We start from the raw sequence: 99,755 nt of genomic DNA on the forward strand, positions 1-99,755 counted from the left end.
GCAGGGTGCGATGGACGAGATGGTCGATCTCAGCCGCGAGGTCGCGGAGGATGACGGCCGCTTCATCCTGGAGGAGGGGCATTCGCCCGACGACCCGCGGCTCAGGCGGCTGGTCAGCCCGGTCACGCACCATCCCGAGTTCTGGGCCTTCGCCAGCGAGTCGGTCTCGGCCGACATCGCAGCGGACGTCTGCGGGCCGGACGTGAAATTCTATCACGCCAAGCTCAACTTCAAATGGCCCAGGGGCGGCCACAAGTTCGACTGGCACCAGGACGTACCGGCCTGGCCGCATACCGACTACAGCCCCATGACCGTCGGCATCTACCTGGAGGACTGCGGCGAGCCGCAGGGGCCGCTGCTGGCGATCCGCGGCAGCCACAAGCCGCCCATGCACTCGATGTACGACCGCGACGGCAACTGGGTGCTGCGCATTCCCGAGGAGGACCTGTACGAGGGCTGGCGGGACGACGTGGTCAGCCTCACCGGGCCGGCGGGCTCGGCGGTGCTGATCAACTGCCGCGTCATTCACGGCAGCCAGGCCAACCGTTCCGACCGCATGCGGCCGATGCTGCTCAACGTCTACAGCTCCGCCGATTCCATGCCCTATGTGACCAATCCGATCCCCAGCCCCTACGAGGGCGCCATCGTGCGCGGCAAGCCGGCCCGTTTCTCCTGCCACGATCCGCGTGGCTGCGAACTGCCGCCGGACTGGTCGGCGGGCTATGTCGGGCCCTGGAAACACCAGACGGGCGCAGAGGCCGGCTGAGTCCGCGAATACCGCATCTGCGAAATCGGCTGTTCCCTCGCCGGCATTGCGCGATAGGTTCCCCGCCTCTGACGAGAGGCGCGGATGAGCAAGTCGGCAAATGGCGGGACGGGACCGGGACGGACGGAGTTCGTGACGATGATGGCGCTGCTCACCTCCATGGTGGCGCTGTCGATCGACACGGTGCTGCCGGCATTGCCGGTCATGGGGCGCGATCTCGGCGTCGCCGACGTCACCGACAACCAGCTCATCGTCACCGTGCTGTTCGCCGGCCTGGGGCTGGGACAGCTGATCTACGGCCCGTTGTCGGACAGCATCGGCCGCAAGCCGGCCATCTACATCGGCATCGCCATCTTCCTGGCCGGCTGCCTCGCCTCCCTGTTCGCGCCGGATTTCGAAACCATGCTTGTGGGCCGCGCGCTTCAGGGTCTGGGGGCCGCGTCGGCGCGGATCGTCACCATCGCCGTGGTCCGCGACCGCTTCGCCGGCCGCGGCATGGCCCAGGTCATGAGCTTCATCATGGCGGTCTTCATCCTGGTGCCGATCCTGGCGCCCATGGTGGGGCAGGGAATCCTGTTCGCCGGCGACTGGCACCTGATTTTCGTCTTCTTCATCGGCCTGGCCGGCATCGCGGTGACGTGGTTCGGCCTGCGCCAGTTCGAAACCCTGCCGCCGGCGCGCCGGGCGCGGTTCTCTCTCTCCAACATCGCGCGCGGCTTCCGCACCGCCGCGACCAACCGGATCACGCTGGGCTACACCATCGCCACGGGCTTCACCTTCGGGCCGTTCCTCGCCTATCTCAGCTCGGCGCAGCAGATCTTCCAGTACCAGTACGGCACAGGTGACGCCTTCGCGCTGTACTTCGCCGGCGGCGCGGCGTCGCTGGGCGTCGCCTCCTTTCTCAACGGGCGGATCGTGATGCGCTATGGCATGCGCCGTCTGGTGCGCATTTCCCAGACCGCGTCCGCGGCAACATCCTTCGTCATGGCCGCCATCGCGCTGGCGATGGGCGTCGAGCCGAGTCTGTTCTGGCTGATGGTCTATTTCATGGCGATCTTCTTCGCCGTCGGGATGGTCTTCGGCAATCTGAACGCGCTCGCCATGGAACCCATGGGCGCCATCGCGGGCATCGCCTCGGCCTTCGTCGGCTTCGTGCCGACCGCGCTCGCCGTGCCCCAGGGCATCCTGATCGGCAGCCAGCTGGACGGCAGCGTCATTCCGCTGATGATCGGCTTCGGCATCTGCACGTCGGTATCGCTCGGCGTCGGCCTGTGGGCGGACCGGGACCATCCGCCCGGACCCATCGGGGAAGCCGGCGCGGCTTGACCGCAGGGCGGCGCGCGCCGCATCTATCATCTGACGGGCAGGGGAGGCTCGAAGGACATGACCGATGAAGCGGCGCACCAGCGCCTGGAGGAAATCGCGGCCAAGCGGCTCAGCGTCTCCGACGCGGGCCGGCCAGAGGCGGTCGGAAAGCAGCACGGCCGCGGACGGATGACGGTGCGCGAGCGGATCGCCGCGCTGCTCGACCCCGACAGTTTCCGGGAGATCGGCGGCCTGGTGGAGCCGGCGCGCGATACCGAACTGACCAGCACGCTGAATGCGCCCGCCGACGGCATCGTCACCGGCTGGGGCAGGATCGAGGGGCGGCCGGTCTATCTGCTGGGCGACGACTTTACCGTCCTCGGCGGTTCCGTCGGCGTCGTCGGGGCCGAGAAGACGCACCGCATCATGGACATGGCCGAGAAGAACGGCCATCCGCTGATCTGGCTGCTGGAAGGGGCGGGCCACCGTATCCAGGACGGGCTGGACAGCCGCCACTTCGCTTCCGCCGGCACGACCTTCTGGCACCTGGCGCGGCTCTCGGGCTGGGTACCGATCGTCACCGCGGTCCTCGGCCCGGGCTATGCCGGACCGACCAATATGGCCTCCTTCGCCGACTTCCGCGTCATGTGGCGCGGGCATTCGCAAATGGGCATCGGCGGGCCGGCGCTGGTCCGCGCCGCCACGGGCGAGGAGATCGAGACCGAGGCGCTGGGCGGCGCCGGGGTGCAGGCCGACCGTCAGGGGCTCGCCGACATGGCGCCGGAGACGGAGGAGGACTGTTTCCGGGCGATGCGCCGCTATCTCTCCTACCTGCCGTCCAATTCGGGCCAGCGGCCGCCGGTCGCGGCGCCGGACGACCCAATCGGCCGCCGGGAAGAGGCGCTGGCGGATATCGTGCCGGAGAGCTCGCGGCGCGCCTACGACATGCGCCGCATCCTCGAACTGGTCTTCGACCGGGACAGCGTCTTCGAGACCAAGCCGAGCCATGCGCGCAACATGGTCACCGCTTTCGCCCGGATCGGCGGCCATCCGGTCGCGGTCGTCGCCAACAACCCGATGTTCCTGGCCGGCATGCTGGATTCGAAGGCCGCCGAGAAGGCCGCGCGCCACATCGCCATCGCCGACGCCTTCGGCCTGCCGCTGATCTACTTCGTCGACATGCCGGGGATCTTCGTCGGCTCGGGCGCGGAAGCGACGACGCTGGGCCTGCGCTCGGCCAAGATGCTCTACGAACTGGGCGTGGCCAGCGTGCCGCGCTACTCGGTGATGGTCCGCAAGGGCTATGGCGCGGGCTACTACGCCATGAACGGCGGCCGCGGCTTCCACGCCGACGGCTGCTGGGTCTGGCCGACCTCCGAGCTCTGCGCCATGTCGATCGAGACGGCGCTGAACGTCGCCTACCGCCGCGACTGGCAGAACGCGCCCGATCCCGCGGCGCGCAAGGCCGAGCTGGAGGCCGACATCCGCAGGAACCTGACGGCGCTCCGGGCGGTCGAGCATTTCGGCGTCGACGACGTCATCGACCCGCGCGACACGCGCCGCGTGCTGGCCGAGGCCATCGCCATGGCCGCCCCGCGCCCGCACGATTCCGGTCCGCCCAAGAAGCGCGCGATCAGCCCGATCTGACGGCGGCCCGCTACTTGTTATGCCCGCCCCCCGTGCGGGCGCCCCGCTACTTGTTATGCCCGCCCCCCGTGCGGGCACCCGGGAAGTGGGGAGGTTGTTTCAGTACTGGCCGGCGTCAGCCAGGCAGGCATGTCCGACCGGACCCCCGCACAAGGCGGGAGTGACCCGATCGGTTCCCGAACGCTCTATTCCCGCCAGCTCGTGTCCTGGCGGTCGAGGCGGCGGATGAGGGCGGCGAACTCGCGCTGGCCGACGCCGGCGCCGAAGCCGCCCATGGCGGCTTGGCGGACATATTCCTGCACCTGCTTCGGCGGGGTCACCAGCTTGCCGCCGGCCTGGGCGGCGATCTGCATGCGGCAGGCCTGTTCCATGTAGTGCATGTACAGGAACGCCTCGGCCACGGTCTCGCCCACGGTCAGCAGACCGTGATTGCGCAGGATCATGACGTTCTTCTCGCCCAGGTCGGCCACCAGCCGCTCCTGTTCCTCCTCGCGCAGCGCGATGCCTTCGTAGTCGTGATAGGCGACGTTGCCGGTGAACAGCATGGACGTCTGGCTGAGCGGCAGCAGACCGCCTTCCTGCGCCGAGACGCCTGTGCCGGCGACGGTGTGGGTGTGCAGCACGCAGCCGACGCCCGGGCGTTCGCGATGGATGCAGCTGTGGATGACGTAGCCGGCGGGGTTGATGCCGTATTCGCTCTCCGAGACCACGTTGCCGTCCAGGTCGACCTTGACCAGGTTCGAGGCCGTGATTTCCTCGTAGAGCAGGCCGAAGCCGTTGATCAGGAAGTGCTCTTCCGGTCCTGGCACGCGGGCGGAGATGTGGGTGTAGATCAGGTCGTCCATGCCGAACATGTGCACCAGCCGGTAGCAGGCGGCGAGGTCGAGACGCGCCTGCCATTCCTCGGCGGTGATGCCGTCGGGACGGGCGCTGGGATGACGGGCCACGTTCGCTGACATTGTCGTTCTCCCCGTTCGGTGGCTTGGTCGATGGCCGCCAGTCTATCCGATCGCAGCCGGCGCGTCAGCGGCCGCGCCACTGCCGCCGCGATATCAGGAACAGCGTCAGGGTGAGCAGCGCGCCGGCGAGGGCGAACCACTGCAGCGCGTAGAGGTCCATGCCGCGCAGCACCTGGGCGCCGACGAGGGCGCCGAGAGCCTGGCCGAGATACATCGAGGAGGCGTGCAGGGACAGCGCGGTGCTGCTCTGCTCGGGCGCGAGGCCGACCAGCCGGGCCTGCTGGGCGACCGCGAAGCTGAACCCCGCCGCGCCCCAGACCGAGAGCATGATGCAGGCGGCGATCACCCCGGTGTCCAGCAGGTCGAAGGCTGCGAAGATGACGGGCAGGGTGAAGAGCCCGCCCAGAATCGTGACGGTCGTGCCGAAGCGGTCGGTGATCCGCCCGCCGACGATATTGCCGATGAAGCTGAACAGGCCGAACAGCAGCAGCACGACCGTGATGTCGTTGGTGTCCGCGTTCGAGCGCTGGCTCAGGATCAGGGCGATGAAGGTATAGGGGATGAACTGGCAGGCCATGTGGCCGACACCGACCGACAGCGCCAGCACCATCCGGTGGTTTTTCAGCACGGCGAACAGCGGCCGGAAGCCCGCGCCCCGCGCCTTGAGACCCTTCGGCACCGTGACCAGGGCCGAGATCGTGGCCCCGGCGGCCAGCGCGGCCACGAACCAGAAGGTCACGGGCCAGCCGAAATTGCCGCCCAGCCAGGTGCCCAGCGGCACGCCGAGGACCGTGGCGACGACGAACCCGCCGAAGACCAGCGAGAGCGCGCGGGCGACGCGTTCGGGCGGGACCAGCGTGCTGGCCACCGCGGCGCCGATCGGCGAGAAGATCGCCGCGCCCAGCGCCGAGGCGATGCGCGCGAACAGCAACAGATCGAAGCTCGCCGCCAGCGCAGCCACAATGTTGGCGACGGCGATCAGCGCCGCCGCGCCGACCAGCAGCCGCCGGCGGTCGAACCCGCCGGTCAGGGAGCCGAGCAGCGGCGCGCCCAGCGCATAGGCGATGGCGTAGAGCGAGATGAGATGGCCGGAGCGGGCGTCCGGGACGCCCAGGTCGCGGGCGATGTCGGGCAGCACGCCGGCCACGACCAGCGCCCCGGTGCCGACCGCGAAATTGCCCAGCGCCAGCCCCCAGAGAGCTTTCATTCCGTCATCACCGATCCGTTGATTTCATATCCCGGGCCTGACCCGGGATCCATGCCGGAGCCTGACCGCCAGCGCAGCGTGCCCCGACGGTTCAGGCGTGGCCCCCGGCGCCCGGGCCGGGGCGCGCCGTTGTACTAGATGCCCATTGCGTCGCGGTAAAGCGCCTCGAAGCCGGCGGCGTCGACCGGCCGCGCGTTGGTCGGCGTGGTGGGGTCGGCCAGGGCGTGTTCGATCAGGCCGGGCATCATGGCCTCGGTGACGCCCATCTCCGAGAGGTTCGCGGGCAGGCCGAGCTTCGCGTTCAGCGCCTCGACGGCCCGGTCCAGCGGCTCGCCCGCCTTCAGGCCCATGGCGTGGCGCAGCCTGTCGCGTTTGTCCCCCAGCACCTCGTCGTTGTAGCGCAGGCAGGCCGGCAGGCAGACGGCGTTCAGCGTGCCGTGGTGCAGGTTGAGCGCGGCGATGCGGCCGATGGCGTGGCTCATGGCGTGGACCGCGCCGAGGCCCTTCTGGAAGGCCAGCGCGCCTTCGGCGGCGGCGATCATCATCTCCTTGCGCGCCGCCCTGTCCCGGCCGTTCTCCGTCGCGCGGATCAGATTGCCCTGGCCCACGGCCCGCCACAGCCCGTCCAGGCCGATGGCCTCGGCGGGCGGGTTCTCGACCGGGCTCATCACCGCCTCCATCAGATGGGTGACCGCGTCCATGCCGGTCGCCGCTGTCAGCCGCGCCGGCAGGCCGAGCGTCAGATCCGGGTCGCAGAGCGCGATCTTCGGCAGCATGTGCGGGCTGCCGAAGACCAGCTTGCGTCCGTCCTCGGTGATGATCACCGCGCCGCGGCTGACCTCGGAGCCGGTCCCGGCGGTGGTCGGGATCACGATCATCGGCGCGCAGGGGCCGATCTTCGCGCCGCCGCCGGTGGCGGCGTTGTACCCGGCCAGGGGCTCGTCATGGGTGGCCAGCAGGGCCACGCCCTTGGCCAGGTCCATGGACGATCCGCCGCCCAGCGCCACGATGCCGTCGCAGTCGTTTTCGCGGAACAGCCGGAGCGCGTCCTTCACCGCCCGCTCGGTCGGATTTTCGGGCGTGCCGTCATAGAGCGTCGCCTGCACGTCGTTGGGGATGCGGCGGCGCAGTTCGTCGGCCATGCCGAGATCAACCAGCCCCCGGTCTGTGCAGATCAGCGGCCGGCGCATCCCGAGTTGCGCCAGGCTGTCGGCCAGCATGTCGATGGCGCCATGCTCGATATGGCACTGGTTGACGTAGGTGATGATGGCCATGGCCGCTGCTCCCTCCCCGAGTTCCGGAGGCCGACTGTAGCGCCGCCCGACGGCGACGCAACGCTGCCCGCCTTCGCGCCCGCTTGACGCTTCCGGCGGTGCTGTCACGATGGGCGCAGCTTTGTGAACGTTCGATCGGGGAGGATCCGGACCATGATGACGGGCGAGCAGTACCTGGCGTCGCTTGACGACGGGCGCGCGACCTATTTCGAAGGCCGCAAGATCGAGAACATTCTCGACGACAAGATCATGGGCGAGGCGGCCCGGCTGATCGCCGCGGGCTATGACAAGCTCTACCGGCCCGGGCCGGACGCGACGAGCCCGCTGATGTCCATTCCGCGCTCGGCGGAGGACCTGAAGGCGCGCCTGCCCGTGGTCTCCGACGCCGACATCGTCGCCAACACGACGAACCAGTCGATCATGACCCTGATGACGGCCGCCGGCCGCATCGGCGACGAGCATCCCGAATACGCCCGGCGCATCCAGGCCTGGATCGAGGACGCCCAGCGCCGCGACATCCGCATCACCGAGTGCATCACCGACGGCAAGGGCGACCGTTCGCTCAGCCCCGGCAAACAGGCCGATCCGGACGCCTACACCCGCGTCGTCGAGCGCCGCCCCGACGGCGTCGTCATCCGCGGCGCCAAGCTGCACATCACCGGCGCCTCGCTGGGCCACGAGACCATGGTCATTCCCACCAAGGCGATGAAGCCGGGCGAGGAGGACTACGCCATCGCCTGCGCCGTGCCGGTCAACGCCCCGGGCGTGAAGATCGTCAACACCTCCTACGCGCCGCGCCACGAGGACGACCGCGTCTTTCCCGTCAGCCGCCAGAACCACATGCCCGAGGGATTCGTCATCTTCGACGACGTCTTCGTGCCGGAGGAGCGCATCTTCCTGAACGGCGAGACCAAACACGCCGGACAGTTCGCCCACTCGCTGGGCCTGTGGGAGCGTCTCGGCGGCCTGACCTTCATGGCCAACGAGGCCGACGAGCTGGTCGGATTCGCGCAGCTCATCGCCGAGGCCAATGGCCTGGCCAAGGTGCAGCACGTCCGCGAGAAGATCTCGGAAATGATCATCCACGCCACGCTGATCCGCGGCGCGCTGGAGGCGGCGATCGCCAACTGCGTCATCGGCGACAACGGCGCGGCCTTCCCCTCCGAGCTCTACACCAATGCCGGCAAGTACCAGGCGGCGACCCAGTACAACATGATGTGCCGCCATCTCCACGATATCGCCGGCGGCTCGGTGCTGACCGCGCCCTCGATCGCGGACCTGGAGAACAACGAGGTCGGCCCGCTGGTGCGCAAGTACATGACCGCCAATCCGGAGATCGACGGCGAGTGCCGCATTAAGCTGTTCCACGCCATCCGCGACCTCACTGCCGACGCCATGGGCGGCTGGCGCTACGTCACCAACATCCAGGCCGGCGGCGGGCTCTACGCCCAGCGCATCGTGACCCGCAAGCACTACGACATGGAGCACGCCAAGAAGAAGGCGCTCCACGCCGCGAAGATGCTGCCCGAGCACGCCGCGGAATAGCTCTGGGCCCGCTCTCGACCCCCTCCCGGTCTCGCGACGCTCGATCACCCTCCCCCTGACAGGGGGAGGGGCGGGGAGGGGGTGTCGTCACCGCACATATGTCTAAACAGCCGCCGCCCTGAGCGGGTCCGCCGGCGGGTCGAGTTCGAAGTCGCATTGCGGCTCGTAGCGCGCGCCGTCCGACGACAGGAAGCTGCGGTAGAGCGTGAAATCGACCACTTCGAAGGGCGGCGTGGAGAGGTCGCCGTTCTCGTGCAGAAACTGCTGGATCCTGGAGCGCGGCGCGTCTCTCAGCCGGGCGAGGGTCACGTGCGGATGGAACTTGCGCCGTTCCGGTTCGAAGCCGGCCCGCTGCGCGGCCTGCTCGACCTTCTTCTGCAGGTGGGTCAGCGCCGGCTGCGGCTCGACGCCGGCCCAGAGCATCCGCGTGCGCCTGCGGTCGCCGAACAGCCCGACGCCCGAGAGACGCAGGTCGAAGGCCGGCGCGCGCAGCGCCGACAGCTCGTCCACCAGATCCTCGGCCATGGGCGTTTCCGTGTCGCCCAGGAAGCGCAGGGTCAGGTGCAGGTTCTCGCGCGGGATCCACCGCGCGCCGGGGACGCCGCCAGCCGTCATCGCCAGGCGGTCGGCGATGGGGTCGGGCAGCCGGATGCCTATGAACAGGCGCATGGATCCGCTCCATGGTCGCAGAGGGGCAGGGCGGCGCTCAGACGATGTCGAGCGCCTTTTCCGGCGGCCGACCGAGGGCGGCCCTGGCGCCGGAGAGCACGATGGGACGCTCGATCAGCTTCGGCGTGCCCACCATCGCCTCGATGAGCTGGCCGTCGGAGAGTGCGGGGTCGTCCAGGCCCTGCTCCTTGTACTCGGGCTCCTTGCGGCGCATCAGATCACGCGGCGTCATGCCGAGCTTGGTCAGTATATCGGCCAGTTCGGCCGCAGTCGGCGGCGTCTTGAGATATTCGATGACCGTCGGTTCGACACCCCGCTCCTTCAGCAGGTTCAGGGTTTCGCGCGATTTCGAGCAACGGGGGTTGTGGTAGATCGTGACGCTCATGCTTGTCCTCCGTCGCTGCAGGAAATGCCGCTCTCACTATAACGCCGATTCGCCGCCGGCCCGCCGCCGGATCACGAACCTTTCAACGCCCGGGCGACCGGTTCGGCCATGCGTTCGGCGACAAGTCGGGCGCCTTCGGCGTTGGGATGGATGCCGTCGGGCTGGTTCAGCGCCGGGTCGGCGGCCACGCCTTCCAGCAGGAAGGGATAGAAAGCGGCGCCGTGCGCTTCCGCGACCTCCGGGAAGATGGCGTTGAACGCCCGGGCGTAGTCGCCACCCATGTTGGGCGGGGCCAGCATGCCGGCAACCAGGACGGGGATGCCGCGCTCCGTCAGCCGGCCGACGATCCGGTCCATGTTGCGCCGGGTGTCGGCCGGGTCGATGCCGCGCAGCCCGTCATTGCCGCCCAGCGCCACGATCACCAGATCCGGCGCGCCCTGCACCGCCCAGTCGAGGCGGGAGAGGCCGCCCGCCGTGGTGTCGCCGGAAACCCCGGCGTTCTCCACCGCGACGTCCAGACCTCGGTCGGTCAGTTCCTTCTCCAGGCGCACCGGCAGGGCATCACCTTGCGGCAGGCCGTAGCCTGCGGTGATGGAATCGCCCAGCATGACGACGCGCCGTTCCTCGGCAGCGCTGATCGGTTGTGCGATCGTGAGCGTAACCAAAAGCAACAGCATGTTGATCGCGGCGCGGGGCCAGCCATATCGGGTGCTGGCGGGAACGCGCGGGACTGAAGGAATTTGCATGGCCGAAAGTCAGATCACCCTGAAGGACGTGCATGTCACGCTCGACGGCGCCGCCGGTCCGGTCCGGATCCTGCGCGGCATCGACCTTGATATAGGGGCCGGGGAGACGGTTGCCATCCTCGGGCCTTCCGGTTCCGGCAAGTCGACCCTGCTTTCCATCGTCGGCGGACTGGAGGCCGTGACCTCCGGCGCGCTGTCGTTCCGCGGCCGCGACCTGACCGGCCTGAACGAGGATCGGCTGGCGCTGTTCCGCCGCGACCACGTTTCCATCGTCTTCCAGTCGTTCCACCTGCTGCCCACCATGACAGCGCTGGAGAACGTCGCGGCGCCGCTGGAGCTTGCCGGCCGCGCCGATCCCTTCGGCCGCGCCGCGCGGGAACTCGAGACCGTCGGCCTGGCCGAGCGCACCGGCCACTATCCCAGCCAGCTTTCCGGCGGCGAGCAGCAGCGCGTCGCCGTCGCCCGGGCGCTGGCCGCCGATCCGGAGGTCATCCTGGCCGACGAGCCGACGGGCAATCTGGACGGCGAAACCGGCGGGCGGATCGTCGACCTGCTGTTCCGGGCCAACAGCGAACGCGATACGACGCTGCTGCTGGTCACCCATGACGAGAAGCTGGCCAGGCGCTGCGGCCGCATCCTCAGGCTGAAGGATGGCGTGATCGCCTCCGAGGAGCCGGGTGTGGAGCGCGCCGCCTGATGGCCACCGCCGCATTCCGCATGGCCCTGCGCGATCTGCGCGGCGGTCTGGGCGGGTTCCGGGTCTTTTTGCTGTCGCTGGCGCTCGGCGTCGCCGCGATCGCGGGCGTCGGCTCGCTCACCGCATCCATCATCGGCGGCATCCAGGAGAACGGGCGCGAAATACTCGGCGCCGACATCGATCTAAGGATGCGCCAGATCGTGCCGCCCGACGCGGCGGTCGAGTGGCTGGAACGGGAAGCGGGCACGCTGCTCAGGACCATGGAGATGCGCACCATTGCCCGCGCCGCGGCCAGCGACCGCCGCGCCCTGGCGGAGCTCAAGTCGGTGGGCGACGCCTATCCGCTCTATGGCGCGGTCCGGCTGGAGGACGGTGGCGAACTGCACGACGCGCTGGCCCGGCGGGACGGCGTCTTCGGCGCGGTGGCGGAACCCGTGCTGGCGCAGCGCCTGGAACTCGCTGTCGGCGACCGCGTCCGGGTGGGCGACGTCAGTTTCGAACTGCGCGGGCTGATCGCTCACGAACCGGACCGCGGCACCGGCGGTGCGCTCACCCTGGCGCCGCGCATCATGATCCACGACGAGGCCATGGCCGCAACCGGCCTGGTCCAGCCGGGCAGCCTGATCAGCCGCCACTACAAGGTGAAGCTGGCGCCGGGCGACACGGTGGCCGAATTCCGCCAGCGCCTCGCCCGGGAGACGCCGGACGCCGGCTGGCGCATCCGCGACCACCGCAACGGCGCCCCGGGCATCGAGAGCTTCCTGGAGCGGCTGCGCATCTTCCTCACCCTGGTCGGGCTGACCGCGCTGCTGGTCGGCGGCGTGGGCGTCGGCAATGCGGTGAAGGCGCATCTGGACGCCAAGCGCAGCCAGATCGCGGTGCTCAAGGCGCTGGGCGCGACCGGCGGCGACATCACGCGCATCTACCTCTTCCAGATACTGGTTCTCGCCGCGGTCGGCATTGCCATCGGGCTGGTCATCGGTGCCGTCGTGCCGATGGTCGCCGTCGGCCTGCTGGCGGAGGCGTTGCCTACGCCGCCCAGCGTCGGCCTCTATGCCATGCCGCTCGTGCTTGCCGCGGCCTTCGGCGTGCTGGTGACGCTCACCTTCGCGCTCTGGCCGCTGGGCGTGGCGCGGCGCACCCGGGCTGCCGAGCTGTTCCGCGCTGCGATGGGCGAGAGCGGCGGCGTCCCCGGCCGCGGCTTTATCGCCGGCACGGCGCTGTCGCTGCTCGGCCTCGCCGGTCTTGCGATCTTCTCCGCCGACCGGCCGGTCTTCGCACTCTGGTTCGTGCTGGGGGCGGCCGGCGTGTTCATCGTGCTCCGGCTGGCCGCAGCGGGCATCGCCTGGGCGGCGAAGCGGGCCGGCGGGCCGAAGCGCACGGCCTTCCGCATGGCGCTGGCGAACCTGCACCGGCCCGGCGCGCCCACGGCCTCGGTGATGATCTCGCTCGGCCTGGGCGTCACCCTGCTGGCCGCCGTGGCCCAGATCGAAGGCAATGTGGCGGGACAGGTCGACCGCCGTGTCGCCGAGGAAGCGCCGTCGTTCTTCTTCGTCGACATCCAGCCCGACCAGATCGAGCCGTTTCTGGAGACCGCACGCTCGATTACCGGCGTCTCCGATGTCCGCAGCGTCCCCTCGCTCAGGGGCCGGATCAGCGCCGTCGACGGCGTGGCGTCCGAAGACGTCCAGATGGTCGACCCGGACGAGGCCTGGGTGCTGCGCGGCGACCGGGGCCTGACCTACGCCACGGAGCCGCCCTCCAACAGCCCCGTCGTTGCCGGTGAGTGGTGGCCGGCCGACTATGACGGACCGCCGCTGGTCAGCTTCGAGGACGAGGCGGCGGCCGGACTCGGCCTGGAGGTGGGCGACACGATCACCGTCAACGTGCTGGGCCGCGACATCACCGCGGAGATCGCCAGCCTGCGCCGGATCGACTGGTCGACCTTCCAGATCAACTACATCATGATTTTCAGCCCCAACACGCTGCGCGCCGCGCCGCACACCCACCTCGCCACAGCCGAGGCGGCCGGCGCGGCGGACAACGAACTGTTCCGCGCCATCACCGACCGCTTCCCCAACATCACCGTGATCCGGGTGAAGGAGGCGATGGAACTGTTCGACAAGCTGCTGGGCCAGGTGGCGACGGCAATCCGCGCCGCTTCCGCCGTGACGCTGCTGGCCGGCCTGATCGTGCTGGCCGGCGCCATCGCCGCGGGCCACCGCAGGCGCGTCCGGGAATCGGTGGTCCTCAAGGTGCTCGGCGCGACGCGCCGCCAGATCCTGAAGATTCACGCCGCCGAGTTTGCGGTGCTCGGACTGGCGACCGGTATCGTCGCCGCCATCGCCGGCAGCGTCGCCGCATGGGGCGTGATCGTCTTCGTCATGCAGGGCGAGTTCGAGCTGATGCCGGCCCGGCTGGCCGTGGTGGTGGTCGGCGCCATCGCCGCGACGACGGCGCTGGGTCTCGTCGGCGCGCACCGCGCGCTTCGCCGCCGGCCTGCGGTGGAACTGCGCGAGGCGTAGGATCGCTTGGCTGACCGGCGGGCTTGCTGCTCCCGGAACGCACAGGGAAGGACTGAGCCTAAGGCAGTGGCACGCCGGCATTCCCGAAGGCCGATTTCTGCCGCTCGGCCAAGGCGTCGACGTCGAAGTCCTCGATCAGTTCGTGGAACATCCGGTACCAGTTGATCTCCGACTTCAGGTGCAGGAAGACGCCGCCGAGACCGATCGCCGCGCGGTCCATGAACACGAACTCCCTGGGCGGGGTGACGCCGCCGCGCTCCTTCAGTTCCCGGTGCACGCGCTCGGCGGTTTCGCGGCCGTACATGCCGTCCTCGCCGAACTCCTGGATGCGCCGCGGCCGGTCCTCCAGCAGCGGCGCGTAGACGAAGCTGGCCCAGAGATTGAGCGTGTCCACCACTTCGGTGGTCAGACCCTCGAACCCCCAGCTTTCATAGGCGTGAACGGCGAGATCCCGGTCGTCGTCGCGGATCGCCCGGTAGAGGTCGATGACGCCCTTCACGAATTTCGGCTGGAAGGTGCGGATACAGCCATAGTCCAGCAGGTTGATCGCGTGATCGTCGCGGACCGAGTAGTTGCCCAGATGCGGGTCGCCGTGGATCACGCCATAACCATAGAAGGGCACGTACCAGGCGCGGAACATGTTGACCGCCAGTTCGTTGCGGACCTCGATCGGCGCCTCGCGGAATTCCAGCAGCCGCCGGCCCTCCAGCCAGCTCATGGTCAGGAGCCGGCCCGTGGAGAGCGCCGGATAGACTTCCGGCACGTGGACGCGGGGCTCGCCGGCCAGCATCTCCCGGTAGAGCGCGATGTGCCGCGCCTCGAGTTCGTAGTCGAGTTCCTCGCGCAGGCGCGCGGCGATCTCGTCGTGGATATGGCGGGTGTCGATGGAGCGGTCGTAGCGGCGGTAGATGGAGAAGATGAGCCTGAGCTGGCGCAGGTCGGCTTCCACCGCCGAGCGCATGTCCGGATACTGCAGCTTGCAGGCCAGTTCGTTGCCTTCGAGGTCGGTCGCCCGGTGCACCTGACCCAGTGAGGCCGCGGCGGCCGCCTCCCGCTCGAAGGCGCCGAACTTCTTCCGCCAGGCCGGTCCCAGTTCCGACGTCATGCGGCGCTTGACGAAGGCCGGGCCCATGGACGGCGCGTCGGCCTGGAGCTGCGCCAGTTCCTGCGCGTACTCCTTGGGCAGGGCCTCGGGGATGGTCGACAGGATCTGCGCGACCTTCATAAGCGGGCCCTTGAGCCCGCCCAGCGCCGCACGCAGTTCGCGGGCGTGGTCGTCGCGGTCGATCTTCACGCCCAGATAGCGCTCGCCGGCCAGCTTCGCCGCCAGGCCGCTCATCGAGCGGCCGACGCGCGCATAGCGTCTGACCTGAGAGCCGAAACCGTCTTCCCGATTGGCCATGGAACCCCTTCGCCTGTCCGTCTGCCCTTCATATAGGCAGGCGGCGCCGCGATGTCTCATGGGCAGATTACGGCGGCGGGCTCGCGGCGGATCAGCGGCCGCTGTCTTCCACGCCGTGGACCTTCAGGCCGATGCTCTTCAGCGCGTCGACCGGTTGCTGCTCGGCGGCGAGGCCCGCCTGGCGCATCAGCACGATGGAGATGCGGCGGTTGGCGTCGGCATAGGGGTCCTCGGCGACCAGTAGCTCCTGCGCCGCCTTGCCCGTCACCTGGTCGATGCGGTTCTGCGGCACGCCCAGTTCCAGCAGCGCCCGGCGGCTGGCGTTGGCGCGGTCCGCCGACAGCTCCCAGTTGCCGTAGCCATTGCCGGAGCGGTAGGGGGTGGCGTCGGTGTGGCCGGTGATCTTGATCTTGTTGGGCAGGCGGGTCATCACGTCGGTGACCAGCATCAGGATCTGCTTGGCGTGGCCTTCCAGGGCGGGACTGCCCTTCGGGAACATGGAGCGGCCGCCGGAGTCCACCAGCTGGATCCGCAATCCTTCCGGCGTCATGTCGACCATCAGGTTCTGCGCCAGTTCCTGCATTTCCGGCGCGGCCTGCTCGATCGCCTGCTCGATGGCGTCCATGGCCTCGTTGAAGGCTTCTTCCTCGCGCCGGGCCAGTTCCTCGGCGACGTCGTCCTCGCCGGGTCGGCCCTGCTTGCCGCGCTCGCTGTCCTCGACCTTCTCGTCGTTGCTGGAGATGCCTTCCTCGTCGATCTCGTCACCGGCGGGGTCGAACTTCTTGCCGTCCTCGTGGTTCTCTTCCTCGTCCTCGATATCGCCGATCGAGACCACGACCGTCGGCAGCCCGGCGTTGGAGATTCGCGCGCCGTCGCGGACCATCGTCTGACCGCCCATCGCGCCGCCGCTGCCCGACTGCTGCTGGGAAACGGCGGCCGGCGCGAAATAGTCGGCGATGCCGCGCTGCTGCTCGTCGGTGGTCACGTTGAGCAGCCAGAGCAGCAGGAAGAAGGCCATCATCGCGGTCACGAAGTCCGCATAGGCGACCTTCCATGCGCCGCCATGGTGGGCGTGACCGCCCTTGACGATCTTCTTGACGATGATTGGCTGCTGATTGCCGTCGGCCATGGCAGGGTCGCTCCGTCAGACCTTGGGCGCGCTCTCGACGGCGTCCTCGACTTCCTTGAAGGACGGGCGTTCGTGGCTGTAGAGGGTCTTGCGCGCGAACTCCACGGCCACTGCGGGGGCGTAGCCGTTCATGTAGGCCAGCAACCCCGCCTTGATGCACTGGTAGTACTTGGTTTCGGCTTCGGCATAGGCTTCCAGGCTCTTGCCCATCGGGCCGACGAAACCATAGGCCAGGAAGATGCCGAGGAAGGTGCCGACCAGCGCCGCGGCGATCTTGCCGCCCAGCACCTCGGGCGGCTCGGAAATGTACTGCATGGTGATGATGACGCCCAGCACCGCCGCCACGATGCCGAAGGCCGGCAGGCCGTCGCCGGCCGTGGTGACGGCCGCGGAGACCGCGTGCTGTTCGTGGTGATGGGTCTCGATGTCCTCGTCCATCAGCGCTTCCATCTCGTGGCTGTTCTCGGTGCCCATGGTCATCAGGCGCAGATAGTCGCAGACGAACTCGACGGCGTGATGGTTCTTCATGAAGCCCGGGAAGGCGGTGAAGATGGAGCTCTTCTCCGGGTCCTCGATGTGCGCCTCCAGCGCAAGCATGCCCTTGGCCTTGGCCAGCTTGAAGATGGTGTACTGAAGCGTCAGCAGTTCCTCGTAGGTGGCCTTGTTGTAGGGCTGGCCCTTGAGAATCTTTCCGATCGACTTGAAGACGCCGAAGATCACCGTCTTCGGGTTGGAGATGATGAACGCGCCGAAGGCGGATCCGCAGATGATCACCACCTCAAGGGGCTGGATCAGCACCGCGAAGGAGCCGTGCGGCAGGTACCCGCCGAGGACGGATCCGATGACGACCACGACGCCAATGATGAAGAACATGGAGCTATTCCGCTTCGGTTTGATCTCGATCGGCGCCGAGTGTCGCCCGCGCACGGTTAAGATGGCGTTAGCGCTGCGCGTTCCGCGGCCGGGGCTTTCGCCGCGGCGTTCGGCTGGTAAACTCCGCCCCCGAACCGACTTGTCGATGGGGAGGAACATGGCGGTCAGCCCGAGGGAACTGCGCGACGTGCTGGGCTCGTTCGCGACAGGCGTTACCATCATCACCGGCGTCGACGATCAGGACCGGCCCGTCGGCCTGACGGCGAATTCGTTCAATTCCGTGTCCCTGGACCCGCCGCTGATCCTCTTCAGCCTGGACCGCAACGCGAACTGCGCCAGCGCCTTCGCGGAGGGACGGCCCTTCGTCGTCAATGTGCTGCGCGACGACCAGCAGCCGCAGTCGAACCACTTCGCTTCCAAGACCGACGACAAGTTCGCGGAAATGGATTTCACCTGGACCACCGGGAACAATGGCTGCGCCGTGATCGAGGGCGCTCTGGCGCATCTGGAGTGCACCTGCGAATCGCTGCATGAAGGCGGCGACCACTGGATCGTCATCGGCCGCGTCAGCCGGATCGAGGCCGATCCGGAAGGCCGGCCGCTGGTCTTCTTCCGCGGCCGCTACGCCAATCTGAACGACTGAAACGGACCTACCGGTCCGCCGCCGCGCGTCCCTTCGGCGGCACCGCACAGACGGGCGGTTCCGCGGCGGGGCCGAGGCGGCGCGCCGTGGCGCCACTGGCGCCGATTTCCACGCGATGGTCCCCCAGACGCACGGCGAAACCGCCGTCGGCGTTCGTCTCGGGCGCGCCGATTTCCGCGCCGGTGCAGTCCAGGTCCACGGCGACCAGGAACCGCGCTTCCGTCGACTTCGCCGTGCTGGCCAGCGTCAGGTGCCACTGGTTCTTCCAGTCCGGCACGAAGAAGGGATCCGGATCCTCGGGGAACCTGTCCGTCTGGCGGGCGGCGTAGTCCGGCGCCGCGAGCACCCGGAAGCAGACCTTGCCCTTGCCCATGTCGATGGTGAAGCGCCCGTCGCCTTCCTCGGCGATTTCCGTCCAGGCGTGCAGGTTCCACTCCCATGTCCGCGCCTCGTCGGAGGCCAGATCGTCGTGGATCAGGGCGAGGTTCGGCCTGAGATAGGCGATGGTCCGCACCGCCTTCGACAGCGCGCCGCCATAGGCCCGGGTCGCGTCGCCGACGGCCATGTCGTAAAGGCCGCAGCGCGCGAAGTCGGCGATCCGGCCCTGGGCGCCGCGGTCCTGTTCCGGCTGGCCCTGCCCGCCGTCGAAGGTGATGGCGTTGTGCGCTTTCGTCTGCATCGTCCAGGCGAGGTGATGCTTCGACTTCCAGGTGTCGTAATAGCCCGAATCGAGCGCCAGCGACTGCTGCCGGCCGTTGATGATGAAGCTGTTCTGGTCGGCGTGGCTGTGGCTGAAGCTGCCATAGGGGCTGGACTTGAACAGGATGGAATAGCGGTCGGGGTCGTCCAGCTCGGAATGCATCGCCACCCAGCCGATGGACGGGAAGACCGCCGTGTCCGGCAGGTCGGGGTGCTTCACCGGGTCGAAGGGACGTTCCGGTTCCTCGTAGAGGGGGCCGTAGAGATGCAGGTAGTATTCGGGGCGCTGCGGCTCCCATTGGGCGGCGAAGCGGCGGCTGATCGGCGTGTCGATGCGTTGACGGTACATCATCGCCACCAGCGCCCAGACGTCGGGGAACCAGTTCTCGCCGCCGTCGCCGAAGCTGCTGTTGGGCGTGCCCGGCGGCACCAGGTACTGGAAGAAGACGCCGGCCTGCATGGGCCAGCCCATCCGCGTCGGGTTCACGTCGATCGCGTTCTCGATGATGTCCCAGTACTGCATGTTGTTGACGGCGTCCCAGATGCCGTAGTTCACGCCATTGCCGAAGCCGCCATCGGCCCCGCCCCAGGGATTGTTGACGGCCAGGTAGATCGGATAGGTGCGGAAGAACCAGTTCTGCGCCCGCGGTGTGTCCCTGGCCATCAGGGCGGCGATGGCGGTGACCGCCCCCGCCTGGCGGAAGCCGTGACTGTTGTACGGCTTGAGCTCCAGCGCCCGGCGCGGGTTGACGACATACTCGTCGAACGCCGCCTGGGTGCGGTATTCGGTCATGCGCCGGAGCGTGGTTTCCGTTTCCTCGTCCAGCTCGTTCCTGGTGATGTCGTAGACCAGCGCCAGCGCCAGGGCGATGCGCAGGTTGGAGAGGTCGCTGGAGCGCACGCCCGTCGAGTGCTCCGGATCCCACGACGCCAGGTCCATCGCGCGCCGCCAGGCTTCTTCCAGCATCTTCTCGTCGCGCGTGAGATACCAGGTATAGACCGTGGTGCCGAGCTGTACGGTCGCGCGATTGACCACCTGGGCGATGAAGCGGGCGACGCGGATGCGCTCGTAGAAATCTTCCACTTCGAAGGTCGCGGTCGGCGGTTCGGGGTCCAGCTCCGCGCCGATCATGTTCTCCTCGACGTTCTGTATCACCTCGCGGAAGACCAGCCGCCGTTCGCCCTGGTTCAGATCCCGGCGCAGCGTGTTGAAGCCTTCCTTGCCGGGAAAGCTGCGCGGACGCCGTCGCTCCCAGGCCCGGTCCCAGGCGTTCTGCACCGATGGCGCGACGAACTCGTGAGCCTTTTCGTGAATGCGGAAGGACCGCCACTCGCCCCAGTCGCCGGCGCCCTCGCGGTCGTGCCAGCGCCGGACCCGCCAGCGCCAGTCGCCGATGGCAAGCGGCGCATTCAGCATCAGGTGGTTGTATTCGGTGATGCGCCGGATCGGCTCCGCCTTGCCGCCTGCGGGCTCTATCACCACCTCGTAGGACAGATCCTCGCCTTCGTAGCGCCAGTGGAAGACCGGCGGGTTCTGCACCGCCACCGCCGCGTTGAACGGATAGACCGGCATTTCCAGTTCGGTCTGCGGCGACAGCCAATCGGTCACCTCCGCATCCTCGGGCAGTGTCTCGATGTAGTACTGCCAGGGGTCGACGCGGTCGGCCGCCGCGGTGGCCAGGCCGCAGAATGCAATCCCGACCGACGCGAAAAGACACAGGACGCGGTTCATGAAGGACCTCCTGAATTGACCTGCCGGCCGGGCATGCAAGAAACGGATCAGGCGGGGCGGCGGATGGCGATGATCGACTTGGTGAATCCGGCCACGCGCTCCTCGGCGATCTCGGCGTCGGGGAACAGCCGGCGCATGGACCGGTGCGTCAGAAGCTGGAAGTCCGGCCGCGTGCCCTTGGGCCAGAAGCGGTTGGTGAAGCGGATCGTCGGCACCATCAGGTTGCGCGGCAGCATGACGATGAAGACCGGCAGCCAGCTGTGGCTTTCCACCGGAAAATAGCGGTAGGGCGTCTGCACGAAATAGCCCCGCCCGACCCGCCGGATCTCGGCGGCGAAGGCCGACTGGTGGCGTTCCGCCATCTCCCGGAAGCGCCGGTCGTCGGTCATCCAGCGCATCTCCTCCTTCGGTCCGGTGACGTGCTCGATCACCGAGGAGCAGAAGACGATGTCGAAGGCCCCGTCCGCAAAGGGCAGGCGTTCGTCGTCGCCGTCGAGCCGGACCGTCGCGAAGCCGCGGCCCGCAGCCTCCGCCAGGTCGCTTTCGGAGATGTCGGCCACCGTCACCGCCGCCGGTCCGGTCAGGATGGAGGCGATATGGCCGCCGGTGCCGCCGCCCAGGTCCAGGATCCGGGTATCGGGGCCGATCGCGAAGCTCTCGCGGAACAGCCGTGCCCGCTTCTGCCGGGAATGGCGCGAGAACCGGCGGAACAGTTTCCAGAGCATGCCATCCCCTTCGATTGACAGGCGTCGGCCCCGACCCTAGACCGGATGCGAGAGCGACTCGCAACATCTATAGCGGCCGCGCCGCGCCGTGCCTATCCGCCCCGCCGGGAGCTGACGCCAGTGCCGGACCATGTGACCAAGCCGCGCATTCTCATGGTCGGGCCGTTTCCGCCGACCCGGGGCGGCGTCACCACGTTCATGCTGAACGTCATGGGCTCGCCGCTGGCGGATCGCTACGACTTCATCGCGCACACGACCTCCCGTCCGGCGAAGAAGAACGTTGTCGACAATTACGGCTACGCGGCCATGTTCAGGGGCGGCCCCGGCCGGCTGATCCGCGCCGCCTGGGCGACGTTCTGGCACCTCCTCGCCTTTCCCTTCGTGGTTTTCTTCCGCCGCGTCGACCTGGTGCAGATCCAGTCCTCGGATTTCCAGACCTTCTGGGAAAGCTGCCTCTACCTGGCGATGGCGAAGGCGCTTCGCCGGCCCACCATGCTTCGGCTCGGCGGCGTCTTCGACAAGTTCTACGAAGGCTCGTCCCCGCGCGTGCAGGCGTTGATCCGCCGTGGCGTCGCCGCGCCCGACATCCTGATCGTGCAGTCGGAAAGCTGGCGGCGCTATCTGGCCACGGTCGGTCGGAGCGAGAACGTGATCGTGCTCTACAATTCCGTCCCCGAGGCCTCGATCATGCCCGTCGAAGGCCCGCGTAACGACCCGCCGCGCGTACTGTTCTTCGCCGGCTCGGAATCGGTGCGCAAGGGCGCGCAGGTGGTGCTGCAGGCGCTGGCCACGCCCGAACTGGCCGATGTGCGGGCGGCGTTTCGCTTTCTGGCAGTGATCGAGCCCCTGGCGTCGCAGATCGGGAATGCCGGCCTGCCGCAGAGGATCGAGTTGGAAGGCTTCATGGCGCACGCGCGGTTCATCGAGGAATTGCGGGCCGCCGACATCTTCCTCATGCCTTCCTACGGGGAGGGCTTTCCCAACAGCCTGCTGGAAGCGATGGCGGCGGGGCTGGCCTGCGTCGTCACGCCCGTCGGCGCGGTGCCGGAGATCGCCGACGACGAGGCCGAGGCCCTGGTGATCGAGCCCGGCAACGCCAGAGCCCTTGCCGGCGCGATCCGGCGGCTGGCCGAGGACGAGGGGCTGCGCCTGAAACTGGCACGATCCGCGCAAGAGCGGCTCCGGCGGCAGTTCGTCGCCGAGCGGGTTCTCGATGTGCTGGAGGGGGGCTACCGGAGATTGCTGGCCGGGAACGGAGAATGAGCGGGACGCAGGCCGACAGCACCGCCGCGCTGGCGGGGTTCGTGCGGCGGGTCAGATGGTACCGCAACCGTCTGCGCGCCATGTCGGCGGGAGAGGTCGCTCACCGCGTGCGCGAGATGGCGCGGCGGCAGGTCTCGGCCCGCCGTCTGCCGTCGTCCGTCACGGCCTTCGATCCGGGCGACATGGCCCTGCCCGAATGGCCGGGCCTGGCCGAGGGCGTCGGCGGCCTTGCTGCCGGCACCAGGCTGATGACCCAGTGGGCGGCCCATGTCGAGGCTGTCCGCGCCGGGCGGTTCCGTTTTCTCGGTATCGACTGGCCGGAGGCGGCGTCGCCGGGGGAGCCGCCGGACTGGCATCTGGACCCGGCGACCGGCCGCCGCTGGCCCCCGGACGCCTGGTGCTTCGACATTCCCTATCGTCACGAGACGGACTTCGGCGACGTCAAGAACGTCTGGGAACTGTCGCGCCTGCAGTACCTGCAGCCGGTGGCCGCCTATGCCGTTGTCGCCGAGGACGACGCCGCGGCCCGGCTCTGCCTGGATCATCTTTCCGCCTGGATCGATGCCAATCCGCCCTACAGGGGCGTCAACTGGCCGTCGATGATCGAGCTGGCGTTCAGGGTCGTCAGCATCATCGTCATCGTCACCTTGCTGAAGGCGCGGATCGATGCGGCGCTGAGGCGGAAGATCATGCGCGCCCTCTACCAGCACGGCTGGTGGATCGACCGCTTCCCGTCGCGGTTTTCCTCGGCCAACAACCACCTGGTGGCTGAGGCCGCCGCGCTCTGTCTGCTCGGCTCGCTGGCCCCGGACCTGCCGGGCGCGCGGCGCTGGCGGACCCAGGGGCGGCGCAGCCTGGAGCGGGAGGTCCTGAACCAGATCGCGCCCGACGGCGTGGGCCGGGAACAGTCGCCGGCCTATGCCGCCCTGACACTGGAATGGCTGCTGCTTGCCGGCGATCTGGGCCGCCGGACGGGCGAGCCCTTTTCCGGCGACTACTGGCGGCGCATCGCCCGGGCCGGCGAGTTCCTGAAGTGGATTACCGACAGCACCGGCGGTCAGCCGCGTATCGGCGATGACGACGACAGCCGCGTCATCGGCAACGGGATGGCGAGCGAAGACACGATCAATTCCGTGCTGGGCTGCATCGCCAGCGCCTGCGGCGAGTCCGCCCTGGCGCCTCCGGTTCCGACGGCGCACCTCAGGAACGCGCTGTTCCCCGCGCCGGTCCCGGACCGGCTCTGGCCCGCCGGCATGCGCCACTTCGCCGAGGGCGGCTATACGGTGGACCGGCGCAACCGGACGGGCGGGGTGCCGGACCATCTGCTGGTCTTCGATCACGGCCCGGTGGGTTATCTTTCCATCGCAGCCCACGGCCACGCCGACACCCTGGCGCTGTGGCTGCACGTCGACGGGCGGCCGGTGCTGATCGACGCAGGCACCTACCTCTATCACGCCGGTCATGCCTGGCGGGACCACTTCCGCGGTACGGTGGCCCACAACACGCTGACCATCGCCGGCGAGAACAGCTCCGAGATCTCCGGTCCCTTCAACTGGGCGCGCAAGGCCGGGGCGCGCGTCCTCGCGCTGGACGACGATCCCGAGCGCTGGTCGGTGACCGCCGATCATGACGGCTATCTGGAGACGCACCGCGTGCGCCATCAACGCCGTGTCGAGCGGACGGGAGCAGGGCGTTTCCGCCTGACCGACAGCCTGACCGGCGCGCCGGGCGACCACCGGGTCGAGATCGGCTTCCTGGTCTCGCCGCATTTCCGGGTGGAGGCGTCGGGCACGGGGTTCGTCATCCGCGACGAGAAGGCCACGGCGCTCAGCATCCGCCATGACGGGCCGCTGTCGGGCTGGGTCGAGACCGGCCGCACCGCGCCCGAGCGTGGCTGGCACTCGCCCGGCTTCGGCGTCCGCGCGCCGGCCCCGCGTATCGTCTTCGCGGGCGAACTGACGACCGGCACCCCGGTCGTGTTCGGGCTCTCGGTAGGCGAAGGGCAGCCATGATTGCGATGGACGAAGGGGCCGCTATGCTCGGCGCCGCGGGATCAGGAGGGAAGGAAAGGCCATGCGCCTGAGCGTCTTCGGCATGGGTTATGTCGGCAATGTGTCGGCGGCGTGCTTCGCCGCGGACGGCCACCACGTGATCGGCGTCGATCCCAACGAGACCAAGGTGGGCCTGATCAATGACGCCCGTTCGCCGATCGTCGAACCGGGCCTGGCCGAGCTGATCGAGGAGGGCGTGAGGGCCGGGCGGCTGCGCGCCGTGACCGATCCGGCCGAGGCCGTGCGGCACACCGAGCTGTCGATGGTCTGCGTCGGCACGCCCAGTCAGGCGAACGGCAATCTGGACCTGCAGTATCTGGTTCGCGTCTGCGAGGAGATCGGCGCCTGCCTGAAGGACAAGGACGACTTCCACATCGTTGTCATCCGCTCGACCATGCTGCCGGGCACGATCCGGGAAACGGTGCAGCCGGTGCTGGAGCGGGCTTCGGGCAAGAAGGCGGGCCAGGGCTTCGGCCTCTGCAACAACCCCGAATTCCTGCGCGAGGGCTCGGCCGTGCGCGACTTCCGCGAGCCGCCCAAGACCGTGATCGGGGAAAGCGACGACCGCGCCGGCGCGGCCCTGGCCGGGCTCTACGCCCATCTCGACGCGCCGCTGATCCGCACCGAAATCGAGGTCGCGGAGATGGTGAAGTACGCCGACAACGCCTGGCACGCGGTCAAGGTGACCTTCGGCAACGAGATCGGCGCGATTTCCAAGCGTCTCGGCATCGACAGCCACAGGGTCATGGACATTTTCTGCCAGGACACCAAGCTCAACATCTCGCCCTATTACCTGAAGCCCGGCTTCGCCTTCGGCGGCTCCTGCCTGCCGAAGGATCTGCGCGCCATCACCTACAAGGCGCGCGAACTCGACCTGCCGGTGCACATGCTGAACGCGGTGCTGCCGTCCAACCGCTGGCAGGTGGAGACCGGCGTCGACATGATCCTGTCGAAGGGCCGGCGGAAGGTCGGCGTGCTCGGCTTCAGCTTCAAGGCCAATACCGACGACCTGCGCGAAAGCCCGCTGGTGGAGGTGATCGAGCGGCTGCTGGGCAAGGGCATGGACCTCAAGCTCTACGACCGCAACGTCTCGCTGGCCCGGCTGACCGGCGGCAACCGCGACTACATCATGAAGGCGATCCCGCACATCTCGAACCTGATGGTCGATTCGGTCGAGGAGGTGATCGATCACGCCGAGGTGCTCGTGATCGGCAATGGCGACCCCGCCTTCCGCCAGGTGCCGGACCGGATGAAGGACGGCCAGGTGCTGGTCGATTTCGTCCGCGTCATGGACGCGAAGAGCGAGCCCGGCCGCTATGACGGCGTGGCGTGGTAGCTCCGTGAGAGGGGACAAGCCGCGACGCGTCCTGTTCATCGTCGAGAACCTGCCCAGCCCGTTCGACCGGCGCGTCTGGCAGGAGGCGACGACGCTGCACGAACATGGCTACGAGGTCACGATCATCTGCCCCACCGGCAAGGGCTACGAGACCAAGCGCGAGGTCATCGACGGCATCCACATCCTTCGCCACAGCCTGCCGCTCGACGCCAGGGGCGCGGCGGGCTACGCGCTGGAATACACGGCGGCGCTGTTCTGGGAGTTCGTGCTGGCCTGGCGGGTGTTCCTGACCCGCGGTTTCGACGCCATCCACGCCTGCAACCCGCCCGACAACATCTTCCTTGTCGGCGGCTTCTTCAAGCTGCTGTTCCGGAAGAAATTCCTGTTCGACCACCACGATATCAACCCCGAGCTCTACGAGGCGAAGTTCGGACGGCGCGATTTCTTCTACCGCGTCATGCTGGCCTGGGAGCGCTGGACCTTCCGCACCGCCGACGTCTCCATCGCCACCAACGAGAGCTACCGGCGGATCGCCATCGAGCGGGGGAAGATGGATCCGGAGAAGGTCTTCGTCGTCCGCTCCGGCCCCAGCCTGGAGCGGCTGAAGATCATGCCGCCCGTGCCGGAGCTGAAGCAGGGGCGAGACTACCTGGTCGGCTATGTCGGCGTCATGGGCGCGCAGGAGGGGCTGGACCTGCTGCTGCAGGCGGTCCGTCACATCGTCCACGGGAAAGGCAGGACCGACGTGCATTTCGGCCTCGTCGGCGGCGGGCCGGAGCTGGATGACCTGAAGCGCATGGCAGCCGAGCTGGAGGTCGCGGACTACGTCACCTTCACCGGGCGCGCGCCGGACCAGACGCTGCTGGAGATGCTGAACACGGCGGATGTCTGCGTGAACCCGGACACCTTCAACGAGATGAACGACAAGTCGACCATGAACAAGATCGTGGAATACATGGCGCTGGGGAAGCCGATCGTGCAGTTCGACCTGACGGAAGGCCGTTTCTCGGCGCAGGAGGCATCGCGCTACGCGAAGCGCAACGACCCGGAAGACATGGCGGAGAAGATCCTGGAACTGCTCGCCGATCCGGAGAAGCGGGCGCGCATGGGCGCGTTCGGCCGCCGCCGGGTCGAAGAGGAACTGAGCTGGGATCACGAGGTTCCGCGCCTGCTGGCCGCCTATGACGCCCTCTTCCGGTCCTGAGTCGGGTCAGGGCTGGGCCGTGCTGCTGGTCGGTGCGGCGCTGCTGCTGACGGCGCTGACGGGGCTCAACTTCTTCGCCCTCGACCGTTATCAGCCGACGGGGCCGGCGGTCGAGCTGCTGCCGCCGGGCGGCGTCGTGCTCGACAATCCCGACCGCGAGGGCATCGAGCGGCTGGACCTCGACGTGCCGCTGGACCCGGCGACGCCCTTCGTCCGCATCCGCGCCGTGGCCGGGGCGGTCGGCATCGTCGCCGGTCCGCGGCCCTGGCAGCGCGGGCGGGTGGTCTTCGTCAAGCGCGATCGGGAAGGCCGGGGACGCTGGGATCTGCCCCATGTCGTCGCTTTGCTGAAGGGCGAACGGCCGGGGCGGACCTACGCGGCGGTCTTTGCCGCCAGCCCCGGCACGGCCAGCCTGCAGCTCCGCCTGGAACTGCTGAAGGCGGCGGGGCGGCTCGAGGTGCATTCGGTCACCGCGACGCCTTTGGCGGAAGCGCCCGGGTTCCGGCCCGCCGCCGCCTTCCTGACCGGCGGCTGGGCGCTGCTGGCGCTGGCGGTGACGGTATGGGCCGGCATGCGCATTCGCGGGCGGCGCTGGCTGGCCGGATTCTGCTGGCTGGTCGGTGCGACCGCGTTGACTCTGAGCGTGCTGCCGGGGGAGGCCACGGCGCCGGCCCGCGACGTCACCGCGGGCGCCGTCGACCTGGTCGCCAGCGAAACGGCGACGGCGCGGGAGAGGCAGGCCGCCATCTCGGCCAACATGTTTTCCATCGCCAAGGCGGGACACGTGCTGATGTTCCTGGGCGTGGGTTTCGCCTTCGGCCTGGCGCGGGGGCGCTCGAGCCCCTTCGCGATCTGGCTGCTGGCCATCGGATTCGCCGCACTCTGCGAGATGCTGCAGCTCTACAGCCCCAACCGCGCGCCCGCCGGTTTCGACCTGATGCTCAACACCGTCAGCGCCAGCGTCGGCTTTGTCGCCGGATGTTTTGTGCTCGCCTTCGTCGCGCGGTTCAGGCGTCGGGATATCTGGATCGCTACGCGGCCTTTGTGAACAGGCTCCGGGGCACCGGACCGCCGAAGGTCTCGGTGGTGTAGCGCCAGACCTTCACCTCGGCCGACCAGTGATCGCGCGGCAGGCCGGCCTTCACCTTCAGGCCGGCGAGGAAGTTCTCCGGCGTGTCGAGGCTTTCCCAGACCTTGGGCAGGAAGGTGCCGCGGCGTTCCCCGTCCTGCAGGATCAATCCGTCGACGCCGGGGCGAAGCTGCGCCAGCAGGCGGGCCTCGTCGCCGAAGGTCAGCGGCGCGGGCGCGGAGAGCACCGAGATCTCGATCTCGCTGTCGCGGAACTCGGCCACCGTCAGCGGGTCGAAACGGGGATCCTCGAAGCCGGCCGAGACGGCGTTCCAGGCGATGTCCTCGGCCAGCGGTCGGTGCGCCTTGAGCGAGCCGATGCAGCCGCGCAGCCGCTTCTTCAGGTTCAGCGTCACGAAGCTCGCGCCCATGGTGCGGAGTTCGTGCGGGAAGGTTTCCAGGTTCACCGCGGGCCGCTTGTTGCGCGCCAGCCGCACGCCCAGCGCCCGCGCCGCCGTGGTGACCATGAGGTCACGATGGCTGTCGGCAAAGCGGGAGCCGTCGGAAGGGGTGAGCGCCCAGGCGCCGTAGCCCACCACGCGGTCCCTGCTGCCGGCGGTGTCGCCGGAATTGCGCACGTCGAGTTCGGTGATCCGAAGGCCCAGCCGCGCAGCCAGCAGCAGGAGACCGTTGACCGGACGGCTGCCGCAGGCCTGCTCCGGTCCGAAGCTGCCAGCCTTCATGAGGCCAATCTTGCGCGCGGTCTCGCCGTCTATCCGCCGGGCCGTGTCGTAATCGTGGAAATGCGAGAGGTCTGTGGAGATGACGATCAGGGTCTCGTCGCCGCCCCAGACGCTTTCCAGCAGGTCCGCCACCTGCTCGGGCCGGGCGTCGCCGACCACGACGGGCACCAGCGTGAAATCGCCCAGAACACGCTGCAGGAAGGGCAGGTGGACCTCCAGGCTGTGCTCCTGCGCATGGGCGTCGTCGCGGGTCTCGGTGTCGGGACGCGCGGCCAGCCGGTCGATGATCTCGCGGTCGAGCTTCACCGGCCCGAGCGGCGTGTCGAAGGCGTCGACCGACGGCAGGGCAAAGCCGCGGAAGGCCACCCGGTGGGCGGGGCCCAGCAGGATGACGCGGCTGAACCGCTTCGGCTCCTGCGCCACGCGCGCGTAGGCGCTGGCCGCCACGGCGCCGGAGTAGACGTAGCCGGCGTGCGGGGCGATGATCGCCTTCGGAACCATCACCGGCCCGGCCATGCGGCTCTCCGCCTCTGCCAGCAGGCCGTCGACGCTCTGCATCAGGGCCTCGCGGCCGCCGGGATAGAAGGCGCCGGCCACCGCGGCAGGTCTCGTATTCATCGCCATTGCCTCCCGATCACCAGAACCCCAAATATGCCATAATTCCCCGAACCACACGACAGGAGCGCCATGCTCGATCATGTAGGCACCGTGCCGGGCCGATACTACTCCATGCAGCCGGACGGGCGCGTCCGCTGCGAGGTCTGCCCGCGCTATTGCCGGCTCCAGGACGGCCAGCGCGGCCTGTGCTTCATCCGCAAGCGCGAGGGCGAGCAGATGGTGCTCACCTCCTATGGCCGCTCGTCGGGGTTCTGCATCGATCCCATCGAGAAGAAGCCGCTCAACCATTTCTTCCCCGGCACCTCGGTGCTGAGTTTCGGCACCGCCGGCTGCAACCTGACCTGCAAGTTCTGCCAGAACCACGACATGTCGAAGAGCCGGGAGATGGACACGCTGGCCGACGCCGCGCCGCCGCAGATGCTGGCCGACACGGCGAAGCGGCTGGGCTGCCGCTCCATGGCCTATACCTACAACGACCCGGTGATCTTCCTGGAGTACGCCGTCGACACGGCCATCGCCTGCCGCGAGGCGGGTGTGAAGAACGTCGCGGTCACCGCGGGCTATATCTGCGCCGAGCCGCGCGAGGAGTTCTACCGCCACATGGACGCGGCGAACGTGGACCTGAAGGCGTTCACCGAGGACTTCTACCGCAAGGTCACCGGCTCGGAACTGGCGCCGGTCAAGGAGACGCTGGCCTATCTGGTCAACGAGACGGACGTCTGGGTCGAGATCACCACGCTGCTGATCCCGGACGAGAACGACTCGGAGGCCGAGATCGAGGAGATGACGCAATGGGTCGTGGCGGCCCTCGGCCCCGACGTGCCCATGCACTTCACCGCCTTCCACCCGGACTTCCGCATGATGGACAAGGAGCGGACCCCGCCCGGTTCGCTCCACCGCGCCCGGCGCATCGCCCTGAAGAACGGCGTCCGCCATGTCTATGTCGGCAACATCCATGACGAGGCGGCGCAGTCGACCTGGTGCCACGGCTGCGGGACGAAGGTGATCGGCCGCGACTGGCACCGGCTCTCGGACTGGCGGCTGGATCACCGCGGCGCCTGCGTGAACTGCGGCACGCAGCTGCCCGGCCGCTTCGACGGCCCGCCTGGCGACTGGGGCCGCCGCCGCCAGCGCGTGGTGATGCGTCAGGGGGCATAGGACGCATTGACGCCCCGGCGATGTCATGCCCGCCTCGTGCGGGCATCCGGGAAGAGTCGATGGCTGCTCCCGAGCTTGCACCGCTGTCCCGACCGGACCCCCGCACAAGGCGGGGGTGACGCGGGGAAACGGCGATGGCGCGATTCAGATCAGGAAACCCTCGACCGCGTTTTCGTTCCAGTCGATGCCGAGGCCGGGCGACTCGGGCGGGGTGGCCTTGCCGGCCACGACCCGCAGCGGTTCGGCGAGAAACGGATTGGCCCAGTCGACATATTCCAGCCAGTGCGCCGCCGGGCTGGCCGCCATCATGTGCACGCTGACTTCCGGGAAGAGGTGGGTGGAAAGGCGGATACCGGCCGCGTGGCATTGTTCGGCGGCGTTGAGCCAGTTGGTGATGCCGCCGATCTTGGCGACGTCGGGCATCAGCAGGTCGGCAGCTTCGGCGGCGATCAGCCGCCCGACCTCGGCGGGGCTGCGGGCGTTCTCGCCCAGCTGGATGGCGGTCTCCGTATAGCCGCAGATCGCGGCGTAGCCCTCCACATCGTCGTGGGCGATGGGCTCCTCGATCCAGGCGAGGCCGAGATCGTCGATCGCGGCGATGCGGGCCTTGGCGTCGGCGCGGGTCAGCGACTGGTTATAGTCGCACATCACCGGCATGTCGGCGGGCACCGCCTCCATCACTGCTTCGACCACCTCTGCGTCGGTGTCGATGTCGCCATAGCCGAGCCGCACCTTCACCGCGCCATAGCCCTCGGCCAGTTCCGCCGCCTCGTTGGCCGCCGCGTCCGGCCCGATCAGGCCGAGCCCGTTGGAGTTGTAGGCGTCGATCTGCCGGCGCTCGCCGCCCAGCAGGCGCCAGAGCGGCAGGCCGGCGTTCTTCGCGAAGGCGTCCCAGACGGCCATGTCGATACCGGCCACGGCCCAGCCGATGAAGCCCTCCATGCCGGCCAGACGCATGGACTTCGACATCCGCTCGTGCAGGGGCCGGGGCGCAACGGCCTCCCCCTGGAGCGTCGCGCCGATGCCCTCGACAAGTTCGGCGAGCGCCTTGGCCAGCACCGGACTGACCGCGAAGACATAGGCCCGGCCCGTGATCTCGCTGTCCGTCTCCAGGTCGACCAGCACGAAGGCCGTCTTCTCGACCGAGCCGCCGCCGGTCACCAGCGGCCGGTTCATGGGCACGAGGACGGCGCGCGCCGTCACGTTCCTGATCTTCATCACTCATCTCCCCCGCTGCGGACGGCCGATTGTAGCGCAGGCCGGTGGTCTCCGTCGCGTCATCTGCGTCATTGCCGAGCGGCCGTCATCGGAGGAACAATGCGCGAAACGGCACAGGGGAGGATGACGGGCATGAGCGACGGTCTTCATACGGGCATGACGTCGTCGGAGATGGTGATGCGCGATTTCCGGCGCTTCGGCGACCGGGTCGCCTTCGACGGTTATGGCGGGCGCTATACCTATGCTCAGGCGCTCGATCTGGTCGCCCGCTATCAGGCGGTCTTCAAGCGGCACGGCGTGAAGCGGCGCGAGCGCATTTCCCTGCTCAACGCCAACCGCGCCGAGGCCTATCTGGCCGGCATCGCCGCGCAGGCGCTGGGCGTCTGCATGACCCCGCTGCACACGCTGGGCTCCTATGAGGACCACCGCTTCACGCTGGAGGACGCGGAGATCGACTATCTCTTCGTCGACAGCGAAAACTACATGGATCGGGGCCGGGAACTGACCGGTGGCGTCGGCCGGCTGAAACAGACCTTCACGCTTGGGCTGGCGGACTACGGCGTCGACCTGCGCGCCGCGGCGGAGGCGGCGGGCGCGGTCAATCCGGTGATCGAGGCGCAGACCGACGATCCGGTCTGGATCAGCTATACGGGCGGCACCACGGGCAAGCCCAAGGGCGGGCTGCGCACCCATCCCAGCTTCGTCGCCATGGCGACCTCGATTCTCGCCAGCTTCGAGTTCCCCGCCTGGACCAACTATCTGGCCGTCGCGCCGATCAGCCATGTGGGCGGCACCAAGCTGCCGGCGGTGCTGCACCTGGGCGGCAAGGTCACCTTCATGAAGGGTTTCGACCCGGAGGAGGTTCTGGCGACCATCGAGCGCGAGCGGATCACCATGAGCCTGCTGGTGCCGACCATGATCTACCTGCTGCTCGACCACCCGAGGCTGGAGAAGACGGACCTCTCCAGCCTCGAATACCTGCTCTATGGCGCTTCCCCCATGTCGCCGACGCGGCTGATGGAGGGGCTGGAGCGCATCGGTCCGGTCTTCGGCCAGCTCTACGGCCAGACAGAGGGCTACCCGATCTCGGTACTGCGCAAGGCCGATCACGACAGGAAGCGGCCCGACCTGTTCGCCTCCTGCGGCTTTCCCTGTCCCAACGTGCAGGTCCGACTGCTGGACGAGGACCTGAACGAGGTGGCCGATGGCGAGCCGGGCGAGATCTGTGTCCGTTCCGGGCAGGTGATGGACGAATACTGGAACCGCCCCGAACAGACCGCCGAGACCTTCGCCGGCGGCTGGCTGCACACCGGCGATATCGCCCGGGCCGACGAACAGGGCTACCTCTATATCGTCGACCGCAAGAAGGACATGATCGTCTCCGGCGGCTTCAACGTCTTCCCGCGCGAGATCGAGGACGTGCTGACCTCCCACCCGGACGTTGCCATGGCGGCCGTCATCGGCGTGCCCGACGAGAAATGGGGCGAGGCGGTGAAGGCGCTGATCGTGCCGAAGGCGGGCGTCAGGCCCGATCCGCAGGCGCTGATGCAACTGGTCAAGGAGCACAAGGGCGCGGTGCAGGCGCCGAAGTCGGTCGATTTCGTCGACGAGATCCCGGTCACGCCCATCGGCAAGCCCGACAAGAAGGCCATCCGCGCGAAATACTGGCCCGATTCCGGGCGCATGGTGGGGTAGGGCGCGGCATCCGATCCTCGGGCCAAACAGAAGCGGCGCCGGATCGCTCCGGCGCCGCTCCCGTTTCCGTCACCCTGCCAAAGCGTCAGCCGAGTGCGGCCTTCACCTTCTCCGGCGTGATCGGCAGGTCGCGCACCCGCGCCCCGGAGGCCGCGAAGATCGCGTTGGCGATCGCGGGGGCCGTGACCGTCACGCCCGGCTCGCCCGCACCGACCGGATAGTGGCCGGTGGACAGCACCGTGACGTCCAGTTCCGGCATGTCCTCCATGCGCAGCGGCGTGTAGGTGTCGAAGTTGTCCTGCTGAATGGCGCCGTTCTCCATGGTGGCCAGTTCCTTGGTGGCCAGCGAGACGCCCCAGAGAGCGCCGCCTTCCACCTGGGCCCTGACGCCGTCCGGGTTGACGGCGGTGCCGACGTCGATGACCAGGGTGAGTTTCTGGATGTCGAACTCGCCCGTGGACTTGTCGACAGCCACCTGCGCGGCGCAGGCCGTCCAGGTGGGCGTGGCGCGTTCCTGAGCGGAAACCGCCGCCAGCCCGACGCCGGTGCCTGACGGCATGCTGCCGCCATAGCCGGCCTTGTCGGCCGCCATCTGCAGAACGTTCGCCAGCCGCTTCGCGCCGCCCACCGACATGGGCGCCGTGCCGGCGTTCTTGCCGGTGGCGTCCAGCATGGCGAGCTTGAACTTCAGCGGGTCGATGCCGGCCTTGTGGGCCATCTCGTCCAGGAAGCACTCCACCGCCCAGAACGTCCAGCCCGGCGCCACCGAACGGAGCTGGCCGGCCGGCGTCGCCGCCTGGGCCAGTTCCGACTTGATGGTCCGCACCGTCTGGTTGGGGATGGTGTACCAGTGGTCGGAGCCGTTGATGGAGAACGGGTCGACCTTGCCCGATTTGTCGGCGGAATCGGCCAGGAAGGCCGGCGCCTGGCGGGCGGTGGCCCAGGCCGAGACGACCTGCTGCTCCATGCCGACCATCTTGCCGTCGCTGGCCCCACCACGCAGCACCTGGTGAGTGATGGTGCGGGTAAAGTCCATCAGGCTGTCGGCCTCGCGGCTGTAGATCAGCTTGACCGGCTTGCCCGCGGACTTCGCGGTCAGCGCCGCCACCACGATGTAGTCGGATTCCAGCCGGCGTCCGAAGCCGCCGCCCAGAAGATACTGATGCACGACCACCTGTGTCGGCTCGATCTGCAGCGCCGCCGGCACCAGACCCAGCGCCAGGGTCTGGAACTGGTTGCCGGTGTGGATGTGGTAGACGCCGTCCTTGACCTCGACCACCGCGTTCAGCGGCTCCAACGGCGCATGGATGTTGAGCTGCGTCGTGTAGGTCGCTTCGTGGGTGGTCTTGGCGCCCTTGATGGCCGCCACCGAGTCGCCGTCCATGACGAAGAGCTGCGCGCCCTTGCCGGACTTCTGCAGTTCCTCGGCTTCCTTCAGGATGTCCGCGGAGGAAACCTTCGCCGTCGGGCCCTCGTCATAGGCGACCTTGAGAGCGTCGCGGGCCTTGACCGCCTGCGGATAGGAATCCGCCAGCGCTACGACCCAGCCGGTGGTGGTCATGGTGGGATCCTCGATCACCACATGGCCCTGATAGCCGGCGACCTGCTTCGCCGCGCTCTCGTCGACCGAGGTCACCTTGGCGCCGTAGCGCACCGGCGGCACCTTCGGCGTGCCGTAGACCATGCCGTCGACGAAGACGTCGAGGCCGAACTGCGCCGAGCCGTTGGTCTTGGCCGGGATATCCAGGGCCGGCACCGACTGGTTCACATAGCGCCAGGTGTTGGGATCCTTGAGCTGGATGGCCTTGAGTTCTTCCTCCGAGAACTGCCTGGGCTCGACGCCCTGGCCGACCAGCGCGCCATAGCTGATCTTCCGGCCCGAGCCCGCGTGCACGACCATGCCGTCCTCTGTGGAAAGCTCCGAGGCCGGGACGCCGAACATCTTCGCCGCCGCCTCGACCAGGGCGATGCGGCCGGCGGCGCCGGCGCGCGACATCTGGTCGAAGGTCCAGTTGACCGACCACGAACCGCCGGTGACGAACAGGCCGTATTGCGGCGCGGTCGAGACGTAGCGGATCGAGACGTTCTCCCACGGCACGTCCAGTTCCTCGGCCAGCGCCTGCGCCAGCGGAGTGCCCACATGCTGGCCCATCTCGGCCTTGGTGATGTTGACGGTGACCTTGCCGTGGCTGTCCATGTCGAACCAGACGTTCGGCGCGAAACTTCCCTGCGCCATGGCCTCGCGGATACCCAGCGGGCCGCCCATCAGGGCGTAGCCCATGGTCAGCGTGCCGACGGCCATCGAGCCCACGAGAAAGCCGCGGCGCGAAAGGGCGATCTTTTCCTGTTTGGTCATTTCCGCCTCCCTCACGCCATGTCGGCCGCGGCGCGCGCCACGGCCTTCTTGATACGCGTGTAGGCCATGCAGCGGCACAGATTGCCGGTCATGGCGTTGACGATGTCGTCCTCGCTGGGATTCCTGTTCTCGGCGAGGAAGGCGGCGGCCGTCATGATCTGGCCCGACTGGCAATAGCCGCATTGCGGCGCCTGTTCGGCGATCCAGGCCTTCTGGACGGGATGCTGGCCGTTCGGGTCCAGGCCCTCGATGGTCGTGATCTCCACCCCCTCCGCAGCTTCGACCGGCGTGACGCAGCTCCGCGTCGCGACGCCGTCGATATGGACGGTGCAGGCGCCGCAGAGCCCCTTGCCGCAACCGAATTTCGTGCCCGTCATGCGCAGATGTTCCCGGATCACCCACAGCAAGGGGGTATCCGCGGGGACGTCGACCGATTTGGTCGCCCCGTTGATCTTGAGCGTGGTCATGTTACCTCCCGTTGAGCGCCCTTGTTTTTTCCGGCGCCTGCTTCTCTGTTGTTGGCAGGTGATTGTCGCGGGACTCGCCTTGGCGGCAGCTTGTTTCGACCCGTTAATCAATCTCCAATGGAAGAAATAGTGGGGGACGCTGCGTCATCCTGTCAAACCTTCATCGTTCCGTTTGCGTCCCGATCGTGCTCGCGCCGCTGTTCGTGATCGCCTTCGCGAGTCGGCCCGCCGCGGCCTGCGGCCATCCCGTCGCGGCCTACGAGGTCAGCGAGGGCGGTGTGATCGAGCGGCCGCTCTGCGGCCTGGCGGGCGACGCGGAGCGGGGCCGGGCGGTGGTCGCCGGCCGCCGCGGCAACTGCCTGGCCTGTCATGCCGCGCCCATCCCCGAGGAGCCGTTCCACGGCACCATCGGCCCGCCGCTGCATGGCGTCGGCGCCGTCTTCTCGGCCGGCGAACTGCGTCTCCGGCTGGTGGATTCGACCCGGGTCAACCGGGCGACGGTGATGCCGCCCTTCCATCGGGTCGAGGGGTTGCGCGGCGTCCGCCGCGACCGGGCCGGTCAACCCATATTGAGCGCGAGGGAGATCGAGGACGTGATAGCCTATCTGCTCACCCTGACGGAGGACGCGCCCGCCGATGAAACCCGGTGAGAGCAGAGAAACCGGCACGAGCCGGCGGCGCCTGCTGGGCTGGGCGGCCGGGTTGCTGACGCTCGGGAGCGCCCCGGCGGCGCTCGCCGAGAGTGTGCGCAACCGGCTGGCCCGCTTTCGCCAGACCTTTCCGACGCCGCCCGATCCCGACTATGCCGAGCGCATGGTCGCCCGCGTGCTGCGCGGCCGCGAGCCGGCGCCGGACCTGATCGAACTGGACCTGGGCGGCATCGCCGAGAACGGCGAATCGGTGCCGCTCGCCTTCGACGTGAACTGCGCGATGGAGGGCTCGGACTACCCGGCGGTGGTCCACATCTTCGTCATCGACAATCCCTTTCCCGAGGTCGCGCGCTACCGCTACGGGCCGTGGAACGGCAGCGCGCGGACCGAGATGCGCATGCGCATGCGCCAGAGCTCCGAGGTCGTCGTCGTCGCCGAGATGGCCGATGGCCGCGCCGGGCTGGTGCGCAAGCGCGTCGAAGTGCTGGCGGGGGCCTGCGGCTGATGGCGGGGACGGACCGGCGCATCCACGTGCCCGAGCGCGTCCGCCGCGGCGAGGTGTTCATGGTGCGCACCCTGGCGCGGCATCCGATGGAGCCGGGCGTGCGTTTCGACGCCGGCAACCTGATCGTGCATCCGCGCCACATCCTCCAGGCGGTCACGGCCTTCTACAACGGCGTCGAGGTCTTCAGCGCCGACTGGTTCAGCTCGGTCTCGGCCAACCCCTATCTCAGCTTTCACCTGAAGGCGGTGGACTCCGGCCTGATCGAGGTGATCTGGATTTCCGACTACAACGCACGCAGCAGCGCCAGCGCCCGGATCGAGGTGGTCTGAAGCCTTGGAATGGACCGATCAGGCCATCGTGCTCTCGACCCGCCGGCACGGCGAAACGTCGGCCATCGTCTCCCTGCTGACGCGGGAGCGGGGGCGTCATGCGGGGCTGTTGCGCGGCGCCGGCTCCAGGCGCCTTCGCGGCGTCGTCATGCCGGGCAACGAGGTCCGGGCGAGCTGGCGCGCCCGCATCGCCGATCATCTGGGGACGGTCCATGTGGAGCCCGCGATGTCCCGGGCCGGTTTCATCATGGACGACGCGGCGCGCCTGGCGGCGCTCTCCAGCGCCTGCGCCCTGCTCGACCAGGGCCTGATGGAGCGGGAGGCGCATCCGGCGCTCTACAACGCCACCGCCGTGCTGTTCGATGCGCTGGCTGCGGCGACCGATGACTGGGCGGAGGCCTATTTCGCCTGGGAACTGGGATTTCTGGCCGAACTCGGTTTCGGACTGGACCTGGAGAAGTGCGCCGGCGACGGGCGGCGGGAGAACCTTGGCTACGTCTCGCCGAAGTCCGGCCGCGCCGTCTCGCTCGAGGCGGGCGCGCCCTGGCGGGAGAAGCTGTTGCCCCTGCCGCGCTTTCTGGTGGGCGAAAGAGGCCGCCCGATTGCGAATCATCCCCGGACGGATCTCGCCGACGCCGCACAGCTCACCGGCCACTTCCTGGAGCGGCACGTCTTCAGCCATGAAAGCAAGGGGATGCCGGCTGTCAGAGGACGATTTGTGGAGATCCTGTTGCGTGAGATCACAACATCTGGTGATTTGAACCCATGACTGAACAGACCCCTCCAGAACGCGAGAACATCCAGCCCGTCCCCCTCGGCGAAGCGCTGAGCGAGCGCTATCTGGCCTACGCGCTCTCCACGATCGTCTCCCGTTCGCTGCCCGACGTGCGCGACGGGTTGAAACCGGTGCATCGGCGACTGCTCTATGCGATGCGGCTGCTGCGCCTCGACCCGGACGCCGGGTTCAAGAAGTGCGCGCGCATCGTCGGCGACGTGATGGGCAAGTTCCACCCGCATGGCGATTCGGCGATCTACGATGCGCTGGTCCGCCTGGCGCAGGACTTCGCGGTGCGCTATCCGCTGGTGGAGGGGCAGGGGAACTTCGGCAATGTCGACGGCGACAATGCCGCGGCCATGCGCTACACCGAAGCGCGGCTGACGGAGATCGCCGAGCGGCTGCTGGAGGGTATCGATGAGGACGCCGTCGACTTCCAGCCCACCTATGACGGTGAGGAATCCGAGCCGATCGTCCTGCCGTCGGCCTTTCCGAACCTGCTGGCCAACGGCGCCTCCGGCATCGCAGTGGGCATGGCCACCAACATCCCGCCCCACAACGCCACCGAGCTCTGCGAGGCGCTGGAACTGCTGATCCGCAAGCCCTCGGCCAGCGTCGCCGAACTGATGGAGCACGTGCCGGGACCGGACTTTCCCACCGGCGGCATCCTGACCGAGGACCGGGCGAGGATCGTCGAGGCCTACGAGACCGGCCGCGGCAGCCTGAGGCTCCGGGCGCGCTGGGAGAAGGAAGAGACCGGCCGCGGCGGCTACCAGATCGTGGTCCACGAACTGCCCTACCAGGTCCAGAAGGGCAAGCTGGTCGAGAAGATCGCTGGCCTGATCAACGACCGGAAGCTGCCGGCGCTGGCGGACGTGCGCGACGAATCGGCCGACGACGTGCGCCTGGTGCTGGAGCCCCGTGCGCGCACCGTCGATGCCGACGCGCTGATGGAGCAGCTGTTCCGTCAGACCGATCTGGAGGTCCGCTTCGGCCTCAACATGAACGTCCTCGACGCCACTCGCACGCCCCGGGTGATGTCGCTGAAGGAGGCGCTCGTCGCCTTCCTCGACCACCGCCACGTGGTGCTGGAACGCCGCACCCGGCACCGGCTGGCCAAGATCGCCGACCGTCTCGAGGTGCTGGGCGGCTATCTCGTCGCTTTCCTCAACCTGGACGAGGTGATCCGCATCATCCGCACCGAGGACCGGCCGAAAGAGGTCCTCATCAGCCGCTTCGAACTGACCGAGCGCCAGGCCCAGGCGATTCTGGACATGCGTCTGCGTCAGCTCCGCAAGCTGGAGGAGCTTGAGCTCCGCAAGGAACACGAGGCGCTGACCGCCGAGCAGGCCGATCTGGAGGCGCTGCTGGCCGACGAGAAGCGGCGCTGGAAGACGATCGCCGGCCAGATCCGCGAACTCCGGAAATGGCTGACGGAGCGCCCGGATCTGGGGCTGCGCCGCACCGGCTTCGCCGAAGCGCCGTCGGAGGAACTGGCGCAGGCGGCCGAGGAGATCCTGGTCGAGAAGGAGCCGATCACCGTGATCTGCTCCGAAAAGGGCTGGATCCGTGCGGCGCGCGGCCATATCGATCCCGGCAGCGAGCTCAAGTTCAAGGAAGGCGACCGCAGCCGTTTCGTCATCCAGGCGCAGACCACGGACCGGCTGCTGGTGGTGGCCACCAACGGCCGCATCTTCACCCTGCCCTGCGACCGGCTGCCCGGCGGGCGCGGCCATGGCGAGCCGATCCGCCTGATGGTCGACATGGACAACGAGCATGACATCGTCGACCTGTTCGTCCACAAGCCGGGCCGCAAGCGCCTGATCGCCTCCGACGCCGGCCGCGGTTTCGTCTTCGCCGAGGACGAGGTGCTGGCCTCGACCCGCAACGGCAAGCAGGTGCTGAACGTCGGTGCCGGCGAGGAGGCGAAATGCGCCGTTCCCGTTCCGGCCGAGAGCGACATGGTCGCGGTGATCGGCGAGAACCGGAAGCTGCTGGTCTTCCCGCTGGAGGAACTGCCCGAGATGACCCGCGGCAAGGGCGTGATGCTGCAGCGCTACCGCGACGGCGGCCTGGCCGACATCAAGTGCTTCGCGAAGGCGGACGGGCTGACCTGGACCACGGCCTCGGGCCGGGTGATGCGCGAAGACGACCTGATGGGCTGGCTGGGCAAGCGCGCCTCCGCCGGCCGTCTGCCGCCGCGCGGGTTCAACAAGTCGGGCAGGTTCGGGTGAGACTGGTTGACGGTGTCATCCCGACGCTGTCGCCCTTGGACTCGATCCAAGGGCCCAGCGAGCCGCAGGATCGCGTCCTGGGGGTCAAGCCCCAGGACGCCAAAGCGATTCCAATAATTTTTCATGGAATGCTCTAGGCCAGCTCCGCGCAGTCGATGCAGCGGGCGGCGGCGGGGTCGATCATGAGCCGCTTTTCGGCGATCTCCTCGTCGCACTCCGTGCAGTAGCCGTAGTCGCCGTCGGCGATCCGCCTGAGCGCAGCGTCGATGCGCTGGATCTCGCGGATCCGGGTCTGTTCGGAGGCCTTGGCCATTTCCTGCTGCTGCATCGCGTCCATGCGGCTGAGGCGTCCGACCTTGCTCTGGTCGAGTTCCACGGCGCGCCGGGACTCGGCCGACATGTCGCGCAGCTCGGTCAGCGCCTGGCGGCGCTCTTCCAGCAGCTTGCGGAACTTTTCTCTGTCCATTCGCAAAGCCTAACCGGCCCTGCCCCGGCCCGTCGACAGCGGCGAGTCAGGCGATCGCGGCTTCCATCGTGGTGCAGTAGTGGATCAGGGCCGGCTCGTTCCGGCCATAGGTCACGTGATCCTGCATCGCCGCCATGTGGCCCGCCTGGATACCCTCGCTCAGCGGGAAATCCTCCTCGTCGACCGTGGCGATCGCCAGGTCGATATTCTTCTCGTAATAGGCCTTCGCCTTCTCGGTTTCGACCTTTTGCGGGGTGTAGACGGAAACCTCGACGCGGGCGCGGTCCGGCGCCCCATCCGGGTAGGAACGCCACATCTCCACATGTCCGGCCTGCATGATGAAGGTCACGTTGGGGAAGAAGGTGTAGACGATCGCCGTCTCCGGGATCAGCTTCCAGTCGTCCTCCGGCCGGTCCTTCAGTTCCATGATCCGCCGCCGCGGCACCACCAGGCGCGAATTGCGGCCGAATTCGTCGAACGGCATCAGGTTGGAAAAGAAAATCGGCCCCACGGTGTCCTTGTGCAGGTACTGCAGATGGTAGCCTTCCATGAAGGTCTCGGGGCTGAGCTTCCAGTTGAACTTCCGCCGGATGGTCAGGTGGCGATAGGGGTGGAAGCTTTCGAAGCCGTAGGACTCCAGATCCCGCTGCATGCCGCCCAGCGCCTCGTCGATGTCGACCGGCTCGCCCTCGGGCTGGACGAAGATCAGTCCGTACTTCTCGATGGCGGTCATCTCGAACAGGCCCTGCTCCGCCCTGTCCACCTCGTCGAAGCTCTTCGCGTCCGGGATGCCTTTCAGCCGTCCGTCCAGCGTGTAGGTCCAGGCGTGATAGGGGCAGGAGAACATCTTCAGTCCGCAGCCCTCGCCCTCGACCAGCCGCGCGCCGCGGTGGCGGCAGACGTTCCGGAAGGCGCGGACCTTGCCCTGCCTGTCGCGCACGATGATCGCCGGGATGCCGGCGATGTCCTCGGTCACGTAGTCGCCGGGCTCCGCCACCAGGTTGCTCATGCCGATCAGCACCGGCCACTTGCGGAATACGGTCTCCTGCTCGCGCCTGAAACGTTCCGGGTCGGTATAGGCGGAGATCGGGTTGCGGTGGACCCCGGGAGCGTAGGAGGTCGTGCCTTCCTCGACGTGCCGCATGACACGCCGGACCATCTGGATCTGATCTTCGTGACGCATACCGCTTTTCAGTCCTCCATGCCGGGCAGGCTGTCCAGACCCAGGTGGCGGCGAATGCCGGAGTGGTAGTGGGTCAGCGACGGCTCGTTCTTGCCGTATATGACTTCCTTCTGAAGGCGCGCGGCGGCATTCTCCTGAATGGTCGCGCCGAGGGTGAAGTCCTCCGCCTCGACCGTCTTGATGGCGAGGTCGAAGTTCTTGCGCCAGAAATTGTCCGCCTTCTCAGACTTCGGCGCTTCGGGGATGTAGGAGGTCATCTCGATCTGGCACTCGCCCGGGTTGTCGCCCGTCGGCGAGACCCGCCAGAGTTCCACGTTCGCCGCACCCTGGATGATCAGCATGGCCTGCGGGAACAGGCTGTAGATGAAGCCGGCATAGGGAATCAGATCGACCTGCTCTTCGGGCCTGCCGCGCAGTTCGTCGAAGGTCTTGCGCGCGATCACCATGCGGTGGTGGTCGTCATAGGCGTCGAAGGTCGACAGGTTGGTATGGATGATCGGGTCGATCGTGTTCTTGTGCAGCGCCGAGATGTGATAGCCCTCCATGAAGGTATCCATCACGAACTTCCAGTTCATCGGCCTGACGATCCGGATGGTGTCATAGAAGACGTAGCTCTCGAAGCCCCATTCCTCGATCTCGCCCTCCAGCGGCCCCAGCGGATCCCTGTCGGAAACCGGCGCGTCGCGGTTGATCGGCCCGGCCCAGATCAGGCCATGGGATTCGCGGACGGGGATGTCGATCAGACCGTGTTCGGCCTTGTCCACCTCGTCGAAGCTGCGCGCGTCGGGAATGCCCTTCAGCCGGCCTTCCAGGGTGTAGCTCCAGGCGTGGTAGGGGCAGGAGAACATCTTCAGCCCGCAGCCCTCGCCCTCGACAAGGCGTGCGCCGCGGTGGCGGCAGACGTTCACGAAGCAGCGGGCGACGCCCTGCCTGTCGCGCACCAGGATCAGCGGCACGCCGTCGACGGCGTCGGTGACATAGTCGCCGGGATTGGGGATGCGGCCGGTGAGGCCCAGCAGCACGGGGCGGTCGCGGAAGAAGACCTGGCGCTCGCGCTTGTGCCGTTCCGGGTCGGCATAGGCCGACATCGGGTTGCGGAACATCCGCTCCTTCTTCGCCGTCGAGCCCTCGTCAAGGTACTTCATCAGACGGCGCATCAGTTCAAGCTGCCGGTCTCGGCGCATGGCGAACCTCCCCAGGTTCCAATTTAGTACGTTAGCGTACTATTTGGCGGGGACGCGCAAATGTCAAGATGGCTCGGCACCGCGTCACGGGTGTTCGGGCGCCTCGTGGGCCCTGGGCCAGTAGGTGCCGAAGTTCCACAGCTGGCCCTCCGGATCCCGGCAGCCGAATTCGCGGCTGCCATAGGGGGTGTCGGCGATCTCCCGCTCGATCGCGGCGCCGGCCGCCTTCGCCCGCTCGTACAGCGCATCCGCGTCGTCGACGGCGATGTAGACGGACTGGCCGCCGGCGTCTCCGCCGGGCGCGCCCACCTTCTTCGAGAAGTCGTCGTCGCGGTGATCGCCCATCATCATCATGGCGGAGCCGAAGGCGATCTGTGCGTGGGCGACGCCGCCGTCCTCGCCGTCGACGATGAAGTGACGCTGGAAGCCGAAGGCCTGTTCCAGCCAGTCGATCATGCTGCGCGTGTCGCGGTAGCGGCGGGTGGCGTAGATGCGGGGCGGCTCGATATCGGCGCTCATGACGGTCCTCCGTTCGATTGCGTTCCGTCGAGCATGCCGACTTCGGGCTGGCGCATATTGAACGAATTTGACCTGACATAGGCCGTCGGACTCAGGCCGGCGAAGCGGCCGAAGCTGCGCACGAGATGCGCCTGATCGGCATAGCCGGCGTCGTAGGCGGTGGCCGCCCAGTCGAAGCCGTTTCGATGCGCCAGACGCAGCGCGTGCTGGAAACGCAGGATGCCGGCGACGGTCTTCGGCCGGTGGCCGACCGCTTCGTGGAAGGTCTGAATCAGGTGGCGTCGGCTCCAGCCGACCTCGCGGGCAACGTCGCCGATGCGGACACCGCCGGCGCTTTCGCAGATCAGCCGCCAGGCGTGGACGACCTCGCCCCGGGGCGCCTCGGCGCGGGCCAGCCGGTCGCGGACGAAGCCATCCAGCAGACGGAAGCGCGCGGGCCAGTCGCGCGCCGCGCGCAGGCGGTCTTCCAGCTCCCGCGCCGATGGGCCGATCACATCCTCCAGCGCCGCGACCTGGCCGGTCAGCTCGTGCAGGGGGCGGCCGAAGAAGGCGCGCGCGCCGAAAGGGGAGAAATCGGCCTGCATGCAGGCCGCCCGCTCCTGGAAGCGGACAGTCGTGAAGCGGTCGATCAGGCCGGCGGCGAAGCTGTCATGGGCCCGCGCGGCCGCGTCCTCGTCGGCCGGATGGATGACGAAGCGGGAGCCGAAATTGACGATGACGGGGAAGAACAGCGCCGCCGGCATGCGATCGACGGACAAGCTCGAGACCGTTTCGCTGTAGCCCTGATAGCGCAGCGCCAGATGGGTGATGACGGCCCCCGGCCGCATTTCCAGCGCCTCGAAGGCGCCGGGGACGCCGAAGTCCTCGATCGGTCCGATGACGGGACCTGCGGCGATCTTCATGAACGGCTCTCCCTGGCGGCGGCGGAATCCTACCATTACCGCGGCCGAAGCGCATGCGCCGGGGGGAGCGACGCCGCGCCGCCTTCGCACCGCCCGCCGCCTGGGCTAGTGAAGCAGCGCCTGCAGCCTTCGAGGAGTTCGAGAACATGCCGCGCCGCTTCCTGCTTGTCATTGTCCTGTTGCTCTGCGGCCCGGCCCTGGCCCACGACTACGAGAAGGGCGGCATCCATATCGCCGATCCATGGACGCCCGCGCCGATCGGCATGGCGAAGGTCATGGCGGGCTATTTCGAGATCATTTCGATGAAGGAGACGCCTGACCGGCTGGTCGGCGCACGCTCGGCGCAGGCCGACCGGGTGGAACTGCATGGCCACTCGGAGGTCGACGGCGTGATGCGCATGCGGCCCGTGGAGGCGGTCGAGATCAATCCCTTCGGCGGCGCGGAACTCGAACCCGGCGGGCTGCACCTGATGATCATGGGCCTGACGCAGAAGGTGGAAGCCGGCGACCGCATTCCCGTCACACTCATCTTCGAGCAGGCCGGCGAAATCGAGATCAAGCTGACCGTCAAGCCGCGGGAATAGGGGCGCGGGAGGCTTCGACCTTCAGATCGCGTCTTCGTCCGGCTTGTGGGGGCCATCCTTGCGGAAGGGCGAGAGCTCGCCGAGATAGTCCATCTCCCGCTCCACCTCGCGGCGTTCGTGCTCCAGATACTCGGCGACCGCGCGGCGGAAGCCGGGATCGGCGATCCAGTGCACCGAGTGCGTCGTCACCGGCAGGTAGCCGCGGGCCAGCTTGTGCGGCCCCTGCGCGCCCGCCTCGACGCGCTGGAGCCCGTGGCGGATGGCCCAGTCGATGGCGCGGTAGTAGCAGAGCTCGAAGTGCAGGAAGCGGTGGTCCTCGACGCAGCCCCAGTAGCGGCCGTAGAGCGCCCGGGTCCCGGCGAGATTGAGGGCGCCGGCGATGTAGCGGCCTTCGCGCTTCGCCAGCATCAGCACGACGCGGTCGCCCAGCCGCTCGCCCAGCAGCGAGAAGAAGCGCCGGTTGAGATAGGGCCGGCCCCACTTGCGGCTGCCGGTGTCCATGTAGAACGCGTAGAACGCGTCCCAGTGATCCTCGCTCAGGGCGTCGCCGGTGACTTCCTCGACCTCGATGCCGTTGGCGAGCGCCTCGCGGCGCTCCTTGCGGATGGCCTTGCGCTTGCGTGACGAAAGCGCGGCGAGGAAGGCGTCGAAATCCGCGTAGCCCTCGTTGAACCAGTGGAACTGCTCGCCGGTGCGGTGGAGCAGGCCGAACTCGCGGCCGATCTCCGCCTCGGCTTCGGTGGGGTAGGTGACGTGCAGGCTGGAGACGTCGAACTGCTCGGCCACGCGCACCGCCCCCTGCAGCAGCATGCGCACGACATGGGCGTGATCCTCGCCCGCGCGGACCAGCAGGCGCGGGCCCGTGGCCGGCGTGAAGGGCACGGCGATCTGCAGCTTCGGGTAATAGCGCCCGCCGGCGCGCTCGAAGGCGTTGGCCCAGCCGTGATCGAAGACGTACTCGCCCTGGCTGTGGGATTTCACGTACATGGGCGCCGCGCCGACCAGCCGCCCCGCGGGATCCTCCAGCAGCAGGTGCTGCGGCATCCAGCCCTCCTCGGCGCTGGCGCAGCCGGATTCCTCGAGCGCCAGCAGAAAGGCGTGGCAGACGAAGGGATTGTCACCGCCCGCACAGGCGTCCCAGTCCCCGGCGGCGACGGTCGAGATGTCGCCTGTCACCTTCAGGGTGAAGGCGTCGGCGCTCTCCTCGGATTCACCCATGGCGATGACAGCTACTCCAGATCGCGGCAGGCCGCACTACTGTAGGCGCTGGACGGCCGCGATCCAACCGGGCCCGACCGGACGGCGCGGCGGAGGCGGTCAGCGCCGCGCTTCCACCAGCACGCCGGCTTCGCGCAGCGCGGCCAGCCGCGCGTCGTCGAGGCCCAGCCGGCTCTGCAGCACCTCGGTGTTGTGCTCGCCCAGAAACGGCGCCGTCAGTTCCAGTTCGCCGGGGAAGTCGGAGAAGCGGAGCGGCATGCCGGGAATGCGGAAGGTGCCGACGCCGCGGTCGTGGATCGTGCGCACGGTGCCGCGGCCGATCAGGTGCGGGTGGTTGGTCGCCTCCGCGACGCTCAGCACCGGCGCCACCGGCACCCGGGCCTTCTCCAGCGCGGCGATGGCGGCGGCGTCCGATTCGAAACCGCCCAGCCAGGCCTCGATCAGGTCGGACAGGGTCTCGCGGTTTTCCAGCCGCTTCTCGGGCGTGGCGAAGCGCGTGTCCTCGCGCAGATCGGGACGCTCCATGGCGCGGCATAGCCGTTCCCACTGCTCGCCGATGGCCACGATGACGATGAAGCCGGTCTTCGCCTGGTAGATGCCGAGCGGCGCCACCAGCGGATGCAGGCTGCCCGAACGATGGGGCGTGTCGCCCGACATCGAATAGGTCTGCACGTTGATCTCGTGAGCGTGGAAGTAGAAATCGACCAGCGAGATGTCGAGATACTGCCCGTCCCCGCCGGTGCGCTCGCGGTGGAACAGCGCGCCGTTGATGGCCGCCAGCGCCGAGATGGCGGTGCCGACGTCGCCGACGGCCAGTCCCGCCAGGGGCGGCTTGCCGTCCGGGTCGCCGATCATGGAGGTCACCCCGGAAAAGGCCTGGGCGATGTAGTCGAAGCCCGGCAGGTCCTTCAGCGGTCCCGACTGGCCGAAGGCCGAGATCGAGCACATGATCGCCTTCGGATTGACCGCATGGACCACGTCCCAGCCGAGGCCGAGGCGGCCGATCACGCCGGGCGAGAAGTTCTCGATGACCACGTCCGCCTGGGCGATCAGCCCCTTGAGCAGCTCGATCGCGTCCGGGTTGCGCAGGTCGACGCAGACCGACTTCTTGCCCTGGTTGTGCTGGACGAAATAGGCCGAGCGTCCCTCCCGCAGCACGGGCAGGACGCGGCAGAGATCGCCGTTGGGGGCGACCTCGATCTTGATCACCTCCGCACCCATCTCCGCCATCAGGCGGGTACAGGCCGGACCGGCGATGAACTGCGTGAAATCCAGGACGGTGACGCCGTCCAGCACGTGACGATGAGCCAAAGGCTCCCCTCCCCAGGAACAACCAGTCCGATAGCTAGCCGATTGCCGGGCGCAAGGGAATGGGTCGCCGGCGCGGCTCAGGGCTGCATCGTCCTGACGTCATCCCCGATGGCTTTGGCGCCACTCGGGGATCGGCAGAAACCGGATCCCGGAGCCCCATGGGCCCTCGATGCCCGCGCGCCGGATGGCGGCGGGCATGACAAGGAGGGGAGGGACGCCGGTCAGCAGTCGGTTCAGTTGTCGAGGAAGCTGCGCAGCTTGCGCGACCGCGAGGGGTGCTTGAGCTTGCGCAGCGCCTTGGCCTCGATCTGGCGGATGCGCTCGCGGGTGACCGAGAACTGTTGGCCGACCTCCTCCAGGGTGTGGTCGGTGTTCATGCCGATGCCGAAGCGCATGCGCAGGACGCGTTCCTCGCGGGCGGTCAGGCTGGCCAGCACGCGGGTCGTGGTCTCGCGCAGGTTGGAGTGGATCGCGCTCTCGATCGGCAGGATGGCGTTCTTGTCTTCGATGAAGTCGCCCAGATGGCTGTCTTCCTCGTCGCCGATCGGCGTCTCCAGGCTGATCGGCTCCTTGGCGATCTTCATCACCTTGCGGACCTTCTCCAGCGGCATACCGAGCTTCTCGGCCAGTTCCTCCGGGGTCGGCTCGCGGCCGATCTCGTGCAGCATCTGCCGGCCCGTGCGGACCAGCTTGTTGATGGTCTCGATCATGTGCACGGGAATGCGGATGGTGCGCGCCTGGTCGGCGATGGAACGGGTGATCGCCTGGCGGATCCACCAGGTGGCGTAGGTGGAGAACTTGTAGCCGCGGCGGTACTCGAACTTGTCCACCGCCTTCATCAGGCCGATGTTGCCTTCTTGGATCAGGTCCAGGAACTGCAGGCCGCGGTTGGTGTACTTCTTGGCGATGGAGATGACCAGGCGCAGGTTCGCCTCCACCATCTCCTTCTTGGCCCGGCGGGCGTCGCGCTCGCCCTGCTGGATCGTGGAGACGATGCGGCGGAAGTCGCTGATGGTCAGACCGGCCAGCGCGGCGACGATGCGGAACTCGTCGCGCAGGGCCTCGACGCGCTCCAGTTCGTTGGAGGCGAAGGCCATCCAGGGCTTGCCCTTCTTGGCGACCTCTGCGGTCCAGTTCTCGTCCAGCTCGGAATCGTAGTGCGCGTCGAGGAACTCCTGGCGGTCGACGCCATGCTTCTCGGCCAGGCGCAGCAGCTTGCCGTCGGCGGCCATCAGCCGCTTGTTCAGCAGGTAGTGCTCCTCGACCAGCATCTCGATGCGCGGATTGTTGAAGCGGATCGACTTCATCTTCTCGACGATCTCGCCGTGCAGCTTCTGATAGCGCCGGTCAGAGGAAACCGAGACTTCCTCGCCGTCCAGCGCCGCCTGGACCCGCTTCTCCTGGGCGCGGTCGACGCGCTTGAACAGTTTCGCGATCTCGTCGAACTGCTCGAGCATCTCCGGCTTCAGCGCCTCTTCCATCGCCGCGAGCGAGAGCGTGGTGTCGTCGAAATCGTCGTCATCGTCGTCGCTGGTGGAGGCGGACGACTCGTCGTTGTCGTTGTCGGCATCCTTGGCCGGCGCGCCGGTCTTCGCCTCGGCGGACCCGGCCTCGTCGCCGGACTTCCCGGCGCCGGACTTCTCGGCGTCGCCATCGTTCTCGTCGTCGGAATCGTCGTCGCTCGCCGACGGGCCCTCGGGCTTGCCGTAGGTGCTTTCCAGATCGATGACGTCGCGCAGCAGCATGTTGCCGGCGACGATCTCGTCGCGCCATTCGACCAGCATGCGCATGGTCAGCGGGCTTTCGCAGAGGCCGCCGATCATGGCTTCGCGGCCGGCCTCGATGCGTTTGGCGATGGCGATCTCGCCTTCGCGGGAGAGCAGTTCGACCGAACCCATCTCGCGCAGGTACATGCGCACCGGATCGTCGGTGCGCTCGGCGGCCTCGGAGGAGTTGCCGGACGTCGTGGCGACCTCCTGCTTGGTCTCGTCGGCCTGCTCTTCCTGCTCCTCGGACTCGATGACGTTGATGCCCATTTCCGAGAGCATGGCCATGATGTCCTCGATCTGCTCCGATGAAACCTGATCCTGCGGCAGGGCCTTGTTGAGCTCGTCATAGGTGACGTAGCCCCGCTCCTTCGCCTTGGCGATGAATTTCTTCATGTCCTGCTTGGCGACGTCGAGCAGCGGTCCGTCGCGCTGTTCGGGCGCAGCGGCGGTTTCTTTCTCGGAAGCTTTGGTGGCCATGTGTGTCCTGTCGTTTCTGTTCACGCCTCGGCCCGGGCGACGCCGCTTGCGGTCGGCTCGCTGGCCATGAGGCGGTCCAACTCCAACTTGAGCGCGGATACCCGGTCGAACGCCTCGGCGCTCAGTTCCCGTCGGGCAATGGTAACCGCCTCATTCAACTCCTCCTGCACCGCCTCGATGCGATAGTGGTGCAGCGTTGCGTCGAATTGCTCCCTTATCTCGCTGTAGGGAGTATCCTTGCGGCTCTTGAAGCTCAGCCTAGCGGCGTTCGGCGCACTCAGGCGCGCGATCAATCGTTCGTAGCCAGCCGCAAGGAGATGGCGTGACAACGCGCCGCTGTCAAGCTCCGCCTGCCGCATCGCCGCGTCGCGCATGATGACGAGCGCCCGATCCAGATCATCGTGGCGCAATTGCAACGCATCCAGTTGCTCGCCGAATTCCTCGAGCAGTTCCGGCCAGGCCAGCAGCGCGGCGACGATGGTTTCCTCGGGCACGCGGCCGGCGTTGGCGGGCAGGGAGGCCCGCAGCGCCGTCAGGTCTTCCTCCTCGCGGCGAAAGCCGCGCTGGCCCGGTTGCCCGGGACGCCAGGGCCGGTCGTCGCGCCTTGACGGACGCCGGAAGGCGGCGCGGGCGCGGGCGCGGAAATCGTCCAGGAAGTGACGGCGGATGGTCTCGTCGGCGATCTGGAAGGCCAGGCGTTCGAGATCCTTCTCCAGGGCCGCGCGCCGTTCGGGCGTCCCCAGTTCGCGGTCCGCTGTCGCCGCGCGCCAGAGCGTCTCGGCGATGCCGGCGGTCCGGCCCAGCAGTTCGCGCATGGCGTCCGGGCCCTGGCTGCGCACCATGTCGTCGGGATCGAGGCCTTCGGGCAACAGCGCGAAGCGCAGCGACTTGCCCGGTTTCAGGATCGGCAGCGCGCGTTCGGCGGCCCGTTGCGCCGCGCGCAGGCCGGCCGCGTCGCCGTCCAGGCAGAACACGGGCTCGGCGGTCATCTGCCAGAGCAGGGCGATCTGTTCCTCGGTCACCGCGGTGCCCAGCGGCGCGACGGCGTGGCGGAAACCGGCTTCGGCCAGCGCGATCACGTCCATGTAGCCCTCGGCCACGATCACGGTGCCGGCGTCGCGCGCCGCTTCCCGCGCCATGGCCAGGTTGTAGAGCGCGCGGGACTTGTGGAACAGCGGCGTCTCGGGGCTGTTCAGGTACTTCGCCCGCGCCTCGCCCAGCGCCCGGCCGCCGAAGGCGATGACCCGGCCCCGGCGGTCGGCGATGGGAAACATCAGGCGGTTGCGGAAACGGTCATAGGCCGCCCGGCCATCATCGGGCTTCGCGATCAGGCCGGCCTCGATCTGCTCCGCCTCGGTGAAGTCGCGGTCAAGCAGCGCCGACTTCAGCCCGTCATTGCGGTCCGGCGCAAAGCCCAGGCGGAAATCGCCGACGGCCTTCGCGCCGACGCCCCGGCGCTCCAGATAGGCGCGCGCCTCCGCCCCGGCCGCGCCGTGAAGCTGAGCGGTGAACCATTTCGCCGCCGCCTCGTTGGCCTCGGCCAGGCGCGACATGCGGTCCGCCTTCTGGCGGTCCTCCGGCTGCATCTTCGGCACTTCCATGCCGGCGGCCTCGGCCAGGCGCTCCACCGCCTCGGGGAAGGACAGTCCCTCGATCTGCATGACGAAGTCGAAGGCCGAGCCGTGGGCGCCGCAGCCGAAGCAGTGATAGTCGTCGCGGTCCTCGGAAACCTTGAAGGAGGCGGTCTTCTCGCCGTGGAAGGGGCAGCAGCCCCAGTGGTCGCGGCCCCGCTTCTTCAACTGGACGCGCCGGCCGACCAGCTCCACGACGTTCGTGCGGGCGCGCAGTTCATCCAGGAAGTGCTTGGGAAAGGCCAACGTCGTCCTGTCTTCATCCAGTCTCGGCGGGAGCCATACTCATGCCAGATCGTGAGCGATATGGCGAATCGAAAGGCCGTTTTCAGGTCTGCCGATTGCCGGTACTGTCCGGCCCCATGCTGTGGAAGATATTGCTGCTTATCGCGATCATCGTCGCCGTGCTCTACGGCTTCAAGATGATCTCCCGGGCCTCCGACGGACGCCAGCCGGCGGCGCGGAAGACGCGGAAGAAGGGGCGTGGAACCGAATCGGACGGCCAGGCGGTCGATCTGGTGAAGTGCGGCAACTGCGGCGCCTTCACCGCGCCGGGCACGCCCTGCAGCAATTGCGGCCAGTAGCGCCGGCCACGGCGACATTCAGCCTGATCAGGGGAGGATCCGGGCCATGGAATTCGGTTTTACCGAGGAACAGCGCGCGTTCCGCGACACCGCCCGGCGCTTCGCCGCCGACCGGCTCCAGCCGCGCTACCAGGCGCGCGAGGCCGAAGGCGGGTTCGAGGACGGCCTGCTGGAGGAAATGGGCGCGCTCGGCCTGCTCGGCGCCGATCTGCCGATGGAATATGGCGGCTCCGGCATCGACGGCGTCACGTCGGGCATGCTGATCGAGCAGATCGGCTGGGGCGATCTGTCGGTCTCCTATGCGCCGCTGCTGACCTCGCTGTTGGGCGACATCGTCGCCAGCCACGGCTCCGAGGCGATGAAGAACGCCTGCGTGCCCCGGCTCACCTCGGGCCAGGACCTGATCGCGCTCGGCCTGACCGAGCCGCGCGGCGGCTCCGACGCGGCCAATCTGGTCACCAAGGCGGAGCGCACGAATGCGGGCTACGTCCTGAACGGGGAGAAGACCTCGATATCCTGCGCCGCCCAGGCGAAGTGGATCATCGCCGTCGCCCGGACCGGCACGCCGGAGGACGGGGCGCGCGGCGTCACCGCCTTCCTGGTGCCGATGGACGCCCCCGGCGTCTCCACTTCCACATTCGAGGACGTGGGTTCGGTGGCGGTGGGCCGCGGCTCGGTCTTCTTCGACGATGTCCGGGTCAGCGACGAGCACCGCCTGGGCGCCGAAGGTGCGGGGTTCCGCGAGGTGATGGCCGGCTTCGACTATTCGCGGGCGCTGATCGGCCTGCAGGTCATCGGCTGCGCGAAGGCCTCCCTGGAGGAGACCTGGGAATGGGTGCAGCAGCGCACCGCCTTCGGCCATCCGATCGCGAAATACCAGGGCGTCACCGAGCCGCTGGCCGTGGCCGAGACCAAGCTCCGCGCCGCCGAACTGCTCTGCTACCAGACGCTGTGGCTGCGCGATCAGGGCCTGAAGCACACGGCCGAGGCAGCGATGTGCAAGTGGTTCGCCCCGCAGACCGCCTTCGAGACTGTGCACCAGTGCATCCTGCTGCACGGCCACATGGGCTACGCGAAGGACACCCCGCACCAGCAGCGCCTGCGCGACATCATGGGCCTGCAGATCGGCGACGGCACGGCGCAGATCCAGAAGATGATCATCGCCCGCGAGAAGATCGGCAAGATCGCGGTACCCTACGCCTGAGGCGATCCGGCTTCATGCGCCGTCATGGGCTGCCCGAATGAACCGGGCAGCGACGGCAAGCATGGGGGCGGAACCCCGTGGACTGGGTGTCTGTCGCATTCCGGACCGGCCGGACGGACTATTCCCCGCGATTCGCCAGATTGGGCAAATGTCGGAAAGTCCGGGCCGCCCACCTGGCCGACCCTGCCATCCCCAGGTGGGCGGTTTCTACTCGATCAGTTTCGCGTACTTGTCCAGCAGTTCCAGCACCGCGTCGCGGCCCTCGTCGGGGACGTCGAACAGCACCCGGTCGATGCCGGCCTCGCGACAGGATTCCAGCGCCGCCGCATCGGGCGGGGCGCGGAAGACGCTGACGGTGAAGTCCGAAGGCTTGCGGTCGTGTTCCTCGGCGATGCGCTTCAGTCGCGCCATGCCCTCGGCGGGCTCGAACTTCGGACCCGCGCGCGGGAACCAGCCGTCGCCCAGCTGCACGACGCGCTTGAGCGTGTGGTCGGTCTCGCCGCCGAACAGGACCGGCGGGTGCGGACTCTGCGCCGGCTTCGGGCTGGAGATGACCGGATCGAAGTCCACGAACGGCCCGTGATACTGGGCGTGCTCCTCCGTCCAGAGCGCCTTGATGGCCTTGATCTTGTCCTCCATCACCTTGAAGCGGGTGTGGTACTCGACGCCGTGGTTCTCCATCTCCTCGGCGTTCCAGCCGGCCCCGAGAGCGAACTCGAAGCGGCCCCCTGAGAGCAGGTCCAGCGTCGCCGTCGCCTTGGCGGTGACGATCGGGTCGTGCTGGGGCAGCAGACAGATGCCGGTGCCGAGTCGCAGGGTCTCGGTCGCCGCCGCCGCGAAGCTCAGCCCGACGAAGGGATCGTAGGTGTGGTAATAGCGGTCCGGCAGATCGCCGCCGCCGGGGAAGGGCGTGCGCCGGCTGACCGGAATGTGCGTGTGCTCGCAGACGAACAGGCTTTCGAAGCCGCGGTCCTCCAGCGCCTTCGCCAGTTCCGCGATGTCGATGCCGTAGTGGGTCGGAAAGTGGAACGTCCCGAACTTCATGACCTCGGTCCTCCCATGGATCTCATGCCTCTTGTCGTTGTTGCGCGAGGCCGCGTTCGAACAGGTCCGCCTCGTCGTCGCGCCGCCGTCTCAGGCCCGCCAGCCCGGGCCAGAGCCGTTTCATCGATCTAATGCGCCGCGGGACGCGGGAAAGGGCGGCGCGGCCGCCATCGGACATCAGGTCGCGGATCTCCCGCATCTCCCGGCGGCTGTCGGTATCCTTCATGCTGGCGCCGCGATTGTACACCAGTGAGAACAGCGCGCCCCGGCAGAGGCCCGGCAACGCGTCGAAATTCGGGAAGGCGGCGCGCGCGCGGGCGACGAATTCCGGCGTGGAGCGCGCGCAGAAGACGCGCCAGGCGGCCCGCCACGGCACCTCGGCCCCGGCGACCAGGGCGGCCAGCTCCGGGCTGCCGCGGCGGCCTTCGACAGACTTCAGCAGGTCCACATGGTCGTTCCGGATCAGCCCCCGGAAGGCCTCGGCCTCGTGGAAGCGCAGATCGTAGCCGACGCCGACGGTGATTCCCGATTCGCCCTCCGGCCAGACCGGACGCCGCAGCCTGCGTTCATAGTGCTCCCGGCTTGTGACCTCGTGGCGGACGACCAGGGCGAGGCAGGACGCCGGAATCTCGGGGGAGGGCGCCGGCCGGGCCGCCAGCCAGCGCCGCAGCGCCGCATCGGCGGCGCCGTTCGCCGGCTGGCGGGCGAGGCCCTGGGCGTAGATCACCGCCCGCTCCGTCGCCGGGCCGAAGTCGCCATCCTCGACGATGGCCGCGCCGACGCGGTTGAGCAAAGCCTGTAGCTCGCGCGCCGCCGCCGGCGTGGCCGCGCCGCGCCGAAGTTCCATGTCCGCCATGGTTCCGTTACCCCTTGCCGCCATCCCCTGATGGTAGCGGCCCGGGGGTTATCCGTTCCGGGGAAGAACCGCTTCAGCGCGCCTCCGACTTGTCGCCGGTGCTGCCCCGGTTGATGCCGGAACGCTGCTTGAGCACCGTGTTGTCGACTTTGCGCCAGAATCCCGGCGAGGACGCCAGCGCGCCGCCGTCGACCACCAGGGTGTGGCCGGTGACGAAGCCGGCGTCGTCCGAAGCCAGGAAGACCGCCGCGCCGGCGATGTCGCTGCCCTCGCCGAGGTCCGGCCAGGGGGTGATCTCGCGCGCCATTTCCTCCATCTGCTCGGCCCGGTTGGCGTGGAACAGCGGCGTGCGGATGATGCCCGGCGCGATGGAGTTGATGCGGATGCGGTCCTGCGCCAGCTCGGTGGTCAGCGCCCGCGTCAGGTTGGTCACGGCCGCCTTGGCCGCCGAATAGGCGCTGGAGCCCGCGCCGCCCGACAGGCCGGCGATGGAGGCGGTGTTGATCACCGCGCCGCCCTGGCCCTGCTGCTTCATCTGCCGCACGCCGTGCTTGATGCCCAGGAAGACACCGCGCACCAGCACGTGGAAGGTGTAGTCCCATTCGTCGACCGTGGTCTCGGTGATCGGCCCGAAGGCCCCGCCCACGCCGGCGTTGTTGAACATGATGTCGAGCCGGCCGAAGCGGTCGACGGCGGTGCCGACCAGCTTCTCGATGTCGGCTTCCTTCGAGACGTCGCCGCGCACGAACGCGACCCGGTCGCCCGCGCCGGCCTCTTCGGCGGCCTTGATCGTGGCCTCGCCATTGGCCTGGTTCATGTCGTTGACGACGACCGATGCGCCTTCCTGCAGATAGCGCAGCACCGTCGCCCGCCCCATGCCCGACGCGCCGCCGGTGATCGCTGCGACCTTGCCTTCGAGTTTTCCGGACATTCGTTCCTCCCCTTCAGTGTGTCTCGTGCCCCGGGACTCGATCCCGGGGCCCGGTTCTGCATCGCATCCCTCTGGGTCCCGCGATCAAGTCGCGGGACGGGTGAGCGATCTGGATCGTTTCCTCAACTCCGGCTGATGACCACGGACGCGTTCTGGCCGCCGAAGCCGAAGGAATTGATCTGGGCGACGTCGAAGTCGAGCTTCTTCGGCTTCCCAATCACCAGCTCGAACTCGGCCGCCGGGTCCGGCTCGTCCGTGTTCGACGTGTGGACGAAGACGCCGTCGGCCATGCCGCAGAGCAGCTCGATCAGCGCCATCCCGCCCGAGGACGCCCCGGAATGGCCGAAATGGCCTTTCGGCGCGGTCACGGGCAGCGGCGCGGATCGCCCCCGGCCGTGGACCCGGTTGATCGCCGCGATCTCGGCGGTGTCGCCTTTCGGCGTCGCCGTGGCGTGGGCGGCCAGGCCGCCGACGTCCGAAGGGCTCATGCCGGCCGATTGAATGGCCTTCTCCATCGCCTTCGCCTCCCACTGCCCGCTCGGGTCGGGGGAGGAGGGATGGAAGCTGTCCGACAGCGAGCCGTAGCCTCGGAAATAGCCCAGGATCTTCGCGCCGCGCGCCTTCGCGTGGCTTTCGCGCTCCAGCACGACGATGGACGAGCCCTCGCCGACGACGATGCCCTGGCGCTTGACGTCGAAGGGCAGCATGACCCGGCGCGGGTCGTCGGAGGCGCCTTCCATGCCGTAGGCGCCGCCGGCGTAGTACATGGCCGGCACGAAGTCCCCGTCGGGCTTGCCGCCGGCCGCGGAGATGCCGCCCTCGGTGCCGCCGGCGATCACGATGTCGGCCTCGCCGGCGCGGATCAGCCGCGCCGCCGTGCCCATGGCGTCCAGCGAACTGGCGCAGGCGGTGGTCACCGTCAGGTTGGGCCCGTGCAGGCGGTAGCGCAGCGAGATCTGGCCCGCCGCCATGTTGGCCCAGACCTGCAGCTGGGTCTTGCGCGGCACGGCCTCCGGCCCCTGGGTATCCAGCATGTACTGTGCCTTCTGGAAGGCGCGGACGCCGCCGCCCGACGTGCCGTGGACCACGCCCAGCCGTTCGGCGTCGTAGCCGCCATCGTGCAGCCCGGCCTGCTGCATGGCCTGCTGCGCGGCGGCCAGCGCGAACTGCGCGAAGAGGTCGCTGCCGTCGGCGATCTTCGCGTCCATCCAGTCCAGCGGATCGAAGTCCGTGACCGTGCCCCAGAACACCTTGCCGCCATCGCGCTCGGGATCGCACCAGGGCGCCAGGGCGATGCCGCTGCGGTCGGCGAGCATGCCCTGGTGGAACCTGTCGACCGAACTGCCCAGCGCCGAAACCACGCCCGTTCCGGTAATCGCGATTGCGTCCATGCAACTGTCCTCCCCGCGCGCATCATAACGCGAAGCCGGGGCGGCGCGAATGCGCATGTGTCCGGGCGGCGATGCACCGGCCTCGGGCATGACGAAGCTGCGGCGGTGCTTTCGACCCGGTCAAGTGACTGAACGAACTGGAAAAGCGCGCCGACAGTTTCCTTGCCCGGACGGAACCGTCCAGCGATCCTGCGGCTTTCCGCGCGCCGGTTCAGCGAATCTTAAAGGTTCCGCCTCCGTAATGTCGGCCACGACAATAAGCTACGGAGGAACCGCCACATGAATTCGATCCACAAGGTCGTGAGGGGCGGCGCTGTCGCCGGCGCCCTGGCCGTATTCGCGGCCGGCCTGCCCCTTGCCGCCGCCGCGGAAGACGGCGTCGAAGCCGATCGCGTCGTCTTCGGCCAGTCGGCCGCCTTCGAGGGCCCGGCCCAGGCGCTCGGCCTCGGCATGCGTCTCGGCATCGAGGCCGCCTTTCACGAGGCGAACGAGGCCGGCGGCGTGCATGGCCGCCGCTTCGACCTGGTCAGCTATGACGACAGCTACGAGCCGGACAAGGCCATCGCCAACACCAACCGCCTGATCGGCGAGGACAAGGTCTTCGCCCTGGTCGGCGAGGTGGGCACCCCGACCTCCAAGGCCGCGCAGCCCATCGCCACCGAAAACGCGGTGCCGTTCTTCGGCCCCTTCACCGGCGCCGGCTTCCTGCGCGCCCCGGAGAACCGCAACGTCATCAACGTCCGCGGCACCTACGACGCCGAGGCGGAGAAGTGGATCGCCTTCCTGACCGCCGAGAAGAAGGCCAGCCGCATCGCCATCCTCTATCAGGACGACAGCTTCGGCCGTGTCGGCCTGGCCGGTGTGACCAAGGCGCTGGAGCAGCGCGGCATGAAGCTGGTCGCCGAGGGCACCTACAAGCGCAACACCACGGCGGTGAAGTCGGCGCTGCTGCAGATCCGCAAGGGCGAGCCCGACGCCATCGTCATGGTCGGCGCCTACAAGCCGATCGCCGAATTCGTCAAGCTGGCGAAGAAGACCCGCATGGACGTCCCGTTCGTGACCATCTCCTTCGTCGGTTCCAGCGCGCTGGCCAAGGAACTCGGCGATGACGGCCGCGGCGTCTATATCACCCAGGTGGTTCCCTTCCCCTGGAACACCGACATGCCGCTGGTCGCGCGCTATCACCAGGCGCTCAAGGCCCGGGATCCCGGGGCCGAACCGGGCTTCGTCTCCTTCGAGGGCTACATCGTCGGCCGGCTGCTGGTCGCGGCGATGGAGAAGGCCGGTCCCGAACCGACCCGCGCGGGCCTGCTCGACGCCGTCTACGCCACCGGAAGCTTCGACCTGGACGGCGTCGCGCTGACCTTCGGCGAAGGCGACAACCAGGGCATGGACGAAATCTTCATGACCGTGATCGAGAGCGCCTCGAGTTTCACGGCCATCCACACCGGCTCCTGACCGTGTCCCGCCGCCGGTCCCGCCCGCCGGGCGGGGCCGGCCCCGGGCCCCAGTACGAGGGGATTGAGCGATGAACGCACCCGTTGATCATTCCAGCCTGAGCGAGGCGATGCTGCCCGGCGTCGGCAAGGCCGCCGGCGACGATGCGCGCCGCGGCTGGAAACGCATTCTCGGCATCCGGCACATGGGCGTCGGCGGCAAGCTTTACCTCGCCTTCGGCGCCATTGCGCTGATGACCGTGGCCGCCGGCACGCTGGCGGTGCTCTCCTTCCGGGAGGCCGACGACGCGCTGCAGCGTCTGACCCGCGTGTCCGTGCCGACCATCGTCGAGTCACAGCAACTCGCCCTGACCGGCGAGCGGATCTCCGCCGCCGCGCCGCGGCTCGCCGGTGTGGCGACGCCCGAAGCGCGCATGGAGGCGCGGGCGTTGCTGGACAGCGAGATGCAACGCCTCAACGACGGTATCGCCAGCATCGAAGGCATGCGGATCGAGGGCGTGGACCAGGTCCGCACCCTGGCGCAGGATTTCTCCAGTCATCTGCAGACACTGGACGACGCGGTCGCCCGCCGCCTGGAACTTGGCGCGCAGAAGCAGGCCGGCGTCTCCCGCGCCGCGGCCATGCACGAAACACTGCTGGGGATTCTCGAACCGAAGGTGGAGGAAGCGCGCGCGCAACTCGACGTCGCCATCGGCGCGGCGACCGGGCGCAACCGCGAGGGCGTCGCCCATCTGATGGACACCGAGGTCGCCGCGCTTCACGCCGGCCTGCAGGTCAGCGTCTACGGCAAGGAGATCACCCTGATCTTCGCCGAGGCCGAACTGGTGGTGAAGCCGGAGGAGCTGCAGCCGCTGCGCGAACGCTACACTGCGGCCGCCCAATCGATGGCCCGCGCCCTGGAGCCCCTGCCCGCCAATGAGGAGAGCGAGGAACTGCGACGGCTTGCCGGCCTGATCGTCGGCCTGGGTTCCGAAGGCGGCTTCTTCGAGATCCGCAACGACGAACTGAACGCCTGGCGCATGAGCTCCGAGCAGATGGATCAGATCCGGGCGCGGCGCGAAGCCTTCGATGCCGAACTGGACAGCCTGCTCAAGGAGTTCGGCGCAGCCACGGCCGTCGTGGTCGACAACGCCACCTTCAACCTGCTGATCGGCGGCGAGAACGTCGCCGACGAGACCGCGGCGACGATTTCGGACCTGGTCGACAATGATGTCGCGCGCATCCGCGGCCTGCTGAACGTGCAGAGCCACGCCAACCTGATCGGCGGCCTGCTGGCCGCAGCGGCGAACCAGCCGAACGCCGAAGCACTGGCGCCGATCGTCGAGCGCCTGGCCCGGGGCGAGGAAGACCTGGAAAGCGCCCTGTGGGACGTCTCCATCGACGACACCACGGCGATCGCGCCAGCGATCGAGGACATGCTGTCCATTCTCAAGGGCGCGACCGGCGTGCCGAAGCTGCGCATCGCGGAACTGGAAGCGGAGGCCGAAGTGGCCCAGGCGCTGGCCGACACCCGCGAATCCTCGGTGCGCATGGCGTCGTCTGTGGCGGCGATCGTCGATCAGGCGATCCGCTCCGGAGACGGCACCGCCCGCGCCGTCGAGCAGCAGATCGAACGCAACACCCTGGTGCTGGCCATCGTCTCCGCCATTGCCGTCGCCGCGGCGGTGCTGATCGGCTGGCTGTTCGTCGGCCGGATCATCGTCCGTAGCCTGAAGGCCCTGGCTGGCGCCATGGGCCGGCTTACGGAGGGCGAGCTGGAGACGGATATTCCGGCGACGAAGCAGCATGACGAGATCGGCCGCATGGCCCGCGCCGTCGAGGTGTTCAAGCTGAACGCCCGGGAGATGCGGCGACTCGAGGCCGAGAAGGTAGAGAATGAACGCCGCGCCACCGAGGAGAAGCGAAAGGCCATGCACGACCTGGCCGACGGCTTCGAATCGGGCGTCATCGGTGTGGTCGACAGCGTCGCCGGCGCCGCCGGGGACATGCGTTCGACGGCGCAGGAAATGTCGGGCATGGCGGAATCCGCCAGCGGCCAGGCGCAGGAAGTGGCCGATGCGGCCCGGGCGACGACCGAGCACGTGCAGTCGGTCTCGGCGGCGGCCGAGCAGCTTGCGGCGGCGGTCAACGAGGTGGGCGAGAAGGTCAGCCAGGCGGCGAGCGCGGCCGAGCAGGCCGCGGCGCAGACCGAGCGCACCGACGAGACCATGTCGTCGCTGTCGCTGACGGCGGCCGAGATCGGCTCGATCGTGGAGCTGATCAGCGACATCGCCGAACAGACCAACCTGCTGGCGCTGAACGCGACCATCGAGGCCAGCCGGGCGGGCGACGCCGGGCGGGGCTTCGCGGTGGTGGCCACCGAGGTGAAGAACCTGGCCGACCAGACGGCGGAGGCGACGATCGACATCCGCCGCAAGGTCGACAACATCCGCGACGCCTCGAACAACTCGGTCGACGCGATCAAGGAGATCAAGACCCGGATCCAGGAGCTGCACACGACCAACACGGTGGTGGCGTCGGCTGTGGAGGAGCAGATCGCCTCGATCAACGAGATCTCGCGCAGCACCCGCCAGGCGGCGGAGAGCACGCGCTCGGTCTCGGAAGCGATCGAGCAGCTCTCCCAGGCCTCCAGCCAGACCGGCAGCGCAGCGACGCTGGTGCTGGACCGCTCCGGTTCGCTCAACGCCTCCTCGGGCGAGCTCAAACAGGTGGTCTCGCGTTTTCTGGAGGGCGTCCGCGCCGCCTGAGCCGCCACTGGCCTTCGCGGGCCGCACCTGTCACCATCGGGGCTTCCTTCAGCCAGAGGGAGGCCCCGAATGGCCTTGACCGAAACCCCTGCAGGTGAACTCGGCTGGACGGCAGCGGACTTCAGCCTGCCCGAACCCGGCGGCGAGACCCGCTCGCTCGCCGATCTGAAAGGCGAGAACGGCACCGTCATCGCCTTCATCTGCAATCACTGCCCCTATGTGAAGGCGGTGGCCGAGGATCTGGCGGCGGACGCGCGCGAACTGGAACGCGCAGGCGTCGCCACGGTCGGCATCATGCCCAACGACTACCGCGCCTATCCCGACGACGCGCCGGAGAAGATGGCCGCCTTCGCCGCGCAGCACGGCTTCGACTTCCCCTATCTGATCGACGAGAGCCAGGAAGTCGCTAAGGCCTATCGCGCCGTCTGCACGCCCGACCTGTTCGGCTTCGACCGCGACCTGAAGCTGGTCTACCGCGGCCGGCTGGCCGAAGGGGGGATCACGCCGAAGCCGGGTGCGGTGCGCGATCTGGTCGAGGCCATGAAGGCCGTCGCTGCGGGCGGCGAGGCGCCGGCGGACCAGGTCCCCTCCATGGGCTGCTCCATCAAGTGGAAACCCGGCAACGCACCGGACTGACGCGTCGTACGGTCACCCCCGCCCCCGTGCGGGGGTCCGGAGCGGCTTCGCCGCAGGTCCGTTGCATTGCCGGATGCCCGCACAGGGCGGGCATGACGCGGTCGAGAGCGACACCCGCCGCCCCCGCCCGGTACAGGGGTTCGGAGGGCATTGACGCGCGCCGAATTATCTATATATCTAGTGATATGGATAATTTGACCGCAGCCGAAGCCTTCGCCGCCCTGGGCCATGAGAGCCGCCTCGCCATCCTGCAGTTCCTGGTGGAATGCGGGCCGGAGGGGGCCGACGCCTCGACCATGTCGGCGGAGCTCTCCATCCCCTGGACGACGCTGTCGCACCACCTGGACCACCTGAAGCGGACAGGCCTGGTGCGGGCGGCGCGCGAGGGCCGGCGGCTGGTCCATACCGCGGAGTTCGCCGCCGTCCAGCGGCTTTCGACCTTCCTGCTGCGCAATTGCTGCAGCCGGCAGACACAGACACCCAGCCAGAGGAGCGAAGACCATGGCCCGACGCCTGCACGTGCACATCGCCGTTGACGACCTGGAGAAGTCCACGGCGTTCTATTCCACCCTGTTCGCCGCCGAACCGACCGTCCTGAAGGGCGATTACGCCAAGTGGATGCTGGAGGATCCGGCGGTGAACTTCGCGATTTCGAACCGCGGCGCCCGCGCCGGGGTCGACCATCTGGGCTTCCAGGTGGACAGCGACGCGGAGGTCGAGACGATCGAGGGCCGCCTGGCGGCCGCCGAGCAGGCCGTCGCGCCGCAGCGCAATGCCGCATGCTGCTACGCCTATGGCAACAAGTCCTGGTCGACCGACCCGGCCGGCGTCGCCTGGGAGATCTTTCACACGATGAACGAGATACCCGTCTACGGGGCCGACAGCGCCCCCACCGGGGAGATCGCGCCGCAGTCGTCCGGCGCCTGTTGCGGCTGACGCGGGACCGCGCCAATAATATGGCGTGGAAACGTTTGCCAGAATCCGGGCCCGCGCCGCCGAACGCAAGGGCGGCGCGGCAGCCCTCGAAGCGCTGATGCCGACGATCCGGCCGCCCGAGGAGGTGGCCGCGATCGCCGACGACCGCTGGCTCGCCGGCATGACGCGGGCGGTGTTCCAGTCGGGCTTTTCCTGGAAGGTCATCGATGCCAAGTGGCCGGGCTTCGAGGCCTCATTTCACGGCTTCGACCCGGGCCGCGTGGCGATGATGGACGACGACGCCCTCGACGCCCTGACCCGCAACCCGGCGATTGTGCGCAATGCGGCCAAGATCCAGGCGACGCGGGAGAACGCGGTCTTCGTCATCGGCCTGATCCGGGAGCACGGCTCTGCCGGCGCCTTCTTCGCCGGTCATCCGGCGACCGACCAGATTGGCCTGATGGAGGTCCTGAAGAAGCGGGCGAAGCGCCTGTCGGGCAATTCCGGCATGTACTTCCTGCGCCAGATGGGCCGCGACGGCTACGTCCTCGGCGGCGACGTGGTGAAGGCCCTGATCAGGTGGGGCGCGGTGGAGAAGAACCCGACCTCGAAACGCGACCTCGCCACCACGCAGGCCGCCTTCAATGCCTGGGCCGACGAATCCGGCCTGCCCATGGCCCATATCAGCCGCACGCTGGCCCTCTCGGTCGGCGAGGAGGACTGAGGCGATGGCGCGGGATCTGGACAGGCCTTCCGGCCGGGGCGACATCGACGCCTTCCTGGACAAGGTGAAGTCCACCCCGGCGAAATCGACCGGCCGGCGCGGGCGGCTGATCTTCGCCATGGACGCCACCGCCAGCCGCCAGCACCAGTGGGACCGGGCGCTGCACATCCAGGCGGAGATGTTCCAGGCGGCCGAGGAACTGGGCGGCCTCGACATCCAGCTCATCTTCTACCGCGGCTTCGGCGAGTGCCGGGCCAGCAAGTGGTACTCGGAGCCGGCGGAACTGCGCCGCGCCATGCTGACCGTGCGCTGCCTGGGCGGGCGCACCCAGATCGGCAAGGTGCTGAGCCGGGCGATGAAGGAAACCAAGGACAAGCCCGTGCAGGCCGTCGTCTTCGTCGGCGATTGCATGGAGGAGGACGCGGACCACCTCTGCGACCAGGCTGGGCATCTCGGCCTCGTGAACACGCCGCTGTTCATGTTCCACGAGGGCGGCGAGCCGCTGGCGGCGGGGACCTTCCGCCAGATGGCGAAGCTGTCCGGCGGGGCCTATTGCCGCTTCGACGCCAACAGCGCCGAGGCGCTGAAGGAACTGCTGCGCGCCGTCGCGGTCTACGCCGCCGGCGGCCGCCGGGCGCTGGCCGACCGTTCCTCGGGCAGCCGCCAGGTCGCGGGCCTGCTGGAACAGCTCAAATAGTACTGGCCGGTTTCGCCGCGACACGGTCGCCGCGGACCCCTTGCGCGAACGGTGCGTCGTACCATGTGGGCGGGTGACGCCGTCGCCGACGACGGGTCCAACAAGACCAACAATCACCGGGCCGGCGCCGCATGGCGCGGCCCGCCCGGGGCCAAGGCGTCGGCGCACAGGCGACCCAACAAAGACGATAACCAGGAGGAGCGTAATGTTTAGGAACCCTGGACGGATTACCGCAGCCATGCTCGCCGGCGCCGTGTCGCTCGGCGCGATGAGTGTCGCGCAGGCGCAGGACGCCCAGAACGACGATTGGGTGGATCTCGAAAGCTGGGACGAGGAATCGGTCTACAAGGGCTGGAGCGCCGACGAGATGCTGGATGAGGACGTCTATGGCGCCAATGGCGACGAGATCGGCGAGGTCGAGGACTTCATGATCGGATCCGACGGCAAGATCGCCAGGGTCGTCGTCGAAGGAGGCGGCTTCCTGGATATCGGCGACAGCCACGTGGCCATTCCCTATGACCGGATGAAACGGAACCGTTCGGATTCCTTCACCGCGCCGCTCACCGAGGAAGAGCTCGAGGACGGCCGTGTGGGCATGTTCGAAACCGTCGATGACATGCCGGCGAAGCCGCAGAACTGGCGCGTCAGCAACCTGATCGGCGATTCCATGCTGCTGGAGAACCGCGTCGGCTATGGCCTGGTCGACGATGTGATCTTCGGCAATGATGGCGCCATAAAGAGCGTGATCGTCCGTCCGAGCTACGGCTACGGCTATGGCCTCGGCCCGCGGGCGGTTCCCTACGCCAACACCTTCGACCCGTACCAGCCGTACTACAGCACGCCCTACACCCTGGCGGAGCTGGAGGAGACCGAGCGCTTCAACTACGGCCGTCTCGACGAGGACAACTGGGAAGGCGAGGCCTTCGGCGAGGAGTAATCTCCCCGCGGCAGGCAACGGCCCCGGACGGCGCGACGCCGTCCGGCGGCTCCCTGAATGAACCGGCGTATGCCATCGGGTTGAATGATCCGGGCGCGCCGGTTCTTTCGTGCGCCGCCGCGCCACTTGCCGCCTTCCGAGCGCCTTGGTAGGAAACGCGCCTTGGCGGTTGCCGCCTTGTGTCTTCAGACAATGGACGGAGCCCGATGTCGCTGGACAGGGAAACGGTGCGCCGCGTGGCGAAGCTCGCGCGGATCAGGGTCGACGAGGACCGGCTGGACGATCTCGGCCGGGAGCTGAACCAGATCATCGACTGGGTGGAGCAGCTGGGTGAGGTCGACACCACCGACGTGCCGCCAATGACCTCGGTGGAGAAGCACAAGCTGCGCTGGCGCGCCGACGAGGTCACCGACGGCGGCTATCCGGAAAAGGTCACCGGCAATGCGCCGGCGTCCGACATGAACTTCTTCGCCGTGCCCAAGGTGGTCGAGTAGATGACGGACCTGACCGACCTGACCCTCGCCGAGGCCCGGGACGGGCTGACGAAGGGCGATTTCACCTCCCTTGAGATCACCGAGGCCTACATCAAGGCCATCGGTACGGCCCGGCCGCTGAACGCCTTCATCTCCGAGACGCCGGAGAAGGCGGTGGAGATGGCGAAGGCTTCCGACGCCCGCCGCCGGAAGGGCGAGACCGGCGCCCTGGAGGGCGTGCCGCTCGGCATCAAGGATCTGTTCTGCACCGAGGGCGTGCTGACCACCGCGGCCAGCCACATCCTGGACGGCTTTCATCCGCCCTATGAATCGACCGTGACCCGGAACCTCTGGGACGCCGGCGCGGTGATGCTGGGCAAGCTCAACCTGGACGAGTTCGCCATGGGCTCGTCCAACGAGAACTCCTACTACGGCCCGGCAGTGAACCCCTGGGCGCCCGAGGGCGACAACCGCAGATACGTCCCCGGCGGTTCGTCGGGCGGCTCGGCGGCGGCCGTGTCCTCCCACATCGTCGTGGCGGCGACGGGCACCGACACCGGCGGCTCGATCCGCCAGCCTGCGGCCTTCACCGGCATTGTCGGCGTGAAGCCGACCTATGGGCGCTGCTCCCGCTTCGGCATCGTCGCCTTCGCCTCCTCGCTGGACCAGGCGGGGCCGATGGCGCGCACGGTGCGCGACGCGGCGATCATGCTGAAATCCATGGCCGGCTTCGATCCGAAGGATTCGACCTCGGTCGACGCTGCGGTGCCGGACTTCGAGGCCGCGCTGGATCAGGACGTCCGCGGGCTGAAGATCGGCATTCCCGCCGAATACCGCGTCGACGGCATGCCCGAGGAGATCGGGCAGCTCTGGGCCCGCGGCGAGGAGATGCTGCGCGACGCGGGCGCGGAGATCGTCCCCATCAGCCTGCCGCACACGAAATACGCCCTGCCGACCTACTACATCGTCGCGCCGGCGGAAGCGTCGTCGAACCTGGCCCGCTATGACGGCATGCGCTACGGCCTGCGCGTGCCCGGCGAGGACCTGCTGGACACCTATGAGCGCACCCGCGCCGAAGGCTTCGGCAACGAGGTGCAGCGGCGCGTGATGATCGGCACCTATGTGCTCTCCGCCGGCTATTACGACGCCTATTACCGCAAGGCCCAGCAGGTCCGCACCCTGATCCTGCGCGACTTCGAACAGGCCTTCGGGAAGGTCGACGCGATCCTGACGCCGACCACGCCGACGCCTTCCTTCGCCGAAGGAGAGAAGACGGGCGACCCGATCTCGATGTATCTCAACGACGTCTTCACGGTGCCGGCCTCCATGGCCGGACTGCCGGGCGCGTCGGTGCCGGTGGGTCTGTCGAAGGACGGCATGCCGCTGGGGCTGCAGATCCTCAGTCCCGCCTTCGACGAGATGACGCTGTTCCGCGTCGCGGGCGCACTGGAGCAGCGCGCGGGCTACGACGCCCGGCCTTCGAAATGGTGGGTGAAATGAGCACGATCCAGGGCGCCACGGGCGAGTGGGAAATCGTCATCGGGCTTGAGATCCACGCCCAGGTGACCTCGAACGCCAAGCTGTTCTCCGGCGCCTCGACCGCCTTCGGCGCCGAACCCAACAGCCAGGTAAGCTTCGTCGATGCCGGCCTGCCGGGCATGCTGCCGGTGATCAACGCACACTGCGTCGAGCAGGCGGTCAGGACCGGCATGGGCCTGAACGCGGAGATCAACAACTACTCGGTCTTCGACCGCAAGAACTACTTCTATCCAGACCTGCCTCAGGGCTACCAGATCAGCCAGTACAAGCAGCCCGTGGTCGGCCGCGGCATGATCACCATCGAGCTCGCCGACGGCGAGACCAAGGACATCGGCATCGAGCGCCTGCACCTGGAGCAGGACGCCGGCAAGTCCGTGCACGACCAGCACCCGTCCATGTCCTATGTGGACCTCAACCGCTCGGGCGTGGCGCTGATGGAGATCGTCTCCGACCCGGACATGCGTTCAGCCGAGGAAGCCTCGGCCTATGTCGAGAAGGTCCGCCAGATCGTGCAGTATCTCGGCACCTGCAACGGCATCATGGCGGAAGGCTCGCTGCGCGCCGACGTGAATGTCTCCGTGCGCCGCCCCGGCGAGGGCTATGGCACGCGCTGCGAGATCAAGAACGTCAACTCCATGCGCTTCATCCGCCAGGCCATCGAACACGAGGCGCGCCGCCAGGTCGACATCCTGGAAGACGGCGGCTCGATCGACCAGGAAACCCGGCTGTTCGACCCCAACAAGGGCGAGACGCGGTCCATGCGTTCCAAGGAGGAGGCGCACGACTACCGCTACTTCCCCGATCCGGACCTGCTCCCGCTGGAACTGGAGCCGGAATGGGTGGAGAAGGTCCGCGCCGGCCTGCCGGAACTGCCGGACGCCAAGAAGGCGCGCTTCAAGGAGCAGTACGGCCTGTCGGAGTACGACGCCCGGACGCTGACGTCGAACCGCACCCGCGCCGACTATTTCGAAACGGTGGCCAGCGGACGCGATGCCAAGATGGCCTCCAACTGGGTGACCACGGACCTGTTCGGCTTTCTGAACAGGACCGGTCAGGACATCGACGAGAGCCCGGTGAAGGCCGAACAGCTCGGCCAGCTGATCGACCGCATCGCCGACGAGACCATTTCGGGCCGCATCGCCAAGGAGGTCTTCGAGGCCATGTGCGAGACCGGCCGGGACCCGGATGCGATCATCGAGGAGAAGGGCTTGAAGCAGGTCACAGACACCGGCGCCATCGAGGGGCTGGTCGACCAGGTGATCGCCGAGAACCCGGACAAGGTGGCCGAAGTGAAGGATGGCAAGGAGAAGCTGCTCGGCTGGTTCACCGGTCAGGTCATGAAGGCCAGCCAGGGCAAGGCCAACCCGCAGGCGGTCAACGAGATCCTGCGCCAGAAGATCCTCGGCTGATGGCCCGCGCGGCGGCGGAGGGCGAGGGCCGGGACGGCGCCGCCATGATTCTGAACGCCGCGCTGGAGGTCTTCGTCCGCGACGGCTTCCACGGCACCTCGATCCGCACCATTGCGAAGGAGGCCGGGGTCTCCATCGCGCTGATCTACTATCACTTCCCGTCCAAGGAAGAGATCCTGCGCACGCTGATGCTGAAGGTCACCAACGACCTGCGTGACGAGCTCGTGGCGGCGCGGGCGGCAGCCGGGCCGAACCCCGTCGACCAGATGGCGGCGCTGGTCCGCGCCCATGTCCGCCTGCACACGGCCCGCCAGGCGGAAAGCTTCGTGGGCAATACCGAGCTGCGCAGCCTCGGCCCCGACGCCCTGGCCGAGGCCATGGCCGCGCGCGACGCGGTCTCGGCGCTCTACAAGGAGGTGATCGCCGCCGGACTCGCCGACGGCAGCTTCCGCTGCGAGGCGCCGGCCGAGGCGAATCTGGCGATCCTGACCATGTGCACCTCGGTGGCCGGCTGGTACAGGCAGGGCGGTCCGCGCAGCCCCGACGATCTGGCCGGAATCTATGTCGGTTTCGCGCTGGCGATCCTGGGGGCCGGCGAAGGCTGAGCCCTTGCCTCCCTGTCGGTTGACTCCCGGTCCGCTCTTGCCCTGAACGATCGTTCATGCGAGAGTCCGTTCACGTATCAGGACGCCATGGGGAGGATCGAATGGCCCGCTTTGAACGCGTAATCAAGAACGGGATGGTCGTGGACGGCACGCGCGCGCCGCGCTACCGCGCCGACATCGGCATCAACAACGGCGTCATCGCCGAGATCGGCCATATTGACGCGAAGGACGCGGCGGAAGTCATCGACGCGACCGGCCTGATCGTCGCGCCGGGCTTCGTCGATCTGCACACCCATTACGACGCCCAGGTCTTCTGGGATCCGTACTGCACGCTGTCGGGCTGGCACGGCATCACCTCGGCGGTGATCGGCAATTGCGGCTTCGGCTTCGCGCCGGTGAAGCCGGAGATGCGCGAGCGCGCCATGATGTCCATGACTCGCGTCGAGGCCATTCCGATGGAATCGATGAAGGAAGGCATGCCCTGGGACTGGGTGACCTTCCCCGAGTTTCTCGATTCCGTCGAGCGCACGCCCAAGGCGATGAACCTGCTGCCCTATGTGCCGATCGGCCCGCTGCTGATCTGGGTGATGGGTTTCGAGCGCGCCAAGGCCGGCGAGATGCCGACCGACGAGGAGCATGCCGAGATCGTGCGCCTGTTCAACGAGAGCCTGGACGCCGGCGGCTGCGGCTGGTCGGCCCAGCGCATGATCCCCGATGGCCCGGCCTCGGTGCAGCGCGACTTCGACGGCACGCCGATGCCGACCGACGTCATGCATGACGAGACCTGCCGTGTGCTGGCGCGCGTGCTGCGCGACCGCAACGAGGGCTTCATGCAGATGCTGCTGGTTTCCGGCGACAACAAGCGCGACCACGCGTTCTACGAGGAGATGGCCGAGATTTCCGGCCGGCCGATGATCATGAACGTGGTCCAGGCCTTCGACCATCGCCCCGAAATCCATCGCCGCGTCCTCGAATGGCTGAAGTCCTGCCGGGAGCGGGGCATCCGCGTCGTCGGCCAGGGCCTGACCACCGATGCCGGCTTCACTTTCACCTTCGAGAACTGGAACCTGTTCGACGATTCGGAAGCCTGGCGCGAGGCGACCACCGGCACGCTGGAGGAACGCAAGCAGAAGCTCGCCGATCCGGCCCGCCGCCAGGCGATGAAGGACCAGATGCCGCAGACAGCGACCGGCCCGCTGGTCGACATCGTCATCGTCGGCCCGCAGCTGGAGAAGAACAAGCAGTGGGAGGACCATACCCTGGCGCTCGCCGGCGAGAAGATGGGCAAGCACCCGGTCGACGTCATGCTCGACATGGCCGTGGAGGAGGACCTGGAGACCGAATTCTTCGCCGCCCCGCCGAATGGCAAGCTGGAGTACCTCAAGGAGATCGTGGACGACCCCTATGTCCTGTTCGGCGTCTCCGACGGCGGTGCGCATACCAAGTTCCTGACCGCCGGCCGTTATCCGACCGAGACCATCTGCAAGATCGTGCGCGACAACGGCATGATCACCCTGGAGGAGGCGCACTGGCGGCTCGCGGCCCTGCCGGCACAGCTTGCCGGATTCACCGGGCGCGGCACGCTGACCCTCGGCGCGCCGGCCGACATCATTGCCTACGACTACGAGAACCTGAAGGTGCTGCCCGACGAGATCGTCCACGACCTGCCGGGCGGGGAGTGGCGCCGTATCCAGCGGGCCAGCGGCTACCGCTACGTCCTCGTCAACGGCGAGGTCACCATCAAGGACGACCAGCAGACCGAGACCTATTCGGGCCGGCTGCTCCGTCATGGCGGCGGCGAACAGCAGATGGCGGTGGCTGCCGAGTAACATCGGACAGCGACCGAGCGTTCGAGCCCCGGGTCACCGCCCGGGGCTCTTTCGTTCCGGCGCGCCGTGCTTGCCTGCCGACACAAGGCCGCCCTAAAACAGTCGTCTGACAGGGGCGGGTGATCGGGGAGGTTCGCCATGACCGAGGCTGCAAGCGTGCAGGATCCGGAGCGTTTCGACGCCATCGTCGTCGGCGCCGGCATTTCCGGCATGTACATGCTCTACCGGCTGCGGGAGCTGGGGCTGAAGGTCCGGGTGCTGGAGGCCGGCACGGATGTCGGCGGCACCTGGTACTGGAACCGCTATCCGGGCGCGCGCTTCGATTCCGAAAGCTGGTCCTACGGCTATGCGTTCAGCCAGGAGATCCTGGACGAGTGGCAATGGTCGGAGCACTTCTCCAGCCAGCCGGAGAATCTCCGCTATTGCCGCTTCGTCGCCGACAGGCTGGACCTGAAACGGGATATCCGTTTCGAAACCAGCGTCACCTCGGCCCATTACGACGAAGACGCCAACGAGTGGGCGATCGCCGCGGAAGACGGCTACGCGGCCCGCGCGCGGCTGTTCATCGCCGCCATCGGGCCGCTCTCCGTGCCGGTCTGGCCGGCCATCGACGGCATCGGCGATTTCGAGCGCGAGGCGTACCACACCGCCCGCTGGCCGCACGAGCCGGTGAGTTTCGCGGGCAAGCGGGTGGCCGTGATCGGCACCGGCGCGACGGGCGTGCAGCTGATCCAGGAAGTGGCGAAGACCGCCGGCCATCTGACGGTGCTGCAGCGCCGGCCGAACTGGTGCGCCCCGCTGCACAACAGCCCGATCACGCCCGAGGAGCAGGCCGATATCCGCGCCCGGCACGAGGAGATCTTCGATCACTGCCGCAACACCCATGGCGGCTTCATCCACGATGCCGATCCGCGCCGCCTGCTCGAGACGCCGGAGGCCGAGCGGCTCGCCTTCCTGGAGAAGAAGTACGCCGAGCCCGGATTCGGCATCTGGATGGGCAATTTCCGCGACACCTTCACCAACGAGGAAGCCAACCGGATCCTGTCGGACTTCATCGCCGGCAAGATCCGCGAACGGGTGGCGGACCCGGCGACGGCGGAGAAGCTGATTCCGAAGGACCACGGCTTCGGTCAGCGCCGGGTGCCGATGGAGACCCGCTACTACGAGGTCTACAACCAGGACAATGTCGAGCTGGTCGACATCCTGGCCGACCCGATCCGGCGCGTGACGAAGACCGGCATCGAACTGGAATCCGGCCACCGCGACTTCGACATGATCGTCTACGCGACCGGTTTCGACGCCGTCCTCGGCGGTTTCAACAGGATCGATATCCGGGGGCTTGGCGGCCAGCGGCTCCGCGACAAGTGGGCCGAGGGGCCGACCACCTATCTGGGGCTGCAGGTCGCCGGCTTTCCCAACATGCTGACGCTGGTCGGGCCGCAGAACGCCGCCGGTTTCGGCAACATTCCCCGCGGCATCGAACAGAACGTCGAGTGGGTCGCGCGCCTGGTCCGCCACATGCGCGACAACGGCCTGGAATACGTCGCCGCAACGCCTGAGGCCGAGACCGAGTGGCAGGAGGAGGTCACCCGCTCGTCGGACAAGATGCTCCTGTCCAAGGCGGACAGCTGGTTCACCGGCATCAACCGCAATATCGACGGCCGTTCCCGCCGGGTCTATCTGCTCTACACGGCGGGCATGCCGGCCTATCGCGAGCGCTGCGACGCGGTCGCCGCGAAGGGCTATGAGGGCATGGAACTGCGCTGATGCGGCCCAAACCGCGCGAACACCGGGTTTTCAAGACAATTTGAAGCTGCGGGATCGGTGCGTTTTCGCGCCTGGGCCGGCCCGGCCCGGAACGCGGCGCCGGCTGCTGACGCGCGTTCACGCCGGCTTCACGCTGCACTCCGAAACCCCCGGATACCGCGGCTCCCGGCGCGGACGGCCCCTGTTGCACCCAGGTTCGCTTCGTCATCATCCCGCTGCCTTCACTGGACAGCAAGGAGAACCAGCCATGAAGACCACCCTGAAATCCCTCACCGTCGCCACCGCTCTCGCCGGCGCTGTCGGCATGGCCGCCGCGTTGACGGCCGCCCCGGCCCTGGCCGCCGACGGCGTCAAGTGCTTCGGCGTCGCCAAGGCCGGCGAGAACGACTGCGCAGCCGGCAATCACAGCTGCAAGGGTCACTCCACGGCCGATTACAGCGGCCAGGACTGGAAGATGGTCGAAGACGCCGGGAAGTGCATGGAGATGGGCGGCAAGCAGGCCGCCTTCGAGGGCATGAACGAGAAGGCGAAGATGATGAAGGACGGCTGACCCGTCCTCGGGGCGCGGCGGCGGTTCGTCCTTCGCCGCGCCCTTTCGCTTCCGGCTCCCGATCACGCGATCTCTCAACAACTCGTGTAGGGCGCGTGGGCGGGTTGCGGTCTTATCTTCCATCTCAGCGGGCCGCCGGACAGCGGCCTGAAAGAAGTCAACCAGACAGGGAGGCCGACCGGATGATGCGAGGCGCTGCGATGCTTGCGGCTGCGGTCATCCTGACCCTTTCGGGCGGCGTCCAGGCGGGCGAGCAGTACGTCGACGGCAGCGGCTTCGCGCTCAGCGGCTACGATCCCGTCGCCTATCGCGGTCTGGCGCAGGCGCCTTTCGGCGAACATCAACCGCCGGCCGTGCCCGGACGGGCCGGCTTCACCGCCGAGTACAACGGCGCCAGCTGGGCCTTCTCGACCGCCGCGAACCGGGACGCCTTCCTGGCGGATCCGGCAAAATACGCGCCCGCCTATGACGGCCACTGCGCCTTCGGCGTGGCCAAGGGCGGCAAGGCCCCGGGAAACCCGCATCTGTGGCGCATCCTCGACGGCAAGCTCTATCTCAACGTCACCCGCGCGGTGGTCGGCTTCTGGGAAGCCGACATCGGTGGCAACCTGACCGCCGCCGAACGCAACTGGTCCGGTATCGAGGGTCTTCCGGCCAATGACGGCGCGGTGCCGGAACTGGACGGCGCACAGGCGCCCGTCACCGAGTGATCACGCCATGCACGGCTTCTGCAATGTTGTGATGGCATCCTATCGAACACGGTCGTTCCGGCTGTTGCCGGGGCGGCCTTGGCGGACGGGGTTGCGGGGAACCCGGCCGCTGGCAACACTGACCGCCCCGCGGGTCAATGAAACACAGAGGAGAATCCTGATGAACGCCACCTTCAAGTCCCTTTCCGTCGTCGCCGCCCTCGCCGGTGCGGTCGGCATGGCCGCCACCCTCGGCCCGGTCGAGGCGGTCGCTGCCGACAAGGTCAAGTGCTACGGCATCGCCAAGGCCGGGCAGAACGACTGCGCCAACAAGGCCGGCACCCATTCCTGCGCCGGTCAGTCCACCGTCGATTACTCCGGCGGCGAGTGGAAGCTGGCCACCAAGGCCGAGTGCGAGGAGAAGGGCGGCCAGGAGCAGGCCTTCGACGGCGTCAACGAGAAGATGAAGGGCTGATTTCCAGCCGGGACAGGGGACGCCGGATGATCCGGCGTCCCTCTGCGCCTTGCCGGAACGGTCATTGGCCGCCATGAACCCGCCTGCCTCCAGCCTGCCGCCGACCGCCGGGTTCGGCCTGCGCCATCCCCATGTGCTGCAGGTCATCGACCGGCCGCCCGCCGTCGACTGGGTCGAGGTTCACACCGAAAACTACATGTATCCGGGCGGCCCGCGCCTGCGCCAGCTCGAGGCCGTGCGCGAACGCTTCGACCTCAGCCTGCACGGGGTCGGCCTTTCGCTTGGTTCGGTCGACGAGCCGGACCGGGATCATCTGAAACGCATCCGCGCGCTGGCCGACCGGTTCCGTCCCGCCGCCATCTCCGATCATATTGCCTGGGTGCGGGCGCCGAAGGCCGCGGGCGGGGCCAGCCTGAACGATCTGCTGCCGCTGCCCTGCACCGAGGAGGCGCTGGAGACCCTGGCGCGCAATATCGCCATCTTCCAGGACGCGCTTGGCCGCCGGGTGATGGTGGAGAATCCGTCCATGTATCTGGAGTTCGCCGGCGCCGAGATGGACCATGCCGAATTCGTGGCCGAGACCGTGCGCCGCGCCGGCTGCGGCCTGCTGCTCGACGTCAACAACATCCATGTCAGCGCGCGGAACCTGGGCTTCGACGCCAGTGACTACCTCGACCGCATGCCGTTCGAGGCGGTGGGCGAGATCCACCTTGCCGGCCATGCCGAGCGCGAAACGCCGGGCGGCACGCTGCTGATCGACGATCACGGCAGCCGCGTCCGCGACGAGGTGTGGGCGCTCTACGAGCGGGCCCTGGACCGGCTCGGAGCGGTGCCGACACTGATCGAATGGGACACCTGCATTCCCGATCTCCGGGTCATCCTGGCGGAGACGGCGAAAGCCCAGCGGCGCATGGACGCGCTGGCGGGTCCGCGCCGGGCGACGGCGTGAGCGGCCTCGCCGAGCTGCAGCGGCGTTTCGCCGAAAGCGTCGCCGGCAAGCCGGATCCGATACTGGACGCGCTCGTTGATGACGGCCGGCAGGCTGACCGCTTCGACGTCTACCGCAACAACACCTTCGCCTCGCTCCGCGAGGTTCTGGCCAATACCTTCCCCGCCATTGTGGCCATCATTGGCGAGGACCTGTTCGGCCGGCTGTCGGCCGCGTTCGTGCGGCACGCGCCGCCCCGGGCGAACCATCTGCTGGACTACGGCGCGGAGTTGCCGGGGTTCATCGCCCTATCGGAGCCCTTGCAGCGATGGCCGTTCCTCGCTGATGTGGCCCGCCTCGAATGGGCGGTGAATGCGGCCTATGGCGCGCCCGAGGCGACGCCGGTCGACCCTTCCGGGCTTTCCGGGCTCGCGCCGGTAGATCTGATGGCGCTGTGTCTTGCGCTGCATCCCTCGGCGGCGCTGATCGCCTCGGACTGGCCGGTGCATGCGATCCGGATGAACCCGCAATCGGCCGCCGACCCGGCGGCGATTCAGCCCCGGCCGGAGGCAGCGCTGGTCGCGCGGCCGGAGACGGAAGTAATCTGCCTGCCATTGCATCCGGCCGAGCAGGCCTTTCTGGCCGCGCTGGCCGAGGGCCGCACGCTGGGCGAGGCCGCCGAGCGCTGTCAGCAGGCCGATCCGGGCTTCGATCTGCAGGGCGCGCTGGCGCGACATCTGGCCGGCGGACTCTTCGTCCGCGCAGGTCATGACGAAGAAGGAGAACCGAAATGACGACGATGGACACGCCTCGGAGCGGTCAAGGCCTGGGCGGCCTCTATGCGGGCGTCTTCGGCCCGGTCGAGCGGGTGGGCGGCCCGCTGGTCGATCTCGCCTTCCGTCTCATCATGGCGCGCATCTTCTTCCAGTCGGGCTGGCTCAAGCTCAACGACTTCGAGAATACGGTCTTCCTGTTCCAGTACGAATACGCCGTGCCGGTGCTGCCGCCGGAGATCGCGGCGTATTTCGCCACCTTCTTCGAACTGGCGATGCCGGTTCTGCTGGTGCTGGGCTTCATGACCCGCCTCGCGGCCTTGCCATTGCTCGGCATGGCGCTGGTCATCCAGTTCGTGCTCGGCGCATCGAACCCGGCCTATTTCCAGTGGGAGCACTATTTCTGGATGCTGAGCCTCGTCTACATCTTCGTGCGCGGCGCGGGGCCGATCTCCCTCGATCACCTGATCTGGCGGAAGTCGGGTACCGTCTGAGCCCGGTGGCCTTCCTTCCCCGCGGGCGGTCTGCCATGTTGACCGCCGGCGTCTCGGGGGAGGAGCGGCATGAAATTCGGACTTAGATTCTGCAACACGGGCGCGTTCGTCGAACCGGGCCCGGCGATCGAGCTGGCCGAGGCGGCGGAGGAAGCGGGCTTCGAGAGCCTGTGGGCCATCGAGCACACCGTCGTGCCCAGGGGCTATGCGCCCAATGCGCCGCAGGTGGAGGGCGGCAAGATGGCCGGCGGCGTCGAGGATGTGGACATGCCCGACCCGATCGTCTGGCTGAGCTTCGTCGCCGCGCGCACCAGCCGCATCAATGTCGCGACCGGCATTCTGATCCTGCCGCAGCACAAGCCGCTGCACGTCGCCAAGCAGGCCGCCACCCTGCACCGGCTGGCCGGCGGGCGCTTCATGTTGGGCGTCGGCGTCGGCTGGATGCCGGAGGAATTCGAGGCGCTGGGCGCGTCGTTCGAGCACCGGGGCCGGTTCGCCGACGAGGCGATCCAGGCCCTGCGGCGGCTCTGGGCCGACAGTCCGGCCGAGTTCCATGGCGCCCATGTCGATTTCCCGCCGCTCTACTGCGAGCCGCGACCGGCGGGCGGGCACATTCCGATCATCGTCGGCGGCCACACCAAAGCAGCCGCGCGCCGCGCCGGGCGGCTGGGCGACGGCTATTTCCCCGCGCGCGGGGCGCCGGCGGACCTGTTCCGGATCGCCCGGCAGGCGGCGGAGGAAGCGGGACGCGACCCGGCAGGCATCGAGAGCACGGCCTCCCTGCCCGACGATTCGGCCGAGCTCTCCGACTACCGGAAGATGGGCGTGGACCGGGTGACGGTGCCGGTCTCGGCGGTCACCGGCATGCGGACGGCGGTCGCGAGTCCCGAAGAGGTTCTGTCGTGGAAGGGTTTTCTGGAAGACTGGGCGGCCTGACACCGGGCAAGGGGAGCAGCGACATGAAGTTCGGACTGAGATACTGCAACACCGGGCCCTATGTGGACCCGGTCCGCGCCGTTGAACTGGCCGAGGCGGCCGAGGAGGCGGGGTTCGAGAGTCTCTGGACCGTCGAACATACGGTCGTGCCGAAGGGCTATCAGCCCAACTACCCCTATGCCGAAGGCGGCCGCATGGCCGGCGGGACCGAAGACATCGATCTGCCGGATCCGCTGATCTGGATGGCCTGGGTCGCCGCCCGCACCAGCCGGATCAAGCTGGCGACCGGCATCCTGATCCTGCCGCAGCACAAGCCGGTGCACGTCGCCAAGCAGGTGGCGACGCTGGATCACATGGCCGGCGGACGCATCGTCCTCGGCGTCGGCGTCGGCTGGATGCCGGAGGAATTCCGCGCCCTGGACGCACCCTTCGAGGCGCGGGGCCCGGTCACCGACGAAGCGATCCGGGCCCTGCGCCGGCTCTGGGTCGACAGCCCCGCCGAGTTTCAGGGCGAACACATCCGCTTCGATCCGCTCTACTGCGAGCCCAGGCCGCCGAAGCGCCACGTGCCGATCGTCGTCGGCGGCCATTCGAAAGCGGCAGCGCGGCGCGCGGGCCGGCTGGGCGACGGTTTCTTCCCCGCCCGCGGCGCGCCCGTCGATCTGATCGATCTGGCGCGGAAGACGGCCGAAGAGGCTGGGCGCGATCCGGCCTCGGTGGAGATCACCGTCTCCATGCCGGAAGACCCGAAGGAACTGGACGGGCTCGCCCGTCTCGGCGTCGGACGGGTCACGGTGCCGGTCTCCGCCATGGCGGGACTGAAGTCAGCCCTCCGCGGCCCCGAGGACGCGCTGGCCTGGAAGCCCCTGATCGAGGAATGGGGCGACAGTTAACCAATGGTAGAGCTTCCCAAGGAATATATTGATGAGGTATTTGTCTACAAGACAGATAAAATAGCTGAACTCGGTAATCGACCGGACCGAACCATGATGATCCGGTTAGATATGGCGAGTTATTTTAGAAGTCTTGTTCATGATGGTTTGGCCGAGTGGGTGTCTGAACGATATCAAACACCTCTGCTGGTGCTTTGTCCTGAGCCAATGAGTGGGAATCCAAAACAAGACTCTAATATTGTAATTCCCAACAATGTGAAAAAATGCGCGATCCCAATTACGGAAAAATCACATCCGCCTGGTTTCTTCCATGCGCCATATTATTTGAACGAATATTTAGATACGCCAGTTGGTGTGCTGGCTCGCAGACCGATTACATCCAGAGATTGTATTTTATTTCTAGCTAACTATATGGGCGCAATCCATATGAAGCGTGAACTTGTCGATGGTGAGGGCAGAAGAAATATTAAGCCGAAGCAATTATATGAAATTAATCAAACTTTTAGTGTTTTTGATAATCCCGGCGTAATGAATTTCTTCGACAATGCGGCGATACTCATTTGGCGCGCATTGAAACCACTGCGTGATGAGGTTGCCTCCTACTATGAGGGCAACGACACCGAAGCCTAGTGAGCCGGCAACAATTGATCCAAATTGCAGTTCGTTGCTGACCCGTACTCCGCTGGATTCGTCGATACAAGACCGGATCGCCGAATCTGGTGGCGTGTCCGAGACTGGCGTGCGGAGACGGCGGGCTGGCCAGCCCGGCCATCCCCGGCCCGCCTGCGCCGCCTCAGCCGACGATGTCGACCGTGGCGAAGAAGTAGGCGATCTCGTTGGCGGCGTTCTCCGGGCTGTCGGAACCGTGCACCGAGTTGGCCTCGATGGATTCCGCGAATGCCTTGCGGATGGTGCCTTCGTCGGCCTCGGCCGGGTTGGTCTTGCCCATGACCTCGCGGTAGCGGACGACGGCGTCGTCGCCTTCCAGCACCTGCACGACAACCGGTCCGGAGGTCATGAAATCGCAGAGCGAACCGAAGAACGGGCGCTCCCGGTGGACGTCGTAGAAGCCCTCGGCCTGCTCCCGGGTCAGGCGGATGCGGCGCTGGGCGATGATCTTCAGGCCCGCGCCCTCGATCATGGCGTTGATCTTGCCGGTCAGGTCGCGGCGGGTCGCGTCGGGCTTGATGATGGAGAGCGTGCGTTCGGTGGCCATGGTCCTACCCCTCGTTCGGTTCGGGTCGCGTTGAGAACTCGCGCCGCCCGTGCCGGATCGGCCGCGAAAGAATGACGCCCGGCTTATAGCCGCACCGTCCTCTGCGGCCAACAGCGGCGATGCGCCGCGCCGCCGATTGCGCTATGGAAGCGCCCCATGCTTGTACTGGAAGACATCACGATCCGCATCGCCGGGCGGACGCTGCTGGAGGGCGCGACCGCACGCATCGCCACCGGTCACCGCGCCGGGCTGGTCGGGCCCAACGGCACCGGCAAGACGACGCTGCTGCGCGCCATCATGGGCGAAGTGGCGATGGACTCCGGTTCGATCGAGACTCCGCGCGGCTCGAAGATCGGCACGGTCGCGCAGGAGGCGCCGACCGGGCCCATGCCGGCGATCGAGGCGGTGCTGGCAGCCGATACCGAGCGCGCCGATCTGCTGGCGGAGGCCGAGACGGCGACGGACCCGCACCGCATTGCCGACATCCAGACCCGGCTCACCGACATCGGGGCGCATGCCGCGCCGGCGCGCGCCGCCACCATTCTCGATGGTCTCGGCATTCACGCCGACCGTCAGGACCAGCCCTGCAGCGCATTCTCCGGCGGCTGGCGCATGCGCATCGCGCTGGCCGCGGCGCTGTTCGCGGAGCCGGAGATCCTGCTGCTGGACGAACCGACCAACCATCTCGACCTGGAATCGACGCTCTGGCTGGAGGACTTCCTGCAGAAATACCGGCACACGGTCATCATCGTCAGCCACGACCGGGATCTGCTGAACCGCGCCGTCACCGATATCCTCCATCTCGACCAGCTCGGCCTGACGCTCTACGCGGGCAACTACGACAGCTTCGAGGAGCGACGCCGCATGGCCCAGCGCCAGCAGGCGGACCTGGCCAACAAACAGGCCGCCGAGCGCGCGCACATTCAGTCCTTCGTCGACCGGTTCCGCTACAAGGCCTCCAAGGCGCGCCAGGCGCAGAGCCGCCTGAAGATGCTGGCGAAGATGCAGCCCATCGCTGCAGTGGTCGAGGCGCGCGCGCCGCGCTTTCCGTTCGCCGAACCGCAACGGCTGGCGCCGCCGATCATCTCCATGGAGAACGTCGATGTCGGTTACGAGCCGGGGCGGCCGGTGCTGCGGCGCGTGAGTCTCCGGCTCGACGATGACGATCGCATCGCCCTGCTGGGTGCCAACGGCAACGGCAAGTCGACGCTGGCCAAGCTGATCGCCGGGCGGCTGCAGGCGGAAGCGGGCAGGGTCAGCCGGTCCTCGAAGCTGAAGATCGGTTTCTTCGCCCAGCACCAGATCGAGGATCTGAAACCCGGCCGGACGGCGCTGGACCACATACGGGAACTGCGCCCCTATGACAGCGAGACGGTGCTGCGCACGCGGCTGGACGGCTTCGGCCTCGACCACAAACGCGTCGAGACGCCGGCCGCCGAAATGTCGGGCGGCGAGAAGGCCAGGCTGGCGCTCTGCCTGATGGCGCAGGGGGAGCCGCATCTGATCATCCTGGACGAGCCGACCAACCATCTCGACATCGACAGCCGCCAGGCGCTGGTTCAGGCGCTCAACGCCTTCGGCGGCGCGGTGATCCTGGTCAGCCATGACAGCCACCTGGTCGAGGCCGTGGCGGACCGGCTCTGGCTGGTCGCCGGCGGCAGCGTGGAGGCGTTCGAGGGCGACATGAACGACTACAAGCGCCTGGCGCTGTCGGAGGCGGCGGAGGCCGCGCGCCCCGACCGCGCGGCCAGGGAGGGCGCGGCGAAGCCGAACCGGCGCGAAGCGCGCAAGAAGGCCGCGGACGCCCGCGCCGAGCTGTCGCCGCTGCGCAAGTCGATGCGCAAGGCCGAGAAGGACATCGAGACGCTGACGGCGCAGATCCGCCGCATCGAGGCGCATCTGCACGATCCGGAGATCTACCGGGGCCCGCCGGAGAAACAGGCGGAGCTCAACCGTCTCAAGGCCGCGGCCGAACGCGCGGTGGCCGAGGCGGAACAGCGCTGGATGGAGGCGGCGGAGCGCCTGGAGAACGCCGGCTGAGCCGGGCCGGGTTCAGCTGTCGTCCAGGCGGCGGAATTCGAAGGCGACGATGACCCGGTCGATGGACTGGCCGTGGGTCGAATAGGGCAGGCCGATGACCTCGCAGGAGCGGAAGTCCCCGCGCGCATTGGCGTAGGCGATCTCCCTGGCCTGCGGCAGACCGGTTTCGGCGGTGGCGAGCAGGGTCGTCCAGTAGGCGCTCGGCGCCCGCTGGTTCGGGATTTCGCCCACCTGCCGGCCCTTGAGGTTGCCGCCCATGTGCGCGTCCACATCGGTACCGGTGAGGCGGTAGACGAAGTCGACCGGATTGCGTTCGACCGAGAGCACGGCAAGATTGGGCAGCAGGTGCTTGACCTCGGCCGGGTCGAAATCCTCCCGCCGGGGCCAGATGCGCTCGCCGCGGGTCGACAGCCAGTAGCGCAGGGCGGCCTGCGTGACCTCCGAGCGCAGTCGGTCCTGCGCCTCGGCCACGGTGTCCCTGATCTTGCCGTCGTCAGGTTTCGCCAGCATCACACGCCCAGTGAAAATGCGAGTACGACCGCGCCCGAATGCAGCGGTTCCTTCGGTCAACAGTCATGCGTCACCGGCTATTCGGAAAAATGTGACAGTGGTCACGGCGCCTGTCCCGGCAGGCGCATGCGCACGGCCGGTTCACGCTTTCCCTGGTACGCGCCGCCTGGCGGGGTTTCACCGCCGGACCGCGATCACAATCTGGCCGGCAGGAACGGCGTGCCGTGACCGCGGACGCCGGCGGCAGGGAACCGGGGAAATGCTCGACTGGCTACAGGCCAACAGCACGGTCATCCAACTCGTCTTCACGGCGGCGATGGTCGCCGTGTGGGTGCTCTACCTGCAGATATTCCTGACCAGCATCCGCCGCCAGAAGCGGCCCAACATCGTCATCAGCTGCGGCGCGGGCTCGGGGATGGATGCGCGCATCCTTGTCAGCAATCTGGGATTCGAGCCGATCTTCATCGTCGACGTCATCATGACCGTGTGGACCAGCGAACAGGAACACAGGACGGTGGTCACCGACCGGAGCGAACTCAGTCCCGAACAGCTCGCCCGGCCTACCGAAGCGACAAACCAGGGCCCGCTCAAGACCGGTGAGTACACGGACATGGGCAGTTTCCGGGAATTCGTCGAACGTGTGCGCCAGTCCGATCATGTCGATCTCGACGGCAAGGTGGAGGGCATGGATATCAAGGTGATCGGCACCACGGCGGCCCAGTCGCGCCTGATCGCGGCGGAGCGCGAATTCGCCCTGACAGGCGAGGGACGGGACGAGCGTCTCCGGCCGACCCGCGTGGTGACGACGCAGGTCCGCTCCGGCCGCGGCCGCCGGCGATTGCGCAGGGAACTGCACGAACGCCTCCAGCCCCCTTCGTCCTGATGGACTCAGCCGCCGGTCTCGAACTGGAGTTCCACGGTCATGCCGTCGGGACCGGCGACGAAGATCTGCCTGAGCGGCAGGCCCGGCACGTCGTTCTCCCGGTACTTCAGGCCGGCGCGTTCGATCGCCGCCTTCTGGCCGTCATAGTCGCCGCCGCGAAAGGCGAAATGGTCCACCGTGCCCTTGCCCAGCGCGGCGTCGGCCAGGTCGCTGCCGACCAGATGCACCACCGCCTGGCCGCCGGCATAGAGCCAGTAGCCGGGGAAGGCGAAGTCCGGGCGGTCGCCGACATGCAGGCCGACGATTTCCTCGAAGAAGCGGCGGGTCGCTTCCAGGTCGGTGCAGCGGACATTGACGTGGTCCAGGCGCATCATCGGCCCACTCACATGTTGATGGTCTGCCCCCGCACCGCCATTGCGGCTTCCTTGACCGCCTCGTTCAGCGTCGGGTGGGCGTGGCACATGTGGCCGACCTCGCTGGCGGTGCCGCCAAGCTCCATCACGGCCAGGGCCTCGTGGATCATGTTGCCGGCGTCGGGACCGATGATGTGGACGCCCAGCACCTGGTCGCTTTCCTTGTCGGCCAGGATCTTCACCATGCCGTACTTCTCGCCAATCGAGCGGGCGCGGGAGTTGGCGGAGAAGGGGAACTTGCCGACATTGTAGGCGATGTCCGCTTCCTTGAGCTGTTCCTCGGTGCGGCCGATGGAGGCGATCTCCGGCCAGGTGTAGACGACCCCCGGTACGCGGTCGTAGTCGATGTGCCCGGCCTCGCCGGCGAGGAAGTCGGCGACGATGGCGCCCTCATGCTCGGCCTTGTGCGCCAGCATCGGCCCGGGAATGCAGTCGCCGATCGCAAAGACGCCGGGTACGGATGTCTGGAAGTGCTCGTCGACGGGAATGAAGCCCTTCTCGGTCTCGATGCCGAGATCCTCGAGGCCGAGGTCGTCGGTATAGGGCCGGCGGCCGACCGCGACCAGCACGACGTCGGCCTTCAGTTCCTCGGCGTCGCCGCCCTTCGCGGGCTCGACGGTGAGCTTGACCTGGGTTTTCTGCGCTTCCGCGCCGGTGACCTTGGTCGAGACCTTGAACTCGATGCCCTGTTTGGAGAACAGCACCTTGGCGCGCTTGGAGACCTCGCTGTCCATGTTGGGCAGGATGCGGTCGAGGAACTCCACGACGGTCACCTCGGCGCCGAGCCGTCGCCAGACGGAACCCAGCTCCAGTCCGATATAGCCGCCGCCGATGACGATCATCGACTTCGGCACCTTCTTCAGGTCCAGCGCGCCGGTCGACGAGACGATGCGCTCCTCGTCGATCTCGACATTGGGGATCGTGGCGACGTCGGAGCCGGTGGCGATGAGGATCGTGTCCGTCTTGACCTCGTAGGCCTTCTTCCTGTCGTTGGGCGTCACCGAGACGGTCTCCCGGTCGACGATCCTGCCGAAGCCATAAGCCAGCTCGACCTTGTACTTCTTGAACAACCCCTCGATGCCGTCGGTCAGGCTGGTGACGACCTCGTCCTTGCGGCCCAGCATGGTCTTCAGGTCCAGCTTCGGACTGGCCTTGATGCCGTGCCCGGCGAAGTGCTCGCCGGCCGCTTCCTCGTAGAGATGGGAACTCTGCAGCAGCGCCTTCGAGGGGATGCAGCCGACATTGAGGCAGGTGCCGCCCAGCCGCCCGCGCTTGTCGACGCAGAGTACCGTCATGCCGTTCTGCGCGGCGCGGATCGCGGCGACGTAGCCGCCCGGGCCGCCGCCGATGATCACCAGATCGTAGCGCTTGTCGTCACTCATCGTATCACACTCCTGCCCGCACTCGCTTGGCGAGGGTTCAATTCGCTCCCCGGCGTTCCGCGGCGACAGCCGCCGTCAGAGATCCAGGATCAGCCGCCGCGGGTCCTCCAGGTTCTCCTTGACCTTGACCAGGAACAGCACCGCTTCGCGGCCGTCGATGATGCGGTGGTCGTAGGAGAGAGCCAGGTACATCATCGGCCGGAGCTTGATCTCGCCGCCGACCTCCATCGGCCGCTGCTGGATCTTGTGCATGCCCAGGATGCCGGATTGCGGCGGGTTGAGGATCGGCGTCGACATCAGCGAGCCGTAGACCCCGCCATTGGAGATGGTGAAGGTGCCGCCCTGCAGTTCGTCCAGCCCCAGCTTGCCGTCCCGGGCGCGCGTGCCGAGATCCGCGATGGTGCTTTCGATGCCGGCGACGGACTTCTGATCGGCGTCCCGGACCACCGGAACGACCAGGCCGTTCGGCGTGCCGACCGCGACGCCGATGTGATAGTAGTTCTTGTAGACGATGTCGTCGCCGTCGATCTCGGCGTTGACCGCCGGCAGTTCCTTCAGCGCCGCGATGCAGGCCTTGATGAAAAAGGCCATGAAGCCCAGCCGGACGCCGTGCTTCTTCTCGAAATCGTCCTTGTAGGCGCTGCGCAGCGCCAGAACCTCGGTCATGTCCACCTCGTTGAAGGTGGTCAGCATGGCCGCGGTGTTCTGCGCCTCCTTCAGACGCCGGGCGATGGTGCGGCGCAGCCGCGACATGCGCACGCGCTCCTCGCGGTCCTCTTCGGGCCGCGGCCCGGAGGAACCGGGCATGCTCTCCGGCGCGAGCGCCGCCTGGCTGCCGCCCGACGATGACCGCTGCCGTTCGGCCTGCTTCGCGCGGCCCTCGGCGATGGCGCGCGCGACGTCGGCGCGGGTGACGCGGCCGTCCTTGCCGGTACCCTCGATGCCATCCAGGCTGACGCCCTTCTCATCGGCCAGGGCCTTCGCGGAGTCCATGGCCACGAGATCCTTCGCCGGCCTTTTCGGCGCCGCGTCCTTCTTCTCCGGCGCCTTGTCCTGCTTCGGCTTGTCGTCGGCCGCCTTCTTCTCTTCCTTCGGCGCCTCGTCCTTCGCCTTCGGCTTGTCCTCTGACTTCGTGCCTTCGGCGCTTTCGTCGATGCGGCAGAGCAGGGCGCCCACCTCGACGGTAGCGCCTTCCTCGGCGACGATCTCCGCCAGCGCGCCGGCCGAGGTCGCATTCACCTCCAGCGTGACCTTGTCGGTCTCCAGTTCGCAGAGGGGATCGTCGACGGCGACGGCGTCGCCTTCCTTCTTGAACCACTGGCCGACCGTGGCCTCGGTGATCGACTCGCCCATCGTGGGCACCTTGATTTCAACAGCCATGTCGCGCCTTTCGCGTCGGTGCTCTTGTTGGTCTTCAGTATTCCGGGTTGGCGCCGGCGGGCTCGCCCTTGAGCGCCTTGGTGCAGAGGATGTCCTGCTCCTTCAGGTGCACCTTCGCAAGGCCCGTGGCCGGCGAGGCCGAAGGCGGACGTCCCACATAGCAGGGCCGCTTGACCTTCTTCATTTCGGCCAGCTGGAAGCATTCCTCCAGCCAGTTCTGGACGAACAGCCACGCCCCCATGTTGCGCGGCTCTTCCTGGCACCAGATCACCCGGTCCACATGCGTGTAGGGTTTCAGTTCTTCGACCAGCGGCTTGGTCGGATAGGGATAGAGCTGCTCGATGCGCAGGATGTGCGCATCGTCGGCGCCCAGTTCCTCGCGCTTGTCGACCAGGTCGTAATAGACCTTGCCCGAACACAGGATCAGGGTCTTCGCTTTCTTCTTGTCGCTCGGCAGGGTCTCCTCGTAGAGCACCCGGTGGAACGACGAACCGGTCGAGAAGTCGTCCAGGGTCGATACGCAACGCTTGTGGCGCAGCAGCGATTTGGGCGTCATCAGAATCAGCGGCTTGCGGAAATCGCGGTGAACCTGGCGGCGCAGGATGTGGAAGTAGTTCGCCGGCGTGGTGCAGTTCGCGACCTGCATGTTGTCCTCGGCGCAGAGCTGCAGATAGCGCTCCAGCCGGGCCGAGCTGTGCTCGGGCCCCTGGCCTTCGTGGCCGTGCGGCAGCAGCATGACCAGGCCCGACATGCGCAGCCACTTGGCCTCGCCGTTGGAAAGGAACTGGTCGATGATCACCTGGGCGCCGTTGGCGAAGTCGCCGAACTGCGCTTCCCACAGCACCAGCGCGTTGGGCTCTGCCAGCGAGAAGCCGTATTCGAAGCCGAGCACCGCGGCCTCCGAGAGCATGGAATCGATGACCTCGAAGGTTGCCTGTTCCTTGGCGATGTGGCTCAGCGGCTGGTAACGGTCCTCGGTCACCTGGTCGACCAGAACCGAATGGCGCTGGCTGAAGGTGCCGCGGCCGGAATCCTGGCCCGACAGCCGCACGGGCACGTTCTCCAGCGCCAGGCTGCCGAAGGCGAGCGCCTCCGCGGTGGCCCAGTCGATGCCTTCGCCGGTCTCGAACATCTTCTGCTTGGCCTGCATCAGGCGCTTGATGGTGCGGTGGGCGTTGAAGTTCTCCGGAATATGGGTCAGCCCTGCGCCGATCTCCTTCAGCTTTTCCAGCGGCACCGCGGTCGCCCCGCGGCGGTCGCCGAGCGGCGCGACGGAGAGGCCGCTCCAGCGTCCCTCCAGCCAGTCCGCCTTGTTGGGCCGGAAGGAATTGGCCGCCTCGAACTCGCCTTCCAGATACTCGCGGAAGCCGGAAACCATCTGGTCGGCTTCCTCCTCGGTCATCACGCCGTCCTCGACCAGCCGCCGGGCGTATATCTGGCGCGTCGTCGGGTGTGAGGCGATCTTGCGGTACATCAGCGGCTGCGTGAAGGAGGGCTCGTCGCCCTCGTTATGGCCGTGTCGGCGATAGCAGAACATGTCGAGCACCACGTCGACGCCGAATTCCTGACGGAACTCCGTGGCGATCTTGGCGGCGTGCACCACCGCTTCCGGATCGTCGCCGTTCACGTGCAGGATCGGCGCGGCGACCATCTTGCCCACGTCCGACGGATAGGGCGAGGAGCGGGAGTATTTCGGCGAGGTTGTGAAGCCGATCTGGTTGTTGACGATGATATGGATCGTGCCGCCGACGGCGTAGCCCTTCAGGCCGGACAGGCCGAAGCACTCCGCGACGATGCCCTGGCCGGCGAAGGCGGCGTCGCCATGCATCAGGATCGGCAGCACCTTGTGCGAACTGTTGGGCCCGAGCTGGCGGATCTTCGCCCGTGCCTTGCCCAGGACCACCGGATCGACCGCTTCCAGGTGCGACGGGTTCGCGGTCAGCGACAGATGCACCTTGTTGCCGTCGAACTCGCGGTCGGACGAGGTGCCGAGGTGATACTTGACGTCGCCCGAGCCCTGGACGTCATCGGGATTGGCGGCGTTGCCCTGGAACTCGGAGAACACGGCGCGGAACGGCTTGCCCATCACGTTGGTCAGCACGTTCAGGCGGCCGCGGTGCGGCATGCCGAGGATGATCTCCTGCACGCCGAGCTGGCCGCCGCGCTTGATGATCGCCTCCATCGCCGGCATCAGCGCTTCGCCGCCGTCCAGGCCAAAGCGCTTGGTGCCGGTGTACTTCACGTTCATGAAGTTCTCGAAGCCCTCGGCCTCGGCGATCTTGTTCAGGATCGCCTTCTTGCCCATCAGGGTGAAGGTGACTTCCTTGTCCGGGCCCTCGATACGGTTCTGGATCCAGGATTTCTGTTCCGGACTCTGGATGTGCATGTACTCGACGGCCAGGGTGCCGCAGTAGACCTTCTGCACGACCTCCAGGATTTCCCGCATGGTCGCGGCTTCCATGCCGAGAACCTTGTCGAGAAAGATCGGGCGGTCCATGTCCTTGTCTTCGAAGCCGTAGGTCTTCGGATTGAGCTCCGGATGCTCCATCGGCTGGTCCAGACCCAGCGGATCCAGCGTGGCCTGCAGGTGCCCGCGCACGCGATAGGCGCGGATCAGCATCAGGGCGCGCAGGCTGTCCAGCGTCGCCTGCCGGGCCTGCTCGGAATCGACCGGCGTCTCGGCGTGTGCGGCCGCCTTGACCGCGGGGCCGAGCAGCTCATAGGGGTCATCGACCTCCAGGCTGCCGTTCTTCGCGCCCCAGCTCGCGCCGTCGGTGGCGCGCCGGACCGTCTCCAGTTCGTCGCCCACGGTGTCGAAGAAGCCGGCCCAACTCTCGTCCACGGAGGTCGGATCTTCGAGATACTTCTCGTAGAGCTCCTCGATGAAAATGGAGTTCGTGCCGTTCAGGAAAGCGGCGGCGAGATTCTCAGAACCCATTTCGTGCCCGGCGCGGGGCTTTCCCCCGCGTCCCTTCTGTCGTCATTCCAAAGGGGCGGGTTAGCATAGCTGCGATTGACGCCCCGTTAAGACTTGAGTTTCTCCACCAGCGTGGTGCCCAGCGCCGACGGCGAATCCGCGACGGTGATGCCGGCCGAACGCATGGCCTCCATCTTGTCCTCGGCGCCGCCCTTGCCGCCGGCGATGATGGCGCCCGCATGGCCCATGCGGCGGCCCGGCGGCGCGGTCACGCCGGCGATGAAGCCGACCACCGGCTTCTTCACCTTGGAGGCCTTGAGGAACTCCGCGGCCTCCTCCTCGGCGGTGCCGCCGATCTCGCCGATCATGATGATCGATTCGGTCTCGTCGTCGCCCAGGAACAGCTCCAGGCAGTCGATGAAGTTGGTGCCGTTGACCGGGTCGCCGCCGATACCGATGCAGGTCGACTGGCCCAGCCCCGCGGCCGTGGTCTGCGCCACCGCCTCGTAGGTCAGCGTGCCGGAGCGCGAGACAATGCCGACATTGCCGCGCTTGTGGATGTGGCCGGGCATGATGCCGATCTTGCACTCGTCGGGCGTGATCACGCCGGGGCAGTTCGGCCCGATCAGGCGGCTGCCGGACCGCTGCAGCGCGTGTTTGACCTTCACCATGTCGAGCACGGGAATGCCTTCGGTGATGCAGGTGATCAGCTCGATCCCGGCGTCGATCGCTTCCAGGATCGCGTCGGCCGCGAACGGCGGCGGCACGTAGATCACGGAGGCGTCGGCGCCGGTCCTCTCCTTCGCCTCGGCGACGGTGTTGAACACGGGCAGGCCCAGATGCTCGGAACCGCCCTTGCCCGGGCTGGTGCCGCCGACCATCTTCGTGCCGTAGGCGATCGCCTGCTCGGAATGGAAGGTCCCCTGGTTGCCGGTGAAGCCCTGGCAGATGACCTTGGTGTCCTTGTTGACCAGAACCGCCATTTACGCAGCCTCCTTCACGGCCTTGACGACCTTTTCCGCGGCGTCCGCCAGATTGTCGGCGGCGACGATCGTCAGACCCGAATCGGCCATGATCTGTTTGCCCTGCTCGACATTGGTGCCCTCGAGGCGGACCACCAGCGGCTTGTCCAGCTTAACCTCCCGGGCCGCCGCGACGACGCCCTCGGCGATGACGTCGCAGCGCATGATGCCGCCGAAGATGTTGACCAGGATGCCCTTCACGTTGGGATCCGACAGGATGATCTTGAACGCCTCGGTCACCTTCTCCTTGGTGGCGCCGCCGCCCACGTCCAGGAAGTTGGCAGGCTCGGAACCGTAGAGCTTGATGATGTCCATGGTCGCCATGGCGAGTCCCGCGCCGTTGACCATGCAGCCGATCTCGCCGTCCAGCTTGACGTAGTTGAGATCGTATTCGGAGGCCTTGACCTCCATCGGATCCTCTTCCTCGACGTCGCGGAGCTCGGCCACGTCCTTGTGGCGGTAGAGCGCGTTGTCGTCGAAGTTCATCTTGGCGTCGAGCGCGATGACCTCGCCGCCGCCGGTGACCACCAGCGGGTTGATCTCCACCAGGCTGGCGTCGAGATCGACGAAGGCGTTGTAGAGCGCGGTGATGAACTTCGTCGCCGATTTCACCTGGTCGCCCTCGAGACCTAGGAAGAAGGCGATCCTGCGGGCGTGGAAACCGGAGATGCCGGTGCCCGGATCGACCTTCACGCGCAGGATCTTCTCCGGCGTCTTCTCCGCGACGTCCTCGATGTCCATGCCGCCCTCGGCCGAGGCCATGAAGGTGATGGCGCTGGTGCCGCGGTCGAGCAGGACCGAGAGATAGAGCTCGCGGGCGATGTCGCAGCCGTCCTCGACGTAGAGGCGCTTGACCTCCTTGCCCGCCTCGCCGGTCTGCTTGGTGACCAGCACCTTGTTCAGCATCTCGCCGGCGTTGGTCCTGACCTCGTCGACGGATTTGGAGAGGCGGACGCCGCCCTTGCCGTCGGGGTTGTCCTTGAAGTGGCCGGCGCCCCGTCCGCCCGCGTGGATCTGCGATTTGACGACCCACACGGGCCCGCCCAGTTCCTCGGCGGCCTTGACCGCCTCGTCGACCGTGAAGGCCGGCTTGCCGTTCGGCGTCGCGACGCCGTACTTCCGCAGCAGCGCCTTCGCCTGATATTCGTGAATGTTCATGGTGTTCCCGGGTTCCGAGACAAGACGACCCGTCCGCAGCCTCCCCGGCGCGGACGGGGGCTCAACCTAACCAGCGACGCCGCCGAATTCAACCGAGTGAGCTATCGATCTTCTTGCACGCGTCGACGAGGCCCTTCACCGCCTCGACGGACTTGTTGAAGTTGCCCTGTTCCTCGTCGGTCAGCTCGATCTCGACGATGCGCTCCACGCCCTGGTCGCCGATCACCACCGGGACGCCGACATAGAGGTCGTCGACGCCGAACTGGCCGGTCAGGTGCGCCGCGCAGGGCAGCACGCGCTTTTCGTCGAAGAGATAGGCCTCGGCCATCTGGATCGCCGAGGTTGCCGGGGCGTAGAAGGCCGAACCGTTGCCCAGCAGGCCGACGATCTCGGCGCCGCCGTCGCGGGTGCGCTGGACGATCTGGTCCAGCTTGTCCTGGCTGATCCAGCCCATCTTCACCAGGTCGGGCATGGGGATGCCGGCGACGGTGGTGTAGCGGGTAGACGGCACCATGGTGTCGCCGTGGCCGCCCAGCACGAAGGCGGTGACGTCCTCCACCGAGACGTTCATCGCCTCGGCCAGGAAGAAGCGGAAACGCGCCGAGTCGAGCACGCCGGCCATGCCGACCACCTTGGCGTGGGGCAGGCCGCAGACCTTCTGCAGCACCCAGACCATGGCGTCGAGCGGGTTGGTGATGCAGATGACGAAGGCGTCCGGGGCGTACTGCCTGATGCCGTCGCCGACCTGCTTCATGACCTTGATGTTGGTTTCCAGCAGGTCGTCGCGGCTCATGCCCGGCTTGCGCGGGATGCCCGCGGTGACGATGATGACGTCCGCGCCCTCGATGTCCTTGTAGTACTTGGTGCCCTTGAGCACGGCGTTGAAGCCGTCGACCGGCGCGCTCTCCGCCAGGTCCAGCGCCTTGCCCTTGGCCACGCCTTCGACGATGTCGAAGACGACCACGTCGCCGAGCTGCTTCATCGCGGCGAGATGGGCGAGGGTGCCGCCGATATTGCCGCCGCCGATCAGTGCGATTTTCCTGCGCGCCATTCTGATTGTCCCCCAGTGACGTTGGTTTCCGGATTGCGGCCCTTTTAGGCCCGGGCCCCTGCGCGCCGCCAGTGTGCCACTTGTCGCGGCTGCCGGGGAGGTCAATTCGGCCGCCGCGCCGGCGAATGGCGCAATGGACGCGTCAGCGTAAATCTGGCATAGGCGCGGCTTCTTGACGGAACGGGACGCATGCCAGCTTTTTCGGTCGTGATCCCCGCGATGAACGAGGCCGGCAACATCGGCCGGCTGGTCGTGGAAATTCACGAGACACTGACCGACGATCCGCCCGCGGAGATCATCGTCATCGATGACGGCTCCGACGATGCGACGGCGGACGAACTGCGCGCCGCCATGGCGCAGGTGCCGGCGCTCAGGGTGCTGCGCCATGACCGCCGTTCGGGCCAGAGCGCGGCCGTGCGTTCGGGCGTGCGCGCGGCGCGGGCGGAAGTCATCGTGACCATGGACGGCGACGGCCAGAACCCGCCTGCGGACATTCCGAAGCTGCTGGCGGCGCTCGCCGACGGCCCGGCGGGGGAGCCGGCGCTGGTCAACGGCTGGCGCACCGGGCGCAAGGCATCCGGCAGCCGCCGCCTGGCCAGCCGTTTCGCCAACCGGGTGCGGCAGTGGGCGCTGAAGGACGATTGCCCGGATTCGGGCTGCGGCCTGAAGGCCTTCTGGCGGGAGAACTACCTCGCGCTGCCCTTCTTCGCGACCATGCACCGTTTCATGCCGGCGCTGTTCGGCCTCTACGGCCGCCAGACCGCGACGGTCGAGGTGGGCGACCGCGCGCGCGACGCCGGCGCGTCCAAGTACACCAACTGGAAGCGCGGGCTGGACGGCGCCTTCGACCTGCTGGCCTTCACGTGGCTCAGGTCGCGGACGCGCACGCCCGTGGCGACGGAGATCGAGCGATGATGGAGGCGATACTCGCCTGGTGGGACCGGATGACGGGCATCGAGGCCTGGCTGGTCGTCTTCGGCGTCATCGCGCAGTCGATGTTCTTCATGCGCTTCGCGGTGCAGTGGGTCGTCTCGGAACGTGCGCGCCGCTCCATCGTCCCGGAGATGTTCTGGTACTTCTCCATCGCAGGCGGGATCCTGATGTTCATCTACGCCGTGCTCAGGGAGGATCCGGTGATCATGCTGGGCCAGTCGACCGGCATCATCATCTATTCGCGCAACATCTACTTCATCTGGCGGGAGAAGCGCCGCTTTCCCGGCGCGGACTGAATGCTCCGGGCGTCCCCTTTCCGTCATCCCCGCCCGCGCGTGTGCATCCGGCTGACCTGTCGGATCCCGGCGATGCCGCTCCGGACCCTCGTACAAGGCGGGAGCGGCAGGCCATGGCCGGCATGACCCCCGCTGCCATCATCAACCGGATCGACGCCTGGCCGAGGCGCTGGCGCTATGGCCTGCTGACCCTCGTGGCGCTGGCCTTCTTCCTGCCGGGCCTGTTCTCGATCCCGCCCGTCGACCGCGACGAGAGCCGCTTCGCCCAGGCGACCAAGCAGATGCTGGAGACCGGCGATCTGGTCGACATCCGCTTCCAGGACCAGGCGCGCCACAAGAAGCCGGCCGGCATCTACTGGCTGCAGGCCGCGGCGGTCAGCCTGACGGGCGAGCGGCAGGCGATCTGGGCCTACCGGTTGCCGTCGCTGGTCTCGGCGGTCGCCGCGGTGCTGCTGACCGCGGCCATCGGCGGCATGCTGTTCGGCCCCGGCGTGGGCTTCGCGGCGGCCGCGATCATGGCGGCGGCGGTGCTGCTGAACGTGGAGGCGCGGACGGCGAAAACCGATGCGGCCCTGCTGGCGTTCACCCTCGCGGCACTGGCGCTGATGGTCCGCGTCATACAGGGACGCGCCCGCGCGGTGCTTTCCGCATATGGCTTCTGGGCGGCGCTCGGAGCCGGCTTCCTGATCAAGGGGCCGATCCTGTTCCTGCCCGTCGCGGGCCTCGGCCTGGCGGAAAGCTGGCGCCGGCGCGGCCTCGGCTGGATCGCGGGCCTGCGGCCGCTGACAGGTGTGCTCCTGTTCGCCATCGTTGCCGCGCCATGGTTCGTCGCCATCGGCATGGCGACCGACGGCGGCTTCTTCGCCGAATCCATCGGCAAGGACATGCTCGCCAAGGTCGCCGGCGGGCAGGAGAGCCACGGCGCCCCGCCGGGCCTCTATCTGGCGCTGGCGCCGCTGACCTTCTGGCCGTTCTCGCTGCTGGGCCTGCTGGCGCTGCCCTGGATCTGGCGCAGCCGCCGCCGCGGCGAGGTGCTGCTGCTGCTCGGCTGGGCGCTGCTGACCTGGGTCGTCTTCGCGCTGACGCCGACCAAGCTGGCCCACTACGTGCTGCCGGCCTATCCGGCGCTGGCGATCCTCGCCGCCGCCGCGCTGGCCGACGCGGAGCCGGCCGGGCCGCGCTGGTGGCGCTGGACCGCCTTCGTCCTCTGGGGCCTGATCACCCTGGCGCTGGCGTTCGCAATGCCGGTCATGGGAATCGAGATCGGCCTCCCCTTTGGTGCGGCCTGGCTGGCGGGCATCCTGCTGTTGGCGGCGCTGCACGCCGGCTACCGGCTGGCGGTCGGCGGGGCGACCGCGCGGCATCTGGTCGGTTTGGGCCTCCTGGCGATGGTATTCTCGGGCGCGGTCTTCGGGCGCTTCCTTCCGTCTCTGGAGCCGGCCTTCATCGCCCCGCGCCTGGTCGAGGCCCTGCCGGCGCGGGCCGGCTGCGAACGCCCCTGGCTGGCCAGTGCGGGCTTCACCGAGCCGAGCCTGGTCTTCCTGACCGAAACCCGCACCGTCCTGGGCGGCGGGGCGGAAGCGGCCGACCACCTGGCGGCCCATCCCCGGTGCGGCGTCGCCGCGGTCGAAGCGCGCCAGCGGGACGCCTTTCTTGACCGGCTGGGGACCACGGGCCACAAGGTGGTCGCGATGGAGACGGTTGCAGGCTTCAACTACGCCAGGGGACGGCCGGTGGCGATCACGATCTATGTCAGCGAAGGGCCGCAATGAGCGAGGCCAACCCGCTTCTGGCGGCCGGGGAGCGCCGCCTGGCCGAGGTCCGCGGCCGCTACCTGCTGCCCTGGCAGATCGCGCTCTACGAAGCCATCCTGGCGGCGGCGGTCGTCGGCTCGGCCGGCTTCGACCTGTGGCTGACGACGAAGCTGCATCAGTCGCAGGGGATGCTGGCCACGGCGTTGCGGACCGTCGAGGACCTGGGCGACAGCAAGTGGTTCATCGTGCCGAGCGCCTGCTGGCTGCTGGCCTGTCTGTTGCTGTTCCGGCTGGCCGGCGATCCGGAAGTCCGCCGCCGTCTGCGCTGGTGGACGGTCAGCCTCGCCTATCTTCTGGCCTCGGTCTCGGTCTCCGGCATCATCGCCAACATCTTCAAGACCGTCTTCGGCCGCGCGCGTCCCATGGCGCTGAGCCCCGGCGAGACGGCGGAGTGGACCCTGTTCGCCTTCGACTGGCGGCTGCAGTCCTTCCCCTCGGGCCACGCCACGACGCTGTTCTCGGCGGCAGTGGCGCTTTCGGTCCTGTTTCCGCGCTTCCGCTGGTTCTTCATCGGCGCGGCGGTGGCGGGCTCCTTCGGCCGGCTCGCCATCGGGGCGCACTTCTTCGCCGACATCGTCGCCGGCGCGGCGCTGGGCGGGTTCACCGCATGGTGGCTGAAGGGTTTCATGGCGCGCCGGGGCGTCGCGCCCTTGGCGGCATCGGCATGAAGATGCGCGCCGCCGGCCTCGGCCGCATCCGCGACATCTGCCTCGTGGCGGGGCTGTTGCTTGCGCCGGTGGCGATCTATGTGCCCCTCGATCACTGGTTGGCGGGACTTTTCCATCTCGGCGGCGGCGAGTTCTGGCTGACCGATTCCTGGGTCGGCACGGCCTTTCACGGCTATATCCGTCCGGCCTTCTACTGGCTGCTGGCCGCCCTTGTGGTCGCCCTGGCGGTCCGCAGCTTCCGCATGCCGGGACACCGCTGGCTGACGGTCCGGCGGCTGCTCTATGTCGGCGCGGTCGTGGGTCTCGGACTCGGTCTGGTCACCAACAACATCCTCAAGGACCGCTTCGACCGGCCCCGGCCGATGCAGACGGTCGAGTATGGCGGCGAGGCGCGCTATCAGCCGCCCGTGCTGCCGGCGAAGGGATGCGAGCGGAACTGCTCCTTCGTCTCCGGCGACGCCGCGGCGGGCTTCGTCCTGATCGCCCTGCCGCTCGCGTTCGCCTCCGGCCGCCGGCGCTGGCAGATGATGAAAGTGACGCTCTGGATCGGCGCGATGGTGGGGCTGCTGCGGATGCTGAACGGCTCCCACTACCTGTTCGACGTGGTCTATGCCGGGCTGATCAACGTCGCCATTGCCGCGGTTCTGTGGCGTCCGTTCATGCGCTGGCGCTGGGCGGAGATCAGGGCGCTGCCCGGGCGGCTCGCGGCGATGGGCCGCGCAGCGGGCGAGGGGGCGGCCTTCGCCTGGCGCTGGCTGCGCCATCCCCGCTGAATGCTGATTTCGCGGTTGCGGAATCGCGCGCCACGCAATAATGTTGCGCGCAGAATGGCCGATGGGTACTTTTCATGCAGCGCGTAAAGCTCGACGGCATCGACCGGCGGATCCTCGCCGATCTGCAGGCTGACGGCCGGATCACCAATGTGGAACTGGCCCGACGGGTCGGTATCTCCGCGCCGCCCTGCCTGCGCCGGGTGCGCGCTCTGGAAGACGCCGGCTACATCCAGGGCTATCACGCCCACCTCGCACCCGAACTGCTGGGCTTCGGTGTCACGGTCTTCGCCATGGTGGGGCTGGAGAATCAGGCAGAGAACGATCTCAAGGCGTTCGAAACCCGGGTGCGCAACTGGCCGCTGGTGCGCGAGTGCACCATGCTGGCCGGCGAGATCGACTTCATCCTGAAGGTCGTGGCGAAGGACTGGGAAGCCTATCAGCACTTCCTGACGACGGAACTCACCGCCGCCCCGAACGTCGCTCACGTGAAGACTTCGCTCGGCATCCGGCAGTCCAAGTACGAACCCGGCGTCCCCGTCGAACTGGCCGAGACCCAGGCGAGTGACTAGCGCCGCTCCGTGTCTGTCAGAAGCAGATTTCAGGCCGGCCCGCCCTAAATGCCCAGATTCACGAATTCAGATCTTCAAGAACCGGACGCTGACATGGCTTTCATTTAACATTTCAAGAGAGATTTGCAGGCTTCGTGAAAAGAAATCATCCCTATTGGGTGGCAGGCGGGTAATTATTTCAGCCAGACCGGATTGAATAATTGCCCTAGTGCAATCTGAGCATGGAAACAGTGATGTATAGATTCGGCAATTTTCAGAGCTAATACCAGCTCTCGCCATATTGTATATAGAATTTCTCTCCGCATGTTCATACCAATAGTATTTTTCATTATCTTCACGTGAATGTCTTTGATGGGGTGTCGCGTTTATCCCCCGAGCCAAGCCATTAAATCCTGTGCTCCTAATTTCATTCGCTGGACCTACGATAATTGCGCCGACTTTCCGGCTTGAATCTTCACTCCATTCAGCGATAAAATCTGCCAACTTCATAAACCGAATGTCCCATTTTGTCGGTTCTGACAGATGGTTTTGATCAATATTCATGGTATCGAGAAAGCCAATGATACTTCTTGGTGAGCAGGTTTTTGACCGAAGCCTATTGAACGGTGCGCAAGCTAAGCATTTTCGGAATGCTAGCTACTATCTGACCATTGGTCAAATTGTCCCGGTCGGTGATCGAGAGGAGTCGCTGTTCGAGATTGGATCAACTAGGAAGACATGGTCTATTAAACCGAAGGAGATGATTTGGGTTGTTTCTTCGGAAGAGTTCAGAAAAGGCAATGAGGACGTATCATGTTTGGCAACATTACGTACGACGCTGACGAAGAATGGTTTGTTGGCACTTAATACAGGCATAATTGATCCGAATTTTTCGGGACCCATCGGTACTGCGATAATTAATTTTTCATCTAAAGAAGTTCCAATTCGTGTTGGAGATGAGTTTATGAGAATTATATTTATTAAACACGGGGTAATTTCTGACGAATTTCGTGCAAAACCATATGATCGGAGTAAGAAGGAGTATTTGTTTGAAGTTCAAGAGCTAGCTCTTTCGAAATTTCCAACTACGTTTTTGGATGCACAAGATATTTCAGAAGAATTCTATGATAGATTAGCCGATAAATGGCCTAGATATTTATTAAAAAAGGCATCGTTTGTTGTGACGGCACTTGTCAGTATGGTAGTGGCGGGCGTCATTGGAGCTCTGGCCAACCAGTATCTAGTGGATTGAACCCGACAGTGGAGTCCCGATGGGGATTCCCCTTGTCGGCTTTGCGTGCGAGTCTGCGGCATGCGCACGGGTATCAGCTTCGAAGTTTCTCCGGATGACCGCTCTCGTCTTGAGGCGCTCGTCCGGGATCGGAACGCCCCTCAGAACCATGTCTGGCGAGCCCGGATCGTCCTC

92 protein-coding genes and 1 pseudogene (1 of these 93 running past the window's edge) are annotated in these 99,755 nt (G+C 67.6%); 55 read left to right on the plus strand and 38 right to left on the minus strand.

All coding sequences use genetic code 11. From position 1 onward, the window contains the following. The 3 genes from CWC60_RS11245 to CWC60_RS11255 all read left to right on the plus strand — a co-directional run. Window positions 1–766, plus strand: partial view of a phytanoyl-CoA dioxygenase family protein gene (locus CWC60_RS11245; protein ID WP_109794093.1) — the 3' portion only. The gene continues 125 nt to the left of window position 1, outside the view; 766 of the gene's 891 nt are visible here — the last part of the coding sequence; its start codon lies beyond the left edge, outside the window; it ends in the stop codon at window positions 764–766. Window positions 767–850: 84 nt separating this feature from the next. Then, entirely contained in the window at window positions 851–2,092 is a 1,242-nt protein-coding gene (locus CWC60_RS11250; protein ID WP_109794094.1) for a multidrug effflux MFS transporter, read from the plus strand. A gap of 57 nt (window positions 2,093–2,149) precedes the next feature. After that, a complete protein-coding gene (locus CWC60_RS11255) occupies window positions 2,150–3,718 on the plus strand; it encodes an acyl-CoA carboxylase subunit beta (RefSeq protein ID WP_109794095.1) in 1,569 nt (522 codons plus the stop codon). A gap of 185 nt (window positions 3,719–3,903) precedes the next feature. Here CWC60_RS11255 and CWC60_RS11260 read toward each other — a convergent pair whose 3' ends face one another. The 3 genes from CWC60_RS11260 to CWC60_RS11270 form a co-directional block, all read right to left on the minus strand. Beyond that, a complete protein-coding gene (locus CWC60_RS11260) occupies window positions 3,904–4,677 on the minus strand; it encodes a class II aldolase/adducin family protein (RefSeq protein ID WP_109794096.1) in 774 nt (257 codons plus the stop codon). A gap of 64 nt (window positions 4,678–4,741) precedes the next feature. Further along, window positions 4,742–5,884 (minus strand): MFS transporter, encoded by a 1,143-nt coding sequence (locus CWC60_RS11265; protein ID WP_109794097.1) that lies wholly within the window; start codon window positions 5,882–5,884, stop codon window positions 4,742–4,744. Between the two features lie 134 nt (window positions 5,885–6,018). Continuing rightward, window positions 6,019–7,158: an iron-containing alcohol dehydrogenase gene (locus CWC60_RS11270; RefSeq protein ID WP_109794098.1), complete on the minus strand. Its 1,140-nt coding sequence runs from the start codon at window positions 7,156–7,158 to the stop codon at window positions 6,019–6,021. 153 nt (window positions 7,159–7,311) lie between these two features. Here CWC60_RS11270 and CWC60_RS11275 point away from each other — a divergent pair, with 153 nt between their 5' ends. After that, a complete protein-coding gene (locus tag CWC60_RS11275; RefSeq protein ID WP_109794099.1) occupies window positions 7,312–8,703 on the plus strand; it encodes a 4-hydroxyphenylacetate 3-hydroxylase N-terminal domain-containing protein in 1,392 nt (463 codons plus the stop codon). A gap of 102 nt (window positions 8,704–8,805) precedes the next feature. Here CWC60_RS11275 and thpR read toward each other — a convergent pair whose 3' ends face one another. From thpR to CWC60_RS11290, 3 genes are all read right to left on the minus strand, one after another. After that, the gene (gene thpR, locus CWC60_RS11280; protein ID WP_109794100.1) at window positions 8,806–9,372 is read right to left on the minus strand and encodes an RNA 2',3'-cyclic phosphodiesterase; all 567 of its coding nucleotides are present in this window, start codon (window positions 9,370–9,372) and stop codon (window positions 8,806–8,808) included. Between the two features lie 37 nt (window positions 9,373–9,409). Further along, window positions 9,410–9,757, minus strand: coding sequence for an arsenate reductase (glutaredoxin) (gene arsC / locus CWC60_RS11285; protein ID WP_109794101.1), 348 nt, complete (start codon window positions 9,755–9,757; stop codon window positions 9,410–9,412). A 71-nt stretch (window positions 9,758–9,828) separates the two neighbouring features. Next, entirely contained in the window at window positions 9,829–10,434 is a 606-nt protein-coding gene (locus tag CWC60_RS11290) for an arylesterase (RefSeq protein ID WP_109794102.1), read from the minus strand. A 67-nt stretch (window positions 10,435–10,501) separates the two neighbouring features. Between CWC60_RS11290 and CWC60_RS11295 the strand changes: the two genes are divergently transcribed. Both CWC60_RS11295 and CWC60_RS11300 read left to right on the plus strand, forming a co-directional pair. After that, entirely contained in the window at window positions 10,502–11,200 is a 699-nt protein-coding gene (locus CWC60_RS11295; protein ID WP_109794103.1) for an ABC transporter ATP-binding protein, read from the plus strand. Beyond that, window positions 11,200–13,725, plus strand: coding sequence for an ABC transporter permease (locus CWC60_RS11300; RefSeq protein ID WP_109794104.1), 2,526 nt, complete (start codon window positions 11,200–11,202; stop codon window positions 13,723–13,725). Before CWC60_RS11295 ends, CWC60_RS11300 begins: the two co-directional genes overlap by 1 nt. 58 nt (window positions 13,726–13,783) lie before the next feature. On the opposite strand, the gene CWC60_RS11305 is transcribed toward CWC60_RS11300, so the two are convergent. From CWC60_RS11305 to motA, 3 genes are all read right to left on the minus strand, one after another. Continuing rightward, the gene (locus tag CWC60_RS11305; RefSeq protein WP_109794105.1) at window positions 13,784–15,127 is read right to left on the minus strand and encodes an ABC1 kinase family protein; all 1,344 of its coding nucleotides are present in this window, start codon (window positions 15,125–15,127) and stop codon (window positions 13,784–13,786) included. A 91-nt stretch (window positions 15,128–15,218) separates the two neighbouring features. After that, on the minus strand, window positions 15,219–16,256 hold the full coding sequence (locus CWC60_RS11310; protein ID WP_109794106.1) for a flagellar motor protein MotB: 1,038 nt from the start codon (window positions 16,254–16,256) through the stop codon (window positions 15,219–15,221). Between the two features lie 15 nt (window positions 16,257–16,271). Then, window positions 16,272–17,129, minus strand: a complete 858-nt coding sequence (motA, locus tag CWC60_RS11315) for a flagellar motor stator protein MotA (RefSeq protein ID WP_109794107.1) — start codon at window positions 17,127–17,129, stop codon at window positions 16,272–16,274. A 157-nt stretch (window positions 17,130–17,286) separates the two neighbouring features. Here motA and CWC60_RS23615 point away from each other — a divergent pair, with 157 nt between their 5' ends. Further along, on the plus strand, window positions 17,287–17,772 hold the full coding sequence (locus tag CWC60_RS23615; RefSeq protein WP_164516493.1) for a flavin reductase family protein: 486 nt from the start codon (window positions 17,287–17,289) through the stop codon (window positions 17,770–17,772). A 7-nt stretch (window positions 17,773–17,779) separates the two neighbouring features. Here the strand turns inward: CWC60_RS23615 and CWC60_RS11325 are convergent, their stop codons facing one another. Together CWC60_RS11325 and CWC60_RS11330 are read right to left on the minus strand one after the other, a co-directional pair. Further along, window positions 17,780–20,203, minus strand: a complete 2,424-nt coding sequence (locus CWC60_RS11325) for a DUF4962 domain-containing protein (protein ID WP_109794109.1) — start codon at window positions 20,201–20,203, stop codon at window positions 17,780–17,782. A 47-nt stretch (window positions 20,204–20,250) separates the two neighbouring features. Next, entirely contained in the window at window positions 20,251–20,928 is a 678-nt protein-coding gene (locus CWC60_RS11330) for a class I SAM-dependent methyltransferase (RefSeq protein ID WP_109794110.1), read from the minus strand. A 120-nt stretch (window positions 20,929–21,048) separates the two neighbouring features. Between CWC60_RS11330 and CWC60_RS11335 the strand changes: the two genes are divergently transcribed. The 5 genes from CWC60_RS11335 to CWC60_RS11355 all read left to right on the plus strand — a co-directional run bounded on the left by CWC60_RS11335 (window position 21,049) and on the right by CWC60_RS11355 (window position 27,830). Next, the gene (locus CWC60_RS11335) at window positions 21,049–22,191 is read left to right on the plus strand and encodes a glycosyltransferase family 4 protein (RefSeq protein WP_164516494.1); all 1,143 of its coding nucleotides are present in this window, start codon (window positions 21,049–21,051) and stop codon (window positions 22,189–22,191) included. After that, window positions 22,188–24,203 (plus strand): alginate lyase family protein, encoded by a 2,016-nt coding sequence (locus tag CWC60_RS11340; protein WP_109794112.1) that lies wholly within the window; start codon window positions 22,188–22,190, stop codon window positions 24,201–24,203. The genes CWC60_RS11335 and CWC60_RS11340 overlap by 4 nt, the downstream gene beginning before the upstream one ends. A gap of 61 nt (window positions 24,204–24,264) precedes the next feature. Continuing rightward, complete coding sequence (locus CWC60_RS11345) at window positions 24,265–25,578, plus strand: nucleotide sugar dehydrogenase (protein ID WP_109794113.1); 1,314 nt, start codon at window positions 24,265–24,267, stop codon at window positions 25,576–25,578. Next, window positions 25,559–26,782, plus strand: a complete 1,224-nt coding sequence (locus CWC60_RS11350; RefSeq protein WP_109794114.1) for a glycosyltransferase family 4 protein — start codon at window positions 25,559–25,561, stop codon at window positions 26,780–26,782. The genes CWC60_RS11345 and CWC60_RS11350 overlap by 20 nt, the downstream gene beginning before the upstream one ends. Window positions 26,783–26,801: 19 nt before the next feature. Further along, window positions 26,802–27,830, plus strand: a complete 1,029-nt coding sequence (locus CWC60_RS11355) for a VanZ family protein (RefSeq protein ID WP_164516495.1) — start codon at window positions 26,802–26,804, stop codon at window positions 27,828–27,830. On the opposite strand, the gene amrB is transcribed toward CWC60_RS11355, so the two are convergent. Continuing rightward, window positions 27,814–29,211, minus strand: a complete 1,398-nt coding sequence (gene amrB / locus CWC60_RS11360; protein WP_109794188.1) for an AmmeMemoRadiSam system protein B — start codon at window positions 29,209–29,211, stop codon at window positions 27,814–27,816. The genes CWC60_RS11355 and amrB overlap by 17 nt on opposite strands. A gap of 69 nt (window positions 29,212–29,280) precedes the next feature. On the opposite strand from amrB, the gene amrS reads away from it, so the two are divergent. Beyond that, window positions 29,281–30,369 carry an AmmeMemoRadiSam system radical SAM enzyme gene (amrS, locus tag CWC60_RS11365; protein ID WP_109794116.1) on the plus strand — a complete coding sequence of 363 codons (1,089 nt, stop codon included), beginning with the start codon at window positions 29,281–29,283 and terminating at the stop codon, window positions 30,367–30,369. Between the two features lie 144 nt (window positions 30,370–30,513). Here amrS and CWC60_RS11370 read toward each other — a convergent pair whose 3' ends face one another. Further along, the gene (locus CWC60_RS11370; protein ID WP_109794117.1) at window positions 30,514–31,587 is read right to left on the minus strand and encodes an enolase C-terminal domain-like protein; all 1,074 of its coding nucleotides are present in this window, start codon (window positions 31,585–31,587) and stop codon (window positions 30,514–30,516) included. Window positions 31,588–31,719: 132 nt separating this feature from the next. Between CWC60_RS11370 and CWC60_RS11375 the strand changes: the two genes are divergently transcribed. Next, window positions 31,720–33,282 (plus strand): AMP-binding protein, encoded by a 1,563-nt coding sequence (locus tag CWC60_RS11375; RefSeq protein WP_109794189.1) that lies wholly within the window; start codon window positions 31,720–31,722, stop codon window positions 33,280–33,282. 85 nt (window positions 33,283–33,367) lie between these two features. On the opposite strand, the gene CWC60_RS11380 is transcribed toward CWC60_RS11375, so the two are convergent. Together CWC60_RS11380 and CWC60_RS11385 are read right to left on the minus strand one after the other, a co-directional pair. Continuing rightward, a complete protein-coding gene (locus tag CWC60_RS11380; RefSeq protein WP_109794190.1) occupies window positions 33,368–35,638 on the minus strand; it encodes a xanthine dehydrogenase family protein molybdopterin-binding subunit in 2,271 nt (756 codons plus the stop codon). Window positions 35,639–35,649: 11 nt separating this feature from the next. Further along, window positions 35,650–36,105, minus strand: a complete 456-nt coding sequence (locus tag CWC60_RS11385) for a (2Fe-2S)-binding protein (protein ID WP_109794118.1) — start codon at window positions 36,103–36,105, stop codon at window positions 35,650–35,652. A 185-nt stretch (window positions 36,106–36,290) separates the two neighbouring features. Between CWC60_RS11385 and soxX the strand changes: the two genes are divergently transcribed. The 5 genes from soxX to parC are packed head-to-tail and all read left to right on the plus strand — an operon-like array spanning window position 36,291 to window position 40,598. Then, window positions 36,291–36,755 carry a sulfur oxidation c-type cytochrome SoxX gene (gene soxX, locus CWC60_RS11390; protein ID WP_164516496.1) on the plus strand — a complete coding sequence of 155 codons (465 nt, stop codon included), beginning with the start codon at window positions 36,291–36,293 and terminating at the stop codon, window positions 36,753–36,755. Next, window positions 36,742–37,260 (plus strand): thiosulfate oxidation carrier protein SoxY, encoded by a 519-nt coding sequence (locus CWC60_RS11395; protein ID WP_109794120.1) that lies wholly within the window; start codon window positions 36,742–36,744, stop codon window positions 37,258–37,260. The genes soxX and CWC60_RS11395 overlap by 14 nt, the downstream gene beginning before the upstream one ends. After that, window positions 37,260–37,589 (plus strand): thiosulfate oxidation carrier complex protein SoxZ, encoded by a 330-nt coding sequence (locus CWC60_RS11400; RefSeq protein ID WP_109794121.1) that lies wholly within the window; start codon window positions 37,260–37,262, stop codon window positions 37,587–37,589. Before CWC60_RS11395 ends, CWC60_RS11400 begins: the two co-directional genes overlap by 1 nt. Window positions 37,590–37,593: 4 nt before the next feature. Continuing rightward, a complete protein-coding gene (gene recO, locus CWC60_RS11405; protein WP_109794122.1) occupies window positions 37,594–38,358 on the plus strand; it encodes a DNA repair protein RecO in 765 nt (254 codons plus the stop codon). Further along, window positions 38,355–40,598 carry a DNA topoisomerase IV subunit A gene (gene parC / locus CWC60_RS11410; RefSeq protein WP_109794123.1) on the plus strand — a complete coding sequence of 748 codons (2,244 nt, stop codon included), beginning with the start codon at window positions 38,355–38,357 and terminating at the stop codon, window positions 40,596–40,598. Before recO ends, parC begins: the two co-directional genes overlap by 4 nt. A 133-nt stretch (window positions 40,599–40,731) precedes the next feature. On the opposite strand, the gene CWC60_RS11415 is transcribed toward parC, so the two are convergent. The 5 genes from CWC60_RS11415 to CWC60_RS11435 form a co-directional block, all read right to left on the minus strand. Continuing rightward, complete coding sequence (locus CWC60_RS11415) at window positions 40,732–41,064, minus strand: TraR/DksA family transcriptional regulator (protein WP_109794124.1); 333 nt, start codon at window positions 41,062–41,064, stop codon at window positions 40,732–40,734. Window positions 41,065–41,110: 46 nt separating this feature from the next. Next, the gene (locus CWC60_RS11420) at window positions 41,111–42,247 is read right to left on the minus strand and encodes an aromatic ring-hydroxylating oxygenase subunit alpha (RefSeq protein ID WP_109794125.1); all 1,137 of its coding nucleotides are present in this window, start codon (window positions 42,245–42,247) and stop codon (window positions 41,111–41,113) included. An 8-nt stretch (window positions 42,248–42,255) separates the two neighbouring features. After that, window positions 42,256–43,431 carry an aromatic ring-hydroxylating oxygenase subunit alpha gene (locus tag CWC60_RS11425; RefSeq protein WP_109794126.1) on the minus strand — a complete coding sequence of 392 codons (1,176 nt, stop codon included), beginning with the start codon at window positions 43,429–43,431 and terminating at the stop codon, window positions 42,256–42,258. Window positions 43,432–43,515: 84 nt separating this feature from the next. Next, the gene (locus tag CWC60_RS11430) at window positions 43,516–43,950 is read right to left on the minus strand and encodes a VOC family protein (protein WP_109794127.1); all 435 of its coding nucleotides are present in this window, start codon (window positions 43,948–43,950) and stop codon (window positions 43,516–43,518) included. After that, the gene (locus CWC60_RS11435) at window positions 43,947–44,852 is read right to left on the minus strand and encodes a helix-turn-helix domain-containing protein (RefSeq protein WP_109794128.1); all 906 of its coding nucleotides are present in this window, start codon (window positions 44,850–44,852) and stop codon (window positions 43,947–43,949) included. The genes CWC60_RS11430 and CWC60_RS11435 overlap by 4 nt, the downstream gene beginning before the upstream one ends. A 146-nt stretch (window positions 44,853–44,998) precedes the next feature. Here CWC60_RS11435 and CWC60_RS11440 point away from each other — a divergent pair, with 146 nt between their 5' ends. Then, window positions 44,999–45,436 (plus strand): copper chaperone PCu(A)C, encoded by a 438-nt coding sequence (locus tag CWC60_RS11440; protein ID WP_164516497.1) that lies wholly within the window; start codon window positions 44,999–45,001, stop codon window positions 45,434–45,436. Window positions 45,437–45,457: 21 nt separating this feature from the next. On the opposite strand, the gene CWC60_RS11445 is transcribed toward CWC60_RS11440, so the two are convergent. The 4 genes from CWC60_RS11445 to dnaG all read right to left on the minus strand — a co-directional run bounded on the left by CWC60_RS11445 (window position 45,458) and on the right by dnaG (window position 52,088). Next, window positions 45,458–46,654 carry a GNAT family N-acetyltransferase gene (locus CWC60_RS11445; RefSeq protein ID WP_109794130.1) on the minus strand — a complete coding sequence of 399 codons (1,197 nt, stop codon included), beginning with the start codon at window positions 46,652–46,654 and terminating at the stop codon, window positions 45,458–45,460. Between the two features lie 99 nt (window positions 46,655–46,753). Next, the gene (locus tag CWC60_RS11450) at window positions 46,754–47,965 is read right to left on the minus strand and encodes a CaiB/BaiF CoA transferase family protein (RefSeq protein ID WP_164516498.1); all 1,212 of its coding nucleotides are present in this window, start codon (window positions 47,963–47,965) and stop codon (window positions 46,754–46,756) included. Window positions 47,966–48,198: 233 nt separating this feature from the next. After that, entirely contained in the window at window positions 48,199–50,211 is a 2,013-nt protein-coding gene (gene rpoD, locus CWC60_RS11455) for an RNA polymerase sigma factor RpoD (RefSeq protein WP_109794132.1), read from the minus strand. Window positions 50,212–50,231: 20 nt separating this feature from the next. Next, window positions 50,232–52,088, minus strand: a complete 1,857-nt coding sequence (gene dnaG, locus CWC60_RS11460) for a DNA primase (RefSeq protein ID WP_164516499.1) — start codon at window positions 52,086–52,088, stop codon at window positions 50,232–50,234. Between the two features lie 41 nt (window positions 52,089–52,129). Between dnaG and CWC60_RS11465 the strand changes: the two genes are divergently transcribed. Both CWC60_RS11465 and CWC60_RS11470 read left to right on the plus strand, forming a co-directional pair. Continuing rightward, window positions 52,130–52,426, plus strand: coding sequence for a 50S ribosomal protein L32 (locus CWC60_RS11465; protein ID WP_109794134.1), 297 nt, complete (start codon window positions 52,130–52,132; stop codon window positions 52,424–52,426). A gap of 46 nt (window positions 52,427–52,472) precedes the next feature. Further along, window positions 52,473–53,630 (plus strand): acyl-CoA dehydrogenase family protein, encoded by a 1,158-nt coding sequence (locus tag CWC60_RS11470; protein ID WP_109794135.1) that lies wholly within the window; start codon window positions 52,473–52,475, stop codon window positions 53,628–53,630. 207 nt (window positions 53,631–53,837) lie between these two features. On the opposite strand, the gene CWC60_RS11475 is transcribed toward CWC60_RS11470, so the two are convergent. From CWC60_RS11475 to CWC60_RS11490, 4 genes are all read right to left on the minus strand, one after another. Continuing rightward, window positions 53,838–54,674 carry an LLM class F420-dependent oxidoreductase gene (locus CWC60_RS11475; RefSeq protein WP_109794136.1) on the minus strand — a complete coding sequence of 279 codons (837 nt, stop codon included), beginning with the start codon at window positions 54,672–54,674 and terminating at the stop codon, window positions 53,838–53,840. 22 nt (window positions 54,675–54,696) lie between these two features. Continuing rightward, window positions 54,697–55,521 carry a peptidoglycan-binding protein gene (locus CWC60_RS11480; RefSeq protein ID WP_206419896.1) on the minus strand — a complete coding sequence of 275 codons (825 nt, stop codon included), beginning with the start codon at window positions 55,519–55,521 and terminating at the stop codon, window positions 54,697–54,699. 82 nt (window positions 55,522–55,603) lie between these two features. Further along, a complete protein-coding gene (locus CWC60_RS11485; RefSeq protein ID WP_109794137.1) occupies window positions 55,604–56,461 on the minus strand; it encodes an SDR family NAD(P)-dependent oxidoreductase in 858 nt (285 codons plus the stop codon). Window positions 56,462–56,583: 122 nt separating this feature from the next. Continuing rightward, complete coding sequence (locus CWC60_RS11490) at window positions 56,584–57,852, minus strand: beta-ketoacyl-[acyl-carrier-protein] synthase family protein (protein WP_109794138.1); 1,269 nt, start codon at window positions 57,850–57,852, stop codon at window positions 56,584–56,586. 279 nt (window positions 57,853–58,131) lie between these two features. Here CWC60_RS11490 and CWC60_RS11495 point away from each other — a divergent pair, with 279 nt between their 5' ends. The 23 genes from CWC60_RS11495 (at window position 58,132) to CWC60_RS23270 (ending at window position 79,955) form a co-directional block, all read left to right on the plus strand. Then, window positions 58,132–59,310 (plus strand): ABC transporter substrate-binding protein, encoded by a 1,179-nt coding sequence (locus tag CWC60_RS11495; protein ID WP_109794139.1) that lies wholly within the window; start codon window positions 58,132–58,134, stop codon window positions 59,308–59,310. 70 nt (window positions 59,311–59,380) lie between these two features. Continuing rightward, on the plus strand, window positions 59,381–62,056 hold the full coding sequence (locus tag CWC60_RS11500; protein ID WP_109794140.1) for a methyl-accepting chemotaxis protein: 2,676 nt from the start codon (window positions 59,381–59,383) through the stop codon (window positions 62,054–62,056). Window positions 62,057–62,125: 69 nt separating this feature from the next. Further along, the gene (locus CWC60_RS11505; protein WP_109794141.1) at window positions 62,126–62,692 is read left to right on the plus strand and encodes a thioredoxin family protein; all 567 of its coding nucleotides are present in this window, start codon (window positions 62,126–62,128) and stop codon (window positions 62,690–62,692) included. Between the two features lie 194 nt (window positions 62,693–62,886). After that, window positions 62,887–63,228 carry an ArsR/SmtB family transcription factor gene (locus tag CWC60_RS11510; protein WP_164516501.1) on the plus strand — a complete coding sequence of 114 codons (342 nt, stop codon included), beginning with the start codon at window positions 62,887–62,889 and terminating at the stop codon, window positions 63,226–63,228. Continuing rightward, complete coding sequence (locus tag CWC60_RS11515; protein WP_109794143.1) at window positions 63,194–63,628, plus strand: ArsI/CadI family heavy metal resistance metalloenzyme; 435 nt, start codon at window positions 63,194–63,196, stop codon at window positions 63,626–63,628. The genes CWC60_RS11510 and CWC60_RS11515 overlap by 35 nt, the downstream gene beginning before the upstream one ends. Before the next feature lie 25 nt (window positions 63,629–63,653). Then, on the plus strand, window positions 63,654–64,331 hold the full coding sequence (locus CWC60_RS11520) for a DNA-3-methyladenine glycosylase I (RefSeq protein WP_109794144.1): 678 nt from the start codon (window positions 63,654–63,656) through the stop codon (window positions 64,329–64,331). A 4-nt stretch (window positions 64,332–64,335) separates the two neighbouring features. Next, complete coding sequence (locus tag CWC60_RS11525) at window positions 64,336–65,028, plus strand: hypothetical protein (RefSeq protein WP_109794145.1); 693 nt, start codon at window positions 64,336–64,338, stop codon at window positions 65,026–65,028. A 205-nt stretch (window positions 65,029–65,233) separates the two neighbouring features. Continuing rightward, window positions 65,234–65,965 carry a PRC-barrel domain-containing protein gene (locus tag CWC60_RS11530; RefSeq protein ID WP_109794146.1) on the plus strand — a complete coding sequence of 244 codons (732 nt, stop codon included), beginning with the start codon at window positions 65,234–65,236 and terminating at the stop codon, window positions 65,963–65,965. Between the two features lie 206 nt (window positions 65,966–66,171). Continuing rightward, window positions 66,172–66,459, plus strand: coding sequence for an Asp-tRNA(Asn)/Glu-tRNA(Gln) amidotransferase subunit GatC (gene gatC, locus CWC60_RS11535; protein WP_109794147.1), 288 nt, complete (start codon window positions 66,172–66,174; stop codon window positions 66,457–66,459). Then, window positions 66,460–67,938: an Asp-tRNA(Asn)/Glu-tRNA(Gln) amidotransferase subunit GatA gene (gatA, locus tag CWC60_RS11540; protein WP_109794148.1), complete on the plus strand. Its 1,479-nt coding sequence runs from the start codon at window positions 66,460–66,462 to the stop codon at window positions 67,936–67,938. Continuing rightward, on the plus strand, window positions 67,935–69,386 hold the full coding sequence (gatB, locus tag CWC60_RS11545) for an Asp-tRNA(Asn)/Glu-tRNA(Gln) amidotransferase subunit GatB (protein ID WP_109794149.1): 1,452 nt from the start codon (window positions 67,935–67,937) through the stop codon (window positions 69,384–69,386). The genes gatA and gatB overlap by 4 nt, the downstream gene beginning before the upstream one ends. Continuing rightward, window positions 69,386–69,991 (plus strand): TetR-type transcription factor C-terminal domain-containing protein, encoded by a 606-nt coding sequence (locus CWC60_RS11550; RefSeq protein ID WP_109794150.1) that lies wholly within the window; start codon window positions 69,386–69,388, stop codon window positions 69,989–69,991. The genes gatB and CWC60_RS11550 overlap by 1 nt, the downstream gene beginning before the upstream one ends. A 101-nt stretch (window positions 69,992–70,092) precedes the next feature. Next, window positions 70,093–71,820: an N-acyl-D-amino-acid deacylase family protein gene (locus tag CWC60_RS11555; RefSeq protein WP_109794151.1), complete on the plus strand. Its 1,728-nt coding sequence runs from the start codon at window positions 70,093–70,095 to the stop codon at window positions 71,818–71,820. Window positions 71,821–71,958: 138 nt separating this feature from the next. Further along, window positions 71,959–73,587 carry a flavin-containing monooxygenase gene (locus CWC60_RS11560; protein ID WP_109794152.1) on the plus strand — a complete coding sequence of 543 codons (1,629 nt, stop codon included), beginning with the start codon at window positions 71,959–71,961 and terminating at the stop codon, window positions 73,585–73,587. Window positions 73,588–73,834: 247 nt separating this feature from the next. After that, a complete protein-coding gene (locus tag CWC60_RS11565) occupies window positions 73,835–74,137 on the plus strand; it encodes a BufA1 family periplasmic bufferin-type metallophore (RefSeq protein WP_109794153.1) in 303 nt (100 codons plus the stop codon). A 182-nt stretch (window positions 74,138–74,319) separates the two neighbouring features. Further along, window positions 74,320–74,847, plus strand: a complete 528-nt coding sequence (locus CWC60_RS11570) for a YHS domain-containing (seleno)protein (RefSeq protein WP_206419897.1) — start codon at window positions 74,320–74,322, stop codon at window positions 74,845–74,847. 160 nt (window positions 74,848–75,007) lie between these two features. Then, on the plus strand, window positions 75,008–75,301 hold the full coding sequence (locus tag CWC60_RS11575) for a BufA1 family periplasmic bufferin-type metallophore (protein ID WP_109794154.1): 294 nt from the start codon (window positions 75,008–75,010) through the stop codon (window positions 75,299–75,301). Between the two features lie 73 nt (window positions 75,302–75,374). Further along, a complete protein-coding gene (gene bufB / locus CWC60_RS11580; protein WP_109794193.1) occupies window positions 75,375–76,250 on the plus strand; it encodes an MNIO family bufferin maturase in 876 nt (291 codons plus the stop codon). Beyond that, a complete protein-coding gene (locus CWC60_RS11585; RefSeq protein WP_164516502.1) occupies window positions 76,247–77,023 on the plus strand; it encodes an HvfC/BufC N-terminal domain-containing protein in 777 nt (258 codons plus the stop codon). The genes bufB and CWC60_RS11585 overlap by 4 nt, the downstream gene beginning before the upstream one ends. After that, window positions 77,020–77,496: a DoxX family protein gene (locus CWC60_RS11590; RefSeq protein WP_109794156.1), complete on the plus strand. Its 477-nt coding sequence runs from the start codon at window positions 77,020–77,022 to the stop codon at window positions 77,494–77,496. Before CWC60_RS11585 ends, CWC60_RS11590 begins: the two co-directional genes overlap by 4 nt. Window positions 77,497–77,565: 69 nt before the next feature. Beyond that, entirely contained in the window at window positions 77,566–78,432 is an 867-nt protein-coding gene (locus CWC60_RS11595; protein ID WP_109794157.1) for an LLM class F420-dependent oxidoreductase, read from the plus strand. Between the two features lie 23 nt (window positions 78,433–78,455). Beyond that, complete coding sequence (locus CWC60_RS11600; RefSeq protein WP_109794158.1) at window positions 78,456–79,325, plus strand: LLM class F420-dependent oxidoreductase; 870 nt, start codon at window positions 78,456–78,458, stop codon at window positions 79,323–79,325. A 3-nt stretch (window positions 79,326–79,328) separates the two neighbouring features. After that, complete coding sequence (locus tag CWC60_RS23270) at window positions 79,329–79,955, plus strand: hypothetical protein (RefSeq protein ID WP_125182772.1); 627 nt, start codon at window positions 79,329–79,331, stop codon at window positions 79,953–79,955. A 163-nt stretch (window positions 79,956–80,118) separates the two neighbouring features. Here CWC60_RS23270 and ndk read toward each other — a convergent pair whose 3' ends face one another. Continuing rightward, window positions 80,119–80,541: a nucleoside-diphosphate kinase gene (ndk, locus tag CWC60_RS11605; protein WP_109794159.1), complete on the minus strand. Its 423-nt coding sequence runs from the start codon at window positions 80,539–80,541 to the stop codon at window positions 80,119–80,121. A 156-nt stretch (window positions 80,542–80,697) separates the two neighbouring features. Here ndk and CWC60_RS11610 point away from each other — a divergent pair, with 156 nt between their 5' ends. Beyond that, window positions 80,698–82,581: an ABC-F family ATP-binding cassette domain-containing protein gene (locus CWC60_RS11610; RefSeq protein ID WP_109794160.1), complete on the plus strand. Its 1,884-nt coding sequence runs from the start codon at window positions 80,698–80,700 to the stop codon at window positions 82,579–82,581. Between the two features lie 12 nt (window positions 82,582–82,593). Here the strand turns inward: CWC60_RS11610 and CWC60_RS11615 are convergent, their stop codons facing one another. Continuing rightward, complete coding sequence (locus CWC60_RS11615) at window positions 82,594–83,091, minus strand: PAS domain-containing protein (RefSeq protein ID WP_109794161.1); 498 nt, start codon at window positions 83,089–83,091, stop codon at window positions 82,594–82,596. Window positions 83,092–83,350: 259 nt separating this feature from the next. Here CWC60_RS11615 and CWC60_RS11620 point away from each other — a divergent pair, with 259 nt between their 5' ends. Beyond that, entirely contained in the window at window positions 83,351–83,974 is a 624-nt protein-coding gene (locus tag CWC60_RS11620) for a hypothetical protein (protein WP_109794162.1), read from the plus strand. Window positions 83,975–83,979: 5 nt separating this feature from the next. Here the strand turns inward: CWC60_RS11620 and CWC60_RS11625 are convergent, their stop codons facing one another. The 7 genes from CWC60_RS11625 to mdh form a co-directional block, all read right to left on the minus strand. Continuing rightward, complete coding sequence (locus CWC60_RS11625) at window positions 83,980–84,348, minus strand: VOC family protein (RefSeq protein ID WP_109794163.1); 369 nt, start codon at window positions 84,346–84,348, stop codon at window positions 83,980–83,982. An 8-nt stretch (window positions 84,349–84,356) separates the two neighbouring features. Beyond that, window positions 84,357–85,769: a dihydrolipoyl dehydrogenase gene (gene lpdA / locus CWC60_RS11630; RefSeq protein WP_109794164.1), complete on the minus strand. Its 1,413-nt coding sequence runs from the start codon at window positions 85,767–85,769 to the stop codon at window positions 84,357–84,359. A 75-nt stretch (window positions 85,770–85,844) separates the two neighbouring features. Beyond that, complete coding sequence (gene odhB / locus CWC60_RS11635) at window positions 85,845–87,149, minus strand: 2-oxoglutarate dehydrogenase complex dihydrolipoyllysine-residue succinyltransferase (RefSeq protein WP_109794165.1); 1,305 nt, start codon at window positions 87,147–87,149, stop codon at window positions 85,845–85,847. Window positions 87,150–87,183: 34 nt separating this feature from the next. Further along, complete coding sequence (locus CWC60_RS11640) at window positions 87,184–90,087, minus strand: 2-oxoglutarate dehydrogenase E1 component (RefSeq protein WP_109794166.1); 2,904 nt, start codon at window positions 90,085–90,087, stop codon at window positions 87,184–87,186. An 86-nt stretch (window positions 90,088–90,173) separates the two neighbouring features. Continuing rightward, on the minus strand, window positions 90,174–91,049 hold the full coding sequence (gene sucD, locus CWC60_RS11645; protein WP_109794167.1) for a succinate--CoA ligase subunit alpha: 876 nt from the start codon (window positions 91,047–91,049) through the stop codon (window positions 90,174–90,176). Next, the gene (sucC, locus tag CWC60_RS11650) at window positions 91,050–92,246 is read right to left on the minus strand and encodes an ADP-forming succinate--CoA ligase subunit beta (RefSeq protein ID WP_109794168.1); all 1,197 of its coding nucleotides are present in this window, start codon (window positions 92,244–92,246) and stop codon (window positions 91,050–91,052) included. A gap of 88 nt (window positions 92,247–92,334) precedes the next feature. After that, window positions 92,335–93,297 carry a malate dehydrogenase gene (gene mdh / locus CWC60_RS11655; protein WP_109794169.1) on the minus strand — a complete coding sequence of 321 codons (963 nt, stop codon included), beginning with the start codon at window positions 93,295–93,297 and terminating at the stop codon, window positions 92,335–92,337. A gap of 189 nt (window positions 93,298–93,486) precedes the next feature. Between mdh and CWC60_RS11660 the strand changes: the two genes are divergently transcribed. The 6 genes from CWC60_RS11660 (at window position 93,487) to CWC60_RS11685 (ending at window position 98,350) form a co-directional block, all read left to right on the plus strand. Next, window positions 93,487–94,212, plus strand: coding sequence for a glycosyltransferase family 2 protein (locus CWC60_RS11660; RefSeq protein WP_109794170.1), 726 nt, complete (start codon window positions 93,487–93,489; stop codon window positions 94,210–94,212). After that, entirely contained in the window at window positions 94,209–94,526 is a 318-nt protein-coding gene (locus CWC60_RS11665) for a lipid-A-disaccharide synthase N-terminal domain-containing protein (protein ID WP_206419899.1), read from the plus strand. The genes CWC60_RS11660 and CWC60_RS11665 overlap by 4 nt, the downstream gene beginning before the upstream one ends. A gap of 113 nt (window positions 94,527–94,639) precedes the next feature. After that, complete coding sequence (locus CWC60_RS11670) at window positions 94,640–96,298, plus strand: ArnT family glycosyltransferase (protein ID WP_109794171.1); 1,659 nt, start codon at window positions 94,640–94,642, stop codon at window positions 96,296–96,298. Next, a complete protein-coding gene (locus CWC60_RS11675; protein ID WP_109794172.1) occupies window positions 96,295–97,008 on the plus strand; it encodes a phosphatase PAP2 family protein in 714 nt (237 codons plus the stop codon). Before CWC60_RS11670 ends, CWC60_RS11675 begins: the two co-directional genes overlap by 4 nt. Further along, window positions 97,005–97,781 carry a phosphatase PAP2 family protein gene (locus CWC60_RS11680; protein ID WP_164516503.1) on the plus strand — a complete coding sequence of 259 codons (777 nt, stop codon included), beginning with the start codon at window positions 97,005–97,007 and terminating at the stop codon, window positions 97,779–97,781. The genes CWC60_RS11675 and CWC60_RS11680 overlap by 4 nt, the downstream gene beginning before the upstream one ends. A 74-nt stretch (window positions 97,782–97,855) precedes the next feature. Beyond that, the gene (locus CWC60_RS11685) at window positions 97,856–98,350 is read left to right on the plus strand and encodes an Lrp/AsnC family transcriptional regulator (protein ID WP_109794174.1); all 495 of its coding nucleotides are present in this window, start codon (window positions 97,856–97,858) and stop codon (window positions 98,348–98,350) included. A gap of 66 nt (window positions 98,351–98,416) precedes the next feature. Here CWC60_RS11685 and CWC60_RS11690 read toward each other — a convergent pair whose 3' ends face one another. Further along, window positions 98,417–98,893, minus strand: coding sequence for a deoxycytidylate deaminase (locus CWC60_RS11690; RefSeq protein ID WP_109794175.1), 477 nt, complete (start codon window positions 98,891–98,893; stop codon window positions 98,417–98,419). A 16-nt stretch (window positions 98,894–98,909) separates the two neighbouring features. Here CWC60_RS11690 and CWC60_RS11695 point away from each other — a divergent pair, with 16 nt between their 5' ends. Both CWC60_RS11695 and CWC60_RS11700 read left to right on the plus strand, forming a co-directional pair. Beyond that, on the plus strand, window positions 98,910–99,581 hold the full coding sequence (locus CWC60_RS11695; RefSeq protein ID WP_164516504.1) for a dCTP deaminase/dUTPase family protein: 672 nt from the start codon (window positions 98,910–98,912) through the stop codon (window positions 99,579–99,581). A gap of 60 nt (window positions 99,582–99,641) precedes the next feature. Then, window positions 99,642–99,755 (plus strand): annotated as a pseudogene (locus CWC60_RS11700) (IS630 family transposase); the annotation flags it as partial.

Source organism: Minwuia thermotolerans (assembly GCF_002924445.1).
Taxonomy (GTDB): Bacteria; Pseudomonadota; Alphaproteobacteria; order Minwuiales; family Minwuiaceae; genus Minwuia; species Minwuia thermotolerans.

What these genes read in the sequence shown, in the direction of transcription:
- CWC60_RS11250 (WP_109794094.1), top strand. Translation starts at nt 851, where the DNA reads ATGAGCAAGTCGGCAAATGGCGGGACGGGACCGGGACGGACGGAGTTC.
- CWC60_RS11255 (WP_109794095.1), top strand. Translation starts at nt 2,150, where the DNA reads ATGACCGATGAAGCGGCGCACCAGCGCCTGGAGGAAATCGCGGCCAAG.
- CWC60_RS11260 (WP_109794096.1), bottom strand. Translation starts at nt 4,677, where the DNA reads ATGTCAGCGAACGTGGCCCGTCATCCCAGCGCCCGTCCCGACGGCATC.
- CWC60_RS11265 (WP_109794097.1), bottom strand. Translation starts at nt 5,884, where the DNA reads ATGAAAGCTCTCTGGGGGCTGGCGCTGGGCAATTTCGCGGTCGGCACC.
- CWC60_RS11270 (WP_109794098.1), bottom strand. Translation starts at nt 7,158, where the DNA reads ATGGCCATCATCACCTACGTCAACCAGTGCCATATCGAGCATGGCGCC.
- CWC60_RS11275 (WP_109794099.1), top strand. Translation starts at nt 7,312, where the DNA reads ATGATGACGGGCGAGCAGTACCTGGCGTCGCTTGACGACGGGCGCGCG.
- thpR (WP_109794100.1), bottom strand. Translation starts at nt 9,372, where the DNA reads ATGCGCCTGTTCATAGGCATCCGGCTGCCCGACCCCATCGCCGACCGC.
- arsC (WP_109794101.1), bottom strand. Translation starts at nt 9,757, where the DNA reads ATGAGCGTCACGATCTACCACAACCCCCGTTGCTCGAAATCGCGCGAA.
- CWC60_RS11290 (WP_109794102.1), bottom strand. Translation starts at nt 10,434, where the DNA reads ATGCTGTTGCTTTTGGTTACGCTCACGATCGCACAACCGATCAGCGCT.
- CWC60_RS11295 (WP_109794103.1), top strand. Translation starts at nt 10,502, where the DNA reads ATGGCCGAAAGTCAGATCACCCTGAAGGACGTGCATGTCACGCTCGAC.
- CWC60_RS11300 (WP_109794104.1), top strand. Translation starts at nt 11,200, where the DNA reads ATGGCCACCGCCGCATTCCGCATGGCCCTGCGCGATCTGCGCGGCGGT.
- CWC60_RS11305 (WP_109794105.1), bottom strand. Translation starts at nt 15,127, where the DNA reads ATGGCCAATCGGGAAGACGGTTTCGGCTCTCAGGTCAGACGCTATGCG.
- CWC60_RS11310 (WP_109794106.1), bottom strand. Translation starts at nt 16,256, where the DNA reads ATGGCCGACGGCAATCAGCAGCCAATCATCGTCAAGAAGATCGTCAAG.
- motA (WP_109794107.1), bottom strand. Translation starts at nt 17,129, where the DNA reads ATGTTCTTCATCATTGGCGTCGTGGTCGTCATCGGATCCGTCCTCGGC.
- CWC60_RS23615 (WP_164516493.1), top strand. Translation starts at nt 17,287, where the DNA reads ATGGCGGTCAGCCCGAGGGAACTGCGCGACGTGCTGGGCTCGTTCGCG.
- CWC60_RS11325 (WP_109794109.1), bottom strand. Translation starts at nt 20,203, where the DNA reads ATGAACCGCGTCCTGTGTCTTTTCGCGTCGGTCGGGATTGCATTCTGC.
- CWC60_RS11330 (WP_109794110.1), bottom strand. Translation starts at nt 20,928, where the DNA reads ATGCTCTGGAAACTGTTCCGCCGGTTCTCGCGCCATTCCCGGCAGAAG.
- CWC60_RS11340 (WP_109794112.1), top strand. Translation starts at nt 22,188, where the DNA reads ATGAGCGGGACGCAGGCCGACAGCACCGCCGCGCTGGCGGGGTTCGTG.
- CWC60_RS11345 (WP_109794113.1), top strand. Translation starts at nt 24,265, where the DNA reads ATGCGCCTGAGCGTCTTCGGCATGGGTTATGTCGGCAATGTGTCGGCG.
- CWC60_RS11350 (WP_109794114.1), top strand. Translation starts at nt 25,559, where the DNA reads ATGACGGCGTGGCGTGGTAGCTCCGTGAGAGGGGACAAGCCGCGACGC.
- amrB (WP_109794188.1), bottom strand. Translation starts at nt 29,211, where the DNA reads ATGAATACGAGACCTGCCGCGGTGGCCGGCGCCTTCTATCCCGGCGGC.
- amrS (WP_109794116.1), top strand. Translation starts at nt 29,281, where the DNA reads ATGCTCGATCATGTAGGCACCGTGCCGGGCCGATACTACTCCATGCAG.
- CWC60_RS11370 (WP_109794117.1), bottom strand. Translation starts at nt 31,587, where the DNA reads ATGAAGATCAGGAACGTGACGGCGCGCGCCGTCCTCGTGCCCATGAAC.
- CWC60_RS11375 (WP_109794189.1), top strand. Translation starts at nt 31,720, where the DNA reads ATGAGCGACGGTCTTCATACGGGCATGACGTCGTCGGAGATGGTGATG.
- CWC60_RS11380 (WP_109794190.1), bottom strand. Translation starts at nt 35,638, where the DNA reads ATGACCAAACAGGAAAAGATCGCCCTTTCGCGCCGCGGCTTTCTCGTG.
- CWC60_RS11385 (WP_109794118.1), bottom strand. Translation starts at nt 36,105, where the DNA reads ATGACCACGCTCAAGATCAACGGGGCGACCAAATCGGTCGACGTCCCC.
- CWC60_RS11395 (WP_109794120.1), top strand. Translation starts at nt 36,742, where the DNA reads ATGAAACCCGGTGAGAGCAGAGAAACCGGCACGAGCCGGCGGCGCCTG.
- CWC60_RS11400 (WP_109794121.1), top strand. Translation starts at nt 37,260, where the DNA reads ATGGCGGGGACGGACCGGCGCATCCACGTGCCCGAGCGCGTCCGCCGC.
- parC (WP_109794123.1), top strand. Translation starts at nt 38,355, where the DNA reads ATGACTGAACAGACCCCTCCAGAACGCGAGAACATCCAGCCCGTCCCC.
- CWC60_RS11415 (WP_109794124.1), bottom strand. Translation starts at nt 41,064, where the DNA reads ATGGACAGAGAAAAGTTCCGCAAGCTGCTGGAAGAGCGCCGCCAGGCG.
- CWC60_RS11420 (WP_109794125.1), bottom strand. Translation starts at nt 42,247, where the DNA reads ATGCGTCACGAAGATCAGATCCAGATGGTCCGGCGTGTCATGCGGCAC.
- CWC60_RS11425 (WP_109794126.1), bottom strand. Translation starts at nt 43,431, where the DNA reads ATGCGCCGAGACCGGCAGCTTGAACTGATGCGCCGTCTGATGAAGTAC.
- CWC60_RS11430 (WP_109794127.1), bottom strand. Translation starts at nt 43,950, where the DNA reads ATGAGCGCCGATATCGAGCCGCCCCGCATCTACGCCACCCGCCGCTAC.
- CWC60_RS11435 (WP_109794128.1), bottom strand. Translation starts at nt 44,852, where the DNA reads ATGAAGATCGCCGCAGGTCCCGTCATCGGACCGATCGAGGACTTCGGC.
- CWC60_RS11440 (WP_164516497.1), top strand. Translation starts at nt 44,999, where the DNA reads ATGCCGCGCCGCTTCCTGCTTGTCATTGTCCTGTTGCTCTGCGGCCCG.
- CWC60_RS11445 (WP_109794130.1), bottom strand. Translation starts at nt 46,654, where the DNA reads ATGGGTGAATCCGAGGAGAGCGCCGACGCCTTCACCCTGAAGGTGACA.
- rpoD (WP_109794132.1), bottom strand. Translation starts at nt 50,211, where the DNA reads ATGGCCACCAAAGCTTCCGAGAAAGAAACCGCCGCTGCGCCCGAACAG.
- CWC60_RS11465 (WP_109794134.1), top strand. Translation starts at nt 52,130, where the DNA reads ATGCCAGATCGTGAGCGATATGGCGAATCGAAAGGCCGTTTTCAGGTC.
- CWC60_RS11470 (WP_109794135.1), top strand. Translation starts at nt 52,473, where the DNA reads ATGGAATTCGGTTTTACCGAGGAACAGCGCGCGTTCCGCGACACCGCC.
- CWC60_RS11475 (WP_109794136.1), bottom strand. Translation starts at nt 54,674, where the DNA reads ATGAAGTTCGGGACGTTCCACTTTCCGACCCACTACGGCATCGACATC.
- CWC60_RS11480 (WP_206419896.1), bottom strand. Translation starts at nt 55,521, where the DNA reads ATGGAACTTCGGCGCGGCGCGGCCACGCCGGCGGCGGCGCGCGAGCTA.
- CWC60_RS11485 (WP_109794137.1), bottom strand. Translation starts at nt 56,461, where the DNA reads ATGTCCGGAAAACTCGAAGGCAAGGTCGCAGCGATCACCGGCGGCGCG.
- CWC60_RS11490 (WP_109794138.1), bottom strand. Translation starts at nt 57,852, where the DNA reads ATGGACGCAATCGCGATTACCGGAACGGGCGTGGTTTCGGCGCTGGGC.
- CWC60_RS11495 (WP_109794139.1), top strand. Translation starts at nt 58,132, where the DNA reads ATGAATTCGATCCACAAGGTCGTGAGGGGCGGCGCTGTCGCCGGCGCC.
- CWC60_RS11500 (WP_109794140.1), top strand. Translation starts at nt 59,381, where the DNA reads ATGAACGCACCCGTTGATCATTCCAGCCTGAGCGAGGCGATGCTGCCC.
- CWC60_RS11505 (WP_109794141.1), top strand. Translation starts at nt 62,126, where the DNA reads ATGGCCTTGACCGAAACCCCTGCAGGTGAACTCGGCTGGACGGCAGCG.
- CWC60_RS11515 (WP_109794143.1), top strand. Translation starts at nt 63,194, where the DNA reads ATGGCCCGACGCCTGCACGTGCACATCGCCGTTGACGACCTGGAGAAG.
- CWC60_RS11525 (WP_109794145.1), top strand. Translation starts at nt 64,336, where the DNA reads ATGGCGCGGGATCTGGACAGGCCTTCCGGCCGGGGCGACATCGACGCC.
- CWC60_RS11530 (WP_109794146.1), top strand. Translation starts at nt 65,234, where the DNA reads ATGTTTAGGAACCCTGGACGGATTACCGCAGCCATGCTCGCCGGCGCC.
- gatC (WP_109794147.1), top strand. Translation starts at nt 66,172, where the DNA reads ATGTCGCTGGACAGGGAAACGGTGCGCCGCGTGGCGAAGCTCGCGCGG.
- gatA (WP_109794148.1), top strand. Translation starts at nt 66,460, where the DNA reads ATGACGGACCTGACCGACCTGACCCTCGCCGAGGCCCGGGACGGGCTG.
- gatB (WP_109794149.1), top strand. Translation starts at nt 67,935, where the DNA reads ATGAGCACGATCCAGGGCGCCACGGGCGAGTGGGAAATCGTCATCGGG.
- CWC60_RS11550 (WP_109794150.1), top strand. Translation starts at nt 69,386, where the DNA reads ATGGCCCGCGCGGCGGCGGAGGGCGAGGGCCGGGACGGCGCCGCCATG.
- CWC60_RS11555 (WP_109794151.1), top strand. Translation starts at nt 70,093, where the DNA reads ATGGCCCGCTTTGAACGCGTAATCAAGAACGGGATGGTCGTGGACGGC.
- CWC60_RS11560 (WP_109794152.1), top strand. Translation starts at nt 71,959, where the DNA reads ATGACCGAGGCTGCAAGCGTGCAGGATCCGGAGCGTTTCGACGCCATC.
- CWC60_RS11565 (WP_109794153.1), top strand. Translation starts at nt 73,835, where the DNA reads ATGAAGACCACCCTGAAATCCCTCACCGTCGCCACCGCTCTCGCCGGC.
- CWC60_RS11570 (WP_206419897.1), top strand. Translation starts at nt 74,320, where the DNA reads ATGATGCGAGGCGCTGCGATGCTTGCGGCTGCGGTCATCCTGACCCTT.
- CWC60_RS11575 (WP_109794154.1), top strand. Translation starts at nt 75,008, where the DNA reads ATGAACGCCACCTTCAAGTCCCTTTCCGTCGTCGCCGCCCTCGCCGGT.
- bufB (WP_109794193.1), top strand. Translation starts at nt 75,375, where the DNA reads ATGAACCCGCCTGCCTCCAGCCTGCCGCCGACCGCCGGGTTCGGCCTG.
- CWC60_RS11590 (WP_109794156.1), top strand. Translation starts at nt 77,020, where the DNA reads ATGACGACGATGGACACGCCTCGGAGCGGTCAAGGCCTGGGCGGCCTC.
- CWC60_RS11595 (WP_109794157.1), top strand. Translation starts at nt 77,566, where the DNA reads ATGAAATTCGGACTTAGATTCTGCAACACGGGCGCGTTCGTCGAACCG.
- CWC60_RS11600 (WP_109794158.1), top strand. Translation starts at nt 78,456, where the DNA reads ATGAAGTTCGGACTGAGATACTGCAACACCGGGCCCTATGTGGACCCG.
- CWC60_RS23270 (WP_125182772.1), top strand. Translation starts at nt 79,329, where the DNA reads ATGGTAGAGCTTCCCAAGGAATATATTGATGAGGTATTTGTCTACAAG.
- ndk (WP_109794159.1), bottom strand. Translation starts at nt 80,541, where the DNA reads ATGGCCACCGAACGCACGCTCTCCATCATCAAGCCCGACGCGACCCGC.
- CWC60_RS11610 (WP_109794160.1), top strand. Translation starts at nt 80,698, where the DNA reads ATGCTTGTACTGGAAGACATCACGATCCGCATCGCCGGGCGGACGCTG.
- CWC60_RS11615 (WP_109794161.1), bottom strand. Translation starts at nt 83,091, where the DNA reads ATGCTGGCGAAACCTGACGACGGCAAGATCAGGGACACCGTGGCCGAG.
- CWC60_RS11620 (WP_109794162.1), top strand. Translation starts at nt 83,351, where the DNA reads ATGCTCGACTGGCTACAGGCCAACAGCACGGTCATCCAACTCGTCTTC.
- CWC60_RS11625 (WP_109794163.1), bottom strand. Translation starts at nt 84,348, where the DNA reads ATGATGCGCCTGGACCACGTCAATGTCCGCTGCACCGACCTGGAAGCG.
- lpdA (WP_109794164.1), bottom strand. Translation starts at nt 85,769, where the DNA reads ATGAGTGACGACAAGCGCTACGATCTGGTGATCATCGGCGGCGGCCCG.
- odhB (WP_109794165.1), bottom strand. Translation starts at nt 87,149, where the DNA reads ATGGCTGTTGAAATCAAGGTGCCCACGATGGGCGAGTCGATCACCGAG.
- CWC60_RS11640 (WP_109794166.1), bottom strand. Translation starts at nt 90,087, where the DNA reads ATGGGTTCTGAGAATCTCGCCGCCGCTTTCCTGAACGGCACGAACTCC.
- sucD (WP_109794167.1), bottom strand. Translation starts at nt 91,049, where the DNA reads ATGGCGGTTCTGGTCAACAAGGACACCAAGGTCATCTGCCAGGGCTTC.
- sucC (WP_109794168.1), bottom strand. Translation starts at nt 92,246, where the DNA reads ATGAACATTCACGAATATCAGGCGAAGGCGCTGCTGCGGAAGTACGGC.
- mdh (WP_109794169.1), bottom strand. Translation starts at nt 93,297, where the DNA reads ATGGCGCGCAGGAAAATCGCACTGATCGGCGGCGGCAATATCGGCGGC.
- CWC60_RS11660 (WP_109794170.1), top strand. Translation starts at nt 93,487, where the DNA reads ATGCCAGCTTTTTCGGTCGTGATCCCCGCGATGAACGAGGCCGGCAAC.
- CWC60_RS11665 (WP_206419899.1), top strand. Translation starts at nt 94,209, where the DNA reads ATGATGGAGGCGATACTCGCCTGGTGGGACCGGATGACGGGCATCGAG.
- CWC60_RS11670 (WP_109794171.1), top strand. Translation starts at nt 94,640, where the DNA reads ATGGCCGGCATGACCCCCGCTGCCATCATCAACCGGATCGACGCCTGG.
- CWC60_RS11675 (WP_109794172.1), top strand. Translation starts at nt 96,295, where the DNA reads ATGAGCGAGGCCAACCCGCTTCTGGCGGCCGGGGAGCGCCGCCTGGCC.
- CWC60_RS11680 (WP_164516503.1), top strand. Translation starts at nt 97,005, where the DNA reads ATGAAGATGCGCGCCGCCGGCCTCGGCCGCATCCGCGACATCTGCCTC.
- CWC60_RS11685 (WP_109794174.1), top strand. Translation starts at nt 97,856, where the DNA reads ATGCAGCGCGTAAAGCTCGACGGCATCGACCGGCGGATCCTCGCCGAT.
- CWC60_RS11690 (WP_109794175.1), bottom strand. Translation starts at nt 98,893, where the DNA reads ATGAATATTGATCAAAACCATCTGTCAGAACCGACAAAATGGGACATT.
- CWC60_RS11695 (WP_164516504.1), top strand. Translation starts at nt 98,910, where the DNA reads ATGATACTTCTTGGTGAGCAGGTTTTTGACCGAAGCCTATTGAACGGT.